We start from the raw sequence: 101,554 nt of genomic DNA on the forward strand, positions 1-101,554 counted from the left end.
TGGGCGTCTATCTGGAACAGGGATATCTGAAGCCGGACAATAATGCGGCGGAAAATGCGATCCGGCCTTTTGTGGTGGGCCGGAAGAATTGGCTTTTTGCGGGATCGCCCCGGGGAGCGGAGGCCAGCGCGTTGTTCTTCAGCCTGATCGAGACGGCCAAGGCCAACGGCCTGGAGCCCTTCGCCTACCTGAAGGTTTTATTTGAAAGACTCCCCCTGGCGACTTGCCGGGAAGACTACCAAGCCCTCCTGCCAACCCCGGATTTTAACCTCTCCAACGATTGATTCTTATCCCTGCCGGGTACTTCTTTGGACGCTTACTCAGCAACTGAAAAAATGGGTTTCTTTAAAGTCATAACAATTCCATTTTTGGGGCTTATTATAGCTATGCCCGTTTCATTGCTCATTTTCTGTACCTCCCGATCCCGATCCCGCCCACACGAGCCTATGGAAAGCAACCATGGGGAGGATATATCGGAATCAACAAAAGCGCCTCCCTCTGAACTCCAAGGGCTTACTAAATGGATCAAAGAAGAAAAACCCATCAAAAAAAGGGATGATGACCTGATTGACAATAAAATTTTCGCTGATCGAATTGCGGAGCAACTGCAGAAGCCGAAAATTTGGTTTTTTTATTTCCCGGATTGAAAGAGGAAAAAAACGCCCATGTTCCTCAAGGAGTCGGAGTCAATAAAAACTATGCTCCAAACTACTGGAACAGGCTGGTCAGGGAACAGGTTTCCGATCAAGACAAAGACCAAAAGATCATGAAAGAAATGGCCGCCTGGAAGGACGGTAAAGAAAACAGACTGGTCGAAAATATTGTGGACGGAAACATTCAGGGTGAGGCTGTGAGCAGGTTTTCCACCCTCTTGGGGGATTACCGGATTTATCGTGATCTTTTCGAGGAATATATATCATATTTACTGGATAAGCAGACAAATCTACATACAGAAATGCGGCCTCGGGGTTTTAATAGCCTTTTCAGGCAGGCGGAAGGGAGCGATCAATATGATGAAATTCCAGATGGCGATAATTTTCAGGAGATAGTAGCGAAGCTAATTTGTAAATCTTTAAGGCGCTACCCTAAACTTGCCAACTACCTGTTGAAAACATGGTGGCCCGAGAAAGACGTGCCTATACCTGGATGGGGATCGGGTGGAAAATGGGCGCAAAAAGTCTGGCAAGCCATGAAGGAGGCATATTCAAACGATCCTGACACGCTGCTGAATGCCCTCAGGTCTGGAGCGCCCCCGGACCTATTCAACATTATGAACCGGCTGTGCAACCAGCCAGGCTTATTGTGGCAAACGAGTGTGGATGACTGGAAATGGCTGGCCACTGTTTTGGTTAAAGCATCGGAAATCGACATAACCAGTGCAGCGGCAAGAATCGCCATCTTAATAGAAGAGGTTGAAAAAAACGGCAATACAGACACCGAGAAAACATGGGTTACGCGTCTTTTTGAAAATGAGGACCCAGAACTCAAAGAAGGGGGAGAGAGGCTATTGGACAAGGGCCTTCAATTACTTAAAAATCGGAGCGCCAATGAAACCAAAAGACTGAAAATGTTGGGTTTCGCAAGCTCTACCCAACCTACGTCTTATCCCGATTAAACAGATTGATTTGATAAAATTTTGAACCAAACATCGCCCTCCAGTTTTCGCAAAAAAAAATCATCCCAAACAAATAAGGATGAATTCCTCTTCCATGGCTTTGCGGTGGAATTTGATGGAGGAGACGGCGGCGGCCAGGGTCTGTTTTATGCGGGCGGGCGTGCGGGAGAGGCGCAAGGTCTGGGGCGGGCAGAAATACCAGAAGCACACAAAGGGCCGGGACAAACGGTCCAGGGTGCAGCCCCTTCGCCCTAAGAAAGCGCACGGCCCTTCCATATGGGACCGCAACTGCCTTGGGGGGCCGGAAATTCCTTCCAGATGCAAAAACAGCAGGTCCGGAAAATCCAGCCACACCTTGGCGTGAGCGCAGCACGGGTCCGGGCAATGGGGGCAGGTTTTCAGGCAGAGATCCTGGGTTTGGGAGGCGGTGGACTCCAGAAGACGGCGAATTTCAGCCGAATGGGCTTTGGCCCCGCTTAACGCGGGGCCGTGCTTGCTTATGATACGGCGCAGGGCAGCGTTGGCTTCCTCCCAGAGGGCGGGATCCGCCCAGGGAATGACGGGGACCGCCCCCGGCGCTTTCGGCTTACCGGCCATTGCTCCACTTGAGGATGGAGGACGCGGCGTACACGCAATCCTGAATGGTGTTGAAGACGGCCAGGCCCCCTTCCCGGAACAGGGAGAACATTTCAATGCGCACCTTTTCCATTTCCAGGACGTTTTCCGCGAATTTGGACAAAATGGGGATCACCGGCTTTTTCATTTTCGCCGCGGTTTCCAGGATGATCTGGGGGCCGGTGGAAGCCAAATGCGGCGCAAAGGACGTGATGAAGTCCAGGGAGAAATAGGGCATGATCACGTCGATGTTTTCGTCCTGATCCATGGCCAGCATGGTGTGGGCCATGATGGAAAAGTCGAAGCCGAAGGCGCCCAGGTCCACGGGGTTGGCCGTGGAGGTGTTCACGTTGGCGATTTTTTCCGCAATGCGGTCCTGGACGGCCTGGGACAGGACGGGCATTTCCAGCCCCACCCTGGCGGCCAGGTCGGTGAAGCACACGGAGGTTCCTCCGCCGGCGCCCAGAAAGCCCACCCGGTTTCCCTTGGGAAGACGGCTGGAGGTGGCCAGCATCATGAGGTCCATCATCTGCTCGAAAGTGTCTACAATAATGCCGCCTTTTTGGTTTACGGCCGAAGAAAAAATTTTAAAATCCCCGGCCATGGCGCCCGTATGGCTGGCCGCGGCCTTGGCGCCGCGCTTGGTGCTGCCGCCTTTGAGCATAATCACCGGCTTGGAGGCCGTGGTTTTTCCCAGGGCTTCCAAAAAGGCGGGGCCGTTTTTCACGTCTTCCACATAAATCGCAGCCGCCTCGATTTCCGGGTCCTCGGCGAAATAAGCCAGAAAATCCTCTAATTTCAGGTCCGCCTGGTTTCCGTAGGATACGGCCTTGTTCAGCCGGATCTTGCGGGAGCCGGACATACGCACGAAGTTGTCGCTCACCCCGCCGGACTGGCCCAAAAAGCCCACGTTGCCCTTTCCGTTGGGTTTGAACTCCATGTTAAAGGTAATGCGGGATTCGGCGCACAGAACGCCTATGCAGTTGGGCCCCACCAAGCGCACGTTGGACGCCCGGGCGGTTTCCACCAGTTCCTTTTCCAACTCCATATTGCCCACTTCGGAAAATCCCGAGGTGAAAAAATGCACGAAGGGCGCCCCGTTCCTCCCCGCCGCCTTGACCGTGTCTATGGCGAAGCGGGCTGGAATCTGGGCGATCACCAAATCCACGGTCTCGGGCACGTCGTCCAAAGAGGGATAAGCCTTTACTCCGGAGATTTCCGCGTGGGCCGGATTGACCGGATACAAGGCTCCCGCATATTCCATAAACTGCAAAAACTGAAAAAACGGCATCTTTCCGCCGTCAAATCCAGGAGAAGCGCCTACAACGGCGATTTTTTCGGGATAAAACAACTTTCGCAAATCCATAAATCTTTCCATTCCTATAACGTACTAAAAATATGCTCTTTAATGCTCACGCCTCTTATACTTTGAATATTTCCGCTAAAAATTCAAAGCAGGGGAGAAACATGACGCAGGGCGCCCCGCCTGTCAAGGAGCTTTTTTCCGGGCAAGGGTCCGGAAAAATATTTTTAGGGGGGGTGAAAAAAAATATTGACACAATTGTTTATTAAGTAGTACACACTACTCAAATGCGATCCACCAATCGAGTTTTTGCAGCGTGCACCGGGGCCGGACGCCTTTCTCATCCCAAGGCGCCCGGGCCTTTTTAAGCAGCGTAACATCACAACAAGGAGGGCGACATGGCATTTCCCACGTCAGTCAACAATCAAATCACGGACGCCGTCACCCAGGCCAACGTCAAGGTTCTGGGCGACGCCCCGGCCGTGGCCATGGGCAACCTGTACCAGGCGACCGCCCAGGCCCTGGCCAACGCGGCTCACAACGCCACCACCAGCCAACAGCAAACCAACGTGACGGCGCAGGCCGCCACCACCCAGGGGGTCGCTTTGCTGTACTCCCTCAACACGGCCACAGCAGGCATTGCAACGGTCAAGGTGCTTGGCGCCTGATCCCTAACCCACATGTGAAAGGAGCGAGCCAATGGCATTTCCGACTTCAGTAAACAATCAGATCACGGATTCGGTCACCCAGTCCAACACCAAGGTTTTGGGCGACGCCCCGGCCGTGGCCATGGGCAACCTGTACCAGGCCAGCGCCCAGGCTTTGGGCAACTCGGCCCATAACGCCGCCACCAGCCAGCAGCAGACCAACGTGACGGCCCAGGCGGCCACCACCATGGGCGTGGCCATTCTGTATTCCCTGGATACGGCTTCCGCGGGCATCGCCACCACAAAGGTGCTTGGCGCATAGTCCTGGGTCCGCGCTGTTTTTCACCTATTAGGAAAGGAGCAAGGACATGGCATTTCCCACGTCAGTCAACAACCAGATTACGGATTCAGTCACTCAAGCCAACGTCAAGGTTTTGGGAGACGCTCCGGCCGTGGCCATGGGCAATTTGTACCAGGCCACCGCCCAGGCCCTGGCCAACGCGGCTCATAACGCCACAACCAGCCAGCAGCAGACCAATGTGACGGCTCAGGCCGCCACGACCATGGGCGTTGCGACCCTGTATTCTCTGGACACGGCCACAGCAGGCGTGGCCACCACCAAGGTTCTCGGCGCCTAAGGCCCGATGAAAGGAGCTAAATCATGGCGTTTCCCACTTCTGTGAACACCATGATCACAGATTCCATCACCCAGGCTAACCTGGAGGTGCTGGGAGGGTCCCCGGCCATGGCTATGGCCAATTTGTTCATGACCATCTCCCATGCCTTGGGCAATGCAGCGCACAACGCCACCTATTCGCAGCAGCAAACCAATCTGACCGCCCAGGCCGCCACCACGCAGGGAATAGCCACCTTGTTCTGCCTGGAGACGGCCGCCACCGGCCTGGCCACAACGTCGATTATGGGGGCCGGTCAAACCACATCGTGAAAGGAACTGAATCATGGCGTTTCCCACTTCTGTCAATGATCAAGTCACGGACTCCATCACCCAGGCCAACGTGGAGGTGGTAGGCTCCTCCCCGGCCGTGGCCATGGGAAATTTTTATCAGTCCAACAGCCAGGCTTTGGGCAATGCGGCCCATAACTCCACGGTCAGCCAGCAGCAGACCAACGTGACGGCCCAGGCGGCCACCACGCAGGGGGTGGCGTTGCTTTACTCCCTGAACACGGCGACTGCGGGAGTGGCGACCACCAAGGTCCTGGACAGCATTTAGGAGCAGTTTAGAAAGGAGTTGAACAATGGCATTTCCCACATCCGTCAACAACCAGATAACGGACTCGGTCACCCAGTCCAACGTGGAGGTGGTGGCGGCTTCTCCGGCCATGGCCATGGGAAACCTGTTTATGAGCGCCTCCCAGGCCCTTGGAAACGCGGCCCACAACGCCGCAACCAGCCAGCAGCAGACCAATGTGACAGCCCAGGCGGCCACCACCCAAAGCGTGTCCACCCTGTTCTGTCTGGACACCGCAAGCGCGGGTTTGGCCGCCATCAAGATTTTGGGGCAATAGAAAAAGGAGGTAAGTCATGGCATTTCCCACATCCGTCAACAACCAGATAACGGATTCGGTCACCCAGTCCAATACCGAGGTGGTGGGCAGTTCTCCGGCCATGGGCATGGGCAACCTTTTTATGGCCACGTCCCAGGCTTTGAGCAATGCGGCGCACAACGCCGCTTCGGGCCAGCAGCAGTCCAATGTGACGGCTCAGGCGGCCACCACCCAGAGCGTATCCACCCTGTTCTGCCTGGACACCGCAGCCACGGGCTCCGCCACCATGAAGGTGTTGGACGGCATAGGCGGGTCCGGCAACGACCATGGAGGCCTGTAACCCGAAACGCAATCCCGCCAGCCGCCGCATAAAGGCGGGTTAGGAGGGCTGGGCCATTAGCACTGTCAATTCCCAGATAACCGACGCCGTGGTTCAGGCCGATGTTATGAGCGTGGGCATGGCGCCTTCGGCTTCCATGTCCATGGTCTACACGGTCATGGCCCAGACCATCGGCATGGTCATGCACAACGGCGCTGAAACCCAGCACGGCATGCAGCAGATCGCCGCAGCGGCGACCACTCAGACATGCGCCATGATTCTTGCCCTGGGCGCGGCCGGCCAATAAGGCGGATAATGGGCGGAGAAAGGAAGGGAGATAAACCATGGGCAACGCGAATCAATTGAATCCTCAGGTTAACAATGCCTTGGGCGTGGCCCGGGATTTCACCATGTGCGCCAAAGTGGTGATGGTGGAAGGACAGGGCAAAGCCTATCAGTCCGCGGCCCAATCCGTGGCCATCGCGGTCCAGGACGCCACGGATTATTTGCGCAACATCAGCACGGCCGCCGCCACGGCCCAGGGCGTGGCCATGGCCAAAATCCTGGAAAACGTGGCCGAGGCCGGGGATTATGAACCCGTCTTTGATAAGGCGAAATCCATGGTGGAGGCCGCGGCGACGCTATTAACGACCGTAGGGAATAACGGCAAGACAGCTTTGTCAGGATTTGAGCCTGGGAACAGCTGAGCCGCCCTGCTTCAACAAGCCTAAGACAGAGGACGGACCAATGCCGGATAATGTGAATCCCCAGGTTACCGACGCGCTGACCCAACTGCAGTCAGCAACCATGGATCCTGGCGTGGTGGTCATGGAAGGCAAGGGAAAGGCCTTTCAGTCCATTTCCCAGTCCATGGCCATAGCAATCCAGGACGCGGTGGATTACATGCGCAACGTTTCCACCATGAGCGCCACCGCCCAGGGCGTGGCCATGGCCAAATTTCTGGAAACCAAAAACCAGGACTACCTGGACAAGGCCCTGAAAGACGCCATTGACATGGCGGCAAACGCCGCCGATTCCTTTGGCAAGATAAGCGCCAGCGCCAAAGAGGTCTTAGGCGACTTCGACCCAGCATCCTAAAGGCGGACTCCTCTTAAGCCTTTAAGCCGCACGCTTATGACGACATAAGCCCCCGGCGCGGGAGGTGAGGATTTGATATACGTAGCCGACAAACTCATGGAGAACATCGGGGCCTTTTCCCACAGGTTCCGGCTCATTGCCGAACGGATCCAGGGAGGGCCCCAGTGGCTCCGGTTCGCCATGCAGAGCCCGACGGACAGTTATATGGCCGGCAGCGAACTGGAGTTGCTGTCCCTCGTCCAGAAAGGGCTTCACGGATCCAGGCTGATGCTGTTTACGGACTTGAACCTGCTCATGGATCCGCTCAAGCTATGGAACCTGCCTGAAGACGACCTGGCCCTCATTGGAACGGCCAGGAGGGAGGAAAGCGTCCGGGACGTCCTGGACAAATACGGCATTCTGGATTTCGCTCAACTCAGCAAAGGGATTGATTTTTTACGGTCCTTTGAAATCGAGGACAAGCCCGTGTTTCAGGTCATGAACCTGGCGGACCGCCTGGCCCTTTATGCAATCGCCTTAGACGGACAGGAGCGGGAGGCGTCCAAAAAGGATCTTACAATCAGAAAGGAATCCTGCGAATTCGCCCTGCAGCTCTGTCAGACCCCCAAGGAATTCCAGGCTCTGTTCCATCTCTACGAAGCGGTCTGCAACAAGTTTAATGCAAAAACCCGCAGCGCCCGCCGGAAACGGGCCCAGTTGATCTGGGAGGATTACAACGAATTGTGCGACGGCCTTGTGGAGACTGTAACCCTGGGTAGAAAGTACAATCCCGACGGCCTGGACATGGAAATAAAAAGCGCCCTGGCGGATCTTCGGCAAATTGGATTCTCCTGCAAGGCGGCGGCCATGCTCAATCTCATCCGGAATACGATTCTCACATGCGAAGACCAGCCTCGGGCCCGAAAAATAGTCAGGGATTACATGAGCGCAATATTCAACCTGATCGCCGCGGGAACCGTTGAATCCACGTCCGTGGGCCAGGACGGGGTCATGCGGCTTATCTACGCCTCCGCCCTGATCGCCCCTGGAGGATCGGCGGCAGTGGAAGTCGACCGCCTGGGGCTTGTGACCGTGGCCTCCGGCGTTGTGGAAAATATAATATGAAAGGAGCAAAACCATGTCCGACCAATCCGTCAACAGCCAGATAACGGACGCCGTCACCCAGCTCAACGCCATGATGGTTGGGGAATCCCCTCCCCAATCCATGGCCATGATAAACGCCGTGATGGCTGACACCATGGGCATGGCTTTGCATAACGCCGTATCCACCCAACATCACGCCCAGATGATCGGCGGCGCCTCCACCACCTCAACCTGCGCCCGAATGCTGGGGATCTTGGCGCCCCCGGATAAAACCCGGAAGGCGGCTGACGCCGTCCCGAAGGCCGCCAAGACAGGGTCCAAATTTTTTGATTGCGACATTTGCTCCGGGACGGCGTCGCAAAGAAGGGCGGCCGAAGACAGCCAGCCGGCGGCAAACGGAAAACAGGACGGAGAAAACGGCGGCCAGGGCATTTTGGCGAAATTCGCTGAATTGTTCAAAAAGCATCATCAAAAAGAGCATGAGGAAATGAACGGGAACAGGGAACAGCCGGAGGACCAGGCCGGCGCGGAAGTTCCGGAAGCGGGGGGAGATCCGGAATCGCCCCCTTTTACGCCCGAGGACGTATAGCGTCCTTTTTAAGGATGCTGCTGCATAAACCGGCTTCATGCCTGCAAAGGCGAGCCGAATTGAAAGGATAAACCAATGGAAGACGAAGTCTACTACGAAGATTATGGAAGCCATGGCGCCCTCCAGGAGGAAGCCATGCAGGAAGCGGCCGAGTCCCAGTTGATCGCTGTGGAGAAGGCCATGATCCTATCCAACGAAGCATGCGAAGCCGTCGCCCAGGCCGCCAATCTGGTCAATAAACGCCAGGAGCAGGCCCAGCACCGCATTCAGGATATCAACGGCAAGGGCAAGCCGCTCAAAAAGATTCCTTTGGAAGAATCTTTGGTGCAGCTGAAAAAGGAATTTGAAATGCTCCAGGAGGGCTTTGGGCGCTTTTTTGAAAAATGCCAGGAGATTCTTGTGGAGATCGCCATCCTGGTGGATCTGGAAAAAAAGGCGGAGCAGAAGGAAAACTAACCGCGTCCCAACGCGCGCCTTAACAATCCAGGCGGCGCATTTTTACAGGAGTCCATTATGATAAGCAAACCGATAGCGGACCTTGTTCAGGCCATGGCCAAGTGGGGAAAATCCAGGGGCCCGGCGGTTCAGCAGGCTTATTTGTCTGAGGGGGACTGGTCGCCGTGGGCGCAGGTGGAGCAGGCGCTTCAGTTCATCAACACCTTTGGGAACGTGACGGTGACCCGGAATCAGACGGTGCATTCCAAGCCGGACGTCGCAGCGGATTTGCTGGTTGCGGGCGGCGGCCCCAAAAAAATCGCCATCAGCCTGACCTGCGAACTCCACGCAGACACGGACCAGGATGCTGCGCCCAAGGTTGTCAACCCTGCCGCCGGATACGGGAATCAGGGCGGAGACGCGGTTTCGGACAAGACCTGCGAGAAAGTCCTGGCCTGTTATGAGGCCATGAAAAACGTGGACCTGAGCCAATACAGCCCCGTGGTCATGGGCATGATGGTTTCCAACACCGCCAATGACGCAGCCAAATTCTACCTGTGCGACCTCACGGGATTCCAGGCCCAATCCTTATACCAGGACAAAAGCGGAGGCCTTTTGGGGCTCTATTTCAAATCGTTGTAAACAGGAAATCTTTTCCCATCCAAAAATCAAATTTGATCCATAAGGGGGGCTGCCGCACCCTTATGGAAAACGGGGAGAAGGTTGATCAAGTCTTAACGGTTTATAAGCATAAAATCATTTTTTTATGTTATTTCAACATAATTCCTTCCTCACAAAAGTCCCGCCCGAGAAAGAATTACACCTTGGGAATAAATCTGGCTTAAGGATCTTTGACTCTCGGCCAGTATTGTGCTAAAGTTCTGGTTTGACAGTGCAATGGGCCATCCTCCTTGCCTGATTATTCCAAGCAAAATATGTGGCGGGTACTTTATGAGTCAGAAAAAACAATACTTTGTGTTCATTTTAGATGAACAAAGATACGGTATTGACCTTCAAGCTGTGGAGCGGGTGATCCCCGCCGTGGAGTTGATCACTCTGCCCGAGGCGCCGGAAATCATGTCCGGCCTGATCAACCTTCGCGGCAGGATGATCCCCGTAGTTGATATCAGAAAAAAGTTCGGGCTGCGTCCCCGCCGGATGGAGATGGAGGACCGAATCATCATTTTCCAGACATCCACCTGGACGACCTCCATTGTTGTGGATAAAGTGGAGGGAGTGGCTGAGTTTGGTCCGGAAGATTTATCCGACGCAGAAGAGCTTTTCCCCGAAATGGGGCAATTCATGGAAGGCGTGGGAAAATCCGGCGATGAAAGCGTCCTGATCTACGATATCGACAACCTGTTTTCCGGACAGGAAATCCACAAGGTAAGCAGCCAGGTGGAAAACCACTCACAGCCTTAAGTGCTCCATGGCCCAAAACATAGAAAAAAATTTATTTGCTCGCCTTAGCGAGTTAATACAGAATAAAATCGGCCTTTTTTTTCCGCCGGAGAGGTGGCACGATTTAGAGAGGGGGGTTCGCGCAGCCGCTTTGGAGCTGGGTTTCGAAGACACCACATCCTGCATTCAGGGATTGTTGGGGTCTCCGGTCACCAAGGTTCAGTTGGACACATTGGTTGCGCACCTGACGGTGGGGGAAACTTTTTTTCTCCGAGACGAAAGCCACTTTAACGCCCTCCAACATCAGATCCTGCCGGACATTTTCGAAAAATGCGCCAAAAAAGGCAAGCAGCCGCGTTTTTGGAGCGCCGCATGCTGCACGGGGGAAGAGCCATACACCATGGCCATGGTCGTTGACCGCATGAAGCCTTATTGGACGGCCAAAGACTTTTCCATCCTGGCGACGGACATCAACTCCCGGTTTTTGGAAAAAGCCAGGAAAGGCATATACACCAACTGGTCTTTGCGGAACGCTCCCAATTGGATGGTGGAAAAATATTTCACCGTACACGGGAACAACCGGTTTGAGGTGGAAAAGAGCCTGAAAAAGGCCATACGCTTCACCAATCTCAATTTGGTGGACCCGGTTTATCCCTCGGCGGTGACGCACACGGAAGAAGTCAACGTGGTATTTTGCCGCAACGTGTTGATGTACTTCAATCAGAAGTTGCGGGACACGGTTATAGAGAGAATCGCCTGGGCCTTGGCGGACAATGGCTGGTTTTTTGTAGGGCCCAGCGAAGCGGCTTTTGTGGAGCATCCCAATTTGGCGCATATACGGTACCCGGGCGCCATTATTTTTCAAAAGCAAGCCGCAAAAAACAGGGTGCAAGGCGCGGACCTTGTGGATGCAAAGGCTGAGTCCGCCCCCGAAAAAAAAGAGACGCCTTTGCCGACTTTTCCCGCAAGAACGCCGTTGACCAGGCGCCCGCCCAGAGCCGAGCGTACGGCTCCGCCCAGACCGGAAGCCGGCCGGGCGAAAAAAATGGAGCCTTTGGACGCGGACCGCATGCTCGATAAGGCGCTTGAGCTTGTGGAAAGAGGCAATTACGACGACGCGGTGAATTGCCTGCTTGAAATTATTTCAACGGCCGACGCCAAGGCGGGAATGAGGCCGGACAGCAGGGCCATGGCCCTTTTGGCCAGGACTTACGCCAATATGGGCAAGCTGGAAGAGGCCCGCAGATGGGGCGGCAAGGCCGTAGATGCAGACAAGTTAAACCCCGGCCACCGCTATTTGCTGGCCACGGTTTACGCAGAGTTGGGCGACTCGGAAAAAGCGGCGGATTTGCTTCAAGCCTCCCTTTTTCTGGACTCCCGGTTTATACTGGCCCATTTCACGTTGGGCAATACCGTTAAAAAACAGGGCAAGGCCAATGAAGCGAGGAGGCATTTTAAAAACGCCTTATCCTTGCTGCTGGACCTTGACTCGGATGCAGTAATCCCCCACTCCGGGGGAATGACAGCGGGGCGGCTTACGGAGATTGTTCGTTCCATGATTTTAGGGGATTGATCCTATGAACAGCCAGGCGCAAAAGACAATAGATAAAGCCAATCTTTCCGTCGATGAACGGTGGGCGGAAGTCAGAAAACAATTGGACGAGGCCAGGGCGTCTTACAATCAGGCCGGAGAAATGTCCGGAGATGAAATCAAAAGCGCCTTGAAAAAAAGGGCCAAGCTTCTGGCCGCCCGGTCCAAGGACGAGGGAAAGGGCGCGGGGGAAAAGCTGGATGTGGTGGAGTTCCTGCTGGCGCACGAAAAATACGCCATTGAGCTTTCATGCATCAGGGAAGTCTACCCCTACAAGGACTGCACCCCTATTCCGTGCACCCCGTCATTCGTTTTGGGCGTGATCAATGTGCGTAGCAGGATTCTTTCCGTCGTGGATCTGAAAGAATTTTTCGAACTGCCCAAGCAAAAAATCACGGAGAACTCCCGGGTCATCATCCTTGCTTCGGACGACATGGAATTCGGCGTCCTGGCGGACGAGTTAAAGGGAGTCAACTCCATTCCCGCGGAAAAAATTCAGCCCTCCCTGCCTACATTGACAGGATTAAGGGCGCAGTATTTAAAGGGCGTCACGGCCGGAGGCCTTGTGATCTTGGATGGTTTACGCATTCTACAGGATAAAAGAATCGTGGTGAACCTGGAAGTGGAATAAGGTTTCTCCTGGGATCTATTGGCGGAGGTGGCATGGGAAGTATAAAAAACCGTATCCTGATTTACTTTTGCACCAGCGTTGCCGTTATCATATTGGTCATACTCCTTGCGGTAAACATCACGTTGCGGGGAGGAATTGAGAATCAATTCCAGGATCTTGTACAGGAAGCCACCAGTCGTGAAAAGGAAAGGCTAAGCACTTACGAAAACTTTTTGAACAAACATCTGAGCCTGGTGGGCAAGGACATGCTTTCCGCAGCCCTTGAAATTGCAGGGAATAAGGACCTGAGCGAAAATATCGATTTTGTGCAGCTTAATGTTCTCAGCCATTATGAACTGCAGTTAAAAACCAATATCCTGCTTGAGGAGATCGCCTTTTCCTCCAGGCTGGAAAACGACGAAGAGCAATCTTCGGGAATGAGCTCATACGCATTGGTTGAATCCGGCAAGTTTGACTTTGCCGTCATCGTTTCTTTGAAAAACGAAGTTCTGACCGCCTACCCCAATAACGAAAACTCCCAGGTTCTGGCCGACTTCTGCAAGGCGATGGATCTGGCCGCCTCGGCAAGGGAAAATGCCGGCCAGCTTCACGCCCGGAATCTTTCCAAAGAATTCCTTTCCGCCGTAGGCCTGACGAATCAGGGCAAGAGCTATGAACGGGAAGCGGCTGCTTTGATCTCCGCCAATTTGATCAAGGACGAATTTGACAACACCAGAGCTTTTCTGCTGACCGGCAAGCTTTACGACCACTTGGAATACGCTTTGGCGTCTTTTAATGAAGCCACCGGAGCGCCCGCCGCGATTTTTCTCGGAAACCAGGCGGCGTCGCAAGCCGGCTTTAAAGTGCAGGACGGCCGGGATATCCATGAGGCTCTTAAAATCGGGGACAATGTCTCGCAAAAGCTCCTGACGGAAGGGGTTAAAGCCCCTGTCATCGCCTCTTTGGCCGGTAACGATTATCTGGTCAAAACCATCCCCATAAAAACCGACCAAGGAACCGTCCTGGGCTTCGCCCTTGCCGGCCTCCCCATGAACCAGGTCCACGCCATGGAAAACAACCTGGACCAGCACGGAAAAAACATGCTGAAAAAGGTCGCCAAATGGATTTCCGGGGTGGGAGTCCTTGCCATGGCGGCTTTTATCCTGCTTTCCCTGTTCATATCCGAAGGCATTACGCGGCCCATCAGGCGCATCGCCCTGATGGTGCGGGACATGGCTGAAGGGGACGGAGATCTTACGGTTCGCCTCAAGGAAGAGGGGCGCGACGAACTGACGGACCTGGCGAAATGGTTCAACGTGTTCATGGGCAAACTGCAAGCCATGGTGATAGAGATCAAGGAAGGCTCGGAGCTTCTGGCGGTTTCATCCAGCCAGATATCGTCCACCGCATCCGAACTGGCGAGCAGTTCGGCCCAGACATCCAGCTCCATTTCCGAGATTTCAACAACCATGGAGGAAGTCAAGCAAACCGCCGCCCTTACCAGCGAAAAAGCGGAAGTAGTGGCGGACACGGCGGACTCCGCAGCCCAACACTCCGAATCCGGGGAAAAAGCCACTCATGACGCCCTCATGGGCATGAACCGCGTCAAAGAGGAAATGGAGTTTATTGCTGAAAGCATTGTCAAACTTTCGGAGCAGACCCAAAGCATTGGAGACATTATTGACGCAGTGGGCGACTTAGCCAACGAGTCCAACCTGTTGTCGGTCAACGCTTCCATTGAAGCGGCTAAGGCGGGGGAATACGGCAAAGGATTTTCGGTCGTCGCCCAGGAAGTGAAAAATCTTGCGGACCAATCCAAACAGGCCACCGGCCAGGTGCGCACGATTCTGAACGATATTCAGAGCGCCACCAGCACCGCCGTCATGGCCACGGAAAGAGGAAGCAAGGCCGTGGACAGCGGAGTCGGCTTGTCCAGTCAATCCGGACAAACCATCCAGGACCTGGTGGAAAGCGTCAATCAGGCGGCCCGGGCTGCGGCCCAGATTGCAGCGTCCAATCGCCAGCAGATGGCGGGTATGGATCAACTTAGCCAAGCCATGACAAGCATCAAAGACGCCAGCCTCCAGAATGTGGATGGCGCCAAGCAATTGGAAGGCGCGATTTCAGATATGCACGAACTTGGTCAACGCATGAAGGAGCTGGCAGGCAAGTTCAAAGTGTGAAGGTGATGAGTTATGAATGAAGAGGAACTGTTAAAAAGACTTCGGAGCGCGTTCAGGCTGGAAGCTGACGAGCGCCTGGCAAACATGTCATCCGGGCTTCTTGGGCTGGAAAAGGCCAAGGATCCCGAAAGCCAGGCAGCCCTGGTGGAAGAGGTTTTCCGTGAGGCCCATAGTTTGAAGGGGGCGGCCCGGGCCGTCAACCTCAAGGAAATCGAATCCCTGGCCCAGGTGGCGGAAAGCGTCCTGGCCGGCATTAAAAGGCGGGAAATAGAACTCTGCACGGAACTTTTTGACACCTTGCATGATTCCGTAAACGCCTTTGAAAACTGCCTTGCCAATATTGACGAAGATCCCAACGCCAATAAAGACGAAATGGCCGACGTAACCAAAAGGCTTATGGATTGGCGCGACGGCAAATCTGAAGGGGATGACGACGCAACGGATCAGGTTGAAGAAGTTCAGGAGGCCGCTGCGGAAGCGGAGGAGCCCGAAGACGTCGAGGACGCGGAGGACGCGGAGGACGATGACGAGGATTACGGCGGCCTTTACGACGACGAGGATGACGAGGACGAAGAGTACGAGTATTTTGACGAGGAGGAAGACCAGCCCCTAAAGGCGTCTTCGCCTGAACCGGAGCCGGAACCGGAGCCGGAGCCTGAACCGGAGCCCAAGGCCAAACCCAAGGCGGCCAAAAAGGCCAAGCCAGCGGCCAAGGAAGCCGCGCCCAAAGAGGAAAGCGCCAAGCCGGCCTCCTCCAAAACGCCCCGGCCTGGAGAAGCAGCGGCCGTCCGCTCGCAAATGGCGGAAACCGTCCGCATCGCCACCTCCAAGCTGGACTCCATTCTGCTGAAGGCCGAGGAGCTGGTTTCTTTAAAACTGGTTTCTCTGCAGCATTCCCAAAACCTGAAAGATACGGCTTCGGGCATTGAGCTCTGGGAAAAGAAGTGGGCCCGCTTTAAAACGGAAATCCGGTGGCTGCGCAGGGAAGTTCAGCAGCAAGGCGTCCAGGGCGACAGCGATCGCGGCGCCGGTCATCTGGCTCAGATCATGGAATTTTTGGACTGGAACCAGAACCACGTTCAAAACCTGGGCCACGAAATCCGGAACCTGACCAAGGCCTCGGAACAGGACCATCGCAACCTTTCCCGTTTTGCGGACGACCTTCTGGATGAAGTAAAAAGGGTCACCATGCTCCCCTTTTCCACTTTGTTTGATGGCTTTCCGCGCATGATCCGGGATATTTCCCGCAATCAGAACAAGGAAGTGGATCTTATTCTTCAGGGCGGCGAAATTGAAATCGACCGGCGGATTCTGGAGCAAATGAAAAGCCCCTTCATTCACCTGCTGCGCAACTCGGTGGACCACGGCCTGGAAACGCCCGAAGAACGGGTGGAAAGAGGCAAGCACCGTGCGGGCACCATCAACCTGACGGTTTCGCAGGACGAAGGCGGCAAGGTGGAAATTCTGCTGAAGGACGACGGCGGCGGCATCAACTTTCCCCGCCTCAAGGAAAAAGCCGTCAAAAAGGGGGTTATCACCCAACAGGAAGCGGAGCAAATGCAGGATCAGGAGGCCGTCAGCCTGATTTTCCGCTCCGAAATTTCCACCAGCCCCATTATCACAGAGATTTCCGGACGGGGCCTTGGCATGGCCATTGTGGCGGAAACCGTGGAGAAGCTGGGCGGCGTTCTTTCCGTGGAGACGGAAGAAGGCGTGGGAACGAGCTTCAAGATCGGCCTGCCGGTCACCCTGGCTACTTTCCGGGGCGTTCTTATTGAAGCGGAAAAACAGCCTTTTATCGTGCCCGGCGCACAGGTGGAGAGGGTGCTTCGCCTGCCCAGGGAAGAAATTCAAACCGTGGAAAACCGCGCTTCCGTAACGATCAACGACCAGATTTTATCCGTCGCCAACCTGGGCGGCGTCCTGAGTCTGGAAGCCTCCCTGGAAAAGGACCGCGAGCCCCTCCTGACCCTGGTTATTATGGCGGCGGGCGACAAACGCATGGCTTTTTCGGTGGACCAGGTGGTTTGCGAGCAGGAGGTTGTGGTCAAGAGCCTTGGCCGCCAGTTGGCCCGGGTTCCCAATGTGGCGGGCGCCACGATTTTGGGCTCCGGCAAGGTGGTGCCTGTGCTCAATGTATCGGATCTTATGAAGAGCGCCGCGCTCAGCTTCCGGGCCGCCATGGGCGAAGCCATGGAAGGAGACAAGGACTCCGCCAGAAAACGGACCATACTCATCGCCGAGGACTCCATTACGTCCCGGATGCTTATAAAAAATATTCTGGAAGCGGCGGGCTATGTAGTCACCACGGCTGTTGACGGCCTGGAAGCCTATAATATATTTGAGACCGGCGGCTTCGACGCCGTGGTTTCGGACGTGGAAATGCCTCGCATGAACGGATTTGAGTTGACTGCAAAAATCAGGGGGCACCAATCCCGCGCGGAAACCCCCGTGGTGTTGGTAACCAGCCTGGACTCCAAGGAAGACAAGGAGCGCGGCATCGAGGTCGGCGCCAACGCGTACATTGTTAAAGCCAGTTTTGATCAAAGTAATCTATTGGAAGTCATTGATCGTTTGATCTAATTGAGAGGTTGGGATGATAAAAGTTCTGGTTGTGGACGATTCTCCCACAGTGCGAGAGCAACTCGCCGCCATTATCGAATCGGACGGTGAGTTGAACTTGGTGGGCATGGCCCACAATGGCGTTCAGGCCGTTGATATGGCGGCGAAAAAAAAGCCTGATGTCGTTATCATGGACATCCATATGGATAAAATGGACGGGTTTGAAGCTACGCAAATAATCATGGAGCAAAGCCCGGTTCCCATTGTCATCAACAGCACCCTGCTTTCGGCAGACCATGTGGAGAACACCTTCCGCGCCATGCAGGCCGGCGCCGTGGCCGCCATGGAAAAACCCAAGGGCCCGGGGCATCCTGAATACGCCCAGATGTGCCGCAAGCTCATTTCCACGGTCAAGCTCATGAGCGAAGTCAAAGTGGTGCGGCGCTCCTCCAGGCTTAGAAAAGTAACGCCGGAACTGCCCCCTTCCCCCGCGCCCATGCCGGCGAAGGAAAAGGCGGAAATCAAACTTGTCGCCGTAGGCGCCTCCACGGGAGGGCCTCCGGTCATTCGCACCATTTTGACGAACATCAGGCGCGATTTTCATTTGCCTATTTTGTTTGTCCAGCATATTTCCCAGGGTTTTTTATCCGGTATGGTGGGTTGGTTGAATAAAGAAAGCTCCCTCCCGGTTGAAATTCCTGATCACGGAAGCATCATTAAACCCGGGCATGTCTATTTCGCCCCCGACGACTATCATATGGGGGTCATGAAAAGCGGGAAGGTGGTATTATCCAAAGCATCCTTGGAAAATGGGGTTCGCCCCTCAGTATCATTCTTATTCACCTCCGTGGCAAGAAGCTACGGAGATTCAGCCGTGGGAATCCTGCTTTCCGGCATGGGGTCGGACGGCTCGGCCGAGCTGAAGGAAATGCTTGACAAAGGCGCCATCACAATCGCCCAGGATGAAGAGTCTTCGGTGGTGCACGGCATGCCCGGAGAGGCTATACGCCTGAATGGCGCCAAGGAAATCATGAATCCCATGGAAATAGCCGCTTTTTTAAATTCCCTGGTGGACAAGAAGTAAAGCAAGAGGATCTATTCTCGGAAGGACAAGTAATATGAGCGTAATCAACAAGGCGGAAACTAAAATTCTCATTGCTGAAGACAGCCCTACCCAGTCCCTCAAACTGCAAATATTGCTGGAAGAACAAAAATACCAGGTGATGGCGGCGTCCAACGGCAAGGAGGCCCTGGAAATGTGCCAGGCCGATCCGCCCAATCTGATCATCACGGACATTGAAATGCCTGAAATGTCGGGTTACGAATTTTGCGAGGCCGTAAAAAACGACCCGGAGCTCATGCACATACCGGTCATCCTGCTGACCTCCCTGTCAGATCCGGTCGACGTTATTCGCGGGGTGAGCGCCAGGGGCGACTGTTACGTCACCAAGCCCTACAACGGCTACTTTCTTTCGTCAAAAATCGAGCACCATCTCATGACCCCCATTGTGGGGCTGGACCCGGACGCCATCCCGTCCCTGGACTTTACCTTCAAAGGCAAGGAGTACTCGGTCAAGTCCACGCCGGGCCAGATGCTGGGGCTGCTTCTTTCCATCTACGAAGACTCGGTCCTGAGAAACTACGAGTTGACCCAGACGGAAGAAGCCCTGGAGGAAATCACCCAGAAACTGGAGAAAAAGGTCTCGGCTCAGGAAGAAGCGGAAAAGCAGCTTAAAGAGTTGAACGACAGCCTGGAAGCCAAGGTGGTGGAAAGGACCGTGGCCCTGGAAATGGAGATCCTGGAGCACAAAGCCACCACCGGCAAGCTCCGGTCCAACCTGAAAATGCTCCGCAAAGCCATGGAAGGCACCATCACCGCCATGGCCAACACCCTGGACATTCGCGATCCTTACACCGCCGACCATCAAAGGCGGGTTGTGAAGCTGGCTGTGGCCATCGGCGAGGAAATGGACATCTCCAAGGGTAAAATGGACGGTCTCAGAATGGCCGGCGTTATCCACGACATCGGCAAAATCGCCATTCCCCTGGCCATCTTGAACAAGCCGGGTAAAATTACGGACACGGAGTTCACCCTCATCAAGACCCACTCGGAAGTCGGATACGACATTCTGAAAAAGGTGGAATTCCCCTGGCCCATCGCCGACATCGTGATCCAGCATCACGAAAGGCTGGACGGGTCCGGCTATCCCAAGGGCCTTTCCGGGGATGAAATCCTGTTGGAAGCCAAAATCCTGGCCGTGGCGGACGTGGTGGAGGCCATGTCGTCTCACAGGCCGTACAGGCCGGCCCTGGGCATGGACAAAGCCCTGGAGGAAATCATCACCAAAAAGGGCACGATTTTCGACCCCGCCGTCGTGGACGCCTGCGTCAAGGTGATCAAGCGTAAGGGGTTTACCTTCCCGGAACAATGATTGCTTCTTAAAAGCAGACCTAAGGGGAGTTCTTCCCAACCAGGAAGAAAAAGAGGTTCTGCAATCCATGATAGAGGGGGGAGACGCCACAAACAAGCTGCGGGATTAAGGGGGTTCCGCAGAATCAGGCTCCCGTTTTCCATGCGCCTGAAATCAGGGCGAAGGGCCGCCATGTTTTATTGCACATGGCATTGTAATTGCACATTACGCCCTTTGCCCGGCAATACGGGCTTAGCGCCCCGGTTATTGCCAATGAGGTTGTCAGGAAGGATAGGCTATGGTGCGTTTTTACCGGACGGGAGCCATGTCAACTGTTTGCATCCAGAGTCGGAACCCATGAATAAGCCCCGGTTTCTCCATAAACGGCTTTGCCGTTGCTTTTTGTTTTTTGTTTTAACAGCCCTTCTGGCGTCCCCAGTATTCTTTGCTTTTCCAAGCCGCGCCAACGCAGACCATATTGACCCCGTCTTTGAAATCAAGATTACGGATATATCCAAAGCCCAGGCCTCCCGGTTGACGAAAAGCGGCGTTAACGTCACCAATCGCAACGGAACCACGATCTGGGCCTATGTGACGGAAGTTCAATTTCAAAGCATTTTGAATCAAGGCTTTGCGGCTGAGACGGTTGCGGGCGAAACACGAAAAGACGCTGAACTGGACTCCGCCAATTACACCGACTACCCCACTTACGCCGAAGTTGCTTCCGCGCTGAGCGCCTTTGAAAGCAGTTACCCCTCTATTTCCAGAGTCGTGGACATAGGCGACTCTTACGAAGGCCGCAAGCTGCTGTTTCTGAAAATCTCCGACAATGTGGACGTGGAAGAGGACGAACCTGAGTTTAAATATATTTCCACCATGCACGGGGATGAAAAAATCGGCACGGACCTCATGCTCCGGCTGATCGACCACATGCTGAGCAATTACGGAACAAACGCCGATATAACCAGGTTGATTGACGGCATGGAGATCTGGATCATGCCCCTTATGAATCCGGACGGATACACAGCCAACCAAAGATATAATATGCAAGGCATTGGATACGACCTCAACCGTAATTTCCCGGACCGGATAGACGATCCGGCAAACACACTGGTCAATTATACCGGAGATCCCCGGCCGATTGAAGTTCAGCGAATCATGACCTGGGCCTTTGGGCAGTCATCCACACTATCCGCCAATATACATGGCGGCGCTCTGGTGGCCAATTATCCCTACGACAGCAACTCATCCGGCGCTTATGTTTACACGGCTTGCGATGACGACGACTTGTTTATCGAACTTTCGTTGGCTTATTCCACGTTAAACTCGCCCATGTATAATGGAGAGTTCTCTCAGGGCATCACCAATGGTGCGGACTGGTATACCGCTTATGGAGGCATGCAGGACTGGAACTATGTGTGGATGGGGTGTATGGAAATCACTCTGGAAGTAAGCAATTACAAAAAGCCCCCTTATTCCTACATGGACGGCCTTTGGGACGACAACCGCGCTTCCCTGCTCGCCTACATGGAATGGGCGCTTAGGGGCGTGCGGGGCGTGGTGACGGACAAAGAGACGGGCTTGCCCATCACGGCGGCAATCACAGCGAAAAGCGGTTCCTGGGAGTCGGATTTTAAAGTGTACACCGATCCGGACGTAGGGGACTACCATCGCATCCTCCTGCCCAGCGACGATCCCTACACCTTGACCTTTTCCGCGGCCGGGTACGAGACCAAGACAGTTTCAGGGATTATGGTTCAAGAGGGGGATGCCGTCCGTTTAGACGTTGAAATGGATTTAAAGCCCTGTAATTTCAACTGCAGCAACGGGCCGGATTTGCCGGATGCGGTCATCGCCTTGCAAGTCTTGGCTGGTCTATCTCCGGAAATCGGAAATTGCACGGACGCCAGGCCTCTTTCAGGCGTTCAAATCGGCCTGGAGGATGCTTTATACATTTTGCAGCAAGCGGCGGATTAAGCGTAGGCAGCCCCAAATCCGGCTTTTTTTGATTTTTGCCCCTATCCTTGGTATTGCAGGGCCGGTGGGCGTCTTCCGGTGAAATATTGGTTGACCAGCGGAAGCACGTTGTCATACCGTTTTAAACTATCAAAATCTTAAGCTGATTTTAGGAAATACAATGTCAAATCAAGGATTATCCAGCCCGGAAATCAATCGAAAGCGCATTCTGGAGGCGGCCCGGTCCCTTATATTGAACGAAGGCATGGAAGCGCTTTCCATGCGCAAGCTGGCCCAGGAGTCGGGCCTGGCTTTGCGGACCATCTACAACCTGTTCGGCGCCAAGGAAAACGTGGTCCTGGCCATTTTCGAGCAGGGCACGGAGGGCATTGAAAAAGCCCTGGAAGACGTGGAGCGGGCCATGTGCGAGGGGGAATGGCAGCCTTCGTACTACATCATTTTGCTGAGAGCGATGGAAAAGGTGTTTTTTGACAATCAAAAGTTGCTCAAGCCCGCCATCCAGGCCAGCGCCTCGCTTCATCGCATGGGGTCAGGCGCGGCCCATGAAATGCATCAGCGCCGGACGCAAAAATTCCTGAACACGCTCAACACCGCAGTGGACAAGGAGCTTCTTTGGGGCGACGTGGATTTGGAAACCGCAGCCATCCTGATGTACCGCAATTATTTTTCCGTGGCCGCACTGTGGGCTGAGGGGGAATTAAGCGATCGGGACCTGGTGGTGCAGGGGCGCTACAACATCCTGACGATCATCCACACCTTTGTGCGCGATCCCGAAAGGCAGAAAAAAGCCTTGGATCTCCTGCGGGAACTGAAGGAATAAAGGCGGACCGGCGGTTTGCGCAGGCGAAGGCGCATGAGGAAAGACTCGGCAGCGTTTGGAGTGAGGCATGAAGACCCTAAAATATCTCTTGTTCGGACTGGTAATACTTGTTTTGGCCGCGCCGCCGCTTTATCACTTGTTTTTTCGCATAGCGCTGCCCGAGTACGCCGGCAGCCTCAGCCTCGAAGGCTTATCAGAGCCTGTGGAAGTCCACACGGATGAGTTCGGCATACCTCATGTTTTTGCAAAAAACGAACAAGACCTTTTTTTCGCCCAAGGATATTTAACCGCCCGGGAGCGGTTGTTCCAAATGGATCTGGCCCGTCTGGCCGGCCGGGGGGAGTTGTCCTCAGTCTTGGGAGAAGTCACCCTGGCAAAGGACAAATTCCTTCGCACCGTGGGCTTTTACCGGAGAGCCCAGGAGGTCATGGCCAGCCTGCCTCCCCGCACCGCCCAGGCCATTCGGGACTATACCCGAGGCGTCAACGCCTATATTGAAACCGCCAAGCACCTGCCCCGGGAGTATCTCTTTTTGGGCGCCCGGCCTCAAGAATGGACGCCCGAAGACAGCGTCGTCATAACCCTTTTAATGTCCTACAGCCTCACCCGCTCAAAAAAAATCGACCTGGTGCTGCATCAGATCGGCCAAAAGGCCGGCGAGGAGGTTTTAGGGGCCCTTATTCCCTCCTATCCTGATTTTGCGCCCACCCTTACCGGCGCCAGGCCGGCGAGCTTTGATCCAGGCGCCCGGGAGGCCGTGCTTACCGGCGTTTCCTCAAGGAAAGGCCCAGGGATCAACGAATTTTTCGACATGGAGATTCCCGCAAGCAACTGGATGATTTTTTCCGGAAGCTGGACAAAGTCCGGCAAGCCCCTGTTTGCAGGAAGCCCCGACCTGGAGCCCACCCTCCCCGCCTTGTTTTACATCATGCATCTTAACGGAGGGGACTATAACGTCATGGGCGGCGCTCTGCCGGGCTGCCCCGGCATCGGCCCCTTGGGATTTAACGGCGATATCGCCTGGAGCGCGGTCAACGGCCGGGGCGATGAGCTGGATTATTTTGTGGAGAATATCAATCCGGATAACCCGGGACAGTACCTGACGGAAGCGGGATACAAGGACTTCGCCCTGATCTCGGAAACCATCAGGGTGAAAGACGGGGATGAATTCAAAGAACTCCCCCTTGAGATAAAAATATCCCGGCACGGGCCTGTCATCTCCGAGGTTATGCCCTTGGCGCCCGAAAACTGCGCCATGCAATGGGCCGCCCTGGACATTGAAAAGCCCTGGGACATCCACGGCTTGCTGGCCATGAACCGGGCTTCCAACTTTGACGAATTCAGGCAGGCCCTGTCTAACGTCAAGGCCATGAACCTCAACCTTGGGTATGCGGATAAAAACGGGAACATCGGCTGGCAGTTCACGGCCAGCCCCCCCATCCGTAAATCAGGCGGCGGCGCCCTGCCCGTCCCCGGCTGGACCGGGCAGCATGAGTGGACGGGGTTCATCCCCTTTGAAAAGCTCCCCTTTGACTACAACCCGGAAAAAGGCTACACCGCCTCATTCAACAACGAACCCGGCAATGCGCCTTATCACCTGACCAATTATTATTTATTCGAACGGGCCATCCGATTCGACGAAATCATCAGGGAACTGGGCGATCAAAAGGTGGATCAGTCGAAAATCATGGAAATGCAGACCGACACGATTTCCGTGGTGGCCAAAAGGTGGAAGCCTTTTGTGCTGGAAGCGTGCAAAAATGCGGACGGCGTCAATGAGTGCCGGGATCTGATTAAGGCCTGGAATTGCGGCGTCAATGTAGATAGCTGCGCCGCGACGGTGTTCAATGTGTTCTATTATAAAATGATGGAAAATACGTTACGCGACGAAGTGGGGGAGCAGATTTGGTCCGAGGAACTGTCCCAACCCTACCTTTATTACGTTCCGGATCTGGCTTTGACCAAAATCCTGCACGACCCGGACCATGCCTTTTACGACGATGCAAGCACGCCGGCCGTGAAGGAAAACAGGAACGACATTATTATAAGGAGCCTGAAGCAAACCAAAAAGGTTTTGGAAGATCTGCTCGGCGACGATCCCGCTCAGTGGCAGTGGGGCCGGGTGCACCAAATGCACTTCAATCATCCCTTGGGCTCCAAACTCCCCATGTTCAACCTCAAGCCCATTCCCACCCAGGGCTCCCATCACACCATCAATTCCGGCTTTTGGGATTGGGATTCCGAGAATCCCTTTCGCATGAGATCGGGAGGCGTAATCCGCATGGCAGTGGATTTCAGCCGGGACGACAAAGCCACCATCGTCAGCCCGCCCGGGCAGTCCGGCCATTACCTGAGCCCCTATTACGCCAATCAGGCCCAGTTGTGGGCGGAAGGCAGGCAGGCGCCCATGCATTACACGGACGCCAGATCCCTGGCCCAGGTTCTTAGGCTTAACCCTATCTGATGGAAAACAATTTTCAGGCTATCCAGCAGCGGCCACAGCCTCGATTTCCACCAGCGCGTTTTTGGGCAGCCTGGCGACTTCAAAGGCCGCCCTGGCCGGAGGCGCATCCGAAAAAAAGGTTGCGTAAACCTCATTCATGGCGGCAAAGTCGCCGATGTCATCCAAATACACGGTGGTTTTCAGAACATTGGACAAACCGGTTCCGGCAGCCTCCAGGATGGCGCTCAGGTTGATCAGCACGGTTTTTGTCTGCTCTTTCACGTCCCCCGTCACTTCGCCGGATTCGGGATCGATGGCCAACTGGCCGGAGACGAAAACCAGCCCGTTGCATTTGATTGCCTGGGAATACGGCCCGATGGCGGCCGGGGCCTTGTCCGTGGATATTTGCTCTTTCATCGCTTATCTCCGCATTGTCTGGCGTTTTAAAATCAAAAGCGGCGCCGCGGCGTCTCTTCCCTGTGTTTCAGACAGAATTCAGACGCATCTCAACACAAATTTGAGTTTTTTGCACGGACAATGTGCATGGGCGAAAAGCGCCGCAACAAGGCGGGTTTAGTCAGGCTTGCCGGTTTGCTTGTTAGAGATCAAGGCAAACAAAGGGCGTGTGGAAAGGCTGTTTAATAAATCATCGCCTTTGGGCTTTAACTGCGCCCGCAGGTCCGGCCCCAATGCGCCGGCGCCGAAACGGCGAACAAGCCGGCCCTCCTCCATTTCCAATAAAATCACGTTTCCGGGCTTCAAAACGGAAGGCCTTACGTTTTCAGGCGGGGGGACGGGGCGGTCCCACAGAATTTCGCCGTTGGGCCTCTGCCGAAAACTATGGGAGATCCGGTAGTCCATGACGTACAATCGGGGAGGATCCTTCCACTCAGCAGGAAAGTCGTACATCAACTCCAAAACCAATCGATCCGTCCAAAAATTGGACCGGATATATTTTGCTTTCGGCAATCCTTCCTCCCGGACGAGAATGACCGTCCCCTCTTCCACATCGGGGCACAAGGCAATGGTTTGGCGCCAAAAACTGCGCTGCAGATAGGCGCTTTTGGCAAAGGACTCCTGAACCGTGGTGTGAAAGCAAACCAGTAGCGACAGATACGCGCAAAGGGCCAATATGCCGCCCCACCTCCCCTCGTAGGCTTTGCAGACTATCATGAAGAGCCAGGCCACGGCGGCGAAAACCATGGAAGACCCTACGGACGCCGCGATATGCACACAGGTTTCCCTGCCCGCCGTAATCATGGGCGGCCAGTACGAAAAAGCCAGCAAATAGCTGCAGAACCTCATGGCCATTCCCGTGACCAGCAGCCTGAAAATGCCCCGGTGATGGAAGGTTGTGTTGATTTGGAAGGAAAAATCAAGAACTCTCGACTTGATCTTAAAACCTACAATCCGGGGATCGATGTTTTGTGCGCGAACGCCGGCCTGTTGCAAGGCCATGGCAAGGGGGATCCCCATAACCAGAAACAAGCCCCCCATTAACGCTCCCCACGGCCTGACGGTCCATGCGCCGTCGAACATCCGGGCCGCATAACTCCAGATAATGGTAAGGGGCCCAATGGCCGTGGAAGCCAGAGCTTTGGCCGCCGCCTCCGGCAAATGGCCGGAGGCCAAGTCATTCATTCTGGCCTCATGGACCATAAGACGAACTCCTCCCGCCAAAGCCATAAGGGAAAAAATAATCAGAATGTGATGGGCCAGTTTCTTCATCCTTTGCCTGTCCCAGGGCTTTTTCAGCAGAGGCGCCGCAAGAAAAGGCAAGGCCGTGGGCTCGTAGGTCAGCAAGGCGCCGAGGATGACTACATAGGACAGCCAGGGGCGTTTCCCCGTGTAGATCAACAGGGCGGCCAGAAGGCATGTCACCCCCGGTTGAATCATGAGGGCGTGGGTCAGCAGGGGCTTGGTTGTGTCCGCCGGAAACAATAAAAAGCTGAGCGCTCCGAAAAAAGCCACGGCGCCTGGGGCCATCTTTTTCAGGAGGCTGAAAACAAGGACGGTGTTGAGGCAAATGATCGCCCAGGCGATCCCGTACATGCCCTGAAGCCCGGCCCATTGAAAGCCCAGATAGGCGAACACGCGGCCGAAGGAAAAATGCAGCGGCCTTGCCATGGGGCACTCCAGCCAGAGGGAGCGCAAAATCCCCCACAGGGCCGCCAGGTCCATGTCCAGGCTGCGGCCCATGACCGCATAATCGTCTTCGTAAAGTAAAAACCGGCCCGACAGGCTATAGTGGGCCGCCCAAGCGACAAAGCACAGAAAAAGCAAAGTCAGCGCAGTTCGGCGGTGCTCGGAATGGTGGTGCATTTCCCCCCCGTATCAGGATGAAAAGGGCTGCAAGGCCAGATTACCCAGCCCATCCTGGCGCGATTGTTTATCATAGGAATAAAAAAAACTCAACCAGGGGCTTTTGGGATTTGACCCTGCCGCCCCAATGTCGTATTTTAAAGATTTGCGGGTGGAGTCAAGCATCCCATGGAGTCATTTCAACCATGCAAGGAGGTCTATAACATGGCCAATGTATTGATAATCGGAGCGGGCGGAGTGGGCGGGGTGGTCGCCCATAAATGCGCCCAGGTCCCTGAGGTTTTTGAGCGCATTACCCTGGCCAGCCGCACCCTGGAAAAATGCGACGCCATCGCCTCGCAAATAGACAGGCCGATCCGCACCGAACAGGTTGATGCGGACAATGTGCCGGAACTGGCCGCCCTCATCCGGGAGATAAAACCCGACCTGGTGATCAACGTCGCCCTCCCCTACCAGGATTTGCATATTATGGATGCGTGCCTGGAAACCAGGACCGACTATCTGGACACCGCCAATTACGAGCCGCCGGACGAAGCCAAGTTTTGTTACAAGTGGCAATGGGACTACCAGGAAAGGTTCCGGGAGGCCGGCGTCATGGCCCTTTTGGGCAGCGGATTCGATCCCGGCGTGACAAACGTGTTTTGCGCCCATGCCGCCAAGGAGCATTTTGACGAAATCCATTACGTGGACATCATGGACTGCAACGCCGGAGACCACGGCCATCCTTTCGCCACCAATTTCAACCCGGAAATCAATATTCGCGAAATCACCCAAAGGGGAAAATATTTCGAAAACGGCCGGTGGGTGGAAACCGACCCTTTGTCCGTGCACAAGACCTTTGACTTCCCCGGCATTGGCCCCCGGGAAATGTACTTGATGTATCACGAGGAAATGGAATCCCTCACCAAGCATATTCCCAACATCAAACGCATGCGGTTCTGGATGACCTTCGGCCAGGAGTATCTGACCCATTTAAGGGTGCTGGAGAACGTAGGCATGACCCGCATCGACCCGGTTATGTTCGAAGGCCATGAAATCGTGCCTTTGAAATTTTTGAAGGCGCTGCTCCCCGAGCCCAGCTCCCTGGGGGAGAACTACTCGGGAAAAACGTGCATCGGCTGCATGATCGAGGGCGTCAAAGACGGGCAGCCTCGCAAATATTACGTGTACAACATCTGCGACCACGCCCAGGCGTATAAGGAAGTAAAGGCCCAGGCCATTTCATACACCACCGGGGTTCCCGCCATGATCGGCGCCATGCTTATGGTCACCGGCGTCTGGCGCGGGAAAGGCGTCTTCAATATGGAGCAGTTCGACCCCAGCCCCTTTATGGACAAGCTGAACATCCACGGCCTGCCCTGGACGGAAAAATTTCTTTAAGATGTCGCTCAAGCCCAGGCTTGCGCGACCCATGGAGCAAGATGAAATACAGCCTCGAAGCCCAGCAAACCCCGTGTTATGTGGTTGATGAAGCCTTGCTGGAAAATAACCTCCGAATCCTGGACCGGGTTCAGAAGCAGGCCGGCGTGAAAATTCTCCTGGCTTTGAAAGGCTTCGCCATGTTCGGGGTCTTTCCCTTGATCAGGCAATATCTTCCCGGCGTGACGGCCAGTTCCCTCAACGAAGCCCGCCTGGGGCGCGAGGAGTTCGGCGGCGAGGTGCATCTTTGCGCCCCCGCATACCGGGAGGAGGAATTCGGCCAAATGCTGGACTGTTGCGGCCATGTGGTTTTTAATTCCTTTTCCCAAAAGAACAAATACCTGGCCGCGGCGCTTAAAAAAGGCGTCCGGTGCGGCCTGCGGATCAACCCGGAGCACCGGGAGGTGGAGACGGCCATCTACGATCCGTGCGGCCCCTGCTCCCGGCTTGGGGTCGCCCTGGACAATTTTCAGGATGGAGACCTGGAAGGGATCACCGGGCTTCATTTTCACAATCTGTGTGAAAAAGGGGCGGACGCCCTGGTTCGAACCTTAAAAGCCGTGGAGGAAAAGTTCGGGAGATGCATCAGCTCCATGGAATGGATCAACATGGGCGGGGGGCATCATATCACGCGCGAGGATTACGACCTGGAGCTTCTGTGCTCGACTCTCAAGGCCTTTAAGAAAAAATACGGGGTGGAGGTTTACCTGGAGCCGGGAGAGGCCATTGCGCTTAATGCGGGGGTCCTGGTCGCCAGCGTCCTGGACGTTATGCACAACCGGATGCCCATCGCCATTTTGGATGCCTCGGCGGCCACGCACATGCCGGACGTCCTGGAAATGCCCTACCGGCCGGAAGTGGAGGGCGCAGGCGCCCCCGGCGAACTGGCCGTCACGTACAGGCTGGCCGGCCCCAGCTGCCTGTCCGGGGACGTGATAGGAGACTACTCTTTCGGCGCCGAGCTTAAGCCCGGAGACCAGCTCGTATTCCATGACATGGCCCATTACACCATGGTGAAAAACAACACCTTCAACGGCATCAATCTTCCATCCATCGCCGTCCGAAAAAAAACCGGAGAAATTGAGGTCTTGCGTACATTCACTTATCAGGATTACAAAAACCGCCTATCCTGATCCCCTCTCTTGCAAAGCATTTTAGGATTCAGTATAAGGTCGGAATCCCCGGTTGCGGGATCATTAATTATTGGCGTGCGGGCGCTTCGTCCGGAAGCCGACAGTAAGGAGAAGGATTAATATGGCAGGAAAAATCAAGACAAGGCCTATTTACAAAGCAGGGCTGGCCGCCCTTTTGGTGCTGATGGCTTTTGCAGGCGTGTTGTACGCCCAGGAACCGGTCAAGGTTGCCATAATGCCCTTTACCATGAACGCAGACAAAGACCTTTCCTTTTTGCAAAGCGGCATTCAGGACATGCTCACCACCCGGCTTGCCTACGAGGGCGAGGTTTCGGTGGTTGAAAAAAAGGCGGTCCAGGAGAAGGTCGCCGCCCTTGGCGACAGTGTGGACAAGGATAAGGCCCGGAAAATCGGGGCGGAGCTTGGAGCGGACTTCGTCCTGTTCGGCAGCCTGACGGTTTTCGGCAACAGCGTTAGCCTGGATGCAACCATGCTGGACATGGAAGGGCAAAGGCCGCCGGTGACGGTTTTCGAGCAGACTCAGGGTATGGACGGGCTCATTCCCCGCGTTAATGATTTCGCCATGGAAATCAATGACAAGATCTTCGGAAGAAGCCCCGCCCCCGCGGCGCAGCAAACCCGGCCGGCCCCCGCCGTTCCCAGCACCCACGCCCATCCTGACACGCTGATACCCAGCCTGTCCGACGGCGGCATGGTTGACTCCACCGGGATGCAAAGCAACTCCTCGCCGTTTGTGATGACCGGATCCTCCGCGGGCAAGTTCTGGAAAAGCCCCAACATGAAAATGGATGTCCAGGGCATTGCGTTAGGGGATATTACCGGAGACGGACTCAATGAAACCGTCATACTGGGTCCCCACAGCATCATCGTCAAACGCATGGAACAGGGCCGCTTTGTCAATGTTGCTGAATTCCAGGGAGAGCGTTACCAAGAATGCTTTTGGGTGGACGTCGCCGACATCAACGGCAACGGACGGGACGAAATTTTTGTATCCGCCGCCAGCGGACACACCCGGCGCGCGGAATCCTTTGTCATGGAATGGAACGGAACCGCCCTGGAAATGATCGCGGAAAAACAGCGCATGTACTTCGCCGTCCTGCGCACCGCCGGCCAGGAGCCTGCGCTTTACGGGCAACGCCCCAGCAATGTGGAGCCCCTGCTTCCCGGCGTCTATCCTTTATATTGGGAAGGCGGGGAGTATGTAACGGGACACAAGGTCAACGCCCCGGATTACGCCCAGGTTTTCGGCGTCAACTTTGTCAAGGTGGGGGACGTCCAGACGCTGAGGCCCATACTCTATAATAATGACGACCATTTGCGCCTGATCAACGCCAAAGGCAAGGCTGAATGGAAAGGGGATGAATCCTACGGCGGAAGCCACAAACACCTGAGGCTGCCCGATTCCCAGAGCAGGGTCTATCTCAGGCAGCGCATTGTGACGGCCGATCTGAACGGAGACGGCGTGGGCGAAATCATCGTGAACCAGAACACCGGCTCCACGGGCAAACTCTTTGAAAGATACCGCAAATACACCAGCGGCTCCTTTGTCTGCCTGGGATGGGACGGTCTGGGTTTGGCGCCCCTTTGGCACACCCGGAAAATTTCAGGCTACCTTGCCGACTTCTTCATGGGCGACTTTGACAACGACGGCCAGCTTGAGCTGGTAGGCGCCGTGGTTTCCGGCAACGCTATTTTAGGCGGCCAGGAAAAAAGCTCGCTCATCGCATATGAATTGAACCTGGTGCAATAAATCCGCCCCCCGGCAATACGGCCAACGCTCCTTCAAGCCCTGCAACAGGGCTTGAAGGGGGGGAGTTCTTCCGCCGGCGGTTTTAATCCGCTCATAACGGAAGCAGAAAGAAAACTATGAATATTATTCATATTGGATTGCCCAAATGCGCCAGCACTTCATTGCAGCAGAATCTTTTTTCCCGCCATCCGGACATCTGCTATTGGGGCATCCCCTGGCATGAGGAGCGCCTGGAAAACCTGATGGCCTGCATGAGCTATTATGACGCGTTGGATTTCGCCAATGTGGACGCAGCCATGCCCTTGCAACAGGAGAAACCCAATGTGATTTCCTATGAGCGTTTTTCCAGCGACTTTAACGCGGATCGGCTGGAAGTCGCCAAAAGGCTTTATCAGGTCTTTGGGGAATCTGAAATCCTCCTGGTCATCCGCAAGCAATCCGATCAAATGGAATCCCTATACAAGCAGTATTTACGGGGCGTCCCCCATCACCGCAAATGGTGCACCTTTCAGGAGTACATAGAAGCATGCTATTGCCTGTTTCACTGGAACGATCCTTTGATGCGCGCCAGATTTTCGGAGTTCGCCCACGTGACCACAACCAATCGCCTGTCCATGATGCTGAGCTGGAACCTGGCCAATATGTATTCTGAATTGTTTGGAAAAGAGCACGTGAACATTTTGCTTTTTGAGCAAATCAAAGAGGATATGCCCGGCTTTGTCAGTCAATTGTGCAAGATAATCCCCATGGACCAATCCAAGGCCCAGGCTTTAATGAGCAGGCCGAAAAAACAGGAAGCCATGGATCGGGGCGCCTATCTCACCAAGGGCCCATTGGCGCCGCTCGCCCGCATGACGCCCGGACCGGCGAAAAAGGTTTTGCGCCGATCCCTGAAAGGGTTTAATCAAAAAATGGAGGTCACCTGGCCCGAAGGCTGGAAAGATAAAATTGATGATCTTTACCGGGAAAACAACCGAAGGCTGACGGCTGATTTCAATCTGCCCTTGCAAAGGTATGGGTATCGATTATAATAACGCCTTGGCGCCTGGATTGTTCAAATGGACCCTGACGGCCGGAAAACACTTTGTATTCTGAGGCGGTCCGGCATGCACGGCGGGGAGCTTAAGTTATCAAAACGTCTTTTTCGTTGAGAGGGCGTTTTTTGGGGATGGGGATTTGTTATGGGACTGGAAAAGGTCAACCTGACGGGACTTCAAGGGAAAACGCCGGATTTCATGAAGCCTGTCATCCGCCCTTTTGCACGCTGGATGTTCTTTTTTTGCGCCCGCCTGCTTCGGGAGTGCTATCCGGAACAGGACGCAAGGTTGTGGTCCAACCGGGAGCTGAAAAAATTTGCCGACCTTTTTTCCGGCGACATCATCAATGTGTCGGGATGGAAGGACGAAGACAAGGAAGGCGGTTTTTACAGCGACTATTTTACGCAAAAAAGCTCATACACCGTGAGCAACGTGGGCCGCGGCGCCAGAGGCTCGCGGGGCGATTCCCTGGATCTCACCCTGGATCTTGAATCCCCCCTGCCCCCGGAACTGCACCAAAAATACGACGTGGCCTTCAATCACACCACCCTGGAGCACGTCTACGATGTGCAAACATCCATCGGCAACATATGCAAGCTGTCCAGGGACATCGTCATTGTGGTGGTCCCGTTCCTGCAAATGGTTCATTGGGAGCCCGGATCCTACGGCGATTATTGGAGATTCACCCCCTTTGCCATGGACCAAATGCTGCAAGAAAATGGATTTCATACACTGTATGCAAGCCATAATGACAATCCGTTGCACGCCGTTTACCTGTTCTATGTCGCTTCCCGCCGGCCGGAAAATTGGAAGGACCGTTTTCCGCCCCGGACGGAGTTCGACAGGACCAACGCCCCGGGGACGCTGGCTTTTCGGCATATTGTAAAATCATGATCTCCCAACAACCGCTTCGGCGGTTTAGCCGCGTCAGAATGTGAATGCAGAGGAGCAAGGACCATGCCCGCCGGCCCAATCAGGGCGTTTATCAACCTGAAAATCCTGGCTTTTTTTTGGCTGACCGCAGCCCTTCTCTCCGTGCTTGCGAACCTGAACGGGGCTCTGGATATTTTCCTGGCCTCCCTGTTTTACACGGAAGGCCAGGGGTGGAGCGCCGCCGGCGCGGCGCCCTGGACTTGGCTGTATCATTGGGGCCCGATTCCGGGCATTGGCCTGGCCCTGTTTTGTTTCGTCGGGGTGATTGCAGGCTTTTTCAGCCCGTCCTGGGCCAGGATGCGCAAACCCTTGCTGGCCGTATTTCTTACAATCGTCGTGGGGAGCGGCCTGATAGTCAACGGCGTTTTAAAACCTTATTGGGGGCGCCCGCGTCCCAATCAGGCGGCGGAGTTCGGCGGCCTGATGGATTACCGCCCCCCCCTGTCCCCCGGAATTCCCGGCGCGGGACACTCCTTTCCAAGCGGACATGCCAGCATAGCATTCGCCCTGATGGGATTGATCGCCCTGCGCAAAACCCGCCCTCGAGCGGCGGGGTTAGGCGTGGCGGGGGGCATGGCCCTGGGCGGACTGGTCGGCCTGGCGCGCATGGTTCAAGGCGACCATTTTTTCTCCGACGTGGTTTGGAGCGGAAACATCATGTTTCTGACCGCAGTGAGCATGGATTACCTGGTTTCCGCCCCCTCCCTGTTTCGCCGATGGAAAAACATAACACGCTCCAAGGTATGCGTTTTTTGCGCCGCCCTTATCCTGTCGGCCGCGGCATCGTCGCTTTATTATGTTCTTGTGCACCGGGCCCCGTATTACGAAAGCCACTCTCAAGGCCTGGGCCTGGGCAAACAGCGCGGCCCCGTGTATATCCACCTGGATGAACCATACGTGGACGCTCAAGTGATTTTTACCCAGGATGGCAGGCAGGGAGAGCAAGGGCGAGTGCATGTCACCAGTTGGGGATTGGGAGAAAGAAACGCCGGCGTGGCCTTGAAGGAATACCGGGAAGTGAAGGACGGCGCGCTGCATGTCCGGTGCACCATAGTGCGTTCCGGCCGTTTCGCACGGCTCGACCATAAGGTGATCCTGGCCCTGCCCCCGGCTATGAAAGGGCAATTCAACATTCATTTTGTGCAATGAACATGCAGTCCGTCAAGGGGCTTTGAAAGGCGCTCCCATGCTTATTGTCTCAATTTGGGCGCTCCCCCGGAAACATTTAGCCCGATAAATAGAGCGTCAAGCGCGATTTTGATTATTTTTTTGTAAAAAATTCTTGACATTGTAGGTCTCTTCCGCGTAAAAAATCAAACTAATTAATGAAATACGCAGCCTTTTCGCCGCTTCTGCAAAGGACGAAAGGTTTTTCCGGGCGAATCATTTCAATAAAATCAGACAGTTAAACAACCGGAAAATGGTGCATATTTCAAGCCGATTTTGAGGGATTCGGGGGATTCAGCATTTCAAAATCCTGATCATGGGGCGCAGCCAAGGCGCTTTGGCAAAGGCCTAATGCAAATCGGCGGACGATCCAATTTTTTCAAGTAAGCCAAAAAACTGTTCGCAGCATCTCTCATTAAGCGGGAATGAATCCGTCATCTCAGGACGAAAACCCTTTTCCGCGAACCGTGCAGAGATTCAAAAAGCGAGGGTTCGTTAGGATTTTCCGGCAATCCAAGGGTTGCCGTTAATCAGGCCTTAAACGTATTTTGAGGGATCTTTTTGGGGTCCCGGGAGGGGCAAAGGAGATAACAGGTCAAAATTGGGGGTGACATCCCGGTGGGCGCTGATTCTGAAGGGGAATCAGCGAAGTAGCGCCAGAGAGGAAAAAGAAAAAGAGAAGTTAAAAAAACACCCAACTTTTAGGGGGAAAACAGATGAAAAAGATTTTTACCATTGCTATGGTTATCGCTCTGGTGGCAGCATTCACCCTGCCCGCCATGGCCGAAACCAAGTTCAGCTTCAAGGGCGCCTACCGCGTCCGCGGCTTCATGCTCTCCAATCCCAGCCTGCAGGCTGACCAGGCCGCGGTTAAGGCCACCGGCACCTTGGGCAAAGAAACTTACACCGCACCTATCCTGGCAACCGGCGAAGGCCCGTCCCAATCATGGATGGACATGCGCTTCCGTATGGAAAGCACCTTCACCGTTTCCGACCGTCTGGCCGTCGTGACCCGTTTTGACGCCCTGGACAACAAAAGATACGGCGATCCCGACACTGTGGGCACCAGCGCTAACATCGACTGGGACCGCGCTTACATGGTCGTCAAGACTGACTTCGGTAAGTTCCAGGCTGGCCGCATGGCCGGCGGAACCTACGGCAACGTGTTCCTGGACACCGAAACCGAACGCGACCGCGTCCGCTTTGACACCATGCTGGACAAATGGGTCATCTCCCTGATCTACGAAAAACAGGTGGAAATCGATGGTGGAACGCTCTGGACCGACTCCGATGCTGACGTCTACTACGCAGCAGCCACCTACCTGTCCGAAGACCTCCGCGGCGGTCTGCTGGTTGGTTACGGCAACGTAAAGGCTTTCTCCGACCTGAACGGTTTGCAGGCCTATCAGTATGCTGTGGCTCCTGGCGTGACCCTCCCGCTGCCCTACGACTCCAGCCTCCTTTTGGCCGATCCTTTTGTGAACGCCAACTTCGGCGACTTCAACGTCTCCGCTGAAGCTCAAATCCGTTGGGGTAAATACGCGGAATTTGATCGCGACGTTTACCAAAGCGGCATCACCATGATTGACGCTTGGAGAAAAAGTGCTGGTCTCGGTCCGCAAGGCGATATTGACTATGACGCCTATGCATGGAACCTGGAAGGCTCCTGGGCTTCCGGACCTTTTGGCGCCGAAATCGGCTACGCCTGGGTCAAGGGTGAAGACGATCCTTACGACGACAAATACGAATCCGTGGGCGGTCTGGGCGATGACTGGGGCAAAGCCTTCATCCTGACCAACACCGACTCCGGCTTTGAGGCTACCCTGGGCGGCCACGGCGGAGCTGCCGCCGCTGGCGCCACCGCTGGCAACCTGTCCTCCGGCTCCACCGCCGCTCTGAACGGCTGCAAGATGTTCTACCTGGGCGGTTCTTACTCCCCTATGGACAACCTGACCATTTCCGCTCTGTTCGCCAACTCCAAGTCCGAATCTCCCGGCTACGTTGGATACAGCACCACGCTTGGCGCCACTGGCAACGGCGGAGCTCCCCTGCCGAAAGATGCTCGCAACTTTGCTTCCGATCATGGTTCCGAGTATGACTTGACCATCAATTGGGACATCTACGACAACCTGAACTACACCTTCATCGCTGCTTTCTTGGACGTGGGCGATTACTGGCAGTTCGGCAACCCCTACAGGGAACTGGAAAACACCTGGTGCTTCTGGCAACAGCTGCAACTCTCCTTCTAAGATTTTCTTAGCAAGGCGAGCGTAAGCTCCAGGCAGTAATACAAAGCCCCGGGCGCAAGCCCGGGGCTTTCTTTTTGTTATCAGCGGTTTTTACCCTCCTTTTTTTTCATAACGGCCGTCCCCGCAAGCCAAAGCCGCCGAAACGCTGTTATACTCCTGCTTTTTCAGTTTGCAGGCCATCCCGTTAAAAAAAATTCAATGGAATTTTTCTTCTTTTGTACAAATAAACAGCCCCACTTTTTATGGATTAAAAATTTCTCATCAAAGCAAGGGATTACAGACTGCTTTCCCGGACCTGTTATTAACAAAAAACTCATCCGAACCTAATGAAAAAACAAAAAACAAATTTTCCATCCCTTGGAATTCCCTTGACAGAACCGGCGGCTTAGCTCTAAACAAGCACCCTAATTCGGCGTCCTCAGGCGCCGAAAACCCTTTAGCCAGGCTGCACGGCCTGAAAAAAGGAGGAGAATGAGCCGCCAATGGAACGAGGGTTGGCGCCCCAAACCCGATGCGGATTTTAGTCCGTAACGAAGCACCTTGGCGCAGGTTTTTAGGAGGGCCTGTGCTGCAACGCCCTATCAAGGACTTTGAGGAGAGTCTTGGACGTTGCGAACCAGCGGACTTTGAGGAAGGTTCGCGCATTTTTTAAAGGAAAAAGAACTAAATTTTTAGGAAGAGATTCCTAAGGAGGAAAACGAATGAAAAAGATTTTTACCATTGCTGTGGTTATCGCCCTGGTAGCGGCTTTCACCCTGCCCGCCATGGCCGAAACCAAGTTCAGCTTCAACGGCGCTTATCGCGTTCGCGGCTTCATGCTGTCCAACCCTTCCCTTCAGGCTGATCAGGCTGCCGTCAAGGCCACCAGCGTCTCTTCAGCCATCCCGGCGACAGGAGAAGGCGCTTCCCAGTCCTGGATGGATATGCGCTTTCGTATGGAAAGCACCTTCACCGTTTCCGACCGTTTGTCCGTGGTGACGCGTTTTGACGCTCTGGACAACAAAAGATACGGCGATCCCGACACGGTGGGCACCACCGACAACATCGACTTTGACCGCGCCTACATGGTCATCAACGCCGACTTCGGCGTTTTCACCCTGGGCCGTCAGTCTGTCGGTTCTTACGGCAACCTGTTCCTGGACAGTGAAACCGAAGGCGACCGCGTCCGTTTCGACACTACCATGGATAAGTGGATGTTCTCCGCTATCTATGAAAAGGTGTCTGAAGGCGATGCCAACGCTCCCACGGACGTCATGACTGACTCGGACTTCGATTACTACTATGCAGCCGCCACCTACACTGCGGAAGACCTGAGCGCCGGTCTTTTGGCCGGTTACGGCGCCGACAAATCCGGCTCCGACATTCTGGTTTACGTCCCCGCCGCTGGAAACCTGGCATGGGACTCCAATCAGATCATGTTCAACCCCTTTGTGAATGCCGCTTTCGGCGACTTCGGCGTTAGCGCGGAAGCCGAACTGCTGTTCGGCAAGTACCGGGAATACGACCGGGATGTATACAATGCAAGCGTAAAGCTGGCAGACGCCGCTCGCAAGGCCGCGGGCCTCGGCCCCCTGCCGGACGTTGACTACGATGCTTACGCATGGAACGTGGAAGGCGCCTGGGCTTCCGGACCTTTCGGCGCCGAGATCGGTTACGCCTGGGTCAAGGGTGAAGACAACTACTTTGACGACAAGTGGGAATCCGTTGGCGGCGTCGGCGATGACTGGTGCAAAGCCTTCATTCTGACCAACACCGACTCCGGCTTTGAAGGAAGCCTGGGCGGACACGGCGGAGCCGCCGCAGCCGGCGCCACTGCCGGCAACCTGGCCTCCGGATCCACTGCCGCCGAAAACGGTATGAAAATGTTCTATCTGGGCGGTTCTTACTCTCCTTTGGCTAACCTGAAGATTTCCGCCCTGTTCGCAAACTCCAAGGCGGAATCCCCGGGTTACGTGGGTTACACCGCCGGCACGCTGCCGGGCAAAGGCCGCAGCTTTGCTTCCGATCATGGTTCCGAGTACGACCTGACCATCAATTGGGACATCTACGACAACCTGAACTACACCTTCATCGCTGCTTTCCTGGACGTGGGCGATTACTGGCAGTTCGGCAACCCTTACAGGGAACTGGAAAACACCTGGGCCTTCTGGCAACAGATTCAACTCTCCTTCTAAGACCTTCTTAGCAAGGGAAACCTAGGTTCCAGTAAAATACCGGCCCCAGCCGCCCTTGCGGTTGGGGCCTTTTTTTTAGTTTTTCCTGCTAACCCTCCGGCCTAACGGCTTTTTCCATCCTCTAAGCCAATACTTTCTGCAACTAATACCGAGTTTGTCATTTGGGGAATTTGCTCATTCGTTCTCCGGGCTTTGGATCCACGCCCAGGCGCTATTCAGGAAAGACGCTGGATCCCCGTTTCCGGGGTTGCGTCACGATGATTGCAAAAACAACCGCAATCATCCCCGCCGCCCCCCCTCCACGGGGATGACGGAGCGCGACGGCCATGCCTGGCAACGCGGAGGCGAAACCGCCCTCGGCATCCTCATAAAAGGGCTTCAAGCGCCCTTTGCACTTTCGCTTCCCGCAAACAATCGTCATCCCGGCAAGGGCGATCCTGCTTGTCCTGATCGCCCGCAAGCCGGGATCCAGCGTCTTTTAGATTTGTTTCCGGAATATTTCACCTTTTTTAACGCAACTAGGTATAAATGGCGCTTTATTCAAAAAACGGACCTCTGCTTTCCGCCCCCTCAAAAAGCTCTTCGCCTCAATAGAGGCGCCTAGCAAATGTCTTACGTTCTTTTAATTTGCTTTTTTAAAATTTTTTACTTCCTTCTGAAACCATAAGTAATTCTTCCCTTCCCTATGGAACTAACCATTTCCTAACCAAACCAACCGTTTGTTAGCGCAAGGTTATTATACGGTTAATTCACGCCGGTTGCAGCCCGCCTCCGTTGACAGGCCCCGCCGCTCCCCATAAACAGGCGCCAGACCGGGCTTTGCCCAACTGTTTGTACAGTCAGTAAATTTTGGACCGACATTTTGCAGTTTTCTTGAGGAGGAAAACAGATGAAAAAGATTTTCACCATTGCCATGGTGATCACGCTGGTTGCGGCTTTGACGCTTCCAGCCATGGCCGAAACCAAGTTCAGCTTTAAAGGCGCGTACAGGGTGCGCGGCTTCATGCTTTCCAACCCCAGCCTCCAGGCCGACCAAGCTAAGGTCAAGGCAACCGGCGCGGCTGGCAAAGCCAGCGAAACCCTGGCCATCGCCGCGGAAGGCGAAGGCCCTTCCCAATCTTACCTGGACATGCGTTTTCGCATGCAGAGCAAATTCACCGTTTCCGATCGTCTGGCCGTCGTGACCCGTTTTGACGCCCTGGACGGCAAAAAATACGGCGAAGGCGACACTGTGGGCACCAAGCGTAACATCGACTGGGACCGCGCTTACATGGTCATCAAAGCCGACTTCGGAACCTTTCAAATCGGCCGCATGGAAGGCGAAGCCTACGGAAACGACTTCCTGGATTCCGGCACGGAACGCGACCGCATTGCGTTTGACGCCAAAATGGACAAATGGACCCTTAGCCTGATCTACGAAAAGCAGGATGAAGGGGACGCCGGTACAGTCCTGACCGATGCGGACTTTGACGTCTACTATGCCGGGGCCGCCTACAAGAGCGAAGACCTGACCGGCGGCGTGCTGTTCGGCTATGCCTTTGACAAAACCGATTCCGATATTCTTGCCTACGTCCCCGCCGCAGGCAACCTGGGATGGGACTCCACCCGCTTTGACATCAACCCCTTCATCGACGCTTCTTTCGGCGACTTTGGGGTTAATGCTGAAGCCCTGCTTCGTTTTGGAAAATATCAGGAATACGATCGCGACGTTTACAATGACAGCATCAAGCTGGCTGACGCCGCCCGCAAAGGCATGGGCCTCGGCCCCCTGCCGGACGTCGACTACGACGCCTACGCATGGAACATCGAGGGAACCTGGGCTTCCGGGCCTTTCTCCGCCGAACTCGGCTACGTCTGGGTCAAGGGCGAAGACGATCCTTATGACGACAAATACGAGTCCGTGGGCGGCGTGGGCGCTGACTGGGGCAAAGTGTTCATCCTGACCAACACCGACTCCGGTTTTGAAGGAACCCTGGGCGGACACTCCGGAGCGGCAGCCGCCGGCGCCACCGAAGGCAACCTGGGCGAAGAAGGCAGCTCCGCTGCCACGAACGGCTGCAAAATGTTCTACATCGGCGGTTCTTACGCACCCCTGGACAACGTGAAAATCAAAGGTTTGATCGCCAACTCCAAGTCGGAGTCTCCGGGTTATGTGGACCTGGGCGGACTGCCTGCCGACAGCCGCAATTTTGCTTCCGATCACGGCACCGAGTACGACCTGACCGTGGATTGGGACATCTATGACAACCTGAGCTACACCGCCATCCTGGCTTACCTGGACGCCGGCGATTATTGGCAGTACGGCAACCCCTACAGGGAACTGGAAAACACCTGGTGCTTCTGGCAACAGCTCAAGCTGTCCTTCTAAGGCGCGTGTAAAAAGATAAGGCCCGGTTACAAATCAGCCCCGGACGCATTGTGCGTCCGGGGCTTTTTTTTTAAAGACGAAGCCCCATTAATCCGTGAGAGAACAACACTGGATCCCCGCTTGCAGGCGATCTTAAAAAACGGATCGCCCTTGCGGGGATGACGGTCTCCCAGGTTTAACGCAATTTTGCAGGGCGCTGGAGATTTTAGGAAACCGGCAGCCATCCGTCTCCGTCATCCCCGTGAAGGGATGCGGCGGGATGATTGCGGCGGTTTGCAATCATCGTGACGCAATCCCGGAAACGGGGACCCAGAGTCCTTTTGGAATGCCATTGGGCAAAATTTTGAAAACCTGATAAATGAATGGGCAAATTATTTGAAGAAACGCGCCTTGGCGTTAATACTTACCCGCCCCTTTGCACCATTCCGCCAAAGTGCATTCTCCGCATTTGGGTTTTCTGGCCGTGCAAACCGCTCTTCCATGATAAATCAGGTGCAGGGAGAAATCGATCCACGACTCTTTGGGCAGGAGCTTCATAAGGTCGAACTCTATCTTGACCGGGTCCTTGAACTTGGTGAAGCCCAGCCTTTGGGAAATCCGCTGAACATGGGTGTCCACCACAATGCCCGGAATTTCAAAGGCGGCGTTTAAAACCACGTTAGCGGTTTTTCGCCCCACCCCCGGCAGGGCCAGCAGGGATTCCATGTCCCGGGGAACCACGCCGCCGTGCTTTTCCATGAGTGCGGCGGCGCATTCCTTGACCCGCTTGGCCTTGGTATGAAAAAATCCGGTAGCATGAATCAGCTCCTCAAGCTCTTTGAGGGGCAGCTCCATGATTTCCTCGGGCGTAGACGCGCGGGCGAACAGGGCGGGCGTAACGGAATTCACCTGTTTATCCGTACATTGGGCTGACAACATGGTTGCGATCAGCAATTGAAAAGGGCTGTTGTGCTCCAACTGGGTCTTGACAGCAGGGTAAGCCTTTTGTAGACCTTCGAGAATTTTTTTGACGTTCTTTTTATTGCCTGGCATGGAATGTCCTTTGTCTTTTTAGTTTTAATACTCTTTATCATTTTTTCAGCAGGGGTCAAGCCTTGCCTGCGCAGCCGGAGATGTGAATGGAAGAACCCGCAAAAAAACTTTCAGCATTAGGCCTCAGTTCCGGAGGCCTGGACAGCATTCTTTCCGCCCTTGTTCTAAAGGACCAGGGGATTGAGGTGTCGTGGATCAGCTTTGAAACCCCTTTCTTTTCAGCGGAAAACGCCCGAAAGGCGTCCGCTTTCACGGGCATTCCCCTGATAACCAGATACATTCTCGACGATTACCTGGAAATGCTGCTGAATCCTCCCGCGGGTTACGGAAAAAACATGAACCCCTGCATGGACTGCCACGCACTCATGTTCCGCCTGGCCCATCAGGTGATGCAGGAAATCGGGGCCGACTTTTTATTCTCGGGCGAAGTGCTGGGGCAGCGGCCCAAAAGCCAGACCCAAAACGCGCTCAACTATGTGAACAAGCACTCCGGCGCGCCCGGCTACATCCTGAGGCCTTTGTCGGCCAAAAAACTGACTCCCACCATCCTGGAGAACCAGGGTTTGATAGACAGGGAGCGGCTTCTGGATTTGAACGGCAGAAGCCGCAAGCCCCAGATGGCCCTGGCGGAGAAATACGGCATTAAGGAGTATCCTGCTCCGGCCGGAGGCTGCCTGCTCACGGACAAGGGCTTTTCGGACCGGCTGCGTGACTTGTTCGCCTATCAGAAATCCTACGCCGCCAGGGATTTTGAGTTATTGAAGTACGGAAGGCATTTTCGCCTTTCCGAGACCGTCAAGGCGATTGTGGGCAGAAACCGTTCGGATAACGAGCAGATAAGCGCCCACATCAAAGAGGATGAGGACATCATCATCAAAATGGCGGGCATTCCCGGCCCCAGCGTAATCCTTCCCCACGGGGCCGGCGAGCAGGCCGTCCGTCTCGCCGCCCAGCTTTGCGGCGCATACAGCAAGGCCAAAGAGGGTGGGACGGCCGGGGTATCCATCCTGGCCGGGGGCTCCAAACAAGTTATCCAGGTGGAGGTTCCGGAAAAGGAAATCTTCTACAATTCTATTCTTTAGTTTTAGGCGCGCATGCGTCATTCCGGGCTTCGTTGGCCGCCTTCAATTGTCCGCAGGCGGCCTTGATATCCAAGCCTTTGCTGTGCCGCACAATCACCGTGTAATTCTTGTCCATAAGCACCTTATAAAAGGCGTCCACCGCTTCGGGGTCCGGCCTTTCAAAAGGGCTGCTCTCGTGGGGGTTGTAAGGGATCAGGTTGATCTTGCATGGCTGGTGCGCCAGGAGTTTTCCCAGTTTTCTGGCATGGGCCGGAGAGTCGTTGACGCCTTTTAGCAGCACGTACTCGAAAGTCACCCTCCTGCCCGGCCGCAGGGGAAAATCCTTGCAGGCCCGGAGCAGCTCCTCAATGGGGTATTTTTTGTTCACGGGCATGATTTGGTCCCGGATTTCGTTGTCCGGCGCGTTCAAAGACACCGCCAGCTTCACCCGGGTATCCCTGCCCACGGCGGCCATTTTAGGGACCAGGCCCACGGTGGAAATGGTCACCCTCCTGCCGGAGAAGCGCAGGCCCCAGTCATTGTCCGTGATGATATCCATGGCCTGCTTGACGTTGTCCCAATTGGCCAGGGGTTCGCCCATACCCATAAAAACCAGGTTGCGCAAATGCTCCGGGTCCTCCATGGTCGCCTGCACGTCCCGAATCTGGGAAATGATTTCGTTGGCCTTAAGGCTGCGGGTCAGGCCCATGGACGCCGTGCAGCAGAACTTGCACCCCATGGCGCAACCCACCTGGGTGGACACGCACAGGGTGTGGTGCCCTTTTTCCGGGATAAGCACGGTTTCGATGCTGGCCCCGTCCGCGCACTGGAAAAGAAACTTGCGCGATCCGTCGGAGGAGTCCTGGGTTTGCAGGATTTTCAAACGGCCGATGGTAAAATGACCGGATAAAAGCTGGCGATGCCTTTTGGCCAGATTGGTCATGACCTCAAAGGAATCGGCCTGCCGTTGATAAACCCATTGAAGAATCTGGAAGGCCCGGTACGGCTTGAGCTTATGAACGGCCAGCCACCGGACCAGCTCTTCATGGGTGCAGGATATAATATCAGTTTGATCTGAGGAATTTTCCATGTTATAGTTTTCTTCTAACTCTGCAAGCTGGGAGTTTACCCCCCGTTGGGGCGGCTCTTTTCCTTGCAGATAAAGGTTTTAATATAAAAACGACTGGTTAGGAGGAAAAGACATCCTTTTTCCCGAATCGTTGTTTTGGCTTGACATATCACCTTTATGAGATTATTTTCAACGTTTTCTTTGGGTGACCTCCGGACAGGAGCGCCCACTCCTTATTTTGGGAGAAGGAAAAAGGGATGTTTGAAAGTCTTAGCGATAGATTAGGCTCAGTATTCAAAAAGCTGAAAGGCCAAGGAAAACTGAGCGAAAAAAATATTCAGGACGGCCTGAAGGAAGTCAGACTGGCCCTCCTGGAGGCGGACGTTCACTACAAGGTCGTCAAAACCCTTATCGCCGCCATCAAAGAGCGGGCCGTGGGCCAGGAGGTGTTGGAAAGCCTCACGCCCGGCCAGCAGGTGGTGAAGATCGTCAACGAAGAGCTGACGAATCTCATGGGCGGCGCCAATGAGGAGATCAACCTCAGCGGCGGGCATCCGGCAAGCATCATGCTTGTGGGTTTGCAGGGTTCCGGTAAGACCACCACGGCCGGCAAGCTGGCTGTGTATCTCAGAGGACAGGGGCGCAAGCCCTATTTGGTCCCGGTGGACGTCTATCGCCCGGCGGCCATTGAGCAGTTGACGAAAATCGGCAAGGAGTTGTCCATTCCGGTTTATCCTTCGGATACGGAAACCAAGCCGGAAAAAATAGCGGAGCTCGCCAGAATCAAGTGCGCCCAGGAAGGCTGCGACACGATGATTCTGGATACCGCCGGCCGCCTGCACATAGACGACGAGTTGATGGCGGAGCTTGGGCGCATCAAGGCAACGACGCCCCCTTCGGACATCCTGCTGGTGGCGGACGCCATGACCGGGCAGGACGCGGTGAACATGGCCAAGGCGTTTAACGACGCCATGGACGTGGGCGGCGTCATCCTGACCAAAATGGACGGCGACGCCAGGGGCGGCGCGGCATTGTCCATCCGGTCCATTACGGGCAAGCCCATCAAGTTCATAGGGACCGGAGAAAAGTCCAACGCCTTTGAGGCTTTTCATCCCAACAGGATGGCCAGCCGCATCCTGGGCATGGGGGACGTTATGACCCTCATCGAAAAAGCCCAGGACGCCGTGGACGTGAAAAAGGCGGCCGAACTGGAGAAAAAGCTCCGGAAAAGCCAGTTCACCCTGGAGGATTTCAAGGACCAGATGGTGCAGGTCCGCAAGATGGGATCCCTGGAAGACATCCTTTCCATGATTCCCGGGATGGGCAAAAGCAAGCATTTGAAGCAGCTCAAGGGCAGCGACAAGGAGATGATCAAGATAGAGGCTATCATCAACTCCATGACCCTTGAAGAACGAAGAAACCACAGCATCATCAACGGCAGCCGGAGGAAGCGCATAGCCAAAGGCAGCGGCACTACGGTGACCGATGTCAATCAGCTATTGAAAAACTACACTCAGGTCATGAAGATGATGAAAAAAATAAACAAAGGCGGCATGAAAAAAATGGGCCGCATGCTCGGCTTATAACTTAAGGAGAGATAACAGAAATGGCAGTTAAAATTCGTTTGGCAAGGCACGGCGCCAAAAAACGTCCTTTTTACCGCATCGTTGTGACGGACAGCGAAAGCCCCCGCGACGGCAGGTTTATTGAAATCGTGGGAACTTACAATCCCGTGGCTGAGCCCGCACAGATCGAACTGAAGGACGAACGCATTAAGCATTGGATGGAAAGCGGTGCCCTGCCCACCCACACGGTGCGCAACATCTTGAAGAACCAGGGTTTTTATTCCGAAGCCCCCCAGGAAGCTTAATCAGGCTCTGGGTTTTGCAGCACGATGTCTAATGTTCGCACTTGTATCTGACTCTGATTCTTCCGCGGAAAATGGGTTGGTCTCCGCGGCCATGGGCCCCATAAGGAGATTGAGCGATGAAAGAACTGATCAAGTACGTAGCTGAAGCTCTCGTTGACTATCCTGAGAAGGTAGAAGTTTCGGAGGTGGAGGGGGAACAGACATCTGTCATAGAGCTCAAGGTGGCCAAAGAGGACCTTGGGAAAGTCATTGGAAAGCAGGGGCGCACGGCCCGGGCAATGCGCACGATCTTAAGCGCAGCGTCCGCCAAGGTCAAAAAACGCTCCGTGCTGGAAATTATTGAATAGGGCCGATGACTTCCAAGGATTTCGTTGAAGTAGGACAGGTGGCCGGTGTGCATGGCATCCGAGGCGCAGTATTATTGCGCTCATTCGCCGAGAATCCGGACATCTTCGCCAAAGGCGGAAAAATACTTGTAAAAGGCCCGGGAGAAAACCTTCAGGAGTTTATTCTGGAATCCTCCCGTCCCCACAAGGGGAAGCTGCTGGCCGAACTCCAGGGAGTATCGGACCGAAACGGCGCCGAGGCCTTAAAGGGCAGAATGATCCTGGTGCACAGGGACGCCCTGCCGGAACCGGAACCGGGAGAGTATTACTGGATCGACCTGATCGGCATGGAAGTGGCGGCCCCGGACGGCGCCAGGCTTGGCGTTCTGGATTCTATCATTGAAACGGGCGCCAACGACGTTTACGTGATCAAGGACGGCGAAAAGGAAATCCTGGCCCCGGCGCTTCCGTGGGTGGTTTTGTCCATAGACCTGGAGGCGGGCGTCATGACCATAGACCTGCCCGAAGGGTTGTGATTGTGAATTTTGTTGTTCTCACCCTGTTTCCCCTCATGTTTCCGGCCTTTGCCGGACATGGCATCGTTCGGCGAGCGGTGGAGCAGGGTCTTGTGGATATAGAGGCCCTTAACATCAGGGACTTTGCCGAAGGCAGGCACTCCACGACGGACGACAGGCCTTACGGCGGGGGCAACGGCATGGTGCTAAAGCCTGAACCTCTCGCCAAAGCCATAAGGGCCGCCAAGGAAGTCCACACGGACGCCAAGGTGGTTTTCCTCGGACCGCGGGGCAGGCTGTTTGATCAGGAAAAGGCGGCCAGGCTGGCCGGGGAAAAAGACATAATCATGGTTTGCGGGCGCTATGAAGGCATTGACGAGCGCATAGCAGCCACCCTGATAGACGAGGAGATCTCCATAGGGGATTATATCCTGTCAGGCGGCGAAACGGCAGCCATGGTGGTCATGGACGCCATAATCCGGCTGATTCCAGGAGCCTTGGGAAACGAAAGCTCTGCGGAGCAGGAGTCTTTTTCCAATCAGCTTTTGGAGCATTCGCATTTTACGCGGCCTCCGGTGTTCGAAGGCATGGAAACGCCGGAAATTCTCCTTTCCGGAGACCATGGCAAGATAGACCAATGGAGAACCAGAGCCAGCTTATTGTACACCCTGGCCAATCGGCCCGACCTGTTGGAAGGCCGGGAGTTCTCCAAGGAAGAAATAACCATTTTGGAGAATTGGGGCAGGCAAATTGCCGACATCATCAGGACCCAGGGTTTACATGGCCCTGATGCATTATCCCGTAACCGATAAAAACGGGCAGGTTATCCACTCGGCGGTGACCAACCTGGACCTGCATGACATGGCCAGGGCCTCCAGAACTTTTGGAGTGGACCGTTTTTATGTGGTGACGCCCCTGGAAGACCAAAAATCCCTTGCCCAAAAAATAATTGGGCACTGGGTGACCGGGGCTGGCAGCGAGTACAACCCCAAACGCAAGCAGGCTCTGTCCCTGATCCGCATTGCGGACTCGCTGGAGGATGCGGCCCGGGAGATTGAACAAGAGACTGGCGAAAGGCCGGAAATCGTGGTAACAGACGCCAGGCCTCAAGCCCGGAGCATGGGTTATGCGGATTTTCGCAGCCGGATGGAGTTGGGCAAGCCCTTTATTCTGGTTTTCGGAACCGCTTGGGGCATGACAAAAGAGTTTATAGAAGCGGCGGACATCGTCCTGGATCCCATTTCGGGCCCCACGGACTATAATCACTTATCCGTAAGATCGGCCGCTTCCATCATATTGGACAGACTATTGGGCCGCTAAGCCCTAAACCAGAGTGATAACCCTTTACCTCAGGCCGCAAGCCTGAGGATATTATACGGCTATCAGGAGCACGACAACCAATGGATGTAATCAAACAGATCGAACAAGAGCAAATGCGTTACGACCTGCCCCACTTTGAGGCGGGCGACACTGTCAACGTGCACGTTAGAATCATCGAAGGCACCAAAGAGCGCCTCCAGGCGTTCAAAGGCGTGGTTATCGCCAAGAAAAGCGGCACCACCAACGCCACCTTCACCGTGCGCAAAGTGTCTTACGGCGTGGGCGTAGAAAGGGTTTTCCATGCCCATTCTCCCAGCATCGACCATGTGGAAGTGGTCAGCCGCGGCAAGGTCCGCAGGGCCAAGCTGTACTACCTGCGCAAACTTCGCGGCAAAGCTGCCAGAATCAAAGAAAAGCGCTTCTAGTTTTATGCAGGTCGCCGAAGGGCCGGTCGGAATTCCACCGCCGGCCCGGGCGGGTCTTTGTTTGGGAGAAATCGCGCGCAGGCATGCCCTATCGGGCGTTTTTTTGGTTAGCTACTTTTAATCTCCTGGATCGGGACGCCATGAAAGACCCTTGGTCTTTTGAAAACGAGGCTCACAAGAAAGGCTACACTCGCGTTGCCGGAGTGGACGAAGCCGGACGTGGGCCCTTGGCCGGCCCGGTGGTTTCCGCCGCAGTGGTGTTGCCGGGCAACGCCGACCTCCCCGGGGTGGACGACTCCAAAAAACTGACTCCCAAAAAGCGCGACGCCTTGTTCGAAAGCATTTACGAACAGGCCATCGGCATAGGAATTGGCATCATTGATCCGGTTGAGATAGACCGGATTAATATTCTCCAGGCCGCGCTGCTCAGCATGCTGGTCAGCGTGGAAAATCTGGAGCCGGCGCCGGACTATCTGCTCATTGACGGGCCTTTCGGCATCAAGAGTTTTTTGCCCCAAACCCCTATAAAACATGGGGATTCCCTCTCTATTTCCATTGCTGCAGCTTCTATTGTCGCCAAAGTTACCCGGGACAGGCTCATGGAGCGCTATGACCAGGAGTTCCCAGCTTTCGGCTTTGCAAAGCATAAAGGCTACGGCACTAAAGCCCACAGGGAGGCCATCTCTCTTAACGGCCCCTGCTCCATCCACCGATTTTCCTTTCGAGGCGTGGGCGACTCGCCTTTGGAAGCCTCATGAAGTCCGACCATAAAGCCCGCGGCAGCCGGGGCGAAGAACTGGCGGCCCTATTCCTGAAAAAGCAAGGCTACAAAATTCTGGAAACCAATTACCGTTGCGCCTTAGGGGAGATCGACATCATTGCCAGGCATAAAAAGGTATTGGCGTTTGTGGAGGTCAAAACCCGGACCAGTACGGCTTTCGGCCATCCCAAAAGCGCCGTCACGCCCAAAAAACAGCGCAAAATTTCCATGGTCGCCCTGGAGTATTTGAAAAGAAATCGAAAACTGGGCCAAGCGGCCCGGTTTGACGTGGTGTCCGTTTTATCCGACGGAGAAGATCCCAAAATTGAGATAATCCAAAATGCCTTTGAACTCGCATACCCATAACTTGAATTCCGGAAAGCTGTACATTGTGTCCACTCCTATAGGCAACCTGGAGGATATCACCTACAGGGCCGTCAGAACCCTTGGAGAAGTGGACATTATTGCTGCAGAGGATACGCGACGGACGCTCAAACTGCTGAATCATTACAATATCAAAAAAAAACTGGTCGCCTGCCATGAGCACAACGAGCAGGAAGCCGCCAAAGGCTTGATAGACCAAATGCTGCAGGGCCAGAATGTTGCTCTGGTCTCGGACGGCGGCGCCCCGCTGATTTCCGACCCGGGATTTCGGCTGGTCTCCATGGCCGTGGAAAGCGGCCTGGAAGCGGTTCCCATACCCGGAGCTTGCGCCGCCATCGCCGGTTTATGCGGGGCCGGCCTGCCTACGGACCGCTTTATGTTCTGCGGATTTTTGCCCAAAAAGCAGGGAAAGCTAAGGGAAGCGCTGGAAAACGTCAAAGACGTCCAGGCCACCCTGATTTTTTATGAGTCCCCCAAACGGGTTTTGAAAGTCATAGAGGGAATGACGCAAGTTCTAGGGGACAGGACGGCGGTTCTCGCCAGGGAAATCACCAAAATCCATGAAGAATTTATACGCGGAACCCTTTCCGGGATAGCGGAGGAATTGAACTCCCGAGAAGGAGTTAAAGGCGAGTGCACGTTGATCGTGAGCGGGCCTGAAGCCCAAAATCCGGACCTGGGCTCCCTGGACGGCCTAATCAGAATGGAGGTCGCCAAAGGCCAGCTTTCGGCTTCTAAACTTTCGGCAAAACTAGCGAAACAATTTGGAATTGAGAAAAAAAAGGTGTATGCCATGATACTGGCTCTAAAAGATGCAAAGTAACTACGAACCAAGGAGAACGCAATGCCTATAAATAATAACGGCCCCAAGATATGGATCAATCATTACGAGCCCGAAGTGGTCCAGGAGCTCGAATTTGAGAACCGGACTATTATGGATTATCTGGGCCAGTCTTTTAGCGACTTTCCCAACAACACGGCTCTGGTTTTTCAGGGGTATAAACTCAGTTTCGCCGGACTCAAGGACATGGTGGATCGCTTCGCCTCGGCCTTGACCGGGTTTGGCATTGAAAAAGGGGACGCCGTCGCCATTTTGCTGCCAAACTCCATCCCCTGCGTGGCGGCTTATTACGCCATTCTGAAAATCGGCGGCGTGGTGGTCATGAACAACCCCCTGTATTCCGACAGGGAGTTGTCGCACCAGTTCAACGACTCCGGGGCCAAGGCCCTCATCACCCTGGACCTGCTGGCCAACCGCATGATCGACCTTCGGCCCATGACGCGCGTCCGCCAGATTGTATACACGTCCATGGGCGATTACCTGCCCTTCCCGAAAAATCTTTTGTTTCCTTTGATCGGAAAGAAAAAGGGACTGGCTGCAGACGTCAAAAAGGCTTCGGACGTTTACAAATGGAAGGAATTGATTGCCGGATCGTCCCCCGCATCCGTCCAGGCTGATTTGGACCTGGAAGACCTGGCCATGTTCCAATACACCGGCGGGACCACGGGCGTTTCCAAAGGCGTTATGCTGACCCACGGCAACCTGAGCCGTCAGTTCCAGCAGGTAAGAGCCTGGTTTAACGGCTTTGACCGCGGCAAGGAAGTCATGCTGGGCGCCCTGCCCTTTTTCCATGTTTTCGGCCTGACCACCTCCATGAACATGGCCGCCTGCCAGGGCTGGACCAATGTTTTGGTGCCCAAGCCCCAGGCGGAGCCTCTGCTGGACGCCATCAGCAAGTTCAAGCCGACCTTTGCGCCTTTGGTGCCCACCATGTACATCGGCATGCTGTCCGACCCCAGAATCAAGACCACGGACCTGACCAGCATCTCGGCGTGCTTTTCGGGCAGCGCCCCCTTGCCCGTGGAAGTGATCAAGGAATTCGAAAAAATCACCGGCGCCACGATCGTGGAAGGCTTCGGCATGACCGAATCCAGCCCGGTGACCCATATCAACCCGCTTCGGGGAACCCGCAAGCCCGGCAGCATCGGCATTCCCATCCCCAACACGGACGCCAGAATCGTGGACCTGGAAACGGGAGACAATGAACTGCCTCAAGGCGAAAGCGGCGAGCTGATCATCCGCGGCCCCCAAGTGATGAAGGGCTACTGGAACCGCATGGACGATACGGCCGAAACCATCCGGGACGGATGGCTGTACACCGGCGACATCGCCAAAATGGACGAGGACGGCTATTTTTACATTGTAGACCGCAAAAAGGACATGATTCTTTCCGGCGGATACAATGTGTATCCTCGTGACATTGACGAGGTTTATTACCTGAACGACAAGGTGCAGGAAGTTTGCACCGTGGGCATCCCCCACCCATCCAGGGGCGAAGCGGCCAAGGTTTTCATCGTGCTGAAAGAAGGCGTGGAAGCCACGGAAAAGGAAATGCTGGATTTCGTCAAGGACAGGCTGGCCAAGTACAAGTGGCCTGTGGAAATCGAATTCCGCACGGAGCTCCCCAAAACCAACGTGGGCAAAATCCTCCGCAAAGACCTTCGCGCCGAAGAAATGGCGAAAAGAGGTTAGAACTCCCCAAAATCAAAAAGCCCGCTCCGAACAATGTCCGGAGCGGGCTATTATATAGAACGGTCGTCAGCCGGTTTGCACTTCTATGGGCTGGACCGTGAAACCAGGGGCTTGGCAGCGAAATCTTTCTGGGGGGGAAGAAAGCTGCCAAACCCGTCAGGCCCGCCGTCCATCGCATTTAAACATCACGCGGTAGGCGTTGCCTGGATGCCTTGCAATAATAAATTCGCCAAAGGCTCGGCCAAGGGCTCCAGATCGTATTTTCCTCCGGCCATAACCCATGATGTAATCACCTCATCCACGGTGGCGAAAATCATGCGCTTGACCAAGCCGATCTGCACGTCGTGCCGAATCGCGCCCTCTTGCTGGCCTTCCTCCACGATCTGGCCCACCAAATCGTGGTACATCCTCAAGGCGTCCTTTATATCCTCTTTCATAAGGCGGTCGCTGCGCCGCATTTCCACCTGGTAGACCAGGGCCACATACCGGTCTTCCTGGGATACCTGAAAGTGAAGCCTGATCAAGGCCTTCAGCCTTTCAATGGCGCTTTGCTTGCCTTCGAACATGGACGTAAAGGTGTCAAAGAACTTCTTGGACTGCTGGTTGACGAATTGAGCCATGATATCTTCCTTGTTCTTGAAATAAAGATATATGGTTCCGTCAGCAACCCCGGCAGCCCGGGCGATCTGCGCGATGGTTGATTGAAAATACCCTTTTTCTGCAAATACTCTTATGGCTGCCGACATAATCTGTTCGTGCTTGCCATTTTTTTGCTTGGGCTCCACCGTATCAACCTCACGAGAGAAATTCCCTCAACTGAGGGTGGATTCATTTTTAGCTGATGAGTTTTTCCTTGTCAAGAAAAAAAGGCTAACAGATTTCCAATCCATACCTAACAAGGATAAATGCTTAATTTAATTTGATTAAATCCGAACAAGCCGCCCGAAGGGAAAATATTGAAAAATGACCGCTGGTTATTTAATAAAATCTGAATGCACCCTCATTCCAGAAACAGAGAGATCTCCCGGCGCATCGCCTCCGTCTCGTCAGGCGCCATCCACCGTATTTCCGGGTAGGCTTTAAACCAGGTCATCTGCCTTTTGGCCAGGCGACGGGTGTCCCTTTTCATGAGAGTGACGGCGTCCTCGTAATTGAGCTCCCCGGCCATATACTGGCACATGTGCCTGTATCCGATGGATTGCATGGATTTCAATTCCGGGCCGTAGCCTTTTTTTAAAAGGCCCCGCACCTCCTGCTCCAGGCCCAGGGCAAGCATCTGGTCCACTCTTTGATCCGTGCGCTGGTAAAGGATTTTCCGGTCCCTGTGCAGGCAGAAAAAAAGCACGTCGTAGGGCGATTCTTCAAAGCCGTGGGCGGCCTGCTGGGCTGAGGCGGGCTTTCCCGTCAGGATGCAGATTTCCAAAGCGCGTGTAATTCGATAGGCGTCGTTGGGATGAATGCGCTTGGCAGATGGGGGGTCCAGTTCCTTCAGGCGGTCGTGCAGGGCGTGGGAGCCCAGTTGAACGGCATCCCGCCTTAGGGATTCCCTGAGTTCCGGATCGGACCGGCCTTCGGTGAACAGGCCGTGAAGGAGGGCTTTGATGTAAAAGCCGGTCCCTCCGTCCACAAAGACCCGTTTGCCTGATGCATGGAGGGATTGGGCGATTGCCCGGGCCTGGGCGGCGTAGATGTTTGCGTCAAAATCCTCGTCCGGGTCCACCACATCGATCATGTGGTGGGGAACCAGCCGGCGCTCTTCCATTCCCGGTTTGGCGGCGCCTATGTCCAGGCATCTGTATACCGATACGGCGTCGGCGCTGATAATTTCGCCTCCAAACTCCCTGGCGAGAGGAAGGGTGGAGGCGCTTTTTCCCACTCCGGTCGGGCCTGCTATGACCACGATTTTTTCTTTGGAAGGCACGGCTGGCTTTCAGGCTCGTCTTATTTATTGAGTTTGTTCCAGGCTTCGAGCAATTCCGCACGGGTCACAATGGCGCTGGCGTCCGGGACCAGTTTGGCCACGTTCTCCAGGCCGCCTTCCTGGCGATCCACCAGGATAACGGCCTTGACCACTTCCAGGCCCTGGGAGCGGGCCCGCTCAATGGCCTTGATGGTGGAGCCGCCGGTGGTCACCACGTCGTCCACCACGGCCACGCGCTCCCCTTCCTGCATATCGCCTTCCACCCACTTGATAATGCCGTGGTCTTTGGGCTCCTTGCGGATGGAAAACGCCTTGATGGGGCAGCCCATAAGCTCCGAGGCGAAGGCGGCGGCCATGGCCACGGGATCGGCTCCGAAAGTCAGGCCTCCGATGCCGTCCAGATTGGCTTTTTTCACGGCCTCCATGACCAAATGCCCCACAAGGTACATTCCACGGGGATGGAGAATGGTGGGCTTGCAATTGACGTAAAACCGGCTCAGCCGGCCGGACACCAATTTGAAAGAAGGCTCATCAGAAAAATTTACGGACTTTTTACAAAGAAAATCAATAAGTTCTTGTTTCATTTGAGGGTTTTCCTCTTAAAGAAAAGGTTGCTTTTAAATGCATTAGATACTATAAATTGAACCCCCACCGAACTGGAAGAAGCCCTTTCTAATTGGGAATTCAGTGGGGGTCCTGACCCGGGAAAAACCGACTAGGGCACTCCCCGGACCTTGGATTGAACATATCAAGACCCTTTTTCCGGGTCAATCACAGAATGATTCTAACCGGCCGAACAATCTCAGTATTGATTCTTTCGAGGCCACCATTGATAAGGTATGGACAACCAATACCCGGAGCTGGAAAATAAAAACGCCATCATTCGGATGTTTCATGTCACCAAACGGTACGGCGCCCAACTCGCCCTGAATGACGTGAGCCTGGACGTGGATGCCAATGAGTTTCTGTTTCTTACCGGTCCCAGCGGCGCCGGAAAAAGCACCTTGCTAAAGCTTTTATATTTGGCCGATACGATTTCCGAGGGACAGATTCTGCTCAAAGGCATGAACCTCTCCCGGCTTCCCAAAAAACGCCTGCCCTTCCTGAGGCGCAATATAGGCGTGGTCTTTCAGGATTACAAGCTCATCCCCACCCGCACTGTGTTTGACAACATCGCCCTGGTCATGGAAGTGGCCGGCGCCAACGCCAAGCAGATCAAGCGAAAAGTCGGCTACCTGCTCCGCACCGTAGAGATGGAGCACAAGGCGGGCGCCTTTCCCCAAAGCCTGTCCGGCGGCGAGCAGCAACGGGTGGCGGTGGCCCGGGCCATTTGCGGGGATCCGGACATCGTCCTGGCGGATGAACCCACCGGCAGCCTGGATGCGGAGAGCGCCAGAGTCATTATGGAGCTGTTGTTCGGCATTCACGCCCGGGGGGCGACCGTGATGGTGGCGACCCATGACGAGGCTTTGCTGCATAGCACGCGGCGCCGCATTGTCACCCTGAAGCAGGGCAGCGTAGTGGATCTGGGGTTATAGCCATGCAGCCTATGTATTATTTCAAACAGGCATTGGACGATATCAGGGGCGCCAAAGTGCTCCACGGGCTGGCTATTTCCACGATCACGCTTATCTTTTTACTCACGGGGGTTTTCGCCCTTGTGTTTATCAACGTCTCCCAGTTGATGACCGCGCAGCAGGACAATGTGCGCATGATGGTTTATCTTAAATCGGGATTGACGGCGCCTGAACTGGGCCCCATTCAGCAGGCTATTGAAAAGACCAACCGGGTGAAATCCGCGGAGTTCGTCAGCAAAGACCAGGCCCTTGAACGCCTGCGCCAATCCATGAACAATCAGGCGGGCCTGCTGGACGATCTTTCGGACAACCCCCTGCCCGACGCTTTTGAGGTTGTCGCCTCCCCCGGCGAAGGGGGGTGGCAAGGCGTGAAGATGACCGCCGCAACAATCCAAAAAATATCGGGCGTGGATGAAGTGAATTTCGGCCAGGCCTGGCTGGAAAAATTCTCCATGGTCGCTGAACTGTCCCGCGCGGCGGCCATAGCCATCGGCTTTTTGCTGATGGTCGCAGCCTTGTCCATCACCGCCAACACTATCAGGCTGGTCTTGTACAACAGGCGGGATGAAATAAAAATCATGGAATTGGTGGGCGCAACCAACGGGTTTATTCGTGCGTCTTTTTACATACAAGGCATGATTCAAGGCCTGCTTGGCGGGCTGGCCGCCTTGGGCCTATTGGCTTTGGTCTTTTTCATCATTGTTGCGGGCGCCCCCGCTCAGGAATTGTTAGGCAGGTTTGAGTTTCAATTCATCCCCATAAAATACTGCATATTGGGGCTGCTTTTGTCCGTAGGCGTCGGCGCCGCCGGATGCCATCTTTCCTTCGCCCAGTTTACTAAGGATTGATTTTGCCTTTTTCAATGGGAAACAAAATTCTTGCTTTGGTCTGCCTGGCGGTGGCGGCGGCGACGAGTCTGCAACAGGCGGCTTGGGCCAGCGGCGGCAAAAAGGAAAAAATCCAGGAGCAGATTGGAGAAACCCAGGAGAAGATCAAAAATCTGGAAGCAACGCATCGCAAGATGCTTGCTGAACTGGAAAAAGCGGATAAAGCCATGGCGAGCGCCCAAAAGCGCGCTTCGCAATTAAAAAAAGATTTGCAGAAGACCCGGGAAGAAATAGCCCTTGCCAAAAGCGACCTGGAACAGGTAACAAAAAGGGTGAAAGAGACAGAGGATTACGCCGCAAGGCGGCTGGCGGAGTATTATAAACTGACTCAGACCGGAACCGCTTCGGTCATTTTGGGGGCCAACTCGGTCTTTGACGCGTCCATCAGGCAGGACGCCCTAAAACGAATCATCGCCTTTGACAACCAGGTTTGGGAGGATCTGAACCGGGACAAAAACCGGCTTAAGGCTTTGACGGACGGCCTGGAGAGCAACAGGGACGAGCAAGCCAGGCTGGAAAAGGAGTTGAATCGGGAGCTTGCTGAGCTAAAAAATCAAAGGGCGGAAAAAAAGAAGCTGCTAGCCCGGGTGAGCAAGGAAAAAGGCCTTGCCCAGGCTGCGCTAAGATCTCTGAAGCAGGCGGCCAAGGAATTGAGCAGGACTATCACCCGCATCAAACCGTCGGCCAAGCCGCCTCCCAAATCCTCCAAGGCGCCGTCCAGTTCCTTTGCTTCGCTCAAGGGGAAAATGGGCCTGCCGATTCCCGGAGGCAAAATCATGGCCGCCTTCGGCGCCCATAAAGATCCACAGTTCAAGGCCACCCAATTCCGAAGCGGCGTGGATATCGCCTCGGAAATCGGGGAGCCCTTTCACGCCATCCATGACGGCAAGGTCGTCTACTCAGGGTGGTTCAAAGGGTATGGCAACATGATAATTATTGACCACGGAGAAGCCTATTTTTCGGTTTGCGCCCATGCTGAAGACCTTTTTAAGGAAAAAGGGCAAACAGTGGAAGCCGGGGAGGTAATAGGCACCGTCGGAGACTCGGGCTCATTTGCAGGCCCGGGCTTATATTTTGAAATCAGACATCATTCAACGCCGCTTGACCCCGCTGAGTGGTTGAGAAAGGAAAATTGATGACTTTTACCCAAAGATCCCGCAAAACAGGTTATGCAGCCTTTTTCACCCTATTGTGTACACTCCTGCTGACCGCCGTCTTCTCGGTCCAAACGGCGCAGGCGGATGAGGAGGCGTATAAAAACCTCAAACTTTTTTCTCAGGTGATTGAAATCATCGAGAACAATTATGTGGACGAAGTACAGACCGAGGAATTGATTTCCGGCGCCATCCAGGGAATGGTGCAAACATTGGATCCTCATAGCGAATTCATGCCCCCTGAATCGTACAAGGACCTCAAGGAAAGCACGAAAGGGGAGTTCGGCGGCATTGGCATTCAAATATCCATGAAGGACGGATACGTCACCGTGATTGCTCCCATCATGGGAACTCCGGGTTACAGAGCCGGCATCCAGGCCGGCGACGTGATCGTGGCGGTGGACGGAGAGTCCACGCTGGATATGAAGCTGACCGAGGCCGTCAAGAAAATGCGGGGGGAAAAGGGCACTTACGTGACCTTGTCCATCTATCGCAAAGGCATGAAAAAAGCCAAGGATTACAAAATATTAAGAGATACTATTGAGGTTGTAAGCGTCCAGGAAACCTCTTTGGCGCCCCATTTCGGCTACGTCCGTATAACCAATTTTACGGAATCCACCGAGACCGATCTTTTGGAAGCCATAGAAGGGCTCAGGCGGGACGGGCAGGAGCTTAGCGGTTTGATTCTGGACCTCAGAAACAATCCGGGCGGCCTCTTGCATCAGGCGATAGCCGTCTCCGACGTGTTTTTAAGCAAAGGGGTCATTGTTTCCCATAAAGGCAGACGCATCACCTCGAGCCAGGAGTACCATGCAAGTCCCAGCCGCAGGGACGTCAAATGCCCCATGGTGGTTTTGATCAACGGAGGCTCGGCCAGCGCATCGGAAATTGTGGCCGGAGCGCTGCAGGATCACAGAAGAGCGGTGCTGCTTGGAACCACCTCTTTTGGAAAGGGCTCCGTCCAAACGGTAGAGCCTTTGCGCGATGGATACGCCCTAAAGCTGACCATCGCCCGTTACTATACTCCCAGCGGCCGTTCCATCCAGGCCGAGGGCATTGTTCCGGACATCATCGTCAAGGCCGGGTTTGACAAGAAAAAGAAGGATGACAAGGACGATGAAGAAAATTCTGAATTCGTCTATCTGAAGGAAAAGGATCTTAAAAACCACCTGGACGCTGAATCGGACGCAGGCGAAGACGAGCAAGACCAGGAGGAAACTGCGGATGAGCAGGAGCAGGAACTGGATATTCCTTCCGAAACTCCGAAGGAAGAGGTAAAGACAGGGGAGCCTGCGGGACCGGAGCAAGATCCCACCAAGATATTCGGTTATCTGGATGTTGACCAACTATTGAAGGATCATCAGATTAAAAGGGCGCTCGACATACTTAAAGGGTACAGTTTGTTATCGGGTTTGGAAAAATAGATGGCGCAAAAAAAGAGTCCAACCAAAAAGGCTCCGCCCAAAAAGGGCGGAGCAACAAAGAAAACCAAGAAAAAGCCTCAGAACGGTAAAAACGTCTTAGTTAAACTGGCTGTCGCCATTATCCTGGTTATCGCCGCCGCCGGCGCCGTGGCTTACATGGCCAACCGCTACGCCCCGGCTTTGGAGGAAGCGGCCCAGTCTCAGGCGGCCAAGACCGGCGCCAAGGCGCCCCAGCCTGCAGAGCCGCCTAAACCCGCGGCCGCCAAGCCCCAACCGGCTCCAACGGCGCCGGTGGAAAAGGCGCCAATCAAAAAGCCTGTTTACGAAATTTTTGACGACAAGCATATTGAGGAGATTCCCGACCACGAGCCGGAACCTATCGAAGAACCGCCCGTGGAACTCACGGATGACAGGCCTCGGGTCGCCATCATCATAGACGACATGGGCTACGGCAACGGCATCCAGCACAAGTTTCTGGATCTGCCTTACGTCCTGACCTACTCCATCCTGCCTCACAGTCCGGATCAGATTGAAATCGCCCATCTGGCCCATGACAAAGGCCGGCAGGTATTGCTTCATCTGCCAATGGAGCCCATGCAATACCCGGAGGTGGATCCGGGCCCCGGCACCTTGCTGGCCTCCATGACTACGGACGCCATGATGGACATCCTCAAGGAGGATCTGGCCGCGGTTCCATACATCGCAGGCGTGAACAATCATATGGGATCCCGGTTGACCATGGAATCCGGCGCTTTGTATCCCATATTCACAGTCCTGAAAAAGAGGGGCTTGTTTTTTGTGGACTCCAGGACCACCCGCCACAGCGTGTGCAGGCCTTCGGCGCGGCTTTTCCAGCTTCCTTTCGCCCAACGGGACGTTTTTCTGGACCACGTGAGGACGGAAGCCTTTGTGGAAAAGCAGCTTAAGCTCCTGGTCAGCGTGGCCAAGAAACGCGGCCAGGCCATTGGCATAGGACACCCCTATAAGGTAACCTATAACGTGCTTGCGGCCCGTTTGCCCGCCGTGGACGCGGAGGTGAGGCTGGTTCCCGCCTCCGATCTTGTACGCATTATAAAGTAGCCCCGCAGTTATTGCGGGGCCGCCCGCTTCCCGTTGCCGTCCCCCCGCATTGGCTGTTAACCTGCTTCAATTTTTCCGTTTTCCTAAGATCGAAATCCTTTCTGTAAGGCGGCCTTTATGCTAAACTCCCGGCCTATGGAACTCAGACGATATGAAACATCGGACCAGGATCAGGTTGCGGCGCTTTGGAAGGAATGCGGCCTTGCCACGGCTGCAAACAATCCTTACAGGGACATCCAAAGAAAGACGGCGAACAGCCCGGAGCTTTTTTTCGTAGGCGAGGAGCAGGGGCAAATCGTCGCATCCTGCATGGCGGGCTATGATTGGCACAGGGGGTGGATTTATTATCTTGCCGCGGCCCCATCCTTGCAAGGAAAAGGCCTAAACGCCAGGATCATGCGCCATGCGGAAAAAGCGCTCTTGGGCTCAGGCTGCCCCAAGATCGGCCTGATGGTTGGAAAAATCAATGCGCGGGCGTCGGTTTTTTGTAGCAAAATGGGCTGCCAATCAGATCCTGGTGGTGCTGAGCAAGCGTTTATATGATGAGGAGGCGCCCGAGTAAAGGGGCGTCCGCCGAAATATGCAGGAGGGAACGATGAAACGCATAATCGGGCCGAATAATAAGGTGAATTACGGCGTTTACGACGAACTTGTGGACTTTAATTATAAGGATTTCAGGTTGATGAATTTCTTTGGCAAAGAGATCAAGGGAATTCGCAAATACCTGGCCCTGCACATGTTCAATTACATCGGCATAAACGCCGGGGATTACTTTATTGGTCTGGCTGCGGTCAGGCTGGGATACATGCACCTGGTTTTTGCTTATGTTTACGATTACAATCAGGGCATGCTGTTTGAAGTGGACAAAAAAGGGCCGGGCAAGGGCAAGCTGACCTTCCCCGTAAACCCGGACGAATATTCCATCAATTACAGCACGGCCAAAGACAGGCTGGTTTTCGTCAAATCCCACTCGCGCAACACATTGGCGCTCCAGGCCTGCCTGGACGGCCGCCTGGAAATCTCCCTGACCGCTCCATACGGTCTGGAGCAGTACCAGCCTTTACGCGTTTTAAATCCTTCCGATCCTTATCGGTGGACCTTTACGGAAAAATGCTCGCCCATCGTCCCCGACACCCTGGAGATTTCCCTGGACGGAAACAAGCTGGACCCAGGCCCGGCGCCCACCCTGCTTTACGACTGGTCCGGCGGGTACTTAAGGCGGGAGACCAATTGGTATTGGGCGGCCTTCTCCAGCCCCCTGCCCGGCCAGGATGAGGAAATCGTCGGCGCCAATTTCGCCGCGCTCACCAATGAGTCGTTTTTCAGCGAAAACGCCTTTTGGGTCGGCAAAGAACGCACCCGGGTGGCGCGCTGCATTTACGACTTCAACCAGACGGATCTTTACCAACCCTGGCGCATCTGGGACGAAGACGGAACCGTGGATCTTCATTTCACCCCGCAGGCGGACAGGGGGGAGCGCATCAACGCTTTTTTGATAAAGTCCAACTTCAACCAGTTGTTCGGAACCTTTTCCGGCAAGCTGCATCCCAAGGGCGGAGAGCCTGTGGAGTTTGAAGGGATTCGCGGCCTGACCGAGTTCCACCGGGCCGTGTGGTAGAACTAACAGGCTGACATTCAAACAGGTTGGATTCTTGCATCTGATATGACGGCAATCTCACCCAGGCATGCCGTCAAAAAGACGCTGGGCCCCCGCTTGCGAGCGATCCTGAAAAGCGGATCGCCCTTGCGGGGATGACGATTCTTTGGGGTCAACGAAAGTTCCAAAGGCGCTTGAGAATCATCCTCGCTGTCTGTCAGCCTTCCGGCGGATTGCAGAACTGGGCCGCCCGATCCACAAAAAACTCCACAACCGGAATCCCCGCCTCAAGGGGCAGAAAGCGCTCCAAGGAGTATTGCAGGTCGTCGTTTAAGTGATCCTCAAAAAAGATTCCGATCTGCTCCGGCACATAATCATAAAGGATCGACTCTATCAAGGCGGGCGCGAAGCTGACAAGGGAGTCGTCCAGGAAAAAGGGCAGAATATCCAGAAGCTCCTCAGGATCAAAGCCAAGCAAATCCCCCAGGCCGTAAAGGTCTTCCACAACCAGGTCTTCGTAAAGAATGGGCAGAAAGTCCACCGGGTCCAACCATTGGGCAAGGTCCACGGCGCCGTCCTGATTGATGTCCATATTCACCCAGTCAGCCAACGGAATGTTTCCCACAGAGCCTCCGAAAAGCCCTTCAATGGAGCCGTCGCTGAACAGGCCCACCACCCTGTCGCCTTCAAACCCGGGTAGCACTGCGTTAAAATCCACTCCGCCGTAATCCCATAAGACAAACGGATTCACCCTGGCGCTTTCCAGCGCGGGCAGGCTGCCGGTCTCCACGCCCATGAGCTCCAGAATCGTGTAAATCTGCGCCAGGTCAACGCCTTCATCCAATATTTCGTTGGTCAATGCGTTTAAAAGCTCCGTTAAGGTGAACTCATAACCCAGGGAGTCCGGCAGATCAAACGGCCAGGGAATGGACTGGCTTAATGAGGTGTTGGTGAACTCACTGGGCAAGTCCAGCAAGTCTTCAAAATAGGTGTAATCCCCCTCGCGCTGGGACATGCAGCCAACGCCCTCCCAGAAGTCGTTAAGGGCGGCGAACAGGCTGTCCCTGCTGTCCGTCATGAGCGTCATGGAGACGTTGGTCCACTTGCGCAGGTCCCAATGCTGCGCCGGGGTCAGGAACCCGTTTTCAAACAGGTCCTGCATGGTTTGCTCGCCGCGCATCATAGCGTCGAAATCGGCGTTCATGTCGTAATGGTATTGCGCCTGAATGGCTGCCAGCCCCAACTCCAGCATAGCCTTGAGGTATTTGACGTCCGCATAATCGGAGTGCACCTGCTCCTCAAAATAGGGAACGGTCCAGTCCACGGCGAAGGCGTCGCTTATCACCGCGCAGTTGGAAATGGCGGCCTCCACTTCGGGCCTGACTTTATTATAAAAGAAATCCTGCAATTCGGCGCCGGTGGGGCAGTCCTGGGGCATGTCGTAAATGTCGTATGGCGCTATGGCCAAAAAATTCGTGCGGGCTTCGTTTTCAAACTCAAACCCGAACCGGTCCAGGATTTCCCCAAAATTGTCCAGTTCGCCGCCGGGCGTGTAACTGTCTGACATATCGTGCCATAAATAAACCACGCGGGTCCCGGCCAGAAAAAAATTTGCAGCGTCCCAGGCCTCTTTGTCGTCTTCCGGCTCCAAAGCTGCAGCAGCCTCAAAATAGCACTTGGCGCGGCACATCCAGCCTTCCTTAAGGGCGTCAAGCCCCTGGGCCACAAGCTCTTTCAGGCTCAGGCCCAGAATCTCCGCTTTGTACAGCACTTCAGGGATGGAAGTATCCTGCATTCCGGGGGACAGGTCCGGAGTGTCGCTGACGATGTTATTGGCGGCAAGCGCGATTCCTTTGGCGTCCTCATTGTTGGGATCAATGTAGCCGAAATCCACGTCCGCCTGGCTTCCCAGGGAAAACAGGTTGGTTGTCCCGCCCGAGCCGTCGGCAAAATACACGGGAAAAATCCACCCGTCCTCGATGATGAAAACCTGGACGTCCACCCCCACGGGAATGCCCTGCAAATTGAAAGAATAGGCTTCCTTGACCCCATCGCCGTCCAGGTCCAGGTCGGGCTCCTGCCCGGCCGTGTCGTATTGTGCGACGATTTCGTTATCCGCGACAGCCACAATAATGGTCCCGCCCACCGATCCGGTAATTGCGGCCACGCCCTTTTCCACCGCATCCTTCACGGCTTCCGTGTAGCCTGAATCGCTACTGGAGCAGGCGAACAGACTCAGCGCAAACAGCGCCAGGATAAACATGCTCCCAATACGCGGAATTTCTTCCTTGATTGATTTCATAACTCCCCCCTTTACTTATGAGGTGGAAAAACAGATGAATCCAAGCGAACAGACTGGCGCGGCCGGGCATACGCCTCGGATTTTTTTCCGGATCTTAAAAAAAGTGACAAGCTCGTTGTGAGGGCGGACAAAGCGCCGTCCGTGGACGGCATACTACGGTCTACAAACAGCCTTAGCAATAATTATACGTCCGGTCAAGTTTTTTACCTGGTTGATGTCCAGCATAAAATGGTGATATCCTGATCCAAAACTTTGGTTCAACCCCAAGGAAGGGAGGCGTCCTATGCTGCAATTTGACGTGCCTTTTGCGCCCGAGGAATCATACGCGGATTTTCTTCGTGAAAACGCGTCGCGCATTTATTCGCTGTATTTCAGCCTGTATTCTCCCAAGGCCCTGGACGCCAGGGCCAGGTTTGAAACCCGGAAGCCTGAAGACCTCGCAGCCTTGCTGTCGCGTGTGCCAGGCTTGAGAAAATTCGCTCTGCTGAACTCCCGGTTCAATCATCCGGCCTGGTATTTTGACGCCCGGTCATGCGCCGGAGTGGTGGAGGCGCTTCAGGCGTTATTGGATAACAATTGCCTGGATGGGGTTGTTTTCGGGGATTTTTATCAGCTTCAGGCGTTGTCCGACGCCGCCCCAGAGCTTTGTTCCCAATTGGAGGCCGTTCCCAGCGTCAATTTCTCGCCGGACTCCCTGGAAAAAATCCGCGTGCTGATTTCTGAAATCAGCATGACCAAATTCAAAGCCCCGCAAAAAATCGTTCTGGACCGCGCCCTTAACCGGAACATGACCAAGCTGAAAAAAGTTTCCGCTCAAATCAGGGAAAAATACCCGGAAATGCTGATTGAGCTGCTGGCCAATGAAGGATGCTTGTATCAATGTCCCTTCAAACCGGCCCACGACGCCCTCATTGCTTTCTGCAACATGGGCCTGCATCCGGACAATACCCACTCCATCAACAAAAAACTGGGCTGCATGAGGCATTTGAACGAGCATCCCCACCATTTGTTTTCTTCGCCGCTGATCCGGCCCGAGGACGCCGGCCGCTATGAGCAGACGGCCGACGTCATCAAGTTGTGCGGCCGCAACAAAGGGGATGCAGCTTTTCCGGCCATGGTCCTGGGCGCTTATCTCAACAGGACCTATGGGGGCAACCTGCTGGAATTGACGGACTCCATGGAGTGGCTTGGGGAAAAAGTTCATATTCCCAATCAGGACCTGCCCGGGCACTTTTGGCAAACCCTGGCCTACTGCAATAAGGATTGCGGATCCTGCAATTATTGCAAGGATCTATATGAGGCCTACGCCGTGGAGAAGGAGTTTTCGATCCCGGATTTTCGCACGCCCCAATAAAAATAGCAGGAAGCATCCATTTGCCGGTCAGTTAAGATCTGAAAAATTTTTTCATTTTTTTTCAGCCTTGCTTAACTTTGTTAAAACACCGTTTTTATATACGATCCAAATAAATTCCAAATATTGCCCTCCTATTTACAACTCAAGATTGGCCTGCCGGGCGCCGATGGATACACTTAAGCAGTAGTACGTTTATCCAGCAAAAAATTTTCTATCGAGGCCATAATGAGTTTGGAATCACAATGTGAACACAAGCCGAGCATTCTGGTTGTGGATGACAAGCCGCAAAACCTGTTTGCTCTGAAAAAACTTTTGGAAAACCCGGTCTATGACGTCCTCACGGCTGTGTCGGGCAACGACGCTCTCGCCATGGCTTTGGAGCACGATTTTTCCGTGATCCTCATGGACGTTCAAATGCCGGGGATGAATGGCTTTGAGACCGCCAACCTGTTGAGCCTGGACGAAGCGACCAAGCACATTCCCATTATCTTTGTTACGGCTCATCATACCGACGCAAAAAATATTTCTCAGGGTTATGAGTCAGGGGCGGTGGATTTTCTTTCCAAGCCTTTGAATCCACACATTCTGAAAAGTAAAATCAATATTTTTCTGGCTTTGCACAAACAAAGGGCGGAACTGGAAAAAAGGAATAAGGACCTTGCGCAGACAGACCAAAGCAAAAGCGAATTCCTTGAGGAAGCAGGCGACCATCTCCGCAAGCCGGTGTTCCGGATTATGGGTCTGGCAAAAAAGCTGCTTGAAGCCGGCTTGGACGAGCAGTGCAAAGAGACGGCGGCCGAACTTCTGGAGCAAACAGACAGGCTGATTTCGGCAACGGACGCGTTGTTCCAGTACACGAGCAGTGAAATTAAGGAAAACCGGATCCGCCCGAAAAATTTTAACCTGGAGCACGTAATGACGGACGTGGACTACGTCCTGGGGCTGAGAGCCCGGGAAAGGCAGATCTCTTACCGGTGCACCAGGGATCCCCATGTCCCCCCATTGCTGGTAGGCGACTCCACAAGGCTGCGCCAAATCATGCTGACGTTGATCACTACATCCGTAAAATTTTCCAATCAAGGCGATGTGAGCGTGCATGTGGATCTTCAGGAGGATTTGGAAGACCTTATAGCCCTGCGTTTTAGCATGAAGCAAATGGGCAAAAAGGGAAAAGGCGGCGATTGGCTGAGCAAAGCCCTGAAAACTTTGGAGCCGTTTAAGCCTGTGGATGACAAAGAGGGCTTTCAGTGCCCCATTGGTCCAACCCTGGGGCTGACAGTCGCCAGGCAAATGGTGGAGGCCATGGGCGGCAAAACCGGCGTGGAAAAAACTCCTGACGGCGGCTTGAATCTATGGTTTACGGCGGTTTTCAAGAAACAGCCCCTTACAAACCTATCCGCAGGAGCAGCGCCTCCGCCCAAAAGGCCTGCTGCCAACGTTTGCAAGGCGAAAGAAAAGTCGGTTGAACCCTGGAAGAACGGGATATCCGAGTCCCCTACAGGGAAGACCTTGCCGAGCCCAGCTCCGTTTGCAGTTTAAGGTAACAATCGACGGCAAAGGCCGGTTCGCCTTCGGGCGGCCGGCCTTTTTTTGTTTTGACGGGAAAATTTTATAAAATCACATTCTGAGAAGCCATTGCAGCCTGCCGCGTCCTTTCTCGATGGCGGCCTCGGGGCAAACCTCCATGCAGCAATAGCAGCGAATGCACTTGTTGTAGTCATATGTGGGCTTCTCCGCCCCGGGTTTGGCCTTGCTGATGGCGCCCGCTGGGCAGATCTTCATGCACTGATAGCATAGGGTGCATTTTTCCCGGCCTGGGACCGGCCTGTCTATAAAGAGGTTTCTGAACCGTTTGGAGGTGATGGGCCACCGGACCATGTTGGAAAGGATGGTTCCCCTGGACGGCCTGAGAGGGTTATGGGTGAAGGACTCTCTGGGGTCGCCGATCCATTGCACTTCCTCGGGGGAGGAAACGTTAAACCCCCGTTCAAAGCCGCGCATGGTGATTAGCGCCTTTTCCACGTCCAGGCCGGACAAAGTTGTGGCGACATAATCCAAAGCCACCGCGTCCGTGGAGGCCAACACCGCGTCCATGCGCGCAGGCGAGCCCGAAGCGCCCGGCCCCTCCCCTTCCATGACTATGATTCCGTCCATGAGGTGCAAGAAGGTTTTAGGCTTGTCAAAGCCGTACAAAAGGCAACCATAGAGGTCCAGGAGGAATTCCGAAAATTCGTCCGCAGCGGGCGCTTTGACGTGCATTTTCGACTTTTGCAGGCCGGGTATGGCGCCGAACATGTTCTTTACCGCTCCGGTTACGTAGGTCAGGCCGTGGGTCTTGAATTTGGGAAGGTTGATAATAACGTCGGCGTTGAAAAAGGCCTCGGCGACGTCCACGTGTTTGTAGCGGCGGCTGCCTTCATAATTCAGGGCGCGGGTATGATCCACGTTGGCGACTTCCACGCCCTCTTCGGCGACGACCTGGGCGTAGGCTGTTTTTTTAATCACCCGATCCGTGGAATGGATGGAAGGGGACTCGATGAGCACGGGGGCTCCGCCGTATTCCTTGACAATCCGCGCCGCGGCTCGAAAAAACTCATGATGCGTGATCACCGCCTTTTCCGGGGGCGCAGGAACCAAAAGGTTGGGCTTTAAGGCGACCCTGGCGCCTTGGAAGGTTTGCGGATCAAAGCCGATGTTTTCAAGGCTCTGCATTATGGTATTGCGAAGATTTTCCGGGGAGTAATCCTGGCACTTCAAGACGGAAACCGGACAGCCTGCCATTTTACCTCCTTATGATTTGTGGATTCGCTCGTCTGTTTTTGGACGAATGGTGAAAGGTCTATGTACACGTGCCATAAAAACATGGTATTGGCAATGTATAAACAGGAAAGGAGCGGTTACACTTTAATTATACAGGATATTTTTATGAAAAAAGGATATGTGCAGGTTTATACGGGCGAGGGCAAAGGCAAAACCACGGCGGCCTTGGGCCTCTGTGTTCGGGCCGCGGGCGCCGGATTTAAAGTTTACGTCGCCCAGTTCATCAAAATGGGCGATTACAGTGAAATCAAAGCCCTAAAACGCTTTGACGATCTGATTACCGTAAAGCAGTACGGACTAGGCCGTTTTATTAAGGGAAAACCCGCCCAGGAAGATATTGATACGGCGCAGGCCGGACTCAAAGAGGCGAAGGCGGCCTTGGTTTCCGGAGAGTACGATCTGGTCGTGCTTGAAGAAGGCAACGTGGCCGTGACCTGCGGGTTGTTCTCTATTGATGATTTAATGAAGGTCGTGGAATTGCGGCCTCCCACAACCGAATTGCTTATTACCGGCCGGGGCGCCCATGAGAGATTGATCGAAGCGGCGGACCTGGTGACGGAAATGCGGGAAATCAAGCATTATTATAAGCAGGGCGTGCAAGCCCGGATCGGCATTGAAAAATAGCCTGCCTGCCTGAACCTGTTTTCCCGGGAAAGAGTGTTTTAGATGGACTCGAATTACGAAATTTGCAGGGGCGACGCCGCTCTGGACGTCTCCGAACTTAAAACGCTTTATAGAAAAGTATTCCAGCAAGAAGACGTAGCCGAACTGGCCGGCATTCTTTATCATCACGCGCCTGGGCTCCCCTCCGAAAACTGGCTTTTAGCCAGGGAGAAAAATACCAACGCCCTGGCCGCCGCCTGCGTCCTGATTCCCTGGACCTGGGAGATGGAGGGGGTTGCAATAAAGGTTGGGGAACAGGGTCTTGTTGGGACTCTTGACGAACATCGCAAAAAAGGGCTGATGCGGGGGCTGAACGACGCCCTTCGGCGAATCATGCTGGATGAAGGGTATCTTCTAGGAGTAATCCAGGGCATCCCCGGATTTTATCATAACTTCGGCTATTATTACTCCGTCCCTTTGAATAACCACATAGACGCGCCGTTTCATATCATGCCCGATGAACTGGAGGACTCTTCCTGGACATTCGCCCCGGCGGCAAAGGACGATATTCCTTTTTTATTGGAGGAGGATGAACGCTACCGGAGCCATTACTCCATTTCGGTGAAAAGAGACCGCGCCGTCTGGGACTATTTGCTGAGCCACAGCAAAAACACGGAGTACGGTTCCGATTACTTCATCATAACGCATTCAAAAACCGGGAAAAGGTTTTACTGCCGCGTCCCCGGCCAGGGATTCGGCTCCGGGCTGATTATCAGCGAAGTCAGCATAGACATCTCGCCGGACGCATTCATGGCCCTGCTGGTTTTCGCCAAAAAGCTGGCTCAGGAAAGAAAAAAGCCCTACATCCGGTTTGATCTGCACAACGACTCCCCGGCGGGAAACATGGCCATCGCCATGGGCGCCAAAAAGGGAAGCCCCTATGCATGGCAGATCAGCATCCCGGATAAGGCCGCTTTTCTAAGGCGGATCGCCCCGGTTTTGGAAAAACGCCTGGCGGAAAGCTGCTTTAAGGGTTTTTCCGGCGTGTATCGCTTGGAAATGTTCGCTGAAAATGCGGATCTGGTCTGGAATCAGGGGGCCCTGGAAGAGGTCAGGCCGGGAGATGAGGATCCATGCCCCCTGACCTTCTGCCTCAACCAGGATTTATTTCCCCTTTTGGCCCTTGGCCATCGGACCTGGCGGGAATTGCAGCACACGCGGCCTGATATCTTTCCCGCCGCCCAGCATGTCCGGCCTTTTGATTATCTGGCCCGGGATCAAAGCGCCCCGATGACGGACGTCTTGTTTCCCAAAACCAAGTCATGGGTCTACGAAAGGTACTGATTCCTTCAAGCCTGATTAGTCTTTTTGGGACTTCGACTCCTCAGGCATATTGGCTAAAAGGTCCCGGCTCCCGCAGGAGTCGGGGCTTTGTCCGCACCCGGCGCACCCGCCTCCGCAACCGCATGAAACTTCTTTTTGAGTCAGGTTTTTATATATGCGCCGGACAAAGGCGCCAGCCGCCAGGGCTACGATGATTGCCACGATAACTTCCTGCATGACCGCCTCCTTAATAACCCAGCAGGGTCGCCATCTGGTACACGCCCACAGCCAGGATGAACGCCGCCGCCGTATTGAATATCACAGAAAAGGCCGCCCATTTCCAAGATCCCGCTTCTTTTGCTATACAAACCACGGTCACGAAGCAGGGGGCGTAAAACATGGTGAATACGATGAGCGCCAGGGCCACGGCCGGGGACCAGGAGGAATCCTTGGCCAGGGTCTGGGACAGGGTCTGGTATTCCTCGGGGTCTGTCTCGCCCAGGGAGTAGGCCGTGGACAAGGCGGACACCACCACTTCCTTGGCTGCAAAGCCGCCCACCAGGGCAATGTTGGTGCGCCAGTCAAAACCGGCCCACTGGGTTACGGACTCCAGGGCGCCGCCGATGCGCCCGGCCGCGGAGTTGCGCAGGGCCGCCTGGGCTTCCTGGGAATCCACGGCCGCCAAAGCGCCGCGCAGGGCCTGGGCCTGATCGCTCAGTTCAGCGCCCTCGTCGGCGTTTGCCAGTTCCTGGGCCGCCGCCTCGGGATAGGAAGCCGCAACATGCTGGCGCATGACTTCGAATTCCGCGGTTTTGTTTTCCGGGAGTCCGGGAAAGGTCATAATCACCCATAACAGGATGGAAATTCCCAGAATCACGGTTCCCGCCTTTTTAATGTACTGCCAGGTGCGTTCCCAGGTATGGGTCGCCAATCCCCTGAAAGTAGGCACGCGATAGGGGGGCAGTTCCATGACAAACGGCGTGGATTCGCCCCGGATAATGGTCATGCGCAAAATCTTGGCGGCGACAAGCGCGCCCATCCAGGCCAGAAGGGTGATGCCGAACATCATCAAGGCTTCGTTGGCCGGAAAAAAGGCCGCGATCAATAAGGCGAACACAGGCAGCTTGGCGCCGCAGTTCATAAAGGGCGCCGTCAACAGCGTAGCCAGCCTTTCCTTGGGGGACCGAAGGGTCCTGGCCGCCATGACGCCCGGGACCGCGCATCCGCCGGCGATGCCGCCGGACACCACGTAAGCCATGACGCTGCTTCCGTGCAGCCCGAAGGCCTTGAACACCCGGTCCAGCATATACGCCACCCTGGCCAGATAGCCCGTGTCCTCCATAATGGCGATGCCAAGAAACATGAACATGATCAGAGGGACGAAGCCCATGACCCCGCCCACGCCGTCGATAACGCCCGAAACCACCAGGGATTGCAGCATGCCCGGAGGCAAGAGAGCAGCCGCCGTGTCGGAAAGCCAGCCGAACATGCCTTCCACCCACTCGACGGGGGCCGCGCTGTACGCAAAAACGACCTGGTACAGCCCATATAGTATGGCCAGCATGATGATGGGGCCGGCGAACCGGTTGGTCAGGACCATGTCGATCTTGTCGGACAGATAAAGGCGGTCGGAGTCGTTGCTTCTAGTAATCACGCCCTGCTGAATGATGGAGCGGATAAAGCCCCAGCGGTGGTCGGCGATCATGGATTCGGGGTCCATGTTCAAAGTGGCTTCCAAATGCGCGGCGACCCTGGCGGATATGGCCGTCAGCCTGTCGGACAAATCCGGATTGACAGCGCGCCCCTTGGCGATGATGTCTTCGTCCATCTCTAAATATTTAATGGCCACCCACCGGGGATTGTAGTAGTTCTTCAAAAAAGCGCCTTCCGAAATCAAGGATTGCATTTCAAGCAGGGCCTTGTCTATGTCAGCGCCGTAGGAAATAACCAGGGGAGTTTGGTTTACGGGCTGCTGCGCCAGGTCCGCGGCCCTTTGAATAAGATCCTGCTTGCCCTTGCCCGTGCGGGCGATGGTGGGGACGACGGGCGTCCTCAAAAGCTCAGACAGTTTTTCCGCGTCCACTTCCATGCCCCGGGACTTGGCCACATCCACCATGTTCAAGGCCAAAACCAGAGGAAGCCCCATTTCAAGAAGCTGCACCACCAAATAGAGGTGGCGCTCCAGGTTGGAAGCGTCCAGGGTGTCGATGACCACGTCCGGGCGTTCCTGGGCCAGGTATTCCCGGGCGACCTTTTCCTCCTCGGAATAGGCGGTCAGGGAATAGGTCCCGGGAAGGTCCACGATATGGGCCGTATGAGCCCCTACGGAGCAAAGGCCCTCCTTACGCTCCACGGTCACGCCGGGATAGTTGCCCACATGCTGCCTTGCGCCGGTAAGCGCGTTAAACAAAGTGGTCTTGCCGGAGTTGGGATTGCCTGCCAAGGCTATGGTAGCTTGCATTGTTTGTATCCTATGTTTTTATAAGCGTTGCTGATGAAATTCCTGTACGGAACGGCCCCCTGGGAAAAAGCGCCGGGCTATTCCACATCCACGTCAATATAATCCGCTTCGTTGTTCCTGAGCGTTAACGTGAAGTCCCCCACCCTCAGGGCCACTGGGTCGTACAAGGGCGCCCTGCCCTGGACTTTGATCCGGGTTCCGGGGACCAGCCCCATGTCGCGGATGCGCCGCCCCAGTTCGCCGTTTGCTTTTACAGTCTTTATGGTTCCGCCTTGTTTTTGCTCCATACTTCGCAGACAAATAGTTCTCATATGTCATCCTGCTTTTTTAAGTTGTTTGGTTGGTCTTGGAGGTTCGCCGCCCATCTAGGCAGAACGAACCTTAATCGCCCCATCGACATTTGTAAGATAAATCTAACTTAATTCCGTGTCAATAATAATTTTTCCTAATGATTATTATTTTAGCATAGTCAATATTTAGGAGGCGATGCCGCCTAAAGGCGGCCTGGGAAAAGACGCCTGGAGCAGAAAAAAATAGTCCGCATTTGCAGTTCAGCTTGGGACAGCGCCTTTTTTCTGAAGAGGCGATCACGAGGAAATGGGCGTTTGGGACGATAGCAGGACCAAGAAAGCGCCGGGAGGCTGTGGAAGGCGCGGCGGCCTTTGGGAGGATGAGCCGGAAAAAGACTGGGCTTTATGGGTCAGGGCGGGCCGGCGGCCCGCCCTTTTCCGGGGGGATGGGGCTAGTTACTTTTTCAGTTTTTTCAAACCCGCCAAGCGGATGAGCCCGGATCTGGCGTAGGAAAACGCCACCAGCGGGCGGACGTCCGACTTGATGCGGAGTTCGTCGCGCTCGACCTGATTGACGAGAATTCCCAGTTTTTTCATAGCGTTTCTCCTTTATTTGGAAATGTGGGAGCGACCCACGACCCCTCGCCTTAATAACTAGCAAGTTAAGCAATATGACGCATTGTGTCAAGTAAAAAATTACTAACTACTAGTTATTTAAAAGGAGAAATTACTAGGAAAACCTGGGTGGATGGTTGGCTTTTGTTAAACGGCTATCTATATTTCAACGGATGGAAAATTTCATGCGCGTCATGAGACGCCATAAAAAGGCGCCATGCCGCATCAATCAATTAAGGGAGAATTAGAAATGCCAGGAGAAAATCCCGCCGGAGCTCAAAACGTCCACGGCCCGCGCCGTGGCGATGGTGTCGGGATTAAAGATGTTCAAAAGCACCCACGTGAGCCCGGCGCCGCCCAGCATGGCCAGGTAGGTCTGCTCCACGAGCTGGCGCTGGGGCCCAGGGGGCCTGCCGGTGGTGAGGTTGGAGAGGCCCACCATCACCCGGGCGTCAAAGCCCAGGACCTCAGGCAGGAGACGCACGGTTTCCACCACCTCCACGGCCTGTCTGCCGCCGTCGTCCCACATCAGGGGAACGGCCAGGGGGTCGAAGACCACGCGGTCCCGGGAGATTCCCGCTTCATCCAGAATCCCCGTAAGCTCCACGGCCAGGGCCAGCCTGGAGTCCGCGTCCTTGGGCACGTGGCCGTCGGGCTTGAGCAAAAAGCAGATCAGGTCCGCGTCGTAGTTTTGCGCCAGAGGGAGGATTCCCTCCAGCTTTTCGGGCTGCATGGAGATGCCGTTGATAATGGGCCGGGGCCCTTTTGCGGCCCGGAGGCCGGCCTCCATGGCTTGGGCGTTCACGGTGTCCAGGCACACGGGCAGGTCGCAGGCTTCCTGGACCGCCTCCACCATGAACTGCATGATCTCCTCTCCCTGGCGGGAAAGGGGGCCGGTGTTGATGTCAATGGCCTGGGCGCCGGCTTCCCGGCATTGGGCGGCCAGTTGTTTGACAGGCTCCGGGTTTCTTTCCTTGACGGCCATTTCCACCCGGTATCTGGTAATTTGGATATTGTCTGCGATTACGAACATGATTTAAAGGACGGACCCCTTCCGGCTAGCCCGGCGTTGAACCAGACGAACGACTAAAGACAGCATCACGGAGGCGGCCAGGACCATGAGGACTCCCGGAACCCAGACGTCCCGGTGGAATTCCTGCGTTTCCCACCCGACCTTGACGCCCGCTGCCCCGAAAAGGAACACCAGAGCCATGAGCGCCAGACAAAACCCGCAAACGGGGCTGGAATCATACCAGGGGATGGGCTCCCCGGCAAAGGAATAGAGTTTTTCCATACCTGACTACCCGGCCGCTACTTCTTGGCCTTTCCCTTGGCGGCGACGGCTTTTTTGGGAGCGGCTTTTTTGCCCGCGCCCTTGCCTTGCCTGCGGGCTTCCTTGAGCACTTCGCCCAGGTTCCGCTCTTTGGCGCTTTGACGGCGCTTGGCGGAAAGGGATTGGGCGGACAATGGCTGGCGCGCCTTGAACCCGTATTTTTTCCGGTACTCTTTGGCGTCCATTTCGTGCTCTTTCAAATGCCCTTTGGTAAGCTGTTTGAACTCGGCGCCGCACTCCAGGCAGATCACCTTGTTCTTCCTGATGGAGCGGATGGGCCGCTGCCGCAATTCCGCCAATTGATCCGAAACCCCCTCCTCGCCCAAAGCCGCCGGAACCTGAGTCAGGGCCTCGGCGTCCTCTCCCCCTTCCGCCATCCGCAGTTGAACCAAGGTCTTAAACACGGATTTCAGAGCTTCACCCACTTCTTCGGAGGTCATACTGGTGCTGCCGACCTGCGCCGCCACAATCTCTGCCGCAATCTCTGTCAGCGTTTTCGCCATCGTGTTTCTCCTTTGTAGGGATTGTTGAAAGATGTGCAAAAAGGGCTGGATTTAACTAAGTGTTACAACATACAGCATTTTCATGTCAACTGCATTTGTTGATTGACAAAGTTCGGTTAAGAATTATATTTAGGTACGTCTGCGCAGTTTGTAAGCGTAGTTGCAATGTATTGGACGAGTTTTTTGATTCATTCAACCCCTCCATGCACGGCGCCGTGGGGGCGAAATGGTTTCGACGGGGATTAGGAAGCCGTGGCTGCATACCGAGCCCTCCGCCAACTCGTAAAAAGGGTGGAAACTAAACATAATCGCAGACGATTATAACTACGCTATGGCCGCTTAAGGCCATCGTCCTACCTGGCATCTCCCACATACCGGGATAGGGCGTCGACTAGTGGGATAGCATGGCTTGCCCGCCTGTTGCAATGTCATGTGAAACTTTAACAGGCTAGCCTGCCAGCCGCCCCGGCCTGAATGGGCTCTGCCAGGCGAAATACAATATTCGGGACAAGTATGTAGACGCCACCGCGGAATATTTCCGGACGCGGGTTCGACTCCCGCCGCCTCCACCAAATAATCGGGCATGAACAAAGGCCTGACAAAAAATCCCAGGACCGTCAGCGGCCTGGGCTTTTTTGTTTTGGTGCGCGATTGATATATTTTGGAATGCGCATCAGACTATGGATTTTTCAATCGCATTCATTCCATTATCCGCCGACAGCCATCAAACATTTTTTTCCACGCTGTTCAGGCGTTTGCAGATGTTCTTGTGGGCCTTGTAAAGATCGGTGAAAGCCTTGAACAGGGTGTCGTAGGTCTTTCTGTTGGTCGGGTTGGGCGTGTAGGTTGCGCGATATTGAATCAGGCTGGGAATCCGGGACCATTCGATCTCCCCCAGGCCTACGGCCGCGATAAAGGCCGCGCCCCGGGCGTTGGCCGCCACAGGATCGCTCACCTGCCGGACGGTTCTGTCCAGAACGTCGGCGAAAATCTGGCACCACAGGTCGGAGCGGGCGCCTCCGCCCACGAAGTTCAGCGTATCCAGCCGCCTTCCCGCGAATTTCTCCACGTATTTCAGGCTCCATCGGACGTTCAGGGCCACGCCTTCCATGACGGCTCTCACCATGTCGGCGGAGGTGCTGGTGCGGGAGAGGTTAAACAGGCAGCCGCGGATGGTGGTGTCGTCCACGGGGGTGCGTTCGCCGTTCAGCCAGGGGGTGAAAATAAGATTGTTGGCGCCGGGCGGGGAGGTTTGGGCGATGCTGGTGAGCATTTCAAAGGGGTTTTCGTCCTCCTTGATTTCACCGATGCCCAGGACGTTTTGAACCAGCAGGCTCAGGCATCCTCCGGCCATGTCCTGTTCGTTGACGGAGGAGAATTTTCCGGGGATGGACGTGGGCAGGGAGGCTATGGAGTGGAAAATGTCCGTCTTCTTAAAAGGCACGATGCACTGGATCCACGAGGACGTGCCCACGTACAGATGAGCCTGATAATCCCCTACTGCGCCGGACCCCATGGCCGCGCATTGATGGTCCGGAGAGCCCTCCACCACCATGACTCCCTCGGGCAGGCCGATGGCTTCGGCCACCTCGGGCAATACAGGCCCTAAAACGTGGGTGGAAGCATACATGTCCGGCAGTTTTTCCTTGTCGATGCCCAGGGAGGCGATCAACTTGTCGTCATAACGGATGTTGTGGGGATCCCGGACGTCCGACACCCAGAACAGGGTCATGGAGTCGAAACTGGCGGCGAACTTGCCCGTCAGCTTGAGATTGAAAAAATCCTTGGAAGGCAGAATCTTGTAGGCCTTTTTATAAACCTGGGGAAACTCCTTTTGAAAAAGAAGCATGTGGGCGATGTCGTCCTTGCCGGACAAGGTGGGCCCTCCCGCGGTTTTGCGGACCCACTGCAAGGCTTTGGGCACGTGGTAGCCCAGGATGGAGGGAAATCCCTTCATAAACTCCCGGACGTACTTGCCGCCCCGGGAGTCCATCCAACTCAGGGCGTTCATGAGGTGCCGCCCGTCCCTGTCCACCGCTACGGTGCTGGAAAAGGTGGAGGACACGCACATCCCCACGATGCTTTCCCGGGGCACGGAGCCCCGTTCGATCAAACGCCTGCAGGCGGAGATCAGTGCGTCCCACCACTCCTGGGGGTCTTGTTCAGCGCCTCCTTCAGGCAGAAAGAACATCTCCGTCTTCTGATAGGCGTAGTCCCGAACCTTTCCCTTCATGGAAACCAGACTGGCCTTCACTCCGGAGGTGCCATGGTCGATGGCCAGTATATGCTTGTCCGATATGCTCATTCCCTTTCCTAATCTCCGGCGTCAATCCTCCCTGTACACAAGAGGTTAAATGTCCAGGGTGGAAACCTTCCCCAAAGCATCCACATGCTGAACGATAACCCCGCTAAAAGAATCGGAATCCCCTTTTTTCTCATCCAGCTTCATGACCGGGCCCACAAGGTCCAGAAAATCCTGGGGGTTGATGCACCCTTCGGGCGGCAGCACCCCTTTTTCCGTAATCTTGCCCAGGACCATAAGCATGGCGCCCACGGCCGCCGGAACGCCGGTGCCCTCCCCCAGGGCCTGGCTGCCGGAAGCCATGTGAAACCGGTACTCGCTGTATGCATCTTCCGTCCTGCCCTTGACGACCACGCTGCAGCATCCCCGCTGGGAGCCGAATCGGGTCTCCTTTAGAATCCTTTCCCGCTCCCGGATGATGTACGCCAGGGCGAAATCGTACGGAACGACGCTCTGGCCGTTCACGTCCAGGGATTCTTTGCCGGAAAGGCCCAAACGGCACATGTCCCGGGTCAGATTGTAATATTCCGAAGGCAGCACAGTCCCCTTGTTGGTCACCTGCCGAGTCTTGATGTACCGGGGCAATGTCACCTGTTCCGGGTGGGGATAAGGGTATAAAAGCACGTCCCCTCCCAAAACCGGAAAGTCAAATGTCTGGCGCAGGGCCACGCCGTCCTCTTCGAAATATTTGACGTATTTCAATTCCCCGTCCAAAAACATGGGAATGTCTATGCTCATGCAATGAAAACGGTGGCCGATCACGCCCGGCCCCTCAAAAGGCTCTCCTCCGTGGGCGTGAAAAATATCGATGGACTCCACTTCATCCAGCAATGCGTCGGCCGCAAACCTGGCCAAAAGATTGGTCGCCCCCGGCGAACTGCCCATGCCGATGCATGCAGACACCCCGGCGTCCTTGGCCTTTTGATCCCAATCCAGAATATCCAGCGTTACGTCGACGTCATCGCACACGTCCACATAATTGATCCCCGACTCCAGAACCGCATCCAGAATGATCTTGACCGACTTGTAAAAAGGCCCCACGCAGTTGACCACCACGTCAGCCCCCTGAATGGCCGCTTTGATGCTTTCCGGATCCAAGGCGTCCGTCTGCACGAAACCGACTTTGTCCGACTCCCATTCCCCAATGAGGCTTTCGGCCCGCTCCCTGTTCTGGTCGGCCAGAATCACTTGGGAAAAAAGATCCTGACCCGCCAAGGTCTTGGAAGCCACCGTGCCCACCGCACCACATCCACCGAGAACCACTGCTTTTGCCATGACGCCCGCCCCTCCTTATGAGCTGAATTGTTTTAAATGAACTTTGTTAAAATCAGCTCTGTTTGTCAAGCAAAAACATACTTTAAAATTTTTTTTCTATTTTATAACATAATTAAGTGAAGCTGAATAGCAAAAATGCACTGCATACTGATTTTTCAGAGTCATTTTGAAGTAGCTTAACTTTTAAAACCGCTGGGCGCTCTCCCAAAAAAATTTTACATCCTGTATTGACTAAGAGGTCAAATGTAAAGTATGAATATTCTTGCTTGCTATTCAGTATTTTGTCGCAAACCGGTTTAAGAGCCCCTGGCCTTGCAGGTTCTTCGCCGGCGCCGTCATATGTCAAGTTCACCGTCACGCTTGCATCACGGGGGGATTTTTCCATGTTTGTTATGTTGGGAGAGCTTTTTAAGAAAAAATTTGCGGTGCGCATTAACTGGTGGAATTTTTATGTTCCGATTTTTCATAATTTGGTGAAGCTGCTGCACCAGGCGGAGAATCCGTACATCGGCTGGATGGTCAGGCGGGCTGCCCTGATCAACGACAAGAACAAGCATTTCACCCAGGGAACGGTCATCCCCTTGGAAGCGGAGATGAACAAAAAGGGAAGCCAGGGCAGCACGGTCATGCCCATCCAGTTGGTGGAGAAGCTGATCCGGGAGGCGCCCGACCGGTACATCGTGCACAGATGCCTTTGCCGCGACGGCAATGACTGTCAGGACTTTCCCCATGATCACGCCTGCATTTTCTTGGGCCAGGGGTCCCATGTCACCTATGAAAACGGCATTTCCCGCAAGGCCTCGGTGGAGGAAGCCATCGAGCATCTGCACAAAGGCGTGGAGCTGGGATTAATCTGCCAGTGCCTGTGGATCGAGGCGGAGCAGTATTTTTGGGGCTTTCCCAAGGACAAGATGCAAAATTTCCTGGAAGTCTGTTTTTGCTGCCCTTGCTGCTGCCTGTCTTTGAATTCGTGCAAGAAGATCACCGAAACCTTCGGCGACAGGATTCAAAGCATCGGCTGGGAAGCGCAGGTCAGCGGCGAATGCATCGCCTGCGGAAAATGCGTGGAGGTCTGCCCCATGAACGCCATCGTCCTGGGCGAAGAAAAAGCGGAAATACAGGGCCGGTGCATCGGGTGCGGATTGTGCGCGAGCAATTGCCCCACGGACGCCTTGGAACTCTACCAAAAAACCCCGTTGAAAGACGACATCAAGGACTATTTCTGGGGGTTCCGGCCCGACGTGTGACAAATTGCGTGAAAGAGTTTTCGCCTCACAATCAAGCGGCGGTCATCCTGTTTGCTCCATGTTCGATTTTGCAGGGACGCGATACTTTTCTCCGGCGTCATGCCTGCTAAAATTGATCGTTGTTTTGGGAGATAAGTTCATGTCCCGAAAATCTCACGGGTTGACGCCTATTTTTTGACCTGGGGCCAGTTGAGCACCGTGGAGGGCGCGGAGCTCTTGTACACCGCCCGGGCTTTTTTGCCGAACGGGACGCCCAGCTTTTTCATGCGATTCCTCAAGGTCATGGGGTGTATCCCCAGGATTTCAGCGGCCCCGCCCTTTCCTTCCACCCGGCCTTTGGCAAGGACCAGAGCTTTGCGCATGAGGTCGGCCATGGCCTGATCCATGGTGGGCAGGCTGAGGGATTCCACGTTTTTGGTTTTGGGGCCGGGCTTGAGGCCCAGGTCGAATTCCTGAAAGACGGGTTTTTTGCCGCCGCTCAGGATCAAGGCCCGCTCCACGGCGTTTTCCAACTCGCGCACGTTGCCGGGCCAGGAGTAATCCATGAGCTTGTCCATGGCGCCGGGCGCCAGGGGCGGAATGGTTCCCAGCTTCATGTCCAGGCTCTTTATACGGACAAAATGCTGGACCAGGGAGGGGATGTCGCCCTTGCGATCCCTCAAAGGCGGAATGACGATGGGGAACACCTTGAGCCGAAACAACAGATCCTGGCGAAAACGCCCCATGGAAACCAAGCCGTCCAGGTTCCGGTGGGTGGCTGCGATGACCCGGATGTCCACGTGGGTGGTTTCCGTGGCGCCCACGCGTTCGATCTCCTTTTCCTGAAGCACCCGCAAAAGGCGCACCTGGGCCTCGGGGGAAAGCTCGGCCACTTCGTCCAGAAAAATCGTTCCCTCGTCGGCGCGCTCAAAGCGGCCGCGCTTCATGGACGAAGCGCCGGTAAAGGCGCCCTTTTCATGGCCGAAAAGTTCGGAGTCAATGAGGGTGTCCGGAATGGCGCCGCAATTGACTTTGATGAGCGGGCCGTTTCGCCGGGGGGAGGCCCTGTGCACCGCTGACGCGATCAACTCCTTGCCCACGCCCGTTTCGCCCAACAAAAGCACGGGGCTCTCTAAAGGGGCGACCTGGCGCGCCATTTCCATAACGCCCCTTAGGCCGTAATCGGCGCCCACCACCTCGTTTTCGGAAAAGGCCTCCTCATTCTCCTGAAAATAGGGGTTGTCGTCGGTCAGCAGTTCTTTGAGCTTGTTTAACTCGCGCTGCCGCATGCTGTTGCTTAAAGCAACGGCGAACGGTTCGTTCAACAGGCGGAATAATTGTTCGTGCCTGGCCGTATAGGTTTTGCCCACTTCTCCGTGGAGAGTCAGGACCCCAATCAGCCGGCCTTCGATCACCAGGTCGAGAATCAGGGCGGACTGGACCGCGCCTCCAAAATACCGGCTCACCTCTTCGGCCACAGGATCGTCGCTGACCCGGTTGACCCTGCGCAGGCGCTGAGAGCGCTGGGCCTCCACCTGGCGGCGGGCCTTTTCGGACAGATGGGTCTTGACCGAAAGCCGGCCGTATTTTCCCGGGGTGGCGTGGGCCACGGTTTCAGCGATACCAGTAACCGGGTTATATAAATGCAGGCTCATCTGGGAAGCGGGAATATGCTCCCTGACATAGAGCAGGGAGTGCCACAAGGCTTTTTCCACTTCCAGGCTGGAGCAAATTCTCAGGACGGTATTTTTAAAAAATTCATTGGGATCCGGATTCATAGGCCCTCCAAATATACCTTATTTGATAGGAAGGCTTATTTTCTACCACATATGTGGGCGTTTTTCAACGAATGTGGTAGAATTTCTTCCAAATCCGTTCTAAATAAAGCAGGCTTAAAACATAAGCCGCCAAAAATACAAGATATGTGATCCCCGTCTCATCTTGGCATGAGCTTTGCCTTATCAGGTTTTGGAGATGCAAGGCCTTGCTCCAACCAGCAGTCACTTAAGGAGAAAAAATGAGCAACCATTCCGATCCTATGATCAGCATCATTGAAGAGGGAATCGACTTCGTCAAAAGGATGGGGTTGAAGGTGGTGGATTTAAAGAGGGGGTATTGCAAGCTGTCTGCACCCATTAAAGGAAATGAAAACCACATAGGAACCATGTACGCCGGCGCTCTGTTCACGCTGGCGGAAATCCCCGGCGGCGCCCTCAGCTGGTCCAGCTTTGACCTCAACAAGTTTTTTCCCATTATCAAAGAGATGAGCATTTCCTACCGCAGGCCGGTCACCACGGATGCGTATGTGGAAATCAGCATCTCAGAAGATGAAATCGCCCGTATCGAGGAGGAGGCATCCACCAAGGGAAAGAGTGATTTTATTTTGGAAGGCGAAATCAAGGACGAGTCCGGTCAGGTCACCGCATTGAGCAAAGGCCTGTATCAGCTTCGCCTGCGCAAGTAGTTTTTCTTTACTGCCTGTGCAAAATGGGATTTGTCCCAGGCTTTTTCACAAGGATTGACCCAAGTCATCCCGCGTAAATCGGGATGAACCGGGACCGGAAACAAGGCGCGGGCTGCTGAACCTTCAGCCGCGGCGCTATATTTTCGCCCAAACTCCGGATCAACCGGAAAATTCCAAAAAAGCCCTATTTTCAAAGATATATCCAAACGCCAGTATTAGATTGACGTGGCAGGTTTAATATGTTCGGCATTCAAGGAGTACGCAGTATGTTTTGTGAAGACAAACCCTGGCTTGAGTCTTACGACAAACATGTCGAAGGTTGCATAGATATCCCGGAAACAACGTTAACCGACCTCATTGAAAAGGCCTGTCAGGACTTCCCCGGCAATACGGCCATTCATTATCTGGGAGCTCAAATCACTTTTAAGGAATTGCATGAGCAATCCGGCAAATTGGCCGCCGGCTTGAAGAAAATCGGCTGCGGACAGGGCGACGTTGTTGCGATCTGCCTGCCCAACACGCCCCAATACCTGATATCCATTTTCGGCGCATTAAGAGCCGGGTGTTCGGTCTCCGGTCTGGCGCCCCTCCTCATGCCCGACGAAATGGCCTATCAGTTGAACGATTCAGGCGCAAAAGCCCTGATCATCCTGGACCTGTTGCTGGAGGCCAAGCTGCTGCCCGCGGCTGCAAGACTGGAAAAGCTAAAAGACGTTTTGGTGACGGGCGCTCTCGACGCTCTGCCCGCGGTGGAGGAATATCCCCAGGGCCAGGCGATTCCAGGGATAACCGTCCACAGGTATTATCCGTTTTTGAACGATTCGCCCAACAAACCGCCTGAAATAACAACCACGCCCAGGGATATTTGCTTCCTGCAATATACAGGAGGCGCCACCGGGCCTTCCAAGGGGGCTATGCTGTCCCACGGCGCCATGGCGTCCAATATTGCGCAATGGGCCGCCTGGGGCGATATCGGCCGCGGGGTCGAAACCTTTCTTTCCGGGTTTCCCATGTTTCATTCGGCGGGTTTGTTTGTGGGCGTCGCCAGTTTGTCGACGGGCGCATCCCAATGCGTTATTCCCGACCCCAGGAACACGGATCACATAGTCGGCGAAATCGCGCAAAACAAGCCCACGCTGGTGGGTAACGTGCCTTCTTTATATATGATGCTCATGGAAAACCCCAAGTTTGCGGACCTGGATTTCAGCTCCGTCAAACAGTGCATTTCCGGCGCCGCGCCCATTCCGGCCCAAGCGCTGAACAAGCTGGAAGGTTTTGTTGGAAAAAACAAGATTGTGGAAGTCTGGGGCATGACGGAAACCTGTCCCTTTATCACGATCAACCCCGTCAAGGGCCCCAAAAAAGCGGGATCCGTAGGCCTGCCCATCCCCAACACCAAACTCCGGGTCGTGGACCTGGCTGACGGCTGGACGGAAATGCCTGTCAATCAGGAAGGAGAGCTTATCTGCTGCGGCCCCCAGGTGATGCAGGGCTATTTGAACCGTCCGGAGGAAACCCTCAACGCTTTAAGGGAGCACGAGGGCGAAATCTGGATGCACACCGGCGACGTGGGCCGTATGGACGACGACGGATTCGTCTATGTGGTTGACCGGGCCAAAGACATGATCATCGTAGGCGGATTCAAGGTGTTCTCCTCGGAAGTGGAAGACAAACTGTACCAGCATCCCGCCATTGAAATGTGCGCCCTGGTGGGCCTGCCCAACCCCGAAAGGCCGGACAGCGAAATCGTCAAGCTCTTCGTCCAGAAAAGCGCGGAGTACGCGGACGTGCCCGACGAAAAAGTGCAGGAGGAAATCGCCGCATTCGCCAAGGAAAAACTGGCGCCCTACAAGGCGCCCAAGGTATATGAATTTGTTGAGGCCATCCCGCTGACCAGCGTGGGTAAGGTTAACAAGAAGATTTTGCGCGTGTAGTCCCCCCTACATCCAGGCGCGCAGCGGGAGGGAAAATAGGTTCCCTCCCGCATTTTTTTTAAGGGAAGGCTTATTCCAAGGCGCCGTCATTTGAGTAATATGCTCATCCACTTTCCGAGCTTTTTGACCCTATTCCGCTGCTATTCCACAACGACACTGGGTCCCCGTTTCCGGGGCTGCGTCATGATGATTGCATAACCGCCGCAATCATCCCGCCGCCTCCCTACACGGGGATGACGGAAAGCGGCGGCGTTGGCGCCCAGCGTGGGGAAAAGGCGGCCTTGCATCCTTGGGGAAGAGTTGCAAGCGACCTTTGAATTATCGTTAGCCACAAAAATTCGTCATCCCGGCAAGGGCGATCCGCTTTCAGGATCGCCCGCAAGCCGGGACCCAGCGTCATTTTTAAGATTGGCAGGGGGGTATAGTTATTGTTTGAACGCAACTTGGCTTCATCTGTTGTTCTTATAGCGCCCGTGCAGGTCTTCCGGCTTGGCGCCGAATTGATAGCGAAGCATGAGGGAGTAGTTCCCCAAGGTCCTGCGAAGATATCCGTCCTGAAGCCATCTTCGGGCCGACGACCGAACCCGCGCGCGGCTCAGTTTGAACCCGCCTATCCGCAATAGCTTTTTAACCAGGTCCACCTCTTCCATCAAAGGGATGTTGGCAAATCCTCCGGCCCGCCAGTAGGCCTCTTTTCTGACGAAAATCGCTTGGTCCCCGTAGGGCATGTCAAACAGCCTGGTTCGTAAATTGGCGCCAAAGCAAATAAGCTCCATGGCCAGGCTGGAATAATCCGCTCCCAAGGAAAAGGCGCCAAAGACGACGGCGGGATCTTGCAACATGCGGGAAATCTCCCGCTCGAAACCGGCGGGGGGCAGCGTGTCGGCGTGGAGAAAAAGCAACACGTCCCCAGTTGCATGACGCGCCCCAAGGGCCTGCTGGCGGCCCCGCCCAGGCGGAGAGCTTAAAATCAAGTCGGCCAATCCGCTTGCTTTGGCAACGCTCTGATCTTGGCTGCCGCCGTCCACCACAATGATTTCATGGGCGCCGGGCCTGCAGGCCTCCAAGACTGTGCGGATGTTTTTTTCTTCGTTCAAACACGGAATGATGACGGAAATTTTCACAAGGGCTCATCCAAAATCTGTGGGCGGACGCGCCGCAATTCTTCCAATTGATGCAAGGTCTCCCGGGCTGTCGCCGTTCCCCTGGAAAGCCTTTGAAATAAAAGTTTTAGGTCCTCAAGGTCGTCCACGTCTTTCCAGGGTGTGGTCAGGCCGTAGGACGCACGGTTTTGCTTTAGAATATCCAGGGTTTGCGCCAGGACCTTGCTGGTCCCCCACTCAGGCCCGGAAAAAATGCAGGGAAAAAAGCCTTTCTTGGTGAATCCCACAAGAAAATAGCCGCCGTCTTCCGAAGGACCCAACACGCAGGCCCTGCCCGCCAGAAGATTCTCCGCTTCCTGGATGATATCCATGGGCAGATCAGGGATGTCGCTGCCCATGAGCAAGGCTTTTTCATAGCCCTGATTGAAAATCTCCTTAAATGCGTTTTGCATTCTCTCTCCCAGGGAAGCCCCTTTCTGGGGATGCATAGGATGAGGAGTTTTCATTTGCGGCGGTTCTTCCGGAGGCCAGAAAAAAATGTGTATCTCCCCGCCTGTACGCTCCAGCATGAAAAGCATGTCCCGGACAAAAGAGGCGTAAAATTCGCAAGCGGCTTCATCGCCTATCCCGGCGGCCAGGCGGGTTTTCACCTTGCCGGGGACGGGATTCCGCATAAAAAAAATCAGGGCGCGGGAAGCCGCCATGCCTCAACCTTCCTGGGAATCCAGGGAGCATGCCCGCCCCTTGAGGTTGAAGAAGAATTTCAGGGTCTTTTTGACTTTTTCGGAATAGAGTTTGGGCGCAAACACGTTCCCGGCGGCTCTCTTGCTGATTTCCGCCAGGGTCGGGTACGGGTGGATGGCGCCCGCCACGGTGGAGAGCTTGACCTTGCCGTTCATAATCCCTACCCACTGGTTGATGATGTTTCCCGCATCAGGCCCCACGACCTGGACCCCAATGGGCTTTTCCTTTTCGTCCAAAACCAGTTTAAAACAGCCCGCGGACCGGCCTTCGGCCAAGGCCCGGTCATTGCCCGAAAACTTCTCGATGATGACGTTGGGTTCGATCCCCGCTGCCCTGGCCCGCTTTTCGTTCATGCCGATGGAGCCGATTTCCGGGTCCGTGTACGTGCACCAGGGGACCCAGGTGTAGTCCGCCTTTCGGGGCAAATGCAGTATGGCGTTAGACAGGGCTATGCCGCCTTCGTATCCGGCCACATGGGTGAATTGCAGGCCGCCGTTGCAGTCCCCCACTGCGTAAATGTGCTTGTGCTTGGTCCGGCAGCGCTTGTCCACGGGGATCCCCCGGGCGGAGTGCCTGATTGCCAGGGCGTCCAGGTTCAGGCCCTCCACATTGGCCTTGCGGCCCAGGGCGACCAGGATTTCCCTGGCTTCAATGGTTTTGGATCGGCCGTCTTCGATTTGAATGACTATCTGCCTGCTGTTTCCCAGGTCCTTGACTTTCTGGGCCGTACACCCAAGCTGGAACGTCACGCCCTCCTTTTCCAGAGCCTCCTGGACGATGGCGGCCATGTCCGCATCTTCCGGCCCTAAAATCTGGGTGTTTCGCTCCACCACCGTAACCTGACAGCCCAGGCGGGCGAAGGCCTGGCTCATTTCAATGCCTATGGGGCCGCCGCCCAGGACGATCATGGACTCGGGGAGCTCCTGGAGGGAAAAAATGTCTCGATTGGTCAAGTACGGGCATTGATCCAGGCCCGGTATGGGCGGAATCATGGCTGACGAGCCTGTGGCGATCACCCAGTGATCGGCCGTGATTTTCTTTCCGTCCAGGTCGATAGTGTGCTCATCCGAAAAGACGGGCTCCCCAAAAAGCACCTTGGCGCCCAGGGAGCAAAAGCGCTCCTCGGAATCGTGCTTTTGGATGGTTTGAATCACCCCGGCGATGCGCGCCGCAATTTGGGAGAAATCCACGGGGGGCGGGTCCACGGCGGGCAGGCCGAAGTCCCGGGCGACCTTCATGTAATGATAGACTTTGGCCGATTTTATCAGGGTCTTGGAAGGCACGCATCCAAAATGGAGGCAATCGCCGCCCAGCAGGGGCTCCTTTTCAACCAGCAGGGTTTTGGCTCCAAGTTGGGCCGCGCCCGAGGCTGCAGTCAGTCCTCCCGCGCCGCCGCCGATGATGCCGATGTCGTAATCAGCCATGCCGTTATTTCCCTTCGCCGGAATCCGCCCCCGGAAGCGCCAGGCCGGCGCGCCTGCGGTAGAATTCCAGCAGTTTTTTTACGGTGATGGGGAAAACGCCTAAAATGATGAACGAAACAATCAGGCTGGGAGACAAAATGCCGGACAGGGAGTCTATCTTGCCCAGTTCCTTGCCTGCGTTGACAAACACAATGGTGCCCGGAAGCATGCCCACCTGAGAGACCCAATAAAAGGTGCGCAACCGCATCCTGGTCAGGCCCATGGCAAGGTTGATCATCCAAAAGGGAAAAGCCGGGACCAGGCGCAGGGTGAACAGATAAAACGCGCCTTCGCGCTCCACGCCCTGATTGATCTTCACCAGGCGATGCCCCACTTTTTCCTGCACCCAGGATCTCAGTAAAAACCGGGAGACCGCACAGGCCAGAGTGGCGCCTATGGTGCTGGCGAACGAAATGACGACCAGGCCGGTCAACAGGCCGAACAAAGCCCCTCCCGCCAGGGAAAGCACAACGGCGCCCGGCAGGGAGAGGCCTGTAACAGCAATATAAATGAGCATGTACGTTCCGATGACCGAAACGGGATGCTCGCTGTACAACTGGGTCAGGCCGGCCTGGGAGGACTTGACGTACTCCAGGCTCATAAAGCGGCCAAGGTCAAAGATAAAAAACGAGGCTGCCAGCGCAACCAGAACCCCAGCCACGATTATTTTTTTCACCGTCCCTGGCTTCATTCCCTCCACCCTTCTTCCCCATTATATGACTCAGGCTTTAGCTCGGTACAATGTCAGGCTGTTGGTCACCACCGAAATGCTTGACATTGCCATGGCAAGGGCCGCCAAAATGGGGTGTAAGTGGCGCAGGAATTCCGGTAAAAAGGCGAACCCTGCCAAAGCCCCGGCCGCCAGGGGAATCAGCACCACGTTGTATCCAAAGGCCCATACAAGGTTTTGCTTGATGGTGCGCATGGTGGCCCGTCCCAGCCCTATAGCCGAAACCACGCCGGTCAGCTTGCCGCTGGCAAGCACCACGTCAGCCGTTTCCATGGCGACGTCCGTGCCTGTGCCCAGGGCGATGCCCAGGTCGGCGATGGCCAAAGCCGGGGCGTCGTTAATGCCGTCGCCCACCATGGCAACGGTTTTTCCCTGCCCCTGGAGTTCCTTGACTTTGTCGCCCTTCTGGTCCGGCAGAACTTCGGCGAAAATGTTGTCCACGCCGATTTGCAAGGCGATGGCCTTGGCGGTCTGGGGGTTGTCGCCGGTCAGCATAATTACTTCCAGGCCCTGGCTGTGAAGCTGGTTGATCGCCTCTGCGGATTCCGGCTTGAGTGCGTCGGACACCGCAACCAGGCCGGCCAGGGCTTTATCCCTGGCGACGACCATGACGGTTTTCCCCTCATTGGCAAGACGGTCGATCTCAGCCTGGGCGCTTTGGACGTCCACGCCCTGGGCGGCGGTCCAGGCAGGCTTGCCCACGATTATATTGGCGCCCTCGACGTCGGCGGACACGCCGTTTCCTCCATGGGCCTCAAATCCGGCAAGGGCCAGCAGCTTGCTTCCCTGCTCCTTGGCGTGCTCCACAATGGCCCGGCCCAAGGGATGCTCTGAGCCGGATTCCACGCTGGCTGCCAGTTGCAGGACCTTTTCCTGATCCAGACCGCCGAAAGCAGCCACGTCGGAAACCACAGGCTTGCCCATGGTGATGGTGCCGGTTTTATCCAGTATCACCACGTCCAGGTCGGTGGCCATTTGCAGGGCGGTGCTGTCCTTGAACAATATGCCGTGTTTGGCGCCCCGGCCCGTGCCGGCCATGATGGCCGTGGGGGTGGCCAATCCCAGGGCGCAGGGGCAGGCGATGACAAGCACCGCTACAAAACGGATCATGGCGGGAACGAATTCTCCGCCTATGGTCCACCACAGGACGAAGGTCAGCACGGCCAGGACGATGACCGCGGGCACAAACACAGCCGCCACCTTGTCGGCCAAAGCCTGGATAGGCGCCTTGCTGCCCTGGGCTTCCCGGACCATACGAATGATGTGGGCCAGTGCGGTCTCGCTGCCCACCCGGGTGGCCTCGATTTTCAGCAAGCCCTGGCCGTTGACCGTGCCGCCGGCCACGGAGTCGCCGCCGGTTTTGTCCACAGGCAAAGGCTCGCCCGTCAGCATGGATTCGTCCACAGCGGAATTGCCCCAAACCACTTTTCCGTCCACAGGCAAACGCGCGCCCGGACGGACCAGGACGATGTCTCCGACCTTGACCTGGGATACGGGGACTTCCTTTTCATCCTCCCCGTCCACGATGACCGCGGTGTCGGGCGTCAGGCTCATAAGCTCCTTGATGGCTGCGCCGGTTTTGCCTTTGGAGCGGGCTTCCAGGAGTTTGCCCAGCTTAATCAGGGTGATGATGACGGCTGAGGTTTCAAAATAAACGTGCTGTCCCAGGACCGGAAAAAACAATAAGGCCAGGGAGTAAATGTAGGCCGTGGACGATCCCATGGCCACCAGAACGTCCATATTGGCGCTTTTGTTTTTCAGGCTTTTGATCCCGCCCACGTAATAATCCCAGCCCGTATAAAACTGGACCGGCGTAGCAAGGGCTAAAAAAAACCAATTCACCCAGGGCTGATGGCTCCAAGCGCCGATCAGGCCGAAATCGCGGGACATGCTGATGATGAACAAAGGCAGGGCGAATACCACGCCCACCCAAAACTTGCGGGTCTGATCCTTGATTTCCGCTTCACGGGCCGCGGCTTCCACGTCCTCGGGCTCCTCGCCTTCCTGAGGGCGAATGGCCTCAAACCCGGCCTTGGAAACCGCTTCGATGATTTTATCCAGATTGGTGAGGGCCTGGACGTACTCCACCGAGGCCCTTTCCGAGGCAAAGTTGACGGAAGCCGACACCACCCCGGGGACCTTTTTGTTCAGGCTTCGTTCCAGGTTGGCGGCGCAGTTGGCGCACGTCATGCCGGTTATGGGGAGTTCAATTTTCGCCGTAGGCACGCCGAAGCCCAGGCTCTCAATTTTATTGATGACATCCTGGGGCTTGGTCTGCGAAGCGTCCAGGTCAAACGAGGCCTCCTCGTTGGCGAAATTCACCGACACCTCGCTGACTCCCGGCAGCTTTTTAATGCCGCGCTCGATGTTCATGGCGCAATTGGCGCACGTCATCCCTGTAACCGGCAAGGTTATCCTGGCAGGTTTCATGGCAGCCTCCAGGTCTACTCTGCGGGGTAATTGATCTCTTTAAGGATAGCCCTGATGGAGTCTTCGGTGGCCGGGGAATCCCATTTCACCTTGATGGTCTTGGATCCGGGATCGCCTTCCACGCCGGCCACGCCGTCGGCTTCATTCAGTTCCTCTTTGATGGCGTTTACGCAATGGCCGCAGGAAATATTGGGTACGGTAAATGTTTTTTCTTCCATGATGGCGCCTCCATTCTACTAGTAAAAATGTCAAGTGAGACCAAATAGGTCTTAATTAATATGGAGCCCCCGATTAACTCTGTCAAGCGAATGCCATGGCGGGAAAAACAGCGGAGATCATTTACTGGCGAGGCGTGCAAGGGGAAGGCGGTCAAATTCCTTCCCCTTGCAAATAGTTATCCATTAATTGTCCGTCAGGACATGGTCGTCGTATTCGGTTTCGAAATACAGCTTATGCTTGGCTTCTTCCTGGGCTAAGGAAAGAAAAACTTCCTTGAGGTCCCCTTCCACCCGGTTGGCCAAATGGGTGTACAGCATGAACGCGGCTTTTTCCTTTTTCATGGCCAAAATAAGGGCCTTTTGGAAATCCATGTTGGGCTCCACCGGAGCGTCAACCACGTAATCGGCAATTTTGAGGTCCGTTACATTGCCCGCCGCGGGCGCCATGGCCTGGCCTTCCTTGACAGCCTTGAGCTTTTCTTCATGCCTCTTCTCTTCCGCAACAAAGCTCTCAAACAATGCCTTGGAACCCGACCTGGTTGTGTTCTCTGCGATTTCTGCGTAAAACTTCTGGGCCTCCTGCTCATTTTTAATGGCGAAATCCAGGATGGCATCCACTGAATTAAAGTTGGTCATCGTGTATTCTCCTCCTCGTCATTTTGAACAAATTGGGCTCCAACCCAGGGCCCTGTTGGTTTTTCTTAGCAACGATAATTTCTATTACACCATTGTTTATGTCATAGTTTTCAACGTTGCGTCAAAGAAATATCATGGAATTACATCGCGGTTCAGTTCACGCTATTGAATCAAGATAGGCGCCGGAGGCGGATTGGTCAAGAGCCATAACAGCCCGTCGGGCCTTTTTCCAGACCATGGAAGCCGGAGCTTCCGGCGCTTGATCGCACAGAATATTGCGGACGATTTCCGCCTTGCTTGCGCCGGAAATCAGGAACAGAATTTTTTCCGCAGCAAGAATAAAAGGCATGGCGAGAGTAATCCGGTCATGAGGATGCCGGTCCGACCGGGCCGCATGCACCCAGGCGTCTTTAGGATAATCGTCAACTTCTTCGGGAAAAAGGGATGCGGTGTGGCCGTCCGAGCCCACGCCTAGCAGGACGAAATCCAGGTTATTTGCCTTGGGCGGCGCCGGGCAAAGCACGTCATGAAGCCTTGTTTGGTAAGCCTTGGCCGCTTTTGCCGCGTCCTCCAAATGAACCGGGACGGGATAAAACCGGTTTTGGGGAAAGCCCGCCGGCTGAACAAGAGACTCCATGATCAAGCGTTGATTGCTGTCTGCGCAGTCCGCGGAAACCATGCGTTCGTCCACCTGAAACAGGCGGGACTTTGCAAGCCATGTTTTATTGTCATTTTGAGCCAGAGCATTGAAGAAGCCAACAGGGGTTTTGCCTCCTGAAAATGCAGCGGAAAACCGGCCGCGCTCCCGGATGCCGGATGAGGCGCACTCCAGATAATATTCAGCGGCGTAAGCGGCCAATTCCTCGGGTGTTTCTTGAATGACGACGGTCTTGCCGGGTCCGGCATCTTTGACGATCATGCAAAATCTCTCCAGTGCCTGCCGTCCCGCGCCATCAATTCGTCCGCGTCCGCAGGCCCCCAGGTCCCGGCTTGGTAATTGGGAAAATTTGCAGGCGGATTATCCTCCCAGTATTGAATGATGGGGTCTACCACGCTCCACATGGCTTCCACGCCGTCCTGCCTGGCGAACAGGGTAAGGTCGCCCCGCAGGCAGTCCAGCAGCAGACGGGCGTAAGGGGGATAGCTGGCTGCCTGGAAGGCTTTGGAATAGTTGAACTCCAGCAAAGAAGGATGGGGGATGTTTCCCACGCCCGGCTGCTTGGCGTTAAACCGGAGGATGATGGATTCTTCCGGCTGAATTTGAAGGTGCAAAGCGTTTGGAGCGTCCTGGCAGGCCGAGCCCATGAGCTTTAAAGGCGGCTGCTTGAACTCCACATAGATTTCCGTGATCCGCTTTTTCAACCTTTTACCCGCCCGCAAGTAAAACGGAACCCCGGACCAGCGCCAGTTGTCGATATAGAACTTGCCGGCGAAAAAAGTGGGAGATACGGAATCCTTCGCCACATTGGCTTCTTCCCGATATCCCGGAACGGCCATTTCGCCGTATCGCCCCGGGCCGTACTGGCCCCGAACCATGTTGTGACGCAGATATTCCTCATCCACCTTTCGGAAGCTCTTGTATATCTTGAATTTTTCGTCCCGCACTGCGTCCGCGTCAAAACTGGCGGGCGGCTCCATGGCGGTATGGGCGACCAGTTGCAGCATGTGGTTCTGGATGATGTCCCGAACCACTCCAGCCTGCTCGTAGAAGTTTCCTCGGGTTTCTATGCCGATGTCCTCAGCTGCTGTGATCTGGATATGGTCCACGTAATTCCGGTTCCATAAGGGCTCGAACACGTTGTTCCCAAACCGGAAGAACATGAGGTTCTGGACGGTCTCCTTGCCCAGGTAATGATCCATGCGAAACACCTGGTTTTCGTCAAAGGCATCCAGCACCCTTTGGTTGAGAGCCCGGGCCGACGCCCTGTCCACGCCAAAGGGCTTTTCCATAATCACCCGAACGCGGCCCGGTCCTTGGGCCAAACCGTGATGCTTCAACTTGGCGATAATCACAGGCGCTGAGTCGGGCGGCGCCGCCAGGTAATGGAGCAGGTTGAGTTTTTCTTGTGAACCCCCGGGCAATCCATTCACGACGGCTGCTTTGACTTCCTCATATTTGGAGTCGTCTTCAAAATTGGCGGAGATGAATTCAAAACGGCTGACGAACTGGTTCAGCATGTCTTCCGGGGCGGGAGCTTCACAATGCTTGATCACGGATTCCTTGATCATCGCCTGGTACTCCGCGGAATTAATCTTTGTCCTTGCAAACCCGATTACGCGAAAATCTTGGGCCAGGAGGTTGTCCCTGTATGGCCGAAACAACGTTGGCGCCAGTTTTTTCCGGGCAAGGTCTCCGGCGCCGCCGAACATGATCATGATAAAAGGATAGTCCCTGGCGCCCTGAGTTCCCAGGGGCAGGACGCACGGATCCACAGGCGGTTGACCGCCTTGGGCGGCCGGGCCGGAATCACTCATCGTGGCCGCTCCTTATTTTGTGGCCGCCGAATTCCTTTCTGAGGGCGGCGATTACCTTGGCCGCAAAAAAGCTGCTTTGCCGGGACCGCAGCCTTTCCAACAAGGCCGTGGTGATGACGGGCGCAGGCGCGTCCTGTTCCATGGCCTCGGCCACGGTCCACCGGCCTTCGCCCGAGTCCTCCACATACGCCCAGACGGACTTAAGGTCCGGTTCTTCGCGGAAAATATTTTCGCACAACTCCAGCAGCCAGGACCGGATGACGCCGCCCTGATTCCAAAGATGGGCGATCTTGCCCAGGTCCAGGCCGAAATCCTCTTTGCCGTGCATAAGCTCGAATCCTTCGGCGTAGGCCTGAAGCATGCCGTACTCAATGCCGTTGTGAATCATTTTTACAAAATGGCCCGCTCCATTGGGGCCTACATGCAAAAATCCGCCGGGCGGCGCCAAATCTACAAAAATGGGCTTTAGCAGGTTAAACGCCTCCTCTTCCCCGCCCACCATCAGGCAATAGCCGTTTTCCAGCCCCCACACGCCTCCGCTGACGCCGGCGTCCAGGAAGAAAATCTCCTTTTCCTCCAAGGCGCGGGCGTTGGCCATGGAGTTCTTATAAAAGGAGTTGCCGCCGTCTGTAATGCAGTCCCCCGGCTCCATAAAATGAATCAATTGGTGGATGATGGAATCCGTTGTCTGGCCCGCAGGAACCATCACCCACACAACCCTGGGGAGCGGCAGGCTGGCGACCAGATCTTCCAGGCTTTCTGCGCCGTATGCGCCCTTGGCCGCGATGGCTTCCACCGATTCCCTGGTTCGGGCGTATGCTGAAACCTTATGGCCTCTTGCCAGCAGCCTCTCCACCATGGCTCCGCCCATTTTGCCTAATCCCACAAACCCGATTTCCATTGGATCCTCCGAAAACTATCTGATGATGCAAAAACGCGAATGGGATGATTCGCCGGCATGGATCGCCGGCGCCGAATTTTTCATTTACAGAGAATATACTACGGTCCAATCGCGGGGTTCAAGGAAAGTCTATGAAATGATTTGCGTCCCGGTCCTATTTGATTTATTGTTGGTGAACAGTTTGATCGCGCCTTGAAACAACTCCCGGATCGGAGCATCCATGAAGGACAGCAAGACCATTCACCAAGGAAGAGTTTTCACCCTGAAACACGACCAGGTAACCCTGCCCAACGGCAAGGAAACGGGTTTGGACGTCATTCGCCATCCGGGGGCGGCGGCCATGATTTGCTTGAATGACAAGCAGGAGGTTCTGCTTCTGCGGCAGTTCAGATACGCAGCCGGGGGATATCTCTATGAAATTCCAGCCGGGACTTTGGAGCCCGGGGAATCTCCTCTTGACTGCGCGGCGCGGGAAATCGAGGAGGAGACGGGATTTTGCGTTTCCACGTGGAAAAAGCTGGGAAAAATGATTCCTGTGCCCGGATATTCGGATGAAGTGATTCACATCTTTTACGGTACAGGGTTGACGCCCTCCACCCAAAACCTGGATCAGGACGAGGTTTTGGAGGTGGAAGCCGTTCCATGGGAAAAGGTCATGACCATGGCCGGGGACGGTACCATCTGGGACGCCAAAACCCTGTGCGCGCTTTTTTGGCTTGACCGGGAGCTCTCCCGTTGAAAATCTTTACATTTCCGGCTTAACCGTTTATGCTGGAAAGGTTTCTACAACCCCAAACGCGGCCTTCAGGTGTTCATATGATTCTAGGACTTGACGTTGGCGGAACCCAGACCGACGCCGTTGTGTTGGAAGACGGCCATGTCCGGGCGCACACAAAAACGGTTAATCGCCCGGAACTTCTCGAAACCTTAGGACAATCCCTTGATAAAACCCTGGCTGGAATAGAGCCGGACAAAATTCAACGCATGGTGTTTTCCACCACCATGGCCACCAACGCCGTGGTGATGGACAACATGGACCCGGCGGGCATGATCGTTTCGGCGGGACCGGGCATGAACCCGGAATGGTTCAGCGTCGGCCCCTCCTATCATGTGGTGGAAGGGTGCATGGATCATCGGGGAACCGAGGTGATGGCCCTGGATAAAAGCCAGGTGAAAGAAGCCATCCGGGAAATGGAAAAGGCGGGCGTAAACGCTTGCGGCATCGTGTGCAAGTTCTCGGTCCGCAACCCCCATCAGGAATTGCAGTTGGAGGAATGGCTGGGCGATCAATTCGGGTACAAAGCGCTCGGCCATCGCTTCTCCGGCAGCCTAAACTTTCCCAGGCGCATAGCAACCGCTTATTTAAACGCGGCATTGCACAAACTGCATACAAAATTCATTTCCTCCCTGGAAACCACGCTCACGGAAAGAGGACTGAACGCGCCCCGGTACTTGATGAAACCGGACGGCGGAACCATCCGTTTGGATAAGAGCTGCGAATTTCCCGCCCAGACCGCCCAGTCCGGTCCCGCAGCCAGCGTCATGGGCGCTCTGGCTTTGGACGGATGCAAAGGCGTGACTCTGGTCCTGGACATCGGCGGAACCACGACGGACATGGCCCTGGTTCTGGACGGCCTGCCTTTGTGGGTGCCAAACGGCATTCGCATCGGCGAGCACAGGACGTCCATCCGCTCCCTGCTGACCCGCTCCGTGGGCTTTGGCGGAGACTCGGAAGTCAGGGTGGAAGACGGCAAAAAGCTGTCCATCGGCCCCATGCGCCGGGGCGAGGCCATGGCTTTCGGCGGCCCCATGCCCACTCCCACGGACGCCATGATTACCTTGGGGCTTATGGAGGAAGGGGACAAAGACCTGGCCCGAAAAGCCATGGAGGACATCGGCGCCCAGCTATCCTTGGACGCAGAAAAAGCAGCTAAAATGATCCTGGAGGAAACCACCAAGGGCATGACCAAGGCGGTCATCGAATTTGTCAAAAGGATCAACTCCAGGCCCGTCTACACCATCCATGAAGTCATAGAAGGCATTAAAATAGATCCCGACCGCATTGTGGTGCTTGGCGCTCCCGCGCCTATTGTCGCGCCCATGCTGGAAAAAGCCTTTAACATCCCTTGCGTCGTGCCGCCCCATTACCAGGTGGCCAACGCCGTGGGCGCCGCTGCAGCCAAGGTTACGGCGGAAATTTCGCTCCAGGCGGACACCCAGCGCGGGTCCATGGTGATTCCCGAGGTGGGTTTGGAAAGCGCCATTGCCAGGGATTTTACCATGGCGGCGGCCATGGAACAGGCCAAGGAGGCGTTGTTCTCCAGAGGGCTGGCCGTGGGCGCGGACCCCGGCGACCAGGAGTTCGCCGTCATAGAAAAAGAAGAGTTCAACATGATCCGGGGCGGGTACAGGGTTGGAAAAAACATCCGCCTGAAATTAGCGCTGGTTCCGGGTTTAATTCCTGACTGTAACTGCGGGGGGCAGCAATTATGATTAGGGCGAAACGAAAAACCGGGCTTGTTTTTTTTCCCGCTTTTGACTGGGCCATCAGCCCCACCCATCCAGAAAGGGAGGAAAGGCTTTTATACACCCAGGATCAGGTCATGGAAGAAGGCCTGCTGGACGTGCCGGGAATTCGCGAATACCGGGTGCGGCCGGCTAAATACAGCGACCTGCAACGGGTGCATTTTTGCGTGCCCGATGAACCGTCCATGGCGACGGAAAGCCATTTGATTTCCGCCGGCGGCTGTCTGGTGGCTGCCGACGCGGTCATGAAAAAGGAAGTGGAGAGCGCCTTCGCCCTGGTTCGGCCTCCCGGACACCATGCCATGAAAGTGGTTCACGGCAACCGGGGATTTTGCAACGTCAACATCGAAGCTGTTATGGTGGAATATATCCGGGACGTCTACGGCGTGAAAAAAATCGCCATTGTGGATACGGACTGCCACCATGGGGACGGCACCCAGGACGTTTACTGGCACGATCCAAACGTGCTGTTCATCTCCATGCACCAGGACGGCAGGACCTTGTATCCCGGCTCCGGCTTCGCCGAGGAAAACGGCGGCGCCAACGCCAGGGGGACGACCATCAACATTCCCTTGCCTCCCAGAACCGGCGAAAAGGGCTTTTTGTACGCCCTGGACGAACTGGTCATGCCCCTGCTTGAAAAATTCGAGCCGGAGCTAGTCATCAACTCGGCCGGCCAGGACAACCATTTCGACGACCCCATCACCCACATGAACTTCTCCGCCAAGGGATATGCAGAATTGAACGCCCGCCTTAAGCCGGACCTTGCGGTTCTGGAAGGCGGCTACTCGGTGGAAAAAGCCCTGCCCTACGTAAACGTGGGCATTATCATGGCCATGGCCGGCATGGACACATCCACGGTCAAGGAGCCCGGGTATGACAAGCACTATGCGCCCCAGGCCCCGGACATTACGGATTATATCACCAACCTCATGGGAACTTTAAAAGATCAGTTTCTGATCAATCCCCCGGCGCCGCATCCGGCGAAAAACGGCGAGATTATCACGACATCCAAGAGGATCTTTTACGATACGGACATGATCAACGAAAACCAGGACGAACGCCTGGTCCGTTGCCGGGATTGCGCAGGGGCCCTGGCCATCGACTCCCACTCCAGCAAGGGGAACAAAATGATGGGCATCCACATACCCAAGGACGCCTGCCCCATGTGCCAAAAGACGGCCGAAAAATGGGTGAACGAAGCCCTGGACAACAAAAAATTTCACCATATCTTTTTGCAGGACCGCACCAAATGCACGTACGAGGTGCTTCGTTAAGGGCCAACTGAAATCTTGAAATAATACTTATGATGGGATCTCAACAGATTTTAATCCAGTTGTGTTGAGATCCTATCTTTTTTTTGGGGAAATGCAATCCATGAGTAATATTGGACGATGGAAGTTGCTGGGCGTGGTATTAATTGCAATTGCTACTGTTGCACTTGGCTTTTGGGCCATGAGCAAGCCGTCCAATCTTGGGCGCCCCCGGCTTGATGTAAAAAAACTTTCAGCCCTACCGCCTGATGTCAATCTGCCAATCTATCCTGAGGCTGAAAACGTCGAGTATTATTCAATGGCCGGCGAAACGGTTTTTGGCGTCAGCCTTGAATCGCACCAGAGGCATCCCACTTATGCAATTATGGAATACTACGACGAAGAATTAGCCCGCTCCGGCTGGACGCCTTTTTGCGAGGAATATTACAAATACGGGGATAGAAAATGGGAAAGACATACAGACCTTCGTAAAGGCTCTCCCAAAGAGGTAGAACGTTTTGTCGCATATTGGGTTAACCCTGACAAAACAAAGCGGTCAGTACTGATTTTGCGATACTATGGGTTCAACAGCCGTGAGCCGGGAGAATCTGCCTTCTCCAACAAAGAGCCGGGTTTGTAACATACCAGGAAATGCCTTTCTTTATTCTCCCGGCTCCGACAAATGGGTAAACCATGAACACTGATCAGCGATAGGATAGAATCGGCCAGTCCATTTGATCGGCCTTTTTCCTGAGCGGGTCGGTGGGCTCTACGGCAAACGGGTTGCCCACCATGGAAAGGAGCGGGATGTCCGCCTGATGGTTTCCATAGGCAAAGGACCTGGCGAGGTCAATGTTTTCGGACTCCGCAAGGGCTCTCGCTTTTTTGACCTTTTCCTCCTCAATGCACAATGGCCCCCGGGTTCGCCCGGTCAGCATGCCGTCCGGGCCGGTTTCCAGGTCGCTGCAAAGCAGATGGTCAAACCCCAGGTCGGCCCGCACAGGCTCCAGGGTGTACCGGAGGGAGCCTGAAATCAGGACCGTGACATGGCCTTGCTTCTTGTGCTCAAGGAATCTTTCCAGGATATTTTTGGCAAGCTGGGGGCGGATCATGTCTTCGTAAAACTCGCAAATCCCATCCACAAAAGGATCCAGAGGCTTGCCCCTGTAGAAGCTCAAAAGAATGCGCGCCATGGCCGTCTCGGACAACAAATGCCTTTTATAAAGCAGGCTGGAGCCCCAGACTTTCAGGATATACGGCAAGGGCGCCAGCCCCGTCTCCCACAAAAACTTGATGCCCTGCTTTGCGGAATCGGTCTCCAGCAGCGTGCCGTCAAAATCAAAAAAGGCTCCAATGCGTTCGGTCATGACAATCTCCTGTGTCACCGAAGAATATGCACGAATCCCGAACAAATAGCAAGGAAGGCATGAAACCCAAAATCCGCGATTGGATTTGCCGGAGGGGTGGTTTGAACATTTCAGGGCGTTTCAGCCCTTTTTTTAGGAGTCCGGCGGACTCATCGCCCCCTCCAGGATGGCCAGGGAAGAATCCTCA

At 54.9% G+C, this 101,554-nt stretch carries 97 protein-coding genes and 1 other RNA gene; 66 read left to right on the top strand and 32 right to left on the bottom strand.

The genetic code is table 11. The annotated features are described in order from the left end of the window. Together BUE18_RS16045 and BUE18_RS16055 are read left to right on the top strand one after the other, a co-directional pair. Window positions 1-284, top strand: a 284-nt coding sequence (locus tag BUE18_RS16045) for a transposase domain-containing protein (protein WP_139264771.1), incomplete at its 5' end; no start/stop codon positions are given. Between the two features lie 338 nt (window positions 285-622). Continuing rightward, on the top strand, window positions 623-1,615 hold the full coding sequence (locus BUE18_RS16055; protein ID WP_170868386.1) for a hypothetical protein: 993 nt from the start codon (window positions 623-625) through the stop codon (window positions 1,613-1,615). Between the two features lie 60 nt (window positions 1,616-1,675). Here the strand turns inward: BUE18_RS16055 and BUE18_RS16060 are convergent, their stop codons facing one another. Continuing rightward, the gene (locus BUE18_RS16060; protein WP_073477220.1) at window positions 1,676-2,212 is read right to left on the bottom strand and encodes a hypothetical protein; all 537 of its coding nucleotides are present in this window, start codon (window positions 2,210-2,212) and stop codon (window positions 1,676-1,678) included. Continuing rightward, complete coding sequence (locus BUE18_RS16065) at window positions 2,202-3,596, bottom strand: CoA-binding protein (protein WP_073477221.1); 1,395 nt, start codon at window positions 3,594-3,596, stop codon at window positions 2,202-2,204. Before BUE18_RS16065 ends, BUE18_RS16060 begins: the two co-directional genes overlap by 11 nt. A gap of 335 nt (window positions 3,597-3,931) precedes the next feature. On the opposite strand from BUE18_RS16065, the gene BUE18_RS16070 reads away from it, so the two are divergent. From BUE18_RS16070 to BUE18_RS16185, 24 genes are all read left to right on the top strand, one after another. Continuing rightward, window positions 3,932-4,201: a RebB family R body protein gene (locus BUE18_RS16070; RefSeq protein ID WP_015949401.1), complete on the top strand. Its 270-nt coding sequence runs from the start codon at window positions 3,932-3,934 to the stop codon at window positions 4,199-4,201. A gap of 31 nt (window positions 4,202-4,232) precedes the next feature. Further along, window positions 4,233-4,502, top strand: coding sequence for a RebB family R body protein (locus BUE18_RS16075; RefSeq protein WP_073477222.1), 270 nt, complete (start codon window positions 4,233-4,235; stop codon window positions 4,500-4,502). Window positions 4,503-4,548: 46 nt separating this feature from the next. Next, complete coding sequence (locus BUE18_RS16080) at window positions 4,549-4,818, top strand: RebB family R body protein (protein WP_015949399.1); 270 nt, start codon at window positions 4,549-4,551, stop codon at window positions 4,816-4,818. Between the two features lie 23 nt (window positions 4,819-4,841). Beyond that, window positions 4,842-5,126, top strand: coding sequence for a RebB family R body protein (locus BUE18_RS16085; protein WP_073477223.1), 285 nt, complete (start codon window positions 4,842-4,844; stop codon window positions 5,124-5,126). Window positions 5,127-5,139: 13 nt separating this feature from the next. Then, complete coding sequence (locus BUE18_RS16090) at window positions 5,140-5,412, top strand: RebB family R body protein (protein WP_015949397.1); 273 nt, start codon at window positions 5,140-5,142, stop codon at window positions 5,410-5,412. Between the two features lie 25 nt (window positions 5,413-5,437). Further along, the gene (locus tag BUE18_RS16095; RefSeq protein ID WP_073477224.1) at window positions 5,438-5,707 is read left to right on the top strand and encodes a RebB family R body protein; all 270 of its coding nucleotides are present in this window, start codon (window positions 5,438-5,440) and stop codon (window positions 5,705-5,707) included. Between the two features lie 16 nt (window positions 5,708-5,723). Next, the gene (locus BUE18_RS16100) at window positions 5,724-6,026 is read left to right on the top strand and encodes a RebB family R body protein (RefSeq protein WP_073477225.1); all 303 of its coding nucleotides are present in this window, start codon (window positions 5,724-5,726) and stop codon (window positions 6,024-6,026) included. Between the two features lie 88 nt (window positions 6,027-6,114). Further along, window positions 6,115-6,312 (top strand): RebB family R body protein, encoded by a 198-nt coding sequence (locus BUE18_RS16105; protein WP_139264772.1) that lies wholly within the window; start codon window positions 6,115-6,117, stop codon window positions 6,310-6,312. Window positions 6,313-6,349: 37 nt separating this feature from the next. Further along, window positions 6,350-6,712 carry a hypothetical protein gene (locus tag BUE18_RS16110; RefSeq protein ID WP_073477227.1) on the top strand — a complete coding sequence of 121 codons (363 nt, stop codon included), beginning with the start codon at window positions 6,350-6,352 and terminating at the stop codon, window positions 6,710-6,712. A 40-nt stretch (window positions 6,713-6,752) separates the two neighbouring features. After that, on the top strand, window positions 6,753-7,103 hold the full coding sequence (locus BUE18_RS16115; RefSeq protein ID WP_073477228.1) for a hypothetical protein: 351 nt from the start codon (window positions 6,753-6,755) through the stop codon (window positions 7,101-7,103). 72 nt (window positions 7,104-7,175) lie between these two features. After that, entirely contained in the window at window positions 7,176-8,207 is a 1,032-nt protein-coding gene (locus tag BUE18_RS16120; RefSeq protein ID WP_073477229.1) for a hypothetical protein, read from the top strand. Window positions 8,208-8,220: 13 nt separating this feature from the next. Beyond that, window positions 8,221-8,775 (top strand): RebB family R body protein, encoded by a 555-nt coding sequence (locus BUE18_RS16125; protein ID WP_073477230.1) that lies wholly within the window; start codon window positions 8,221-8,223, stop codon window positions 8,773-8,775. Window positions 8,776-8,850: 75 nt separating this feature from the next. Continuing rightward, window positions 8,851-9,231 (top strand): hypothetical protein, encoded by a 381-nt coding sequence (locus tag BUE18_RS16130; protein ID WP_073477231.1) that lies wholly within the window; start codon window positions 8,851-8,853, stop codon window positions 9,229-9,231. Window positions 9,232-9,288: 57 nt separating this feature from the next. After that, window positions 9,289-9,852 (top strand): hypothetical protein, encoded by a 564-nt coding sequence (locus BUE18_RS16135; RefSeq protein ID WP_073477232.1) that lies wholly within the window; start codon window positions 9,289-9,291, stop codon window positions 9,850-9,852. A 309-nt stretch (window positions 9,853-10,161) separates the two neighbouring features. Beyond that, window positions 10,162-10,632 (top strand): chemotaxis protein CheW, encoded by a 471-nt coding sequence (locus BUE18_RS16140; RefSeq protein WP_051327287.1) that lies wholly within the window; start codon window positions 10,162-10,164, stop codon window positions 10,630-10,632. 130 nt (window positions 10,633-10,762) lie between these two features. Continuing rightward, window positions 10,763-12,184 (top strand): CheR family methyltransferase, encoded by a 1,422-nt coding sequence (locus BUE18_RS16145; RefSeq protein ID WP_170868387.1) that lies wholly within the window; start codon window positions 10,763-10,765, stop codon window positions 12,182-12,184. Between the two features lie 4 nt (window positions 12,185-12,188). Beyond that, a complete protein-coding gene (locus tag BUE18_RS16150) occupies window positions 12,189-12,833 on the top strand; it encodes a chemotaxis protein CheW (RefSeq protein ID WP_073477234.1) in 645 nt (214 codons plus the stop codon). Between the two features lie 32 nt (window positions 12,834-12,865). Then, a complete protein-coding gene (locus tag BUE18_RS16155; RefSeq protein ID WP_073477235.1) occupies window positions 12,866-14,995 on the top strand; it encodes a methyl-accepting chemotaxis protein in 2,130 nt (709 codons plus the stop codon). A 12-nt stretch (window positions 14,996-15,007) separates the two neighbouring features. Continuing rightward, a complete protein-coding gene (locus tag BUE18_RS16160) occupies window positions 15,008-17,578 on the top strand; it encodes a hybrid sensor histidine kinase/response regulator (protein ID WP_073477236.1) in 2,571 nt (856 codons plus the stop codon). A gap of 13 nt (window positions 17,579-17,591) precedes the next feature. Further along, a complete protein-coding gene (gene cheB, locus BUE18_RS16165) occupies window positions 17,592-18,641 on the top strand; it encodes a chemotaxis-specific protein-glutamate methyltransferase CheB (RefSeq protein WP_073477237.1) in 1,050 nt (349 codons plus the stop codon). Window positions 18,642-18,675: 34 nt separating this feature from the next. Further along, window positions 18,676-19,989, top strand: a complete 1,314-nt coding sequence (locus BUE18_RS16170) for an HD domain-containing phosphohydrolase (RefSeq protein WP_073477238.1) — start codon at window positions 18,676-18,678, stop codon at window positions 19,987-19,989. A gap of 336 nt (window positions 19,990-20,325) precedes the next feature. Further along, window positions 20,326-21,945, top strand: a complete 1,620-nt coding sequence (locus BUE18_RS16175; protein ID WP_073477239.1) for a M14 family zinc carboxypeptidase — start codon at window positions 20,326-20,328, stop codon at window positions 21,943-21,945. 160 nt (window positions 21,946-22,105) lie between these two features. Further along, window positions 22,106-22,765: a TetR/AcrR family transcriptional regulator gene (locus BUE18_RS16180; RefSeq protein ID WP_073477240.1), complete on the top strand. Its 660-nt coding sequence runs from the start codon at window positions 22,106-22,108 to the stop codon at window positions 22,763-22,765. Between the two features lie 67 nt (window positions 22,766-22,832). Next, window positions 22,833-25,229, top strand: coding sequence for a penicillin acylase family protein (locus BUE18_RS16185; protein WP_073477241.1), 2,397 nt, complete (start codon window positions 22,833-22,835; stop codon window positions 25,227-25,229). A gap of 18 nt (window positions 25,230-25,247) precedes the next feature. Here the strand turns inward: BUE18_RS16185 and BUE18_RS16190 are convergent, their stop codons facing one another. Both BUE18_RS16190 and BUE18_RS16195 read right to left on the bottom strand, forming a co-directional pair. Then, entirely contained in the window at window positions 25,248-25,625 is a 378-nt protein-coding gene (locus tag BUE18_RS16190; RefSeq protein ID WP_073477242.1) for a RidA family protein, read from the bottom strand. A gap of 156 nt (window positions 25,626-25,781) precedes the next feature. Continuing rightward, the gene (locus BUE18_RS16195) at window positions 25,782-27,530 is read right to left on the bottom strand and encodes a hypothetical protein (protein WP_073477243.1); all 1,749 of its coding nucleotides are present in this window, start codon (window positions 27,528-27,530) and stop codon (window positions 25,782-25,784) included. Window positions 27,531-27,734: 204 nt separating this feature from the next. Here BUE18_RS16195 and BUE18_RS16200 point away from each other — a divergent pair, with 204 nt between their 5' ends. The 9 genes from BUE18_RS16200 (at window position 27,735) to BUE18_RS16245 (ending at window position 41,781) form a co-directional block, all read left to right on the top strand. Continuing rightward, entirely contained in the window at window positions 27,735-28,910 is a 1,176-nt protein-coding gene (locus BUE18_RS16200; protein ID WP_073477244.1) for a saccharopine dehydrogenase family protein, read from the top strand. 41 nt (window positions 28,911-28,951) lie between these two features. Then, on the top strand, window positions 28,952-30,082 hold the full coding sequence (gene nspC / locus BUE18_RS16205; protein ID WP_073477245.1) for a carboxynorspermidine decarboxylase: 1,131 nt from the start codon (window positions 28,952-28,954) through the stop codon (window positions 30,080-30,082). 121 nt (window positions 30,083-30,203) lie between these two features. Further along, window positions 30,204-31,853 (top strand): FG-GAP-like repeat-containing protein, encoded by a 1,650-nt coding sequence (locus tag BUE18_RS16210; RefSeq protein ID WP_073477246.1) that lies wholly within the window; start codon window positions 30,204-30,206, stop codon window positions 31,851-31,853. 116 nt (window positions 31,854-31,969) lie between these two features. Then, a complete protein-coding gene (locus tag BUE18_RS16215; RefSeq protein ID WP_073477247.1) occupies window positions 31,970-32,884 on the top strand; it encodes a hypothetical protein in 915 nt (304 codons plus the stop codon). 150 nt (window positions 32,885-33,034) lie between these two features. Beyond that, the gene (locus BUE18_RS16220; protein WP_073477248.1) at window positions 33,035-33,784 is read left to right on the top strand and encodes a hypothetical protein; all 750 of its coding nucleotides are present in this window, start codon (window positions 33,035-33,037) and stop codon (window positions 33,782-33,784) included. Between the two features lie 63 nt (window positions 33,785-33,847). After that, entirely contained in the window at window positions 33,848-34,972 is a 1,125-nt protein-coding gene (locus tag BUE18_RS16225) for a phosphatase PAP2 family protein (RefSeq protein WP_073477249.1), read from the top strand. A 734-nt stretch (window positions 34,973-35,706) separates the two neighbouring features. Then, entirely contained in the window at window positions 35,707-37,239 is a 1,533-nt protein-coding gene (locus BUE18_RS16230) for a hypothetical protein (protein WP_073477250.1), read from the top strand. A gap of 701 nt (window positions 37,240-37,940) precedes the next feature. Further along, window positions 37,941-39,413 carry a porin family protein gene (locus BUE18_RS16235; RefSeq protein ID WP_073477251.1) on the top strand — a complete coding sequence of 491 codons (1,473 nt, stop codon included), beginning with the start codon at window positions 37,941-37,943 and terminating at the stop codon, window positions 39,411-39,413. Between the two features lie 889 nt (window positions 39,414-40,302). Then, a complete protein-coding gene (locus BUE18_RS16245; protein WP_073477253.1) occupies window positions 40,303-41,781 on the top strand; it encodes a hypothetical protein in 1,479 nt (492 codons plus the stop codon). 396 nt (window positions 41,782-42,177) lie between these two features. Here the strand turns inward: BUE18_RS16245 and nth are convergent, their stop codons facing one another. Continuing rightward, a complete protein-coding gene (gene nth / locus BUE18_RS16250) occupies window positions 42,178-42,813 on the bottom strand; it encodes an endonuclease III (RefSeq protein WP_073477254.1) in 636 nt (211 codons plus the stop codon). 86 nt (window positions 42,814-42,899) lie between these two features. Here nth and BUE18_RS16255 point away from each other — a divergent pair, with 86 nt between their 5' ends. Continuing rightward, window positions 42,900-43,895 carry a DUF814 domain-containing protein gene (locus BUE18_RS16255; protein WP_073477255.1) on the top strand — a complete coding sequence of 332 codons (996 nt, stop codon included), beginning with the start codon at window positions 42,900-42,902 and terminating at the stop codon, window positions 43,893-43,895. Here the strand turns inward: BUE18_RS16255 and rlmN are convergent. Continuing rightward, on the bottom strand, window positions 43,885-44,964 hold the full coding sequence (gene rlmN, locus BUE18_RS16260; protein ID WP_073477256.1) for a dual-specificity RNA methyltransferase RlmN: 1,080 nt from the start codon (window positions 44,962-44,964) through the stop codon (window positions 43,885-43,887). The two genes, BUE18_RS16255 and rlmN, sit on opposite strands and share 11 nt — an antisense overlap. 236 nt (window positions 44,965-45,200) lie before the next feature. Between rlmN and ffh the strand changes: the two genes are divergently transcribed. From ffh to BUE18_RS16315, 11 genes are all read left to right on the top strand, one after another. Further along, entirely contained in the window at window positions 45,201-46,529 is a 1,329-nt protein-coding gene (gene ffh / locus BUE18_RS16265) for a signal recognition particle protein (RefSeq protein ID WP_073477257.1), read from the top strand. 20 nt (window positions 46,530-46,549) lie between these two features. Further along, window positions 46,550-46,813, top strand: coding sequence for a 30S ribosomal protein S16 (rpsP, locus tag BUE18_RS16270; RefSeq protein ID WP_073477258.1), 264 nt, complete (start codon window positions 46,550-46,552; stop codon window positions 46,811-46,813). A 116-nt stretch (window positions 46,814-46,929) separates the two neighbouring features. Continuing rightward, window positions 46,930-47,160, top strand: a complete 231-nt coding sequence (locus BUE18_RS16275; protein ID WP_015949365.1) for a KH domain-containing protein — start codon at window positions 46,930-46,932, stop codon at window positions 47,158-47,160. 5 nt (window positions 47,161-47,165) lie between these two features. Then, on the top strand, window positions 47,166-47,675 hold the full coding sequence (gene rimM, locus BUE18_RS16280) for a ribosome maturation factor RimM (RefSeq protein ID WP_073477259.1): 510 nt from the start codon (window positions 47,166-47,168) through the stop codon (window positions 47,673-47,675). Window positions 47,676-47,677: 2 nt separating this feature from the next. Continuing rightward, window positions 47,678-48,466: a tRNA (guanosine(37)-N1)-methyltransferase TrmD gene (gene trmD / locus BUE18_RS16285; RefSeq protein WP_073477302.1), complete on the top strand. Its 789-nt coding sequence runs from the start codon at window positions 47,678-47,680 to the stop codon at window positions 48,464-48,466. Next, on the top strand, window positions 48,435-48,974 hold the full coding sequence (locus tag BUE18_RS16290; protein ID WP_073477303.1) for an RNA methyltransferase: 540 nt from the start codon (window positions 48,435-48,437) through the stop codon (window positions 48,972-48,974). Before trmD ends, BUE18_RS16290 begins: the two co-directional genes overlap by 32 nt. A gap of 80 nt (window positions 48,975-49,054) precedes the next feature. Further along, window positions 49,055-49,399 (top strand): 50S ribosomal protein L19, encoded by a 345-nt coding sequence (rplS, locus tag BUE18_RS16295; RefSeq protein ID WP_073477260.1) that lies wholly within the window; start codon window positions 49,055-49,057, stop codon window positions 49,397-49,399. A 140-nt stretch (window positions 49,400-49,539) separates the two neighbouring features. Further along, window positions 49,540-50,157: a ribonuclease HII gene (locus BUE18_RS16300; protein ID WP_073477304.1), complete on the top strand. Its 618-nt coding sequence runs from the start codon at window positions 49,540-49,542 to the stop codon at window positions 50,155-50,157. After that, window positions 50,154-50,525, top strand: coding sequence for a YraN family protein (locus tag BUE18_RS16305; RefSeq protein ID WP_073477261.1), 372 nt, complete (start codon window positions 50,154-50,156; stop codon window positions 50,523-50,525). The genes BUE18_RS16300 and BUE18_RS16305 overlap by 4 nt, the downstream gene beginning before the upstream one ends. A gap of 25 nt (window positions 50,526-50,550) precedes the next feature. After that, window positions 50,551-51,366, top strand: a complete 816-nt coding sequence (gene rsmI / locus BUE18_RS16310; protein WP_342039443.1) for a 16S rRNA (cytidine(1402)-2'-O)-methyltransferase — start codon at window positions 50,551-50,553, stop codon at window positions 51,364-51,366. A 21-nt stretch (window positions 51,367-51,387) separates the two neighbouring features. Beyond that, window positions 51,388-53,076, top strand: a complete 1,689-nt coding sequence (locus tag BUE18_RS16315; protein WP_073477263.1) for a long-chain-fatty-acid--CoA ligase — start codon at window positions 51,388-51,390, stop codon at window positions 53,074-53,076. 185 nt (window positions 53,077-53,261) lie between these two features. Here the strand turns inward: BUE18_RS16315 and BUE18_RS16320 are convergent, their stop codons facing one another. From BUE18_RS16320 to pyrE, 3 genes are all read right to left on the bottom strand, one after another. Then, window positions 53,262-53,861 (bottom strand): fatty acid metabolism transcriptional regulator FadR, encoded by a 600-nt coding sequence (locus BUE18_RS16320; protein ID WP_083611074.1) that lies wholly within the window; start codon window positions 53,859-53,861, stop codon window positions 53,262-53,264. 215 nt (window positions 53,862-54,076) lie between these two features. After that, window positions 54,077-54,997, bottom strand: a complete 921-nt coding sequence (miaA, locus tag BUE18_RS16325) for a tRNA (adenosine(37)-N6)-dimethylallyltransferase MiaA (RefSeq protein WP_073477264.1) — start codon at window positions 54,995-54,997, stop codon at window positions 54,077-54,079. A 20-nt stretch (window positions 54,998-55,017) separates the two neighbouring features. Beyond that, on the bottom strand, window positions 55,018-55,581 hold the full coding sequence (pyrE, locus tag BUE18_RS16330; RefSeq protein ID WP_073477265.1) for an orotate phosphoribosyltransferase: 564 nt from the start codon (window positions 55,579-55,581) through the stop codon (window positions 55,018-55,020). Window positions 55,582-55,836: 255 nt separating this feature from the next. Between pyrE and ftsE the strand changes: the two genes are divergently transcribed. The 7 genes from ftsE (at window position 55,837) to BUE18_RS16365 (ending at window position 62,737) form a co-directional block, all read left to right on the top strand. Further along, complete coding sequence (gene ftsE / locus BUE18_RS16335) at window positions 55,837-56,535, top strand: cell division ATP-binding protein FtsE (RefSeq protein ID WP_073477266.1); 699 nt, start codon at window positions 55,837-55,839, stop codon at window positions 56,533-56,535. A 2-nt stretch (window positions 56,536-56,537) separates the two neighbouring features. Then, window positions 56,538-57,422: a cell division protein FtsX gene (locus BUE18_RS16340; RefSeq protein WP_073477267.1), complete on the top strand. Its 885-nt coding sequence runs from the start codon at window positions 56,538-56,540 to the stop codon at window positions 57,420-57,422. A 2-nt stretch (window positions 57,423-57,424) separates the two neighbouring features. After that, a complete protein-coding gene (locus BUE18_RS16345) occupies window positions 57,425-58,597 on the top strand; it encodes a murein hydrolase activator EnvC family protein (RefSeq protein WP_073477268.1) in 1,173 nt (390 codons plus the stop codon). Further along, on the top strand, window positions 58,597-60,039 hold the full coding sequence (locus tag BUE18_RS16350; RefSeq protein ID WP_073477269.1) for a S41 family peptidase: 1,443 nt from the start codon (window positions 58,597-58,599) through the stop codon (window positions 60,037-60,039). Before BUE18_RS16345 ends, BUE18_RS16350 begins: the two co-directional genes overlap by 1 nt. Continuing rightward, complete coding sequence (locus BUE18_RS16355; RefSeq protein WP_073477270.1) at window positions 60,040-61,119, top strand: divergent polysaccharide deacetylase family protein; 1,080 nt, start codon at window positions 60,040-60,042, stop codon at window positions 61,117-61,119. Window positions 61,120-61,236: 117 nt separating this feature from the next. Beyond that, the gene (locus tag BUE18_RS16360) at window positions 61,237-61,662 is read left to right on the top strand and encodes a GNAT family acetyltransferase (RefSeq protein WP_083611075.1); all 426 of its coding nucleotides are present in this window, start codon (window positions 61,237-61,239) and stop codon (window positions 61,660-61,662) included. A 52-nt stretch (window positions 61,663-61,714) separates the two neighbouring features. After that, entirely contained in the window at window positions 61,715-62,737 is a 1,023-nt protein-coding gene (locus tag BUE18_RS16365) for a DUF2804 domain-containing protein (protein ID WP_073477271.1), read from the top strand. Between the two features lie 196 nt (window positions 62,738-62,933). Here the strand turns inward: BUE18_RS16365 and BUE18_RS16370 are convergent, their stop codons facing one another. Next, complete coding sequence (locus BUE18_RS16370; RefSeq protein ID WP_073477272.1) at window positions 62,934-65,018, bottom strand: hypothetical protein; 2,085 nt, start codon at window positions 65,016-65,018, stop codon at window positions 62,934-62,936. A 283-nt stretch (window positions 65,019-65,301) separates the two neighbouring features. Between BUE18_RS16370 and BUE18_RS16375 the strand changes: the two genes are divergently transcribed. Both BUE18_RS16375 and BUE18_RS16380 read left to right on the top strand, forming a co-directional pair. Then, a complete protein-coding gene (locus BUE18_RS16375) occupies window positions 65,302-66,372 on the top strand; it encodes a hypothetical protein (RefSeq protein WP_073477273.1) in 1,071 nt (356 codons plus the stop codon). A 225-nt stretch (window positions 66,373-66,597) separates the two neighbouring features. Then, window positions 66,598-67,911, top strand: a complete 1,314-nt coding sequence (locus BUE18_RS16380; protein ID WP_073477274.1) for a hybrid sensor histidine kinase/response regulator — start codon at window positions 66,598-66,600, stop codon at window positions 67,909-67,911. A gap of 78 nt (window positions 67,912-67,989) precedes the next feature. Here BUE18_RS16380 and BUE18_RS16385 read toward each other — a convergent pair whose 3' ends face one another. Beyond that, window positions 67,990-69,153 carry a DUF362 domain-containing protein gene (locus tag BUE18_RS16385; RefSeq protein ID WP_073477275.1) on the bottom strand — a complete coding sequence of 388 codons (1,164 nt, stop codon included), beginning with the start codon at window positions 69,151-69,153 and terminating at the stop codon, window positions 67,990-67,992. Between the two features lie 93 nt (window positions 69,154-69,246). On the opposite strand from BUE18_RS16385, the gene BUE18_RS16390 reads away from it, so the two are divergent. Both BUE18_RS16390 and BUE18_RS16395 read left to right on the top strand, forming a co-directional pair. After that, complete coding sequence (locus BUE18_RS16390; RefSeq protein ID WP_073477306.1) at window positions 69,247-69,816, top strand: cob(I)yrinic acid a,c-diamide adenosyltransferase; 570 nt, start codon at window positions 69,247-69,249, stop codon at window positions 69,814-69,816. A 42-nt stretch (window positions 69,817-69,858) separates the two neighbouring features. Further along, a complete protein-coding gene (locus tag BUE18_RS16395) occupies window positions 69,859-71,139 on the top strand; it encodes a GNAT family N-acetyltransferase (RefSeq protein ID WP_073477276.1) in 1,281 nt (426 codons plus the stop codon). Window positions 71,140-71,154: 15 nt separating this feature from the next. On the opposite strand, the gene BUE18_RS16400 is transcribed toward BUE18_RS16395, so the two are convergent. The 7 genes from BUE18_RS16400 to BUE18_RS16425 form a co-directional block, all read right to left on the bottom strand. Further along, window positions 71,155-71,355, bottom strand: a complete 201-nt coding sequence (locus tag BUE18_RS16400) for a FeoB-associated Cys-rich membrane protein (protein WP_073477277.1) — start codon at window positions 71,353-71,355, stop codon at window positions 71,155-71,157. Window positions 71,356-71,365: 10 nt separating this feature from the next. After that, window positions 71,366-73,579: a ferrous iron transport protein B gene (feoB, locus tag BUE18_RS16405; protein WP_073477278.1), complete on the bottom strand. Its 2,214-nt coding sequence runs from the start codon at window positions 73,577-73,579 to the stop codon at window positions 71,366-71,368. A gap of 77 nt (window positions 73,580-73,656) precedes the next feature. Next, entirely contained in the window at window positions 73,657-73,890 is a 234-nt protein-coding gene (locus BUE18_RS16410; RefSeq protein ID WP_073477279.1) for a FeoA family protein, read from the bottom strand. A 435-nt stretch (window positions 73,891-74,325) separates the two neighbouring features. After that, on the bottom strand, window positions 74,326-74,466 hold the full coding sequence (locus tag BUE18_RS27990; RefSeq protein WP_170868389.1) for a hypothetical protein: 141 nt from the start codon (window positions 74,464-74,466) through the stop codon (window positions 74,326-74,328). A 262-nt stretch (window positions 74,467-74,728) separates the two neighbouring features. Then, window positions 74,729-75,517 carry a dihydropteroate synthase gene (locus BUE18_RS16415; protein ID WP_073477280.1) on the bottom strand — a complete coding sequence of 263 codons (789 nt, stop codon included), beginning with the start codon at window positions 75,515-75,517 and terminating at the stop codon, window positions 74,729-74,731. Window positions 75,518-75,520: 3 nt separating this feature from the next. Further along, entirely contained in the window at window positions 75,521-75,778 is a 258-nt protein-coding gene (locus tag BUE18_RS16420) for a hypothetical protein (RefSeq protein ID WP_073477281.1), read from the bottom strand. Window positions 75,779-75,795: 17 nt separating this feature from the next. Next, entirely contained in the window at window positions 75,796-76,320 is a 525-nt protein-coding gene (locus BUE18_RS16425; protein WP_073477282.1) for a Ros/MucR family transcriptional regulator, read from the bottom strand. Between the two features lie 217 nt (window positions 76,321-76,537). Here BUE18_RS16425 and ssrA point away from each other — a divergent pair. After that, window positions 76,538-76,892, top strand: a transfer-messenger RNA (tmRNA) gene (gene ssrA, locus BUE18_RS16430). Window positions 76,893-77,044: 152 nt separating this feature from the next. On the opposite strand, the gene BUE18_RS16435 is transcribed toward ssrA, so the two are convergent. Together BUE18_RS16435 and BUE18_RS16440 are read right to left on the bottom strand one after the other, a co-directional pair. Then, window positions 77,045-78,625, bottom strand: coding sequence for a xylulokinase (locus BUE18_RS16435; RefSeq protein ID WP_073477283.1), 1,581 nt, complete (start codon window positions 78,623-78,625; stop codon window positions 77,045-77,047). 45 nt (window positions 78,626-78,670) lie between these two features. Then, entirely contained in the window at window positions 78,671-79,897 is a 1,227-nt protein-coding gene (locus BUE18_RS16440; protein WP_073477284.1) for a saccharopine dehydrogenase family protein, read from the bottom strand. 383 nt (window positions 79,898-80,280) lie between these two features. Here BUE18_RS16440 and BUE18_RS16445 point away from each other — a divergent pair, with 383 nt between their 5' ends. Then, on the top strand, window positions 80,281-81,144 hold the full coding sequence (locus BUE18_RS16445; RefSeq protein ID WP_073477285.1) for a 4Fe-4S binding protein: 864 nt from the start codon (window positions 80,281-80,283) through the stop codon (window positions 81,142-81,144). Window positions 81,145-81,311: 167 nt separating this feature from the next. Here the strand turns inward: BUE18_RS16445 and BUE18_RS16450 are convergent, their stop codons facing one another. Beyond that, window positions 81,312-82,901: a sigma 54-interacting transcriptional regulator gene (locus BUE18_RS16450; protein WP_073477286.1), complete on the bottom strand. Its 1,590-nt coding sequence runs from the start codon at window positions 82,899-82,901 to the stop codon at window positions 81,312-81,314. A 239-nt stretch (window positions 82,902-83,140) separates the two neighbouring features. On the opposite strand from BUE18_RS16450, the gene BUE18_RS16455 reads away from it, so the two are divergent. Both BUE18_RS16455 and BUE18_RS16460 read left to right on the top strand, forming a co-directional pair. Then, window positions 83,141-83,587 (top strand): PaaI family thioesterase, encoded by a 447-nt coding sequence (locus BUE18_RS16455; RefSeq protein WP_028315131.1) that lies wholly within the window; start codon window positions 83,141-83,143, stop codon window positions 83,585-83,587. Between the two features lie 266 nt (window positions 83,588-83,853). Further along, window positions 83,854-85,521: an AMP-binding protein gene (locus BUE18_RS16460; protein ID WP_073477287.1), complete on the top strand. Its 1,668-nt coding sequence runs from the start codon at window positions 83,854-83,856 to the stop codon at window positions 85,519-85,521. A 449-nt stretch (window positions 85,522-85,970) separates the two neighbouring features. Here the strand turns inward: BUE18_RS16460 and BUE18_RS16465 are convergent, their stop codons facing one another. The 10 genes from BUE18_RS16465 to gnd all read right to left on the bottom strand — a co-directional run bounded on the left by BUE18_RS16465 (window position 85,971) and on the right by gnd (window position 96,221). Next, window positions 85,971-86,645, bottom strand: coding sequence for a TIGR04283 family arsenosugar biosynthesis glycosyltransferase (locus tag BUE18_RS16465; protein WP_073477288.1), 675 nt, complete (start codon window positions 86,643-86,645; stop codon window positions 85,971-85,973). Beyond that, a complete protein-coding gene (locus BUE18_RS16470) occupies window positions 86,642-87,328 on the bottom strand; it encodes a TIGR04282 family arsenosugar biosynthesis glycosyltransferase (protein ID WP_073477289.1) in 687 nt (228 codons plus the stop codon). The genes BUE18_RS16465 and BUE18_RS16470 overlap by 4 nt, the downstream gene beginning before the upstream one ends. A gap of 3 nt (window positions 87,329-87,331) precedes the next feature. After that, window positions 87,332-88,792, bottom strand: coding sequence for a dihydrolipoyl dehydrogenase family protein (locus tag BUE18_RS16475; protein ID WP_073477290.1), 1,461 nt, complete (start codon window positions 88,790-88,792; stop codon window positions 87,332-87,334). Between the two features lie 4 nt (window positions 88,793-88,796). Next, window positions 88,797-89,522 carry a TVP38/TMEM64 family protein gene (locus tag BUE18_RS16480; protein ID WP_073477291.1) on the bottom strand — a complete coding sequence of 242 codons (726 nt, stop codon included), beginning with the start codon at window positions 89,520-89,522 and terminating at the stop codon, window positions 88,797-88,799. A gap of 30 nt (window positions 89,523-89,552) precedes the next feature. Next, window positions 89,553-91,991, bottom strand: coding sequence for a heavy metal translocating P-type ATPase (locus BUE18_RS16485; RefSeq protein WP_073477292.1), 2,439 nt, complete (start codon window positions 91,989-91,991; stop codon window positions 89,553-89,555). Window positions 91,992-92,005: 14 nt separating this feature from the next. Continuing rightward, window positions 92,006-92,209 carry a heavy-metal-associated domain-containing protein gene (locus BUE18_RS16490; RefSeq protein WP_073477293.1) on the bottom strand — a complete coding sequence of 68 codons (204 nt, stop codon included), beginning with the start codon at window positions 92,207-92,209 and terminating at the stop codon, window positions 92,006-92,008. Window positions 92,210-92,392: 183 nt separating this feature from the next. Then, window positions 92,393-92,845 (bottom strand): ferritin-like domain-containing protein, encoded by a 453-nt coding sequence (locus BUE18_RS16495; protein ID WP_073477294.1) that lies wholly within the window; start codon window positions 92,843-92,845, stop codon window positions 92,393-92,395. Between the two features lie 157 nt (window positions 92,846-93,002). After that, window positions 93,003-93,764, bottom strand: coding sequence for a 6-phosphogluconolactonase (pgl, locus tag BUE18_RS16500; RefSeq protein WP_073477295.1), 762 nt, complete (start codon window positions 93,762-93,764; stop codon window positions 93,003-93,005). After that, window positions 93,761-95,320, bottom strand: a complete 1,560-nt coding sequence (zwf, locus tag BUE18_RS16505) for a glucose-6-phosphate dehydrogenase (RefSeq protein WP_083611077.1) — start codon at window positions 95,318-95,320, stop codon at window positions 93,761-93,763. The genes pgl and zwf overlap by 4 nt, the downstream gene beginning before the upstream one ends. Next, window positions 95,313-96,221 carry a phosphogluconate dehydrogenase (NAD(+)-dependent, decarboxylating) gene (gnd, locus tag BUE18_RS16510; protein ID WP_073477296.1) on the bottom strand — a complete coding sequence of 303 codons (909 nt, stop codon included), beginning with the start codon at window positions 96,219-96,221 and terminating at the stop codon, window positions 95,313-95,315. Before gnd ends, zwf begins: the two co-directional genes overlap by 8 nt. Before the next feature lie 220 nt (window positions 96,222-96,441). On the opposite strand from gnd, the gene BUE18_RS16515 reads away from it, so the two are divergent. The 4 genes from BUE18_RS16515 (at window position 96,442) to BUE18_RS16530 (ending at window position 100,640) form a co-directional block, all read left to right on the top strand. Beyond that, on the top strand, window positions 96,442-96,960 hold the full coding sequence (locus tag BUE18_RS16515; protein ID WP_073477297.1) for an NUDIX domain-containing protein: 519 nt from the start codon (window positions 96,442-96,444) through the stop codon (window positions 96,958-96,960). A 77-nt stretch (window positions 96,961-97,037) separates the two neighbouring features. Further along, a complete protein-coding gene (locus BUE18_RS16520) occupies window positions 97,038-98,714 on the top strand; it encodes a hydantoinase/oxoprolinase family protein (RefSeq protein WP_073477298.1) in 1,677 nt (558 codons plus the stop codon). After that, on the top strand, window positions 98,711-100,024 hold the full coding sequence (locus BUE18_RS16525; protein ID WP_073477299.1) for a histone deacetylase family protein: 1,314 nt from the start codon (window positions 98,711-98,713) through the stop codon (window positions 100,022-100,024). The genes BUE18_RS16520 and BUE18_RS16525 overlap by 4 nt, the downstream gene beginning before the upstream one ends. Before the next feature lie 100 nt (window positions 100,025-100,124). Further along, the gene (locus BUE18_RS16530) at window positions 100,125-100,640 is read left to right on the top strand and encodes a hypothetical protein (protein ID WP_073477300.1); all 516 of its coding nucleotides are present in this window, start codon (window positions 100,125-100,127) and stop codon (window positions 100,638-100,640) included. A gap of 64 nt (window positions 100,641-100,704) precedes the next feature. Here BUE18_RS16530 and BUE18_RS16535 read toward each other — a convergent pair whose 3' ends face one another. After that, complete coding sequence (locus BUE18_RS16535) at window positions 100,705-101,367, bottom strand: HAD family hydrolase (RefSeq protein WP_073477301.1); 663 nt, start codon at window positions 101,365-101,367, stop codon at window positions 100,705-100,707. Between the last annotated feature and the right edge of the window lie 187 nt (window positions 101,368-101,554).

Source organism: Desulfatibacillum alkenivorans DSM 16219, assembly GCF_900142135.1.
GTDB lineage: Bacteria > Desulfobacterota > Desulfobacteria > Desulfobacterales > Desulfatibacillaceae > Desulfatibacillum > Desulfatibacillum alkenivorans.

Coding starts and splice junctions, on each gene's coding strand:
- BUE18_RS16060 (WP_073477220.1), bottom strand. CDS start 2,212: ATGGCCGGTAAGCCGAAAGCGCCGGGGGCGGTCCCCGTCATTCCCTGG.
- BUE18_RS16065 (WP_073477221.1), bottom strand. CDS start 3,596: ATGGATTTGCGAAAGTTGTTTTATCCCGAAAAAATCGCCGTTGTAGGC.
- BUE18_RS16070 (WP_015949401.1), top strand. CDS start 3,932: ATGGCATTTCCCACGTCAGTCAACAATCAAATCACGGACGCCGTCACC.
- BUE18_RS16075 (WP_073477222.1), top strand. CDS start 4,233: ATGGCATTTCCGACTTCAGTAAACAATCAGATCACGGATTCGGTCACC.
- BUE18_RS16080 (WP_015949399.1), top strand. CDS start 4,549: ATGGCATTTCCCACGTCAGTCAACAACCAGATTACGGATTCAGTCACT.
- BUE18_RS16085 (WP_073477223.1), top strand. CDS start 4,842: ATGGCGTTTCCCACTTCTGTGAACACCATGATCACAGATTCCATCACC.
- BUE18_RS16090 (WP_015949397.1), top strand. CDS start 5,140: ATGGCGTTTCCCACTTCTGTCAATGATCAAGTCACGGACTCCATCACC.
- BUE18_RS16095 (WP_073477224.1), top strand. CDS start 5,438: ATGGCATTTCCCACATCCGTCAACAACCAGATAACGGACTCGGTCACC.
- BUE18_RS16100 (WP_073477225.1), top strand. CDS start 5,724: ATGGCATTTCCCACATCCGTCAACAACCAGATAACGGATTCGGTCACC.
- BUE18_RS16110 (WP_073477227.1), top strand. CDS start 6,350: ATGGGCAACGCGAATCAATTGAATCCTCAGGTTAACAATGCCTTGGGC.
- BUE18_RS16115 (WP_073477228.1), top strand. CDS start 6,753: ATGCCGGATAATGTGAATCCCCAGGTTACCGACGCGCTGACCCAACTG.
- BUE18_RS16125 (WP_073477230.1), top strand. CDS start 8,221: ATGTCCGACCAATCCGTCAACAGCCAGATAACGGACGCCGTCACCCAG.
- BUE18_RS16130 (WP_073477231.1), top strand. CDS start 8,851: ATGGAAGACGAAGTCTACTACGAAGATTATGGAAGCCATGGCGCCCTC.
- BUE18_RS16135 (WP_073477232.1), top strand. CDS start 9,289: ATGATAAGCAAACCGATAGCGGACCTTGTTCAGGCCATGGCCAAGTGG.
- BUE18_RS16140 (WP_051327287.1), top strand. CDS start 10,162: ATGAGTCAGAAAAAACAATACTTTGTGTTCATTTTAGATGAACAAAGA.
- BUE18_RS16150 (WP_073477234.1), top strand. CDS start 12,189: ATGAACAGCCAGGCGCAAAAGACAATAGATAAAGCCAATCTTTCCGTC.
- BUE18_RS16155 (WP_073477235.1), top strand. CDS start 12,866: ATGGGAAGTATAAAAAACCGTATCCTGATTTACTTTTGCACCAGCGTT.
- BUE18_RS16160 (WP_073477236.1), top strand. CDS start 15,008: ATGAATGAAGAGGAACTGTTAAAAAGACTTCGGAGCGCGTTCAGGCTG.
- cheB (WP_073477237.1), top strand. CDS start 17,592: ATGATAAAAGTTCTGGTTGTGGACGATTCTCCCACAGTGCGAGAGCAA.
- BUE18_RS16170 (WP_073477238.1), top strand. CDS start 18,676: ATGAGCGTAATCAACAAGGCGGAAACTAAAATTCTCATTGCTGAAGAC.
- BUE18_RS16175 (WP_073477239.1), top strand. CDS start 20,326: ATGAATAAGCCCCGGTTTCTCCATAAACGGCTTTGCCGTTGCTTTTTG.
- BUE18_RS16180 (WP_073477240.1), top strand. CDS start 22,106: ATGTCAAATCAAGGATTATCCAGCCCGGAAATCAATCGAAAGCGCATT.
- BUE18_RS16185 (WP_073477241.1), top strand. CDS start 22,833: ATGAAGACCCTAAAATATCTCTTGTTCGGACTGGTAATACTTGTTTTG.
- BUE18_RS16190 (WP_073477242.1), bottom strand. CDS start 25,625: ATGAAAGAGCAAATATCCACGGACAAGGCCCCGGCCGCCATCGGGCCG.
- BUE18_RS16195 (WP_073477243.1), bottom strand. CDS start 27,530: ATGCACCACCATTCCGAGCACCGCCGAACTGCGCTGACTTTGCTTTTT.
- BUE18_RS16200 (WP_073477244.1), top strand. CDS start 27,735: ATGGCCAATGTATTGATAATCGGAGCGGGCGGAGTGGGCGGGGTGGTC.
- nspC (WP_073477245.1), top strand. CDS start 28,952: ATGAAATACAGCCTCGAAGCCCAGCAAACCCCGTGTTATGTGGTTGAT.
- BUE18_RS16210 (WP_073477246.1), top strand. CDS start 30,204: ATGGCAGGAAAAATCAAGACAAGGCCTATTTACAAAGCAGGGCTGGCC.
- BUE18_RS16215 (WP_073477247.1), top strand. CDS start 31,970: ATGAATATTATTCATATTGGATTGCCCAAATGCGCCAGCACTTCATTG.
- BUE18_RS16220 (WP_073477248.1), top strand. CDS start 33,035: ATGGGACTGGAAAAGGTCAACCTGACGGGACTTCAAGGGAAAACGCCG.
- BUE18_RS16225 (WP_073477249.1), top strand. CDS start 33,848: ATGCCCGCCGGCCCAATCAGGGCGTTTATCAACCTGAAAATCCTGGCT.
- BUE18_RS16230 (WP_073477250.1), top strand. CDS start 35,707: ATGAAAAAGATTTTTACCATTGCTATGGTTATCGCTCTGGTGGCAGCA.
- BUE18_RS16235 (WP_073477251.1), top strand. CDS start 37,941: ATGAAAAAGATTTTTACCATTGCTGTGGTTATCGCCCTGGTAGCGGCT.
- BUE18_RS16245 (WP_073477253.1), top strand. CDS start 40,303: ATGAAAAAGATTTTCACCATTGCCATGGTGATCACGCTGGTTGCGGCT.
- nth (WP_073477254.1), bottom strand. CDS start 42,813: ATGCCAGGCAATAAAAAGAACGTCAAAAAAATTCTCGAAGGTCTACAA.
- BUE18_RS16255 (WP_073477255.1), top strand. CDS start 42,900: ATGGAAGAACCCGCAAAAAAACTTTCAGCATTAGGCCTCAGTTCCGGA.
- rlmN (WP_073477256.1), bottom strand. CDS start 44,964: ATGGAAAATTCCTCAGATCAAACTGATATTATATCCTGCACCCATGAA.
- ffh (WP_073477257.1), top strand. CDS start 45,201: ATGTTTGAAAGTCTTAGCGATAGATTAGGCTCAGTATTCAAAAAGCTG.
- rpsP (WP_073477258.1), top strand. CDS start 46,550: ATGGCAGTTAAAATTCGTTTGGCAAGGCACGGCGCCAAAAAACGTCCT.
- BUE18_RS16275 (WP_015949365.1), top strand. CDS start 46,930: ATGAAAGAACTGATCAAGTACGTAGCTGAAGCTCTCGTTGACTATCCT.
- rimM (WP_073477259.1), top strand. CDS start 47,166: ATGACTTCCAAGGATTTCGTTGAAGTAGGACAGGTGGCCGGTGTGCAT.
- BUE18_RS16290 (WP_073477303.1), top strand. CDS start 48,435: ATGGCCCTGATGCATTATCCCGTAACCGATAAAAACGGGCAGGTTATC.
- rplS (WP_073477260.1), top strand. CDS start 49,055: ATGGATGTAATCAAACAGATCGAACAAGAGCAAATGCGTTACGACCTG.
- BUE18_RS16300 (WP_073477304.1), top strand. CDS start 49,540: ATGAAAGACCCTTGGTCTTTTGAAAACGAGGCTCACAAGAAAGGCTAC.
- BUE18_RS16305 (WP_073477261.1), top strand. CDS start 50,154: ATGAAGTCCGACCATAAAGCCCGCGGCAGCCGGGGCGAAGAACTGGCG.
- BUE18_RS16315 (WP_073477263.1), top strand. CDS start 51,388: ATGCCTATAAATAATAACGGCCCCAAGATATGGATCAATCATTACGAG.
- pyrE (WP_073477265.1), bottom strand. CDS start 55,581: ATGAAACAAGAACTTATTGATTTTCTTTGTAAAAAGTCCGTAAATTTT.
- ftsE (WP_073477266.1), top strand. CDS start 55,837: ATGGACAACCAATACCCGGAGCTGGAAAATAAAAACGCCATCATTCGG.
- BUE18_RS16340 (WP_073477267.1), top strand. CDS start 56,538: ATGCAGCCTATGTATTATTTCAAACAGGCATTGGACGATATCAGGGGC.
- BUE18_RS16350 (WP_073477269.1), top strand. CDS start 58,597: ATGACTTTTACCCAAAGATCCCGCAAAACAGGTTATGCAGCCTTTTTC.
- BUE18_RS16355 (WP_073477270.1), top strand. CDS start 60,040: ATGGCGCAAAAAAAGAGTCCAACCAAAAAGGCTCCGCCCAAAAAGGGC.
- BUE18_RS16360 (WP_083611075.1), top strand. CDS start 61,237: ATGCTAAACTCCCGGCCTATGGAACTCAGACGATATGAAACATCGGAC.
- BUE18_RS16365 (WP_073477271.1), top strand. CDS start 61,715: ATGAAACGCATAATCGGGCCGAATAATAAGGTGAATTACGGCGTTTAC.
- BUE18_RS16370 (WP_073477272.1), bottom strand. CDS start 65,018: ATGAAATCAATCAAGGAAGAAATTCCGCGTATTGGGAGCATGTTTATC.
- BUE18_RS16375 (WP_073477273.1), top strand. CDS start 65,302: ATGCTGCAATTTGACGTGCCTTTTGCGCCCGAGGAATCATACGCGGAT.
- BUE18_RS16380 (WP_073477274.1), top strand. CDS start 66,598: ATGAGTTTGGAATCACAATGTGAACACAAGCCGAGCATTCTGGTTGTG.
- BUE18_RS16385 (WP_073477275.1), bottom strand. CDS start 69,153: ATGGCAGGCTGTCCGGTTTCCGTCTTGAAGTGCCAGGATTACTCCCCG.
- BUE18_RS16390 (WP_073477306.1), top strand. CDS start 69,247: ATGTATAAACAGGAAAGGAGCGGTTACACTTTAATTATACAGGATATT.
- BUE18_RS16395 (WP_073477276.1), top strand. CDS start 69,859: ATGGACTCGAATTACGAAATTTGCAGGGGCGACGCCGCTCTGGACGTC.
- BUE18_RS16400 (WP_073477277.1), bottom strand. CDS start 71,355: ATGCAGGAAGTTATCGTGGCAATCATCGTAGCCCTGGCGGCTGGCGCC.
- feoB (WP_073477278.1), bottom strand. CDS start 73,579: ATGCAAGCTACCATAGCCTTGGCAGGCAATCCCAACTCCGGCAAGACC.
- BUE18_RS16410 (WP_073477279.1), bottom strand. CDS start 73,890: ATGAGAACTATTTGTCTGCGAAGTATGGAGCAAAAACAAGGCGGAACC.
- BUE18_RS27990 (WP_170868389.1), bottom strand. CDS start 74,466: ATGAAAAAACTGGGAATTCTCGTCAATCAGGTCGAGCGCGACGAACTC.
- BUE18_RS16415 (WP_073477280.1), bottom strand. CDS start 75,517: ATGTTCGTAATCGCAGACAATATCCAAATTACCAGATACCGGGTGGAA.
- BUE18_RS16420 (WP_073477281.1), bottom strand. CDS start 75,778: ATGGAAAAACTCTATTCCTTTGCCGGGGAGCCCATCCCCTGGTATGAT.
- BUE18_RS16425 (WP_073477282.1), bottom strand. CDS start 76,320: ATGGCGAAAACGCTGACAGAGATTGCGGCAGAGATTGTGGCGGCGCAG.
- BUE18_RS16435 (WP_073477283.1), bottom strand. CDS start 78,625: ATGAGCATATCGGACAAGCATATACTGGCCATCGACCATGGCACCTCC.
- BUE18_RS16440 (WP_073477284.1), bottom strand. CDS start 79,897: ATGGCAAAAGCAGTGGTTCTCGGTGGATGTGGTGCGGTGGGCACGGTG.
- BUE18_RS16445 (WP_073477285.1), top strand. CDS start 80,281: ATGTTTGTTATGTTGGGAGAGCTTTTTAAGAAAAAATTTGCGGTGCGC.
- BUE18_RS16450 (WP_073477286.1), bottom strand. CDS start 82,901: ATGAATCCGGATCCCAATGAATTTTTTAAAAATACCGTCCTGAGAATT.
- BUE18_RS16455 (WP_028315131.1), top strand. CDS start 83,141: ATGAGCAACCATTCCGATCCTATGATCAGCATCATTGAAGAGGGAATC.
- BUE18_RS16460 (WP_073477287.1), top strand. CDS start 83,854: ATGTTTTGTGAAGACAAACCCTGGCTTGAGTCTTACGACAAACATGTC.
- BUE18_RS16470 (WP_073477289.1), bottom strand. CDS start 87,328: ATGGCGGCTTCCCGCGCCCTGATTTTTTTTATGCGGAATCCCGTCCCC.
- BUE18_RS16475 (WP_073477290.1), bottom strand. CDS start 88,792: ATGGCTGATTACGACATCGGCATCATCGGCGGCGGCGCGGGAGGACTG.
- BUE18_RS16480 (WP_073477291.1), bottom strand. CDS start 89,522: ATGAAGCCAGGGACGGTGAAAAAAATAATCGTGGCTGGGGTTCTGGTT.
- BUE18_RS16485 (WP_073477292.1), bottom strand. CDS start 91,991: ATGAAACCTGCCAGGATAACCTTGCCGGTTACAGGGATGACGTGCGCC.
- BUE18_RS16490 (WP_073477293.1), bottom strand. CDS start 92,209: ATGGAAGAAAAAACATTTACCGTACCCAATATTTCCTGCGGCCATTGC.
- BUE18_RS16495 (WP_073477294.1), bottom strand. CDS start 92,845: ATGACCAACTTTAATTCAGTGGATGCCATCCTGGATTTCGCCATTAAA.
- pgl (WP_073477295.1), bottom strand. CDS start 93,764: ATGATCGTCAAAGATGCCGGACCCGGCAAGACCGTCGTCATTCAAGAA.
- zwf (WP_083611077.1), bottom strand. CDS start 95,320: ATGAGTGATTCCGGCCCGGCCGCCCAAGGCGGTCAACCGCCTGTGGAT.
- gnd (WP_073477296.1), bottom strand. CDS start 96,221: ATGGAAATCGGGTTTGTGGGATTAGGCAAAATGGGCGGAGCCATGGTG.
- BUE18_RS16515 (WP_073477297.1), top strand. CDS start 96,442: ATGAAGGACAGCAAGACCATTCACCAAGGAAGAGTTTTCACCCTGAAA.
- BUE18_RS16520 (WP_073477298.1), top strand. CDS start 97,038: ATGATTCTAGGACTTGACGTTGGCGGAACCCAGACCGACGCCGTTGTG.
- BUE18_RS16525 (WP_073477299.1), top strand. CDS start 98,711: ATGATTAGGGCGAAACGAAAAACCGGGCTTGTTTTTTTTCCCGCTTTT.
- BUE18_RS16530 (WP_073477300.1), top strand. CDS start 100,125: ATGAGTAATATTGGACGATGGAAGTTGCTGGGCGTGGTATTAATTGCA.
- BUE18_RS16535 (WP_073477301.1), bottom strand. CDS start 101,367: ATGACCGAACGCATTGGAGCCTTTTTTGATTTTGACGGCACGCTGCTG.